This is a genomic window from Pedobacter fastidiosus (assembly GCF_014306625.1).
Classification (GTDB): domain Bacteria; phylum Bacteroidota; class Bacteroidia; order Sphingobacteriales; family Sphingobacteriaceae; genus Pedobacter; species Pedobacter fastidiosus.
This window is the reverse complement of sequence record NZ_JACRYL010000005.1, coordinates 156,803-272,145: the sequence shown is the minus strand read 5'-3', so window position 1 is coordinate 272,145 and position 115,343 is coordinate 156,803. Positions and strand designations below refer to the sequence as shown.

Sequence of the window (115,343 nt, the reverse complement as noted above, 5' to 3'; positions counted from 1 at the left end):
TCTACGCAACAAGAGTTACAATATTATGCTGGTGATTACATAGTTTATGTAAATCAGCCTACAAATCGATACATTGTAGAAACTTTAGAACCTCAAGCTACGGATTCTTTCTTTAATTGGAATTTTTTCGATTCCATTTTGGATATGAAAGAACATTTTTCTGCTTATGTTTTTGAAGATACAGCCACAGAATTATTAAAAAACAACCCTGCTTTAAAAGCTAAATTGGAAGAGAAAAAAGCATCTGATCCCGATTTTGCCAAGAATGGATCGGCACAGCTTGATTTTGTTTATAAAAATTCTGATTATTACGAGAAAACCCACAATAGATATCCGGTTGCACGTTTACTAAACGATGTTAAACTAGATTTAAAATAAACCAAATGGAATACTTAAGCGCAACACCAGTTGCATCAATCATTTTTCTTTTTACTGTTGTAACCAGCCTTTATGCCTTTTATGATCATGGTATTTATGGCAAGTTTATGTTGCATCCATACAGTGTTTCGAAAGGAAAGCATATTTTCACCATAATTACAAGTGGGCTAATCCATGCAGATTGGATGCACCTATTTTTTAATATGTTTACTTTTTATGCATTCGCATTTACGCTAGAGCGAATGATGGGCAGTTGGCAATTTGGATTGTTATATTTCTTCGGATTGGTTTTGAGCGATATTACCACGATATTTAAAAATAAGGATAACTATCACTATCATAGTTTAGGCGCATCTGGAGCGATTAGCGCAGTGCTTTTTAGCTTTATCTTATTTAATCCAATGTCTAAACTTCAAATTATGTTTATTCCGATCGGAATTCCAGCAGTAATTTTTGGATTTTTATATTTGATATACTGCGCTTATGCCTCGAAAAATTCAAGAGATAACATTAACCACGATGCTCACTTTTTTGGCGCATTAACCGGTTTAATTTTTACCATAATCTTTGTTCCAGGAATTATCCCGCACTTTATTGCTGCATTAACCGGTAAACTATAGATTAGGAGGAATTAAGATTATTAACCTGCCGTTGGGAGATGTGGGTTTTCGAAGAAACTCATTGGCTGTTCGGGGTTTTTTAAAATTTCGAACAATACATAACCCCAGGGCTTCCAAAAATTCTCCAAAACCTGGGCATAGATTTTATTTTGCCAAACATCAAAAAGAGGTTTAGTCATATTCCCGCGTAAAGGCATTGCCTCAATATAAATTGTGCCTTCAACGGGCATAAAAGTATATTCTGGCAAACGATTAAAAAGGTATGCTGAGTAATAAAAACGGGCACTTAATTCTTCAAATTGCTCTGCCGTTAAAGCTTTATCCTTAATTTCATTTATGATATCCTGGTGATAACGCTTATTTGTTTCATTATCCTGCAAGCATGCAATAATTCCAAAATCTTTCATTTTTAAAGAGAAAGTTAAGGTATTTATTTCATCACGAAAGCTAAAAGGTGTTTCTCCATTTTCTAGTTTTACAACTGTAATCGACCATGGCGTAAAATCTTCAAATTCTAACCTGGTGTATAAACTTTGCATCATGAAATTTAAATTTGCAAATTTCATCATTAAAGATTGCGACATGTTTAGTCCATCGGCAGTCATTTCTTTGCGCAAGGCTGAATGCATTTCTTGGTAAACAAAGCCATATAAAAACTTTCCAATCCAATTGAATAAATCGAGCGGAGGCAAAGCTGAAACAGCACTATAACCTTGAGCAAAAGCCTGTTCAATTTTCTCTTCCAGCGGATTTAAAAACTGCTCGTTTACTTCGCTATTTACCGGAATTACTAAAGTGTTGTAAGAACGAATACTTTCATCTAAAAACTGAATTTGTTCCTCACCAGTTAAACCTGCTTGCTCTAAAAGCCATTTTGGAATTAGTGGAGCCTGCAACACAGGCGAGCTGAAAGTTTTACCGCTTAAAAAGCAAATTTTATATAAAAAATCGATATTTTGGAAAGGATTGTATAAGCCAGTATTCATTGCTACAATATTAGCCATTATATTTTTAGGGCTTTGTAACGATGATTTTTTTTAACGTTCGGATTACTATAGGAGAATATGCAAGGCTTTTCCTGCAGATTTCCGTAGAAAAGGTTCGCAGATTTTAGGGGATTTATAAACTGAAATGCAATTCTCCAAGCCACCTCGTCTTTCCCGCCAAGGCGGGAATCTTTATTCTATCGACCCAAAAATCTGTTTCAATCTGCGGTTCTTATCCTCTAATCTGCGGGAAATTTTGTTCTAATAATTATTATAAAACCCACTAATATCGTTCACTAACTGATTATAAATCGGTTTCGTAAATTCTAAAAACAAGGCTGTTGGTGGCGGAGGCAAAGATTCTCTCCTCCTTGTCATGGCCATTTGTTGTTTGGTTAGCGCTCTGTCGTCGCCTTTATAATTTGCCCAACTATCTCTCCAAATATAAGTTCCAGGAATTTTTTGTTGCCTGATAATTTTTTGATCGTGCCAATCACTTATCGTCATATCCAACAATCCAGAAGAAGAAACATTCTTGTCAAAAATGCTCAAGGTTGCTCTTACCGTTCCATAAACTGGTTTTTTCTCTCTAGTTTCACCAATTACAACACTATCGCGTTTAATTTTTTCTACTCGTTCTTTAACGTAAGTTTGACCCACAACAAAATCATCAAAATTTAAACTTAGTACTTGATCGGGAATAATTTTTTGATTGGTTGCCTGTTCTTCCGAATAAAAAATCACAAATTTATTCCTCGAGTAGCTTGCTATAAACTGATCAATTTGTTGTTGAAAATAATCGCCACTCAGTTTATACAAGTTGCTGTTTACCATTATCGGCTGTACCACAACTCTAGTTACGGCAGCCCAATAAGCATCGTCCATTTTAGCTTTTACATCCTTATAATTGGGCTGTAAGTTTTGCGCTTTCTCAAATTCATAATAGGCCTTTTTCGCACTTAGCTTATTGTTATCATTTAAATATTCTAAACCAGAATTGTATCTCGCAACCGCGGCATTATATTTACTATCGCTTAATTCTTTAACAAATTTAGGTGGGGTTGGCACTAAAATTAAACAAGCCGGGCAACTGTTAATATCATCTGCCAACTGATTAATTTTTTGATATTCGTACATAATGGCTTCCCATCTAAATAAATCGTTTGAAGCTTTTGCCTCTTCAATTTTTCTTAAATGATCTTGTAAAGCAAGGTTGTATGCCGTTGGCAAAACCTCCATCGCTTCGCTATTTTTAGGTGAATTCTGTAAACGACTAACCGCTTTCGCAACTGAAGCATCATAATCTCCCTTTTGTAAAGCTTTTTTTCCTGTGGTACATCCTGCAATAATTATGAAGGATAAATAAATAAAATACCGTAATCTTGAAATGTTTTTCATGGCATTGAGCATTAATAGTCGCTGTATGAATATAGCTATAAAGTTTTATTCTCATTGACTAGATTTGTAAGGCAATATTACCCTATTTATTTAGAAGACGATTGATAATGAAAATTAGTTGCAAGCAATTTGAGTTAGAATTAAAACACCCTTTCTCCATTTCGAAATTTACCAGAACCAGCACGCCTTTAATGCTTTTAAAAATTCAGCATCAGGATGTAATTGGTTATGGCGAAGCCTCTATGGTACCCTACATGGGCGAAAGTTACAACAGTGCAAATGCATTTCTGAATCTGGTAGATTGGGATAAGATTCAATATCCATTTAATTTCGAAGAGATTATCGCTTATTTGGATAGCCTTGCGCCTGGTCAACCAGCCATTAAAGCGGCGATAGATATTGCCTTGAATGACATCAATGGTAAAATTTTAAACAAGCCTTGTTACGAAATTTATGGCGCCGATCCATCTAAAATGCCTGTAACTTCTTACACCATCGGGATTGATACACCAGAAGTTATCCGCGAAAAATTAAAAGATGCTGAAGCTTTTAAAGTGATTAAGGTTAAACTTGGAAGAGATAACGATAAAGAAATTATTGAAACCATTAGAAGCTTAACGGATGTGCCACTTTATGTAGATGCAAATCAAGGTTGGAACGATAAAATTCAGGCAATTGATTTAATTTACTGGTTGCATGCAAAAGGTGTTGTATTAATTGAACAACCTATGGATAAGGCAAATATTGATGGAAATGCTTGGTTAACTGAACGAAGTCCTATTCCTCTGCTGGCTGATGAAGCCGTTCAGCGTTTAGCTGATATGGAGAGTTTGAAAGGTGCTTACCACGGCATTAATGTTAAACTGATGAAAAGTTGTGGCATGTACGAAGGCCATCAAATGATTTTGAAAGCCCGCTCTTTCGGCATGAAGGTTTTAATTGGCTGTATGAGCGAAACCAGTTGCGCAACTTTGGCGGCAGCAGCTTTAGCACCTTTGTGCAATTGGGCAGATTTAGATGGGCCATGGCTTACAACCAATAATCCATTTGCCAACCCGGTCTTCGAAAATGGAAAGTACATTTTAAAAAACTTACCAGGATTGGGCTTGGAAGGGGTTAATCCTGACCTTTTTCTTTAAAGGTTTTCCGGATCTGTTTCATTAACTGAATTTTAAAATAGATAAGGGCACAGGCTGTACCTACTAAAAATGCAGCCGGAAGATACTTTCCGTTTTGATAACACCAAACTATACCAAATAGAGATAGGATAATGCCCAAATTGTAAAAAATATTTAATAAGAATTTTTTGCCCACAATTTGAGGATTTGTTCTTTAATAAAATTCATTGATTAATTACCAAGGAACAAAATTCAATTATCAAACCTTCTATGATGCAGCGTATATTTTAATCTGCAATTGGCATCGTTTAATAATTGAATTTTGCTAATTGAGTACTTTAATAAACCGGCATATTTGGATCAAAAGCTTCTTGCCAAGCTAAAATACCACCTTTTAAATTATACAAGTTATCAAAACCATATTGTTGTTCTAACTGCATAACAGCAGCAGCACTTCTTTTACCACTACGGCATTGTACAATAACTGGTTTATCTTTAGCAACTTTATCGGCTTCGATTAAAATTCCACCCAATGGAATATTTTCGCCGTTTAAGTTAGAAACCTCATATTCAAATGTTTCGCGAACATCAATTAACTGAAAATCTTCTTTATTGTCAATTTTCTCTTTTAGTTCTTGTACCGATATTTCTTTCATGTAAAATATATTTACACAAACTTAGATAAAACTGTGGAGCAATCATTAAAATGAAGCGAAAAATTTATTCGTATTCAAAATTAATTGACCGTTAGTCAACAGTTTAAAGGATTACTTTGAGCTTTAACTTATAATCTATTCATAATCAAATGCCTCAATTTAATCACCGATGAAAATTGTTAAATTAAGTTTTTGAGCCACTCCCTATTAACATGCTTTAATTTAGCATATGCTCTGTAAGTTTGGGCTTCTAATTACTTCATATTGGTTCCTTTAGCCTTGAAATAGACTTAAATAAACTCAAAAATATTTTGCCAAAAACTGTAACATATGGGATTCTGGGGCGTTTAATTATAAATAATTAAAATGGACAAATTGAACCGTTTCTTTTGGTTTTGTTCTGGTGCCCACATCCCGACACTAGAAAAGTATCCGTCAGAACAAAATAAATATACAGGGATTGGTGCTACAATTTTTTTTACTGGATTATTTGCGGCCTTATCTGGTGGTTATGCCATGTACTTTGTATTTAGCGGTAATGATTTTGCTGTAATTTTTGCAATCGTTTTTGGCTTTTTGTGGGGTGCTGCAATTTTTAATATGGATAGATACATTGTCTCCAGCATTAACAAAAGCGCCAGTACCAACAAACAACTTTTGCAAGCTACGCCACGTATTTTATTGGCCATTATGATTGGTATCGTAATCTCCAGGCCAATAGAACTGAAAATTTTTGATAAAGAAATTAAACAACGCTTAAAGGTGAGTTATCTTAACGGCCAACGCTCTAAAATAGATACGCTAAACAAAGCTTTTGAAAACAAATACCAAGTTGAATTTGGAAGGTTAAATCAGCAGAAAGTAACTCGAGACTCCTTAGAAAACGGAATTAAAGCCGATAGAAAGAAATTAAACTTCGAGATTTTCGGAAATAAAACAACCGAAACCTCGGGCGTTATGGGCTATGGGCCGTATGCAAAGCGTAAAGAAGCAGAGATTAAACAACGATCAACCGAACTTGATAGCTTGAAAGCAACCATTAATAAATCTGAATCCTTTATTGATAAGCGGAAGGAATTCGATGGTATGTTTACCGAAAAACTTTACACCACTAAGCAGTTAGATAGTTTGGCAAATTTGGCTGGCTTTGCAGATCGGAATTGGGCCTTAGGACAGCTAAAGTTTAACGCCGATGGAACCAACGACAACAATACCGCTATGGCCGTAACTTTTATTGGTTTACTATTTATTTTCTTTGAATGCTTGCCAGTATTTGTAAAACTAATGAGTGCCCGCGGACCTTATGATTTTGCAACTGCTGATGGAGATGAAACCGCAATTTATCAATCTAAAAAAGATAAGGATTTCCACATGGAAGTTGCCGATAATATTCACGAAAACCGAGTAGAATCCGAATCTACCAAAAGAAAAGAAATTATTAAAGGCAAGGCTTATCGCGATTTGGAAAAGTATGATTGGGATAAAGAATGATGGAAGAGGTAAGATGGATGATTGAAATCCGAATTAACCATCATACATTTTGACAAATTACATCCCATCATCCATCTTACATAAAACATCTTACATTTTACGTATTTTAACGCCATCAAACCCAGCTTTATGAAGAAAATTCTCGGCACAGCAATTATAAGCATGTTGTCGTTCTGTGCTTTAGCACAAAATGAAATCAGTTATTCCGTTTCTTTCCCAAATGCAATTCATCATGAAGCGCAGATCAGTATGCAAATTCCAAATGTTCCGGCAGGACCGCTAACCATAAGAATGAGCCGATCTTCACCAGGTAGGTACGCTACACATGAGTTTGGAAAAAACGTATATAATTTTAAAGCCTTTGATGCTTCGGGTAAAGAACTTCCTTTAAAACAGCCAGCAGGCGATATTTATGAAATTCCTACACACAGTAACAGCATAAAAATCACCTATACTTTGTTTGGAAACTGGATCGATGGAACTTATGCAGGTTTCGACGAAACGCATGCACACATGAACATTCCAGCTACTTTTGCTTTCCCAGTTGGGATGGATAAACGTGCCCGATTAGTAAAATTTAATTATGCTGAAAAGCAAAATTGGAAAGTTGCAACCCAACTGAAACCAATGGGCAACGATACTTATTATGCGCCGAACTTGCAATATTTTATGGATAGCCCAACTGAAATTGCCAACTATAAAACGGCGAGCTGGAAGGTAAAAAATCCTGACGGAAAAATTCAAACCATCCATATAATTTCTCATTCTAACGATACTCAAAAAACCATCGATAATTATGCAGATATGCTGAAGAAAATGGTAGATGAACATTTGGCAGTTTGGGGAGAATTTCCAGCTTACGATTATGGAAATTACTATTTTTTAGAAGATGTTTATCCCGAAAATGCTGGCGATGGAATGGAGCACCGAAACTCAACTTCTATCGTTCAGCGAACCCCAAAAATAGATGGATATGAATCACAATTGTTGGGTACATTTTCTCACGAATATTTTCACAGCTGGAACGTAGAAAGATTAAGACCGAAAACTTTAGAACCCTTTAATTTTGAGCATTCGAACATAAGCGATGAGCTTTGGCTGGCAGAAGGTTTTACGCAATATTATGGTTCTTTATTGTTAACCAGAGCGGGATTAAAAACAGTAGAAAATGCCACACAAACTTTTAACGGATTAATTAATTCGGTATTAACCTCTCCGGGAGCAAAGAATTTTTCGCCAATACAAGCCAGCAGATATGCGGTTTTTGCTGATGCAGGTGTAGCAATAGATCAAACCAATAAAGGGAATATTTTTACCTCTTATTATACTTATGGCGCAGCCACAGCGCTTGCGTTAGATTTAAAATTACGTGTAGATTTTAACTTAACTCTTGATGATTATATGCGGGCACTTTGGAAAGCTTATGGGAAACCAGAAATTGCCTACACCGTTCCAGATTTGGAAAAAACATTAGCTGTTTTAACCAAAAATCCTGCGTTTGCAAAAGATTTCTTTAAACGATACATCTACGGAACGGAAAAAAACGATTATGCCAAGTTGCTTTTAAGTGCTGGGTTTATTCTTCGCAAAGTGAGTCCAAATCAAGCCTTTACAGGTTTATCAAGAGTAAATTTTGATACAGGCAAAGCTGTGTTGCCTCAAACAATTCAAGGCACACCAGCCTATATAGCGGGTTTAGATGTAGATGATGTGATTTTAACGTTCGATCATTTGGAGATTAAAGACCAAGCCGGGCTAACTAAAATTACCGAATCGCATAAACCAGGCGATGTAGTTTTGGTGAGTTATTTGCATAGAGGCGAACAAAAATCTACAAATTTAACCTTTATGGAAAACCCAACATTAGAAATTGTTCCAATAGAAAAAACTGGAGGGGCTTTAACAAAAGAGATGCAGGCCTTTAGAGATAAATGGTTAAACTCGCAGGTAAAAATAAAATAATATTTTATACCTTGAATCGCATAAATTAAAGAATATAATGAAAAAGATTTTCCTTTTTACACTTGTCGGTTTGGCAAGTATCCAACTTCGAGCACAAAACATCGATAAAATAATAACTCGCGAATACGCCGATCACTTAATTAAAACTTTGAGTAGCGATGATATGCAAGGCCGCGGAACTTTTACGCCGGGGATTGATAAAGCGGCAACATTTATAGAATCAGAATTTAAAAAAATTGGTCTTCAGCCATTAACAGGAGCAAAATCATTCCGCCAAACATTTTATAAGTATCAAATTTCCAATTTAAGTAAAACAGTAAAGATTGATGGAAAAGAAATCGCTCCAGAAAACCTGTTAGTAACTGGCCTTTCTGCTGAAAGTGTTTCGCTTAGTAAGGCGAATACTACGGTGGTTAAGCTTGATGCAACTAAACCTTTTATGGGCCAGCTTAGGGCGATGATGAAGGTTAAAAAAAATCAATTGATTTTGGTTGATGCAAAGCTCGCAGATAACTTTAAACAATATCAAAGCTATTTTAGCAAACCCACCACCGTTGATGAAAAAGATTATAAAGTTGGCGAATCCAATGTTCAGGTTTTTGTTTTGGGAACGGATACAGTTGCAGGCGATTTTAATATCGAATTGAAAAATAAGGTTGATAAAATGCCACTATTCAATGTAGCGGGGATGATTCCAGGAAAATCTAAAGCCAAAGAATTAGTTGTTTTTTCCGGCCATTATGATCACCTAGGGATTACCAAAACCGTAAATGGAGATAGTATTGCAAATGGTGCAGATGATGATGCATCGGGCACAACGGCGATGATTGCGTTGGCAAAATATTATAAAGCTTTAAAAAACAACGAGCGTACACTAATTTTTGTTGCTTTTACTGCGGAAGAAATTGGTGGGTTTGGCGCAAAATATTTCTCAGAAAAACTAAATCCTGATGAAGTTGTAGCCATGTTCAATATTGAAATGATTGGTAAAGATTCTAAATTTGGAAAAAACACAGCCTTTATTACGGGTTACGACAAATCTGATTTCGGGAAAATTTTACAGAAAAACCTAACGGGAACAGAGTTTACTTTCCATCCAGATCCTTATCCAGCGCAAAACTTATTTTACCGCAGCGATAATGCAACGCTTGCCGCATTGGGTGTTCCTGCGCATACCATTAGTACAGATAAAATTGATGTAGATGAATTTTATCACACAGTGAAAGATGAATATAGCACTTTGGATGTAGAAAATATTTTATCGACCATTAAGGCGATAGCGAAAAGTGCAATCACAATTGTGAACGGAACGGATACTCCAACCAGAATTCCAAAGTTGAAGCAATAAAATCCGATCGTCTTTTCGACTGGAGCATAGCGGAACGGAGAAATCTTTGAAATTAGTTGATATAACTCCAAAGGTTTCTCCACTTCGGTCGAAATGACGGTTTATTTTATAAAAAGTTGCAAAAGATTTTAAATCTTAATTTCCATAACATAATCATCCATAATATAGCCTTCGCCAATATCTAATTTAACTGAGTCCTTTACGGTAAAGCCAGCTTTTAAATAGAAATCTTTAGCCTTATTATTTTTATTTACATTGAGTTGTAAAGCCGATCCGCCAGCATCTTTAACCTGATTAAAAACTTCGTTGATGAGTATTTTGCCTACACCTTTGCCGTGTGCAGAAGGCAAAACGTAAAGTTTGTGGAGCTTGTAAATTCGGGCTTCATGATCGGTAATCGAGTAGCCCGCAAAACCATATTGATGTTCGCCTTCTTCTGCAATTAGGAAAATATGACCTTCCATAAATTGTTTCAAAAGCTCACCTTTGTTGTACATTTTATCAAGCATGTAATCTATTTGTGCCTGACCAATAATTTCGAGATAGGCAGATGGCCAAGTTTCTTTGGCAATATCTCTAATAATTTCTATATCTTCCTCATTAGCTTTTCTAAGCGTAATCATATTGGTTCACTAATAAAAATTGGTTGTCCGGAAAAGGTAAATTCTACAAAACCATCTTTAACAACCTCAAAAATTTCATTTTCATTTTGCATTAAGTTGGTTACTTCAAGATACGGATTTCCAAGAATATTAAATTCACTTCCGGCAGGTTTCCAAACGGAAAAGCCAGATTTTATGGTGTAAAATTTTGCTTTGGCCGTAAATACAACCAAGTTTATTTTATCGCTAAAGCCAGCAAATCTCTCTAAATCGAATTTATTTGTAATTACATTAACCGCAGGGAATTTCTCTTCGTAAAGGTAATTTATCGCAACCATTAAAGCATCAACCGGGCCTTGAATAACCTTTGTATTCTCTTGAGTTTCGTTATTAGTGTTGCCATTAACAAGTACATCAACTTTTAATCCCAAAGAAAGGATTTTGTCGTAATTATCGGCATTAACCAATAAAGTTGGGCTCCACTCTAAAAGCTGACCTAAAAGTTCTTCGTTAAAATTGCCAAGCTCATCAATATAAAGTGCTGGCTCTTGTTTTTCTTTTACAATATGGTGTGATGACATGCTACGAAGATAAAAAATTTAGAATCATTAGTGCGTGTCAGAAATCAGGATAAGGTAAATGTTTGGAGGAAAACGTTACGGTTTAACAGCATTATAAAAATCGTTATAGGCTTCGTTTAAATCATCGGTAAAATTTATGGCACCAGAAACGGCTATACCATAAATTCCGGTTTGCATTAAAGCTTCAACATCGTAAATTTTAATTCCACCAACAGCTAAAATGGGTAGGTTTAAGTTTAGCCCTTTTAGTTTTTTTACTGCATTTTGGTAATCTTCTAAACCTAAAAGCGGATAATCATTCGGTTTGGTTTCAGTAGTAGAGAAAGGCCCAAAACCAACATAATCTGCACCTTCATTGGCTAATCGAATAATATTTTCAATGGTATTTGCAGAACCACCTAGCGTAATATCATCACCAACTTTTTTTCGCAGGGCGATAAAATCTGCATCGAAATCCTCAATATGAAAACCCTGGATATCGGCCTTACCGTTCAAATGAATATGATTAGTAACAATAAGTGTAGTTCCCCAATCATCGCAAATTTCTGCGATGGAATTTATGTCGGCTAGAAGCGCATCATCAGCTTTGCTTAAACAACGATACTGAATCCATTTTGCGCCTGCCTCACACGCTTTTTGCGCTTGTTCTAAATGGGTAAGATTTGGAATATCATGTGTAATGTAATGCAGTTTTTCTATGTATTTCATGTTCAAAAAGAAGGATTTGGATAATTCGTCATTGCCCCAAAGGAACAATGACGAATGTATTAGAACTTCAAGCTCAAACTTAACAAAAAGTTACGGGTAGCTTGAGGGTAATAATAATTGTATCTGGTTAATTCGCCACCATATAGAGATGGGTAGCTGGCACCATTACTCTCATATAGTGTGCTGAACACATTATTTATCAAAAGGCTAACCCCGATATTTTTTACCGATGCAAACGAAGTATTATATCTCAAGCGAATATCGTTTACAAAGAAACTAGATAAAGATTCGCTTTTAGCAGATGTGTTGTTTAAATATTGGCGACCAACATATTTACTTAGCAAGGCTATATCAGCATTTTTCAATATCGAATAGTTTAACTCACTGGAAACAATTACCGATGGAGAAAAAGAGATATCGGTGTTATTATAATTGTTTACCAAAAGCGAACCATTTACCTCATCATATAAATACTCTTGAAAATTCTTAATTTTATTTCTGCTCAACGTTGCAGTTGCGGCCCAGTAAAAGTTCTTTAAAATTGACCAACGACCATCAAATTCTACACCAGCTCGGTAACTATCTGCTACATTTTGACGGGTTTGCCCACCAACATCATTAAGCTTTCCAGTATTAATTAATTGATCTTTATAAATCATTGCGAAGCCATTAATCCCAAAAGATAAGTTAGAGAATTGAGTACGATAACCCGCTTCAAAATCTGTTAAATGTTCTGATTTTGGTCGGCTGTTAACGTTCGAATCTGTAAAATCTCTTCGGTTTGGCTCTTTGTTTCCTATTGCAACTGATGCATAAACGTTGCTCTTTTCGTTGAAGTTATAAGTAACTCCAGCCTTCGGGTTAAAGAAATTTAAGGTTGCATTTTGTTGCGCTGGACTACCGTTTGGATCTATCCCGAAGTAAGAATAATATACGTGTCTATATTGGAAATCTCCAAAAATATTAAATTTATCAATCTGATAGTTTGCCCTCAAAAAAGTATTGAAATCTGTTTTAAAAGCATCGTTATCATTATACCTATGGCGAATAGATTCACTTCCATCGTAATTGGCAAACTGCGCCCAAATTACTTCATCGAAATGCTTGCCTTTATATTCGTTGTAAGCACCACCCAAAGTAAAATTCAAATTGCTTTTAGGTGTGTAGTTTAAGGAATAAGTTGCCCCATAGAAATCATTATCCAGCCAAAGTCTTCTAACTAAATCAGATTCTGTTTGGGTTACGCCACCAATCACAACCGGCGAAATGCCATAATCGGCTAAAGTTTCGCCATCTTTATATTCTTCATAATAACCTCTTCCATAGGTATAATGCAAAGCTGCGTTGGCTACCAATTTATCGCTCAATGTTCTGGTGTAAAACATTTGGTAATGATCTTGCTGATAATTATCCGTTTGGTTATCGTAGGTAAAATCGTTATGCCTTCTGTCTGTTTTTAGCGTTTCTTCATCAACCCCATTCCAAGCCTGATAGGTTTTTTCCGTACCGCTGAATACGTTAACGCGAAGCAAATCCTTTTTGCCATAATAAGCACCCGACACGAAAAACGATTTTAAATTTGATGAGGCACGATCTACATAACCATCCGATTTAATTCTAGATAAACGCCCATCGAAACTGAATTTATTATTAATTAATCCAGTACCTACATTAATTGAATTTTTCCAAGTATTGTAAGAGCCATAAGTGTTGTTAAGTTCGGCATAAGCAGAATCTCTGCGAGTGGTCGTTTGAATATTTAAACTTCCGCCAAAAGCACCGGCACCGTTAGTTGAGGTTCCAACACCACGTTGAATCTGAATGTTATCAACCGAAGAAGCTAAATCTGGTAAGTTGATAAAATAACTACCTTGGCTTTCAGCATCGTTAAGCGGAATGCCGTTAATGGTTACGTTTATCCGGGTGGCATCGCTTCCTCTAATCCGGATTCCGGTGTAGCCAATACCTGTACCCGCATCAGAGCTTACCACTACCGATGGTGTTTGATTTAACAAATAAGGTAAATCCTGACCCAAATTGTTTTTAGCCAAATCCTCCTTATTCAAGTTTTTAAATGTTGTGGCCGAGTTTTTCGAAGCCCTTGTAGCACTAACTACAACCTCATCGGCAATAAAACTTTGAACGTTTAAGCTGAAATTTAAAGTCGTATTTGCTGTTAAGTTAATGGCCTTTTCTACCGTTTGATAACCTACATAACTTACGCTAAAAACGTATTTTCCAGCAGTTAAGTTGCTCAAGGCATAATTACCATTGGCATCACTAACTACAGCGGTTTTCTGGCCTTTTAGCTTAATTGTTGCTCCCGGAAGCGATTTTTGATTGTTGTCGGTTACATTCCCTGTAACCGAAATTTGTGCCAAAGTTAAAAATGGCAACATTGCAACGATGGCTGCAAAAAGTAATTTTTTCAATGTTTTTGTTTTTTAGTTAAACCCATCGGAAATAGGGGTACTCCCGATTTCAGTTAAACTTCCATAACTCCAATCCCTACGCCGGCATTACCCGGATCAGGTGTATGACTTTAAAATTCCAATAATCAAAATTCAATTTTCTAACGTTTGGAAATTGATTATTCTGATTTGATTACTTTAAAGCCAATGGGTATGATCTCAGCCCGTTTTTGTGTTTATAACAAACAAGGCACCCCTAATGATGTGGCAAATGTATAAATTATTTTAAGATTCTAACATAAAATTTTAGAGCAGGTAATTTTTCTTTAATTAAATAGAAAACCTGATAGAAATTTTTTTGCGACAAGGGCATTTCCTCAGTTTATTTTCATCACCCCTCGTTTATTACGCAAAACGCCCACTTATAGTAAGCAGGCGTTTAATTTTATTTTAAATATCGTTCTGAAAAGATGTTATTGAGGTGAAATTATCTAATCACACTTCCTTCTCCAAATTTATCAACCGGTGATACAAAAGTGAGTTTCCCTGCTGCATTTTCTGCCATCAAAATCATCCCTTGAGATAGAATTCCTTTGATCTCGCGAGGTGCCAAATTCACAATTATACTTACTTGTTTACCAACAATATCTTCTGGCTGGTAATGTTCTGCGATGCCAGAAACAACCGTGCGCTCATCAATACCAGTATTTACAGTAAGCTTTAAAAGTTTTTTGGTTTTAGGCACTTTTTCTGCAGCAACAATAGTGGCTACACGAATATCCATAGCTGTAAAATCATCAAACTGAATGTTTTCTTTAACCGGTAATGCTTCTGCAATACTTGCTGCATTACTTGCTTTACTTTTGTTCAATTTTTCAATCTGAAATTCAATTTCTGCATCTTCTATTTTTTCAAATAGGAGAACAGCCTCGCCAATTTCGTGACCGCGTTTAAGCAAGTTAATTCCGCCGGCAGCATCCCAAGTATGTCCGCCATTTTTGAGCATCTTCATTAACCTTTCTTCTGTAAAAGGTAAAAATGGTTCAATCAAAATCTGAAGATTTGCGGCAATCTGTAAAGAGATGTTTAAGATGGTGCGAACACGATCTTCATCTGTTTTAATCACTTTCCAAGGTTCGGTTTCAGCAAGGTATTTATTTCCCAAACGGGCAACATTCATTACTTCTGATAGGGCCTCTCTAAAACGATAGTTCTCTATTGAAGCAGATATTTTTTCAGGATAAGTGGCTAATTCGTCGATTACAGCTTGATCTACAGGTGTAATCTCCATCATGGTTGGCACAATACCGTTAAAATATTTGTGGGTAAGCACCACCACTCGGTTTATAAAATTACCAAAAACAGCAACCAGTTCGTTGTTATTTCTTGCTTGAAAATCTTTCCAGGTAAAATCGTTATCCTTAGTTTCTGGCGCAGTTGCTGTTAATACGTAACGCAAAACATCTTGCTTACCTTCAAACTCTCTTAAATATTCGTTCAACCAAACTGCCCAGTTTTTAGAGGTCGAGATTTTTTGGCCTTCCAGATTTAAAAACTCATTTGCAGGCACATTATCTGCCAAGGTATAATCGCCATGCGCCATAAGCATTGCCGGGAAAATGATACAATGGAAAACGATATTATCTTTACCAATAAAATGAACAAGTTTCGTTTCATCACTCTTCCAATATTCCTCCCAGTCGCACTTGTCACTTTCAAAATTACTGATGTAATATTCTTCCGCTTTCGGGTTCCAAACATCAAGCTTAGCGTAGTTACAAAGTTCTTTTGTAGCCGAGATATAGCCAATTGGCGCATCAAACCAAACATACAAAACCTTGCCCGCAGCATCGCGAAGCGGAACATGAACGCCCCAATCTAAATCGCGGGTCATAGCTCTAGGTTGCAGACCAGCATTTAACCAGCTTTGACATTGTCCATAAACATTTGGACGCCATTCTTTGTGGCTTTCAATATATTCACGCAGGCGGTTTTCGTATTTATCTAAAGGCAAAAACCAATTTTTGGTTTCCTTAAGGATGGGTTTATCGCCAGAAAGCGTAGATTTTGGATTAATTAAATCGGTCGCATTTAAGGTTGTACCACAGTTTTCGCATTGATCGCCATACGCATTCTCGTTCCCACAATTTGGGCAAGTACCCGTAATATAACGATCGGCTAAAAACTGTTTTGCTGTCGCATCGTAATACTGCTCTGTAACTTCTTCGGTAAAAACACCTTTATCGTACAAAGTTTCAAAGAAATCTGCCGCAGTTTGATGGTGCGTTAAAGAGGAAGTACGGTGATAAATATCAAACGAGATTCCGAACTCTTTAAAAGAATCGCCAATAATTTTATGGTATTTATCTACAACTTCCTGAGGTGTAATGCCTTCTCTTTTGGCTTTTAGAGTAATTGGCACACCATTTTCGTCAGATCCACAAATGAATTTTACATCACGTTTGTTCGATCTTAAAAATCGGGCATAAATATCAGCAGGGATGTAAACGCCAGCCAAGTGCCCAATATGCACTGGTCCATTGGTGTATGGAAGTGCTGCCGTTACGGTATATCTTTTTATTTTACTATTATCCAAAACAATTTTTATTAATTTGACAAAGATAAGTGTTTTGAAGATGATTAAGCAGCCCCCATATTTAAAAAAAGGAGATAAGATTGCCCTTGTTTGTCCGGCAAAGAAATTACCTAAATCTATAGATTATGCACTCTCCGTTTTAAAAAGCTGGGGATTGGAGGTAATTATTGGCGATAGCGTTTACGCCAGTCACCACCAGTTTGCCGGTACAGATGCGCTTAGAGCAAAAGATATTCAGCAGTTTTTGGATGATCCGGCGATAAAAGCCATTATTTCTGGGCGTGGAGGTTATGGAACTATTCGCATAATAGACGAGTTGGATTTTACCAAGTTTGAACAAAACCCCAAATGGTTTGTTGGCTTTAGTGATATTACTGTTCTACTTTCGCATATTATTACCACAACCAAAATTCAATGTTTACATGCACAAATGCCTTATACTTTTGAAGAAGCTACAGCAGAATCTTTACTCTCATTAAAGAAAGTTTTGTTTGGCGAGAAGCAATCTTACAATTACATAAGTGATTTTAATAACAAATCTGGAGTTTGCGAAGGCATTTTAATTGGCGGAAATTTAACTTTACTATGTATGGTTCAAGGTTCGGTTTCTGAAATGGATTTCGACGGTAAAATCTTATTTCTGGAAGATGTTGGTGAACATGAATTTAGCATCGATAGAATGTTGCGAATGCTTAAAAGAGTTGGAAAGTTGAGCAAACTAAAAGGTTTGATTATTGGGGCCTTTAACGAAATTGAGGAAGAAAAAATTTCTTTCGGCCAAACAGCTAATGAAGTGATTTGGGATATTGTTAAAGAATATAATTATCCGATCTGTTTTAATTTCCCGACAGGACACATAGACAACAATTTAAGTATGACTTTGGGTGCTCCTGTTGAATTAATTGTTGATACAAATACCGTTAATTTTAAATATTTATAACATGGCCATTTTAGATAATTTAGGAAAATACCGCAATACAGGTTTACTGTTGCTTCGAATTGGGATAGGAATTTTATTTATCATTCACGGCTTCCCAAAACTGGCGGGCGGCCCAAGTGGGTGGACTGGCTTAGGTGGTAGTATGAAAGTAATTGGAATAGATTTTCTGCCGATTTTTTGGGGCTTTATGGCCGCCGCTACGGAAACCTTTGGTGGTTTTCTTTTAATTGTTGGTCTGTTTTTCCGCCCAGCTTGTATTCTTTTAGTGTTTACAATGATTATCGCTTCGCTGGTTCATTTCGCCAAAGGAGATGGGCTACAAGGTGCAAGCCATGCCATTGAAATGGGAATTGTATTTTTTAGTCTGATTTTTATCGGCCCAGGAAGGTATAGCGTAGATAAGAAATAAACGATTTAGTTTTTTATTGCAGAAGCATAAAAAGAAATTAGTTTAACAACATCTTTATCTTTCTTTAGATCCAGTTTATTTTCCCTTATGTAGGAGAGTGTTATTTCTGGCTTCTTATATAGCACAGATAATATAGACTTTTCATCTTTCTTTACTTGAAAAATCATTCCCACATCATCTACAATGAAATAGAACGTATTTGATGTAATTTTTTTTGTTACAATAGCGGTATTATATTCTCTATCTTCGATGATGTTCTTTATGCTCTTTTTTAAAAATTTAAAATCCCCATCCAGCAAAACTTGAAAAAATGAATCTTCACTAGTTAGAGAAGTTTTCTTATAGCCATTTCTGAAAACTAAACTTTGATTTTGATCACTTTTAAATCCAAATTCTGAGATTTTATCAATAAAAGAATAAATATCATCATGTATAGAATAAACTGGCAAGTCTTCAAACTCATCGTATTTTAGTAAATAACCAGAGTAAATTTTGCCAGAAGTTATTTTAACATAGCCTAAACTCCATTCGTCATTAAAAAATATTTTGCCTTTTATTTCTAAATATTTGGAGATGGGAAGCGGTTTTCCACTAACATCTTGAATAATTTGAGCATTAATTTTAGAAATGAATAAAAAGGCAAATAATACAACTATTTTATATTTTAAATTCATCAGAATTAGGCTTAAAAAGAAAAAGGGAAGAAATCTTCCCTTTTTGCTTTAATCTTATTGTGTAATTGTAAGTGTAAATGTTTTATAATTTGCACTTGCACCAATTGAGGCATTGCCAATTAAATTTAAAACAACTGTTCGGGTTCCTGTAGCAATATTTGCAGGAATTGCAGTTACTGTAATTGTTACTGCGCTGCTATTTGCTGGAATAATTGCTTTTCCTATTGTACCGCTTAGGGTAAAGTGCGTACCTGAAACGCCTGTGCTTGCAGTTCCAATCTCATACATAATTTCTGTATCAACAGTTTTTTGATGACCTACAAGCTGTATTGTTGCAACAGATGTGCCTGGCAACGCCACAGTACCCTTTTTAACTGTAGCAGTAATCGGCACGAACTCCACAACATCAGCTCCTTCGTAAATGTTGTCTCTATTCTTCATACAAGAAACGGAAGAAATGCTGATTAGTGTAATAAGTAATAAATATATTTTAGTTTTCATAATTATCGTTTTAGTATCCTGTATTTTGAATGATGTTAGGATTATTTTGAACTTCCGTTAACGGAATCCTTGCTAACAATCTAAAATCCGTAAAAGGAATAATTGTAGATGGGGTAGCATTAGCAGGTAAGGTTGTAGTCGATTTATTAATAGCCGACCCCGTTCTCAATAAATCCCAATATCTATGACCCTCATAAGCCAGTTCGATTCTTCTTTCTTTCAATATTGCATCTAAAGTAACCGGAACCGATATTAATCCAGCTCTCAATCTAATTCTATCAAGATCTGCTTGAGGGCTTGCACCAATTGCTGTTCCATTTCTAAAATTTGCTTCAGCTCTGGTCAAAATCATTTCACTTACTCTAATTAATTTAACATTATCAATTTGAGGTCCTTTTGCAGCTGGATATTTTTGATTCCATAGAATGGCTTCTGATCCTTTTGTTATTGCAAATAATAAGTCTTTTCGTACATCACCAGTTTCGTATGTAGCAACTAAGTTAGCTTGTGGAGCAGCATCACCGTAACCAGAACCGGCTAAAGATGGTGGTAAACCTACTGTACTTCTTGTATAAATAGAACTTAAACCATCAGACCCGGCACTTTCCGTAATCTCAAAATTAAGCTCAAAAATTGATTCTGGGGAACTTGGAGAAGTAAAAATAGTTGCATAAGATGCAGATTTAAGCGCAGGTGTAGTAGCAGATGCAGGATCAACAAATGCACCAACTCCTGAAGTTAACGCTGTAGTTGCAAATGTAGCAGCATCAGCCCAATCACCATTAAATAATGCAACTCTGGACCTTAGTGCATTTGCCGCAGCTAAACTAACACGTTTTGGTGCAAATGTATTATCCAATAATCCAATAGCAGAAGTTAAATCGGTTTTAATTTGAGTGTAAACTTCTTGAACGGTATTTCTTGTAGGATATTTAATATCTGCTGGGTAATTTTCAACAAAATCTAAGGTAATTGGTACACCTAAATTTCTTCCAGAAACAATTTGTTGTGGATTATAGCCATAACTTTTAACTAAGTCAAAGTATACCAGTGCTCTAATAAAATAAGCTTCGCCTTGTAATTGCTTTTTTCTTAATGGAGTTAAGCCCGTAACCAATTCTGAATATTTAAGAACACCATTTGCACGATTGATTGCGCTGTAGCCAGCTGTCCATAAATCAACTGTAGCTGCAATGGTATTGTTAGATTCTGAAACAAAGCGATTAGAATTTGTATTCACAATTCGCATGTTATCAGAAAGCAATTCTGGAACAACTATAAAGTTTCTTCCATAATAGGTTGTGGATTGCAAAGACTCATACAAACTATTGACAAGTCCTTCTACACCGGCGGCTTCCTGTAAAGCAACATTCGATGAAATTGAATTTTTGGGCTCTGTTTTTAACGTTTTTTTACATGATGAGGCACCTAGTATAGTTGCGATCATCGTAAACATTATATATCTATTTTTCATTAGTATCATTATTAAAATCCAACATTTATACCAACAGTGTAATTTTTAAACTGAGGGTACTGACCAAAATCACCACTTGCATTTACAAATTCTGGATCTACTCCTTGGTATCTTGTAATTGTCCAAAGATTTAATCCCTGTGCATATACTTTCACAGCACGTAATTTTATTGTACTCAACCAAGCCTTTGGCAAATCGTAACCCACGCTAATGCTTTTTAGGCGGATATATGAACCATCTTCATAGAAACGATCAGATAATGCATAAGAAGAAGAGTGATTTATTCCCCCTATATTCAGAATTGTTCCCCCAAAATATGGTTTTGGTATTCCAGTAAACTGACCAGGGGTTGTCCATCTATCTAAATTCGTTATGTATTGGTTTCTATCAACCGTAGATCCCGAACGCTCGAAAAAGGTTTTATCCTGATTTAGCACCAAGTTTCCATAACTAAATTGGAAGAATGCACTTAACGAGATTCCTTTGTAATTAAATGTATTGGTTAATCCGCCTGTATATTTTGGGTTTAAATCACCAATATAGCTTCTATCCGTAGCTGGGTTTAATGTGTAAGTGATGTTTCCATTACCATCATACCACATTGGTCTACCATCTGCCGGATTAACACCTGCAGAAGTATAAGTATAAACAGAGTTAATTGGACGACCAACAGCAATACCAAAATTACCTCCCAACAAAGTCTGCCCATCCAATAAAGCTGTAATTTTATTTCTATTTAACGCAATATTTGCATCCGTTCTCCAGCTAAAGTTTTTAGTTTTAATGTTTAAAGTAGACAATTCAAATTCGTAACCTCTATTTCTCATCTTACCTACATTTTGTCTTATTGAAGAAAAACCAGATGTTAATGGAAGAGGTTGATCTAACAATAAATTAGAATTTATTCTATTGTAGTAACCAATAGTACCACTAATGCGATCTTTAAAAAGGTTAAATTCTAAAGCTACATCTAAAGTTGTTGCACGCTCCCAAGCGAGCAATGGATTAGCCAAATTTGAAGGTGCTAAGCCAGAACCTAATGTTGTTCCTGTACCTGAGGTTACATAATCTCCAGATTTTGCATAAAGTGCTCTCGAATCAAAATTTCCAATTGCTTGATTACCCGTTGTACCATAACTCGCTCTCAATTTCAAATCAGAAATGAAAGTTATATTTTTCATAAAGTTTTCTTGAGAAATCCGATAAGATACCGCTCCTGCAGGAAACCATCCAAATGTATTATCATCACCAAACCGAGAAGATCCATCATATCTAACCGTTCCCGATAAATAATATTTACTCTTAAAGTTATAATCTACTTTCGCAAAATACCCAGCTGTTCTAAAAGTAGTGTATGTGCCAGAAGTTGTGCTAGGTGTACTTCCAGAAGAAACCTGAGTAAACTGGTATGAAGGAAAACCTTGCGACGCAGCAAGAGAGTAAGTACGAACCTCACTGCGATAATTAAAGCCTACTATTGCATTTAAGTTATGAGAACCAGCAAAAGTTTTAGAATAATTTAAGGTTTGATCTGTTTGAAAGTTTGTATTTCTTGTGTTACCAGCAGAGGCTGATCCATTTACCGATCTACCATCTCCAAATCTAGGATCGCTGAAAGTATTTTCTACAATTTCCAAATAATCTACACCAAAGCTCGATCTGAATGAAAGATCATCGAGAATTCTATATTTAGCAAATCCGCTTCCTGTGAATTGATTTGTAGTTGCTTTTTGTTTATTGATTGTTGCAATCTGAAGTACGTTATACCCATCATAAGCACCAGGCAAATTTGTATTGTAAGATCCGTCTGGATTAAAAATCGCATTATTTGGAGATTGCAATTGAGCAGTTCTACTGATATTTGCAAACGCACCCCCACCAGATGTTGTATTCTGAGAAATGGTGCTTAAATTCATAGAAGTTGAGAAATCTAACCTATCAGTTGCTTTATGATCTAAATTAAGCTTTACTCCGCCTCTTGAGAAGTCGGTTCCGATTACTTGCCCTTTTTGAGAGCTATAATTTCCTGCAATATAAAATTGGGTTTTATCGTTTCCACCTCGGGCATTCACCTCATAATTCTGTGTGCGTCCTTTTTGCGAAATTACATCTAACCAATCATATGTAGGCACATTATCAATTGATCCGAAGGGAGCAACATAAGTATTGTAGAAACTTGTGTATTGAGTTGATGTTACGCCATAGCGATTGGCATAGGCCTCGAGCGAAAGCTGAACCCATTGAGGTCCATTTAAAAGCTCTGGATTTGAGATAAAGTCATTATAACCTTGATAGGTATTTACATTAAGCTGAGTTTTACCAGGCTTACCTCTTTTAGTAGTAATAATTACAACTCCATTAGCCCCAGATGCACCATAAATTGCCGCAGCAGACGCATCTTTTAAAACGGTTAGAGATTCAATATCATCAGGATTTAATGCACTTAAGGCATTGGCGCTTGTTGTAGAGCTCGTAAAATCTCCCGCGTTTACTTGCACACCATCAACAACATATAAAGGATTATTACCTGCGTTAATGGATCCAACACCACGAATTCTAACGTTTATTGCCGCCCCCGGAATACCACTTGTGGAAGTTACTTGAACACCTGCAAGCTTACCTTGTATAGCTCTATCTACACTTTGTACCGGCAAATTTTCGATATCCTTACCAGAAATTGTACTAGTCGATCCTGTTACATCTTTTTTGGCTTGCCTTAAACCAAAACCTGTTACAACAACCTCTTCTAATAGTTTGGAATCACCATCCAAAGCAACATTTAAAATGTTAGATGCTCCAATTGATAAATTTCTATCAGCAAAACCGATAGATGAAAAAAGTAATGTTTTAGCATTTTGGGTTATTTTGATAGAATATCGACCGTCGTTATCGGTAATTGCTCCATTGGTTGCCCCAACCAGTTTAACACTGACGCCAGGAAGGGGAAGTCCCTCTTCCTTGCTTGTTACTGTTCCAGTAATTGTTCGCTCTTGTGATAATGCATTGAATGCAATAAACACCAGCACGAACAAACTTTGTAAAAGTTTTTTCATGAAATGTAGTTTAGTTTTAGGTTTGATTAATTATCTAGTGCCTAAACTACTGCTATTATTATAAAATTCAAATTTAAAAACAAAAATAAAAGCCAAATTTAGAGTTAGTGTAATAAATAATAAGATTTTTAACCCTTTAATGACACTAAAAACAACTAAAAACCTAGTAATATGGTTTTTTAGACTAAATTTCACATAAAAAATTAGTTTTACTGAGGTTTTTATACAAAAACTCAAAATATTAAACTAAAAACTAAGTTGATTTTTGTTTTTGACAAATACACAAAGAATTTAAGCAGAACCTCATTCAATTGAATGTTATCACATCAAAATAGGATAACCAGAATATCGAACCATCAAAATCTAAGATATAGTAGACAATGCAATAATTGCGACACATTTAAAACGATTCTAATAATAGATTCTTAATAATAAAAGGAGTTGCAAAACTGCAACTCCTTTTATTATTAATTATTTTGCTACTATCTCCTTAATTATCGGTCATTAATTTATTCAATGATAGCTCATCTGAAGAAATTGGCCAGATATAACCACTTTCCGTTGGCCCTTTTGATGGAGCACTACCTTTTAATGGTATAGTCAATAGTAAACGGGTTAAATCTGGAGCCCTTAAACCTTCACCTAAAAACTCAATTCTTCTTTCTAACAGCAATGCATCAGTGAAATCAGCAACAGTTGCGGGAGCAAGTGTAGTAGTTGCATCAGAACGTTGACGAACAGCATTAAGCAGCAATAAGGCTTGAGGATCTACAGTATTTGTACTACGAACTCTTGCTTCAGCTAAATTTAACAAAACTTCTGCCCATCTAATAACAGGTACCCAATCTGTATAAGGACTAGCTGTAGTAAACTTTGCCACAAATTGCTTAGAGGCCGCAGAAGTGAAAAGCAAAGCTCTTCTTTTATCTGTTGTTTTCCATGCAGTATTAGCCACTATTCCTGTTGGGTTTAGAGAAAATTCTGTGGTACCTGGAGTTGCGTTGGTAAAGTAAAAATAAGATGCCAATGAGTTTTGCGTTCCAGGATAATCCAACGGACTAGCAGACGAAGTCATTGGTAATGAAAAGATAGATTCTGCTGTAGTATATGGAGTTTTAAATACAGAAGCAATATCAGTAACTAAATCATTTGCAACATTAACTTTAGCTTTAAATGGCGCAACTGCTGGAACAAGTTTATTAGCTTCAGTAATTACTTCTGCCCATTTACCCATGCTTAAATACACCCTTGTTTTTAATGCAATTGCTGTATTTTTATGTGCTCTAGTTGTATTAAGAGCTGCTGTAGCATTGGTCGCAGGAAGATTTGTTTCTGCATAATTTAAATCTGCAAGAATTTGGGTATAAACCTGATCTACAGTACTTCTAGCTAAATCAGATGATCCAGGTCCTGTAATACCTGTTAATCTAAGAGGCAAACCAGGTTTGCTTCCGTTACCATCTGCGTATGGCCTTGCAAAAAGTTGCAACAAACTATAATAAGATAAAGCCCTGATTAATCTCGCCTCTGCAACATATTTAGCACCTAGCGCATCTCCAACAACTGAAGTACCTTTGGTTGTCATACCATCAATAAATACATTACATCTGTTGATGGTTAAATAGCCCTGTGACCACAAACCTTTAACTGAAGTTGCGCTGTTGGCAAGATTCATCCCCCATACATCAGATGCTGTTACCAAGTTTCCAGTTTCATTAATGAAATCTTCGCCTCTAACGTTTCCGTATACTAAATATCGGCCCCCATAAAAAGATCCGTTTTTTAATGATCCGTATAAGGAATTTGCCTGACTTTCGATACGAAATTGTGTATCAAAAGCATTTTCTGCAGCTACAGAAGTTTTTAGTGCCGGATCTAGAAATTCCTTTTTACAAGAACTTGTAAAAACGATAACCGAACACAAAATAGCTATATATAAATTTCTTTTATTCATGATTTCTTCTTATTTAACTTTAAAAACCTAAGCTAAGACCCATTGTATAAGTTCTTGCATTCGGACCGGAGTTTCTATCAGAACCTTGACCTGAAGAACTTGATCCGTTTGAAGAAACTTCAGGATCTGGACCAGGATATTTCGTCATAATAGCAAGATTTTGTCCAGCTACATACACACGAAGTCTATTGATACTTGTCTTTCCAAAGGCTGTTTGTGGAATTGTATATCCAATACTTAAGTTTCTCAATTTCACAAAATTCCCTTTAAAAATGTTGATATCTAAAGGAATTGTATTTCCATAAGAAACGTTGTCAGTGTAAACAGCTCTTGGGAATTGGGTGATATCACCCGGTTTTTGCCAACGGGCCAAAACATCAACAGCATTGTTCCAATAACGTTGATCATGCAAACCTGCATTAGTTCCGTAAGAAACCCAGAAACCTAACTGATAAGTAAGCATTACATTTAAATCAAAGTTTTTGTAACGGAAAGTATTATCAAAACCACCATAAAATTTCGGAGCTGTGTTATGATACATAACTGCATCCGCTCCTTGAGTAATGGCTGGTGCAGTTGCTCCATTATCTAAATAAGTCCATTGAGATTGGCCAGTAGGAACGATATGCTGATAAGTTACTGCTCTACCCGCTGCGTTGTAGAAAATTCTTCTTCCTGTTGCTGGATCAACACCCCCTGTTTTTACCACATATAAGTACCCGATTGAATACCCAGGGATTGAACGATTAACATTTTCACCCGTAGCGGTAGAACCTGTCGGAGTAATAATCTCTGTTAAACCAGGTGCAAGCGCTGTAACCTCATTTTTATTGTATGCAATATTGAAATTACTATTCCAAGAAAAATCTGTTGATTTTAATGGAGTTGCATTTACATTAAACTCGAATCCTTTGTTGTACATAGAACCAATGTTCGTTGCCACACTAGAAGGAACACCTGTAGATGGTGATTGAGAAACATTTAGAATTAATCCATCGATATTGTTTTTGTAATAATCGATTTCAAATTCAATTCTTCCTTTAAGAATTCCAAAATTAAGGCCGATATCAGTTTTCTTACTGGTTTCCCAAGTTAATTCTTTGTTACCTGATGCACTGTAAATTGATGAAGCAATTCCACCATATAGTGCTGAACCATAAGTAGAGAACGTAGCATAATCACCAATCCCAGAGATGTTACCAACTTTACCGTAACTACCTTTAATTTTGAAACTGCTGAAAACTTTATCTAAACCTGATGTAGCCCAGAAATTTTCTTTGGTAATTTCCCATCCTGCAGATGCACCCCAGAATGTTCCCTTTTTAATCCCTAATGCAGAATATTCATCTTGTCTTAAGTTTCCACTCAAAAAATACTTACCAGCATAATTGTAATTTAAACGGCCGAAATAAGACAATAAATAGTTCTCACCATAAGCAGCTGCCGTAGAGTTATTTAAGGTATAGCCTGCTTAAACCACATCATAAGCTGGATCTGTTAATCCTTGACGATCAATACCGTAACCTGTTACAGTATTTCTTTGCTGTTCTTGTCCAACTAATAAATTAAAGTTATGTTCTGAAATATCATAAGCTGCTTGTGCGGTGTTCGTCCAAGTCCAGTTTTTTCTTTTTCTAAAAGCACCTATTCCCTCGCCACCTACGCCTTGGCCAGGTCCGTGAACAGGGTTATAGAAAATATCATTATCGCTATTGATATAATCAATTCCGTACATCGATTTCAGGTTTAACCATTTTATTGGTGTCAATTGTACGTATGCATTAGATTGTAAATGATCTAATTCATTATTTTCTCTATTCAAAGAAAGTACCTGTGCAAAATTATAGAAACCTACTTGATTACCAGTTACAATATTATTCATTGGACCAACAAAGGTTGCGCCTAAGTTAAAAGATCCATCATTGTTATAGGGAGAAACGTTTGGTGCATTCACCAATGCGGTTCTAGCAATCCCCGATGTTCCATAAGCCTCTCCGTTTAATGATCCAGAAGAAATAGCGGCTAAGTTTTTTTCGTTTGAATAGGATAATTTACCACCTATTGTTATAAACTTATTAAGCTTGCTATCAATATTAAACAATCCATTTAATCTTTTAAAATCATTTTTTTGATAAATACCTTGTTGATTGGTATAACCAAAGCCCATATAATATTTAGTGCTTTCAGTTCCACCAGATACATTAACATTATGGTTTTGAGAAACGCCTGTGCGATAAGCATAGTCATACCACTTAGTGTTAATTGGTTGTCCATCAGGACCATTTGTTAAAACAAATTTTTGAAGTTGCGAAACCCCGTTAAATGTTACATTAACACTTCCCGAACGAATTGCGTTCGCATTTGCAATCGCTTCATTTTTATAATCAGTATATTGAAATGCATCTAATAATTCTGGTAAACGATAAGCTTTAGACCATCCAACCCAAAAATCGTAATTAACCTTTGGAGCTCCTGTTTTACCACGTTTTGTGGTTACAAAAACAACACCGTTAGCTGCACGGCTACCATAAATTGCTGTTGATGCAGCATCTTTAGCGATATCAATACTTTCTATATCATTTGGGTTAATACTTGATAATGGGTTAGCTGCAGAAGCTGTTAATCCCTGATCTCCTGTAGTTGCTACAACCCCATCAATAACAAATAATGGTTGTGAACTAAGTGAAATTGAGTTTGTACCTCTAATTCTAAAAACGGGAGGTGTATTTAATAAACCTGCTGGAACGGTTATCTGAACACCTGCAGCTCTACCAGCCAATCCAGATTCTAAACTTTGAATTGGCTTCTGGGCTATTGCTGATCCACTAACTGAAGCTGTACTTCCTGTAGTTTCTCCTCTTTTTTGAGTTCCATAACCAACAACAACCACATCTGTTAGTGTTTTGGAATCATTATCCAAAGTTGCATTTAGGGTATTGGACGAACCAATGGTTCTCGTAGTTGACGTAAAACCGATAGAGGAGAATTCTAATGCGGTTGCACTTGAAGTTATTTTAACGGAATATTTTCCGTCAGCTCCAGTTGTGGTTCCCCCCGAAGCACCTTTGATTTTAACACTTACACCAGGAAGGGGCATCCCGTCATCCTTTGCCGTAACTGTTCCAGTAATTGTTCTTTCTTGTGCCCATGCAGAATTTGCAATAAACAGCAATATGAACAAACTTTGTAGAAGTTTTTTCATAAAAAATTTAAGTTTAGTTTAGTTAATAAAACACTAATATAAAATAAGTATAGTGTAATGCAAATTTTACAGTAAGAAAAAATAGAAGAAAATTAGAAAATGAAATTGATATTTAAAGAAACAGGACATTGAATAGCCTGAAATTAAAGTAATATGAAATAAAAGAAAAGCGAAAACTGGGCTATTTTTTTTATCAAGAAGGAAAGCGAAAAAATTTCATCATAACACAGCACATTAATAAAGAAAACAATCAATAATAAGATTTTTGGTATGTTGGATATTGAGATTGATTAAATATTTTTATCAAAGTAGATAAAGGTAAAATAGAATTAACAATATTTACTTAAAAAAACTTCGCAAGTAAAAGATTCATGCTTTTGCTTATTGAGATAGCAATATTTTTCTAAAAAAATTTTATTATTGTAGTATTTCAGATACATTAATACTATTAGATGCTTAGTTAAAATTAATGAGTAATATAAAACAGGATATTATTTATATTTTGGAAATAAAATTTAAAGAAAGATTACTACACAATGCAAAAAAGCTTTACCAAAATTTATTGGCAAAGCTTTTAATTATAATTTTTTAGAAATTAAATTCTTACAAAAGTGTATTTCCATAAGTTATTATAGCAATTAAATCGTTTTGATTGGAAGTATTCAAATTATTCTTAGAAATATATTGACTTATCAATGCCTCTTTATCATTAAAAGCTTTTGATAAAGTCTTTTTACCCTTTGTAACATCCACCCACTTATTATCTATAATTAAATAATATTTTACTTCAGAAACATATTTCTTTGGAGGATGTGCATCATTATAACCCAACGGTCCGTCTTCAATCTTTTTAACATTTAATTTTAACAGCTCTAATTTATCCTTAAATAAAACTTCATATAGCGTATTTGAGGTTCCATACATCGGATTAGAATATCCATTTTTAAATGTACCAACATTTTTAATACGTATTTCGCTTAAAGGATTTCCAAATTTTTCAGCCATACCTTCCTTATTCATGAAAATGGCTTCCTGAGTGAACAAATTATATTTGACACTAAAATTGTTAAATACTTGGCCAGATTTATCTAAGATCGTAGCCGTTCTAAAATCATCGAATAGAAACGGTGATCCTTCTACAAATGTGGACTCTTTATCGCCATAGTATTTTTGACTCTGTTGTTGCGTTTGCGCTAAAGCAGAGCAGCTTAATATCATGCAGAATAATAACAACTTTATTCTCATATGTTTTTAAATTAAAAAGGCGACCATCAAATTGAATTGATGGTCGCCCTTAAGTTATTTAGTAACCTGGATTTTGTTTTAAATTGGTATTGAAATTAAGTTCAGATTGCGGATATGGTAATAAAAATCTTTTATCACCAAGTGGCAATGATGAGAAAACTGGAGGTGTTCCAGTACCATCAGCATTCTGGCCGTGAACAGCATCTCTCTGAACTGGCAAGTTAAGCCTTTTTAGATCAAAGAAACGGTCACCTTCAAAAGCCATTTCCAGTCTACGTTGTTTTTGAATTTCAGCCAATAAAGCTGGTCCTGCCAAAACTTCGGCAACATAACCAGTATAACGATTTGTTTTCAATAGAACTAAATCAGCTAGAGCTGCAGTAGGATTTGTGTAATATTCTGCCTCCATTCTGTTTAACAAAACTTCTGCTGATCTCAATACTTTACCATCTACTACACCTGCGGGTTGACCTGCTCTTCCAACATATTTGATTACGTGATTCATGTTAGTACCTGCATACAAGCTAGTTTCGGTATAAACAGTTTTTCTAATGTCGTTGCTCGCAAATAATTGAAAGAAAGTATAATCTACAACATATTCAGATTTCTTTAGTCCACCAGTAACTTGATAATAATTTACACCTTGAGCGTTTATATTATCAACCGAAGTGTTTTTAATTTTAAAAAGGACACCTGTCTCCGTAGCATCAGTCCAAATTTGTGGGAATGTTGTTAATGAACCAATAGAAGGTGTTGCGCCAAGAGCTCTTGTTGCAGCGGCAATAGTATTAGCATTATCTCCTTTATAAAGATATACTCTTGAAAGTAGGCCGGCAACTGAAACTTTATTCAATCTTCCAACACCATTGCTTGTATTAATTAAGCCTTCAGCAGTTGTTAAGTCTGCGATGATTTTATCATAAACACCTTTTAAAGATTCTTTTGCTGGAGTAATGGTTGGATCTGTAGTAGTTACATACGGAATAGTTAAATCAGCATCCGTAGCATTTGTATAAGTTTTGCTATACAATCTTGTCATATCGAAATATATCAAAGCACGAATTGCTAAAGCTTCGCCACGAGCATTATTAGTTGCTGTAGTAGTAGGAAGCTTACCGATATTTTCCATAATCGCGTTAGCTCTTCTGGCAATGTTATATCCACTGGTAAACAATCCTGAAGTACTTTCACCTGTATATCGCCACTCATAGAAAGGCTGTTTGAGACTAAGCCTACCTAAAGGGTTTAAAACCAAGTTATCTGCTAAAACATCTGGCAAAATATTGAAAGTACCGCTTACCCAATATGAGGTTGATGTACGCAAACCTGCATACATACCGTTTACTGCAAGTGCAACATCTGCTTCAGTATTAAATGCCTGAGTTGTTTCTACCTGATTGTATGGATACAATGTAAGATCCTTTTTACAACCAGAGATGAGTATAGCGGCAATACCGAAAGTTAATAATATCTTTTTCATAATTCCTTTTCTAATTTTAATTAAAATCTAACGTCTATACCGAAATTGTAAGATTTGATTGGAGGATAGCCATAAAGGTTATAAGTTCCAGCAAAAACAGTTGTTTCTCTGTTTGCTTCACCAACTTCTGGAATGCCTCTAAATTTAGTCCATAGCGCCAAATTGGTTGCTTGGAAAAACACTCTTACACCGCGAGATTTAATATATTTTGCATATTTAATTGGAAGTGTATATCCAACAGTTACATCTCTTAGAGAAAGATAATTTCCTTTTTCTAGATATTTATCTGTGTCGTAAGTTGTGTTTTGACTTCCATCTAATGGATTAGCATAACGTACCAAATCACCAGGTTTCTTCCAATAATCGAAAGCAGAAGTATACTGGTTATTGTTTACGTTTTCACCATCAGAAGCATTTACTTGATCCATATAGTTCATGATGTAGTTACCACCTGTATAGTAGAACCTTGCTGACAAGTCAAAATCTTTATATCTTACATCTGCACCGAAAGTACCGTAGTGTGTAGGGATCGGAGATTTACCAGATAAAATTTGTGCCTGACTAGATGAATAAGTTTCAGTAATAGAACCATCTTTATTGTAGAATTGGTTTTTACCGTTTGCTGGATTTATTCCTGCCCATTTCACCAAAAAGTAGGTATTTGCTGCCTCCCCTATTTTGAATCTACCAATACCGCCTGATGCAGTTGCTGGTTGATCATCAGCATATAAGCTTGTAATTTTATTTTTAACAGTTGAGATGTTAGCCATTAAGCTGATATTCCAATCTGCATTTTTGAATACAACTCCAGTTAAAGATGCTTCAATACCTTTATTGTTCATACTACCAATGTTACCTTGATAAGATGTGAAACCAGTTGTTGCAGAAACGTTTACTGGATATAATAGGTTTTTAGTATCTCTCGAATAGTAACCAAATTCACCACTTAAACGCGAATCTAATACAGCGAAAGTAATGGAACCATCATATTGAGTGGAGGTTTCCCATGTCAAATCTGGATTTGGTAATACAAAAGGTGCTGCAGCAGGCAAATCGTTATATTTAACATTTAGTGCATAAGTACCTAAATTGGTATAGTTACCAATGTTATTGTTACCTGTTGTACCTACTGAACCTCTAATTGCCAATTCATTTAACCAGTTAACGTTAATGAATTTTTCTTTAAGGATATTCCATCTTGCACCTACAGACCAGAAGTTAGCGTATTTGTTATTGGCACCAAATCTAGATGAACCATCTCTTCTTAACGATCCTGATAAATAATATTTACCATCGTAATTATAGTTAGCTGCTCCGAAATAAGACTCAAGCGCATATTCCGAAATTGAAGTTGAAGCAACGGTAGGTGTTGAAGCATTTTCTAAAGTTTCAACAGACGCAGTAGGGAAATTTCTTCCTGTTAATGAATAAGAATAGATGTTATCTCTACTAAACTCCTGTCCTGCTAAAATATTAATGTTATGTTTTCCACCAAAAGTTTGATTCCAGTTAGCAGTATTTGTTAAAGTGTAAAAGAAATCCTGGTTTCCTTGATCGTTCTTTTGGTTGTATCCCAACAAAACGGCAAGGTTAGATCCTGGTTTCAAATAACTTTGATATTTAAATAAATTGTAATTTACTGCAGCCTGACTACGAATAGTTAAGTGTTTTAAAAACTTTCCTTCAGCATAAAGGGTACCGTAGCTATTAATTCTATCAATAGTTACAGGGTTATTTGTAGAACCTTCGATAGATGAGAAACCTACATTTGTAATGTTATAAGATCCATCTGGATTTAAAACTGGCTCGTAAGGATTATATAAAAATACCGATGCGTAAAGGTTTTGAGTATTGAATGGCTCTCTAACTTGTCTTTCTTTTGATGTTGTCAAGCCAATGTTAGTTCCCATTTTAAACCAGTCTTTAGCTTGATACTCAACATTTAAACGGCCACCTTTTCTGTTAAAAAAAGATAGAATTTCAGTACCGTCGTTATCTGTGCTATTTAATGATAAGAAATATCTTATTTTGGAATCAGCACCTGTAAGAGATACCTCATGGCTTCTTACTGTACCTTTTTGCAATAAATATTTAGACCAATCACCAGCGCCTTTTGAAATTAAATTATCCCAGGCACTTTGGCGTGCTGCTGGCGTTAAGGCTGTGATATCCTTAATACCGTTTGCAATAAGGTTTGCATTTGTGTATTCTAATTCATACTCATACTGAAGTTTTTCAGCAGCAGTCATTAGTGTTACATTCTTTAAATCTTGAGTTTCAGATTTACCATATTGAAATGAATACTGTAGAATCGGCTCCGAACCTGGTTTTCCAAGTTTGGTTTTGATTACAATAACACCATTTGCTGCTCTTGATCCATAGATTGATGTTGAAGAAGCATCTTTCAAAATTGAAATATCTTCAATGTCATTTGGATTCAATGAACTGTAAGCTGATGAATTGATTTGAACTCCATCTAATAAAATTAAAGGATCAGTACCAGCACCCAAAGAGCCTACACCACGAATTTTGATGTACGCAGTAGCACCTGGGCGACCACTAGCACCAGTAACCTGAAGACCAGTTGCTTTACCTTGAAGTAATTGAGGTAAAGTCATTGATGGTTTCTGAGAAACCTCCTTTGATTGGATGGTAGAAACATTACCAACTAAATCTTTTCTGGCAACTGTTTGGTAACCTGTTACTACAACCTCAGAAAGAGATTCTGCATCACCATCTAAAGCAACGCTAATGTTAGTTTTACCAGCAAGAGTTACGGTTTTAGTAGCAAAGCCAATAAACCTAAAAGTTAATGATGTTGCACTTGCAGGCACACTAATGGTAAATGTACCGTTTGCTGCAGTTTGAGTAGCGATTTTTGTACCAGTTACAAAGACAGACACACCAGGGATTGCTGCTTTGTCATCAGATGATGTAACTGTACCGGTAATTGTTCGGTCTTGTGCCATTGCCGAAAAAGCAAAGAACATAAGAATGAACAAACTTTGTAGAAGTTTTTTCATAATTTGAAAATAGGTTAGTTAATTAAATTAATAATGCGCTAAAATATAGTTAGTTGGCAATACCACCAAATTTATTTTAACAATTTTTAACAATTAACACAAAAAATGACAAAACAAATCTTAGTTTGATGTGTTTTGTCTGTTTTTTAATCCTATTAAGAATACTTTTAAAGATTTAATAACTACAAAAAATAGCATTCCCGAACAAAGTTTTGCCTCCTTCCCAGAAATTTCTGAAAAGCGGATCATTAGCTAAGTAAACAACTTGGCCACGACCAAAATCTTGAACACCTATTAACAAACCGGTTTTAAGTTCTTCTCTAGCCTTTTTACCAACTACACCCGCCATTAAACTTTTATCGTTTACCAAACCCACATTCCAGCCCTTAACAAAAGGCTCGTAAATTTTACGATCTGTTTTTAAGCTGTAGTATGATTTGCCTAAACCATAAGAAAATGGGTGGGTAGCATCTAAATTGATTCTATAAATTGCACCTGGGATGGTTGTTTCGTAATCGTCTTTATCTTTATCCTTAAAAAGAAGTTTGCTCGGTTCAGGTTTTTCATCTTTTTTAACTACACCTTCTTTCTTCTTAATGTCGAAACCTTTTTTCTCTAAAACACCTTCAATAGCATCTTCCATTAAAATAAGCTTGCCGCCTTTATTTAACCAAGCCGTTAAACCATCGCCAATTAGAGCGCTGTAACTACCATCTGGAAGAATCAAAGTATTTATTTTACTTAAATCTAAATTATTAATGTCACGCGTGTTGATGATGCTTGGCGTTAAGTTTAAATCGTGCTCTAAGTAGAACCAAACCTCACCAAAAGCCAAAGAAGAAACCTCACTGCCCGAAACAATCGCAATTTTTGGCTGTACCAACAATGGGTAAACATTCGATCCAAAGTCTTTTCCCTTTTCTACAAAGCCACTCGTAACCGCCTGAATAGGTTTATCTAGAGCAGTTGCAATGCTCACAACTTTGCTCTTAACCTCTTTAACCTGTTTCTCATTCTCCACTCTTAAAACAATAAGTGTTCCGGCTGGATAATCTTTTCCATTTACCGAAAAAGGTTGATCTGCCTGTCTAACCTTAATATTTTCCTTTTGCAAAGCGATTAAAACCTGTGCATCCTCACTACTTCCCCAGCCAAATAACCAAGCTAAAGGTTTATCAATATTATTAGATGCCGTTTTGTTTTCTTCTATCGTGGCGTATTTCCCTTTGAAACTTTCTTTACTTGCATAAGCTTTTAAGCCATATACATAAGGTAAGGCCCAAGCAGTAATATCGTACGTGTTAGAATCGGTTACAAAAGTTTGAGGCTCTAAAAGCACATTCGCTAAAACCGCTTTAGATTGAAATATATTCACAATCAGATCATTTCTGCCAACAGTAAAATTATCCTCCTTCTGTGTATCGTAATCGTAACCTCTTCCCGTTTTATCTCCACCGTAAGCAAATTCTATTTTATTTTTAGTTAATAATTCTGCCAATTTTTTTAACCTCGATAAATTGGTTGGTTTAATAACATAGCTTTTATAAACGCCCGGCGATGTTGTTAATTCTTGCTGAAAGTATTTTTTATACTCATCTAAAAGTTTATTGTGGTTTAAAGAAGTCACTTCCACTGTAGACATACCCGTTGTAAAGTGATGCGCTATCCGATCTTTCAAGGTTAAAGTATCACCATCGTTAGTAACTACCGATAAACCCGCTCTAATTCCACCTTGCTCATAAGTCATCCCGATTGAGCCATTATATAGAGGATAGGTATCGCCATAAGATGGATAAAGCAAATCGAATCGCTCTTTGGTAAAATAGCCCCAGCCTTCTGCATCAAAATACTTTGCGTTGTTTTTCCCTACAACCACTTGAAAACTTTTCTGCCAAGGCGTAATATCTTGATGAACGGGTTCTGCTGCAGGAGCAAAATAATAAGGTTCGTTGTAACTCTGTTCATGAAAATCTACATGGACTTGTGGCATCCATTGGTTATAAATGGCCAATCTTTGCTGACTTTCAACTTGTGTTTGCCAAGCCCAGTCTCTATTTAAATCGAAATAGTAATGATTTGGTCTTCCTCCAGGCCAAGGTTCAATATGCTCTCTTGATGATGGATCAGAATTTGGCGTTTTGCCAACCACACTATTAAAGAAGTTTACATAACGATCTCTTCCATCTGGATTTAAACATGGATCGATAACAACTACCGTATTCTTTAACCATTCATTAGCCTGTTGATTGGTTCCTGAAGCTAAAGTGTAAAGCATTTTCATTGATGTTTCGGTAGAATTTGCCTCGTTACCGTGAACATTATAACTTAACCATAAAATAGTAGGCTGGGAAGCTAAATCAACTGTATTTGAAGTTCCAGCAGCCAAAGCCAAATTATTTGTCCGAATTTGTTCAAGCTTGGCAATATTTTCGGCCGATGAAACTATTGCAACCATTAAAGGTCTGCCTTCATTGGTTTTTCCGTATTCAATAAGTTTAATATTTTTTGTTGAAGCTGAAGCTGTTTGTCTGAAATATTCAGCTACTTTAAAGTGAGGGGTAAAATGACTTCCCAACTCATATCCTAGAAATTGATCTGGAGATTTTACTTGAGCATGAACAAACAAAATTGAGCTAATAAAAAACAGGCAGAACGTTAGGCTTTTCTTCATAAAAACAATAATTTCAACTAATGTACTAATTTTGTTTTTTGTTGTTACGAAAGTTTAATTTTACAGCAGATATTTTACCAAAAGCATGATTACAACCGAAAAATTATACAGTTACTACCTAGAAAGCAGATTAATTTCTACCGATACCAGAAACATTAGTGATGGTTGTATCTTTTTTGCCCTAAAAGGCGATAATTTTAATGCGAATGAGTTTGCCAATCAGGCTTTAGAAAAAGGTGCCGCTTTTGTGGTAATCGACGAAGCAGAATTTGCTACGCATGAACGTTGCTTATTGGTTGATGATGTTTTGACTTCCTTACAGGATTTGGCTCGCCACCATAGAAAAAAATTAAATATTCCTGTAATTGGCCTAACCGGAAGTAATGGTAAAACGACTAGTAAAGAATTGGTTAACGCTGTTTTGGCAGAGCGATATAAAACCTTCGCAACCTTTGGAAATTTAAATAATCACATCGGCGTTCCGCTTTCTATATTATCTATTAACGATGATGTTGAAATTGCTGTGATTGAAATGGGCGCAAACCATCAAAAAGAAATTGAGCTTTTGTGTACCATTGCTCAACCTACTCATGGAATTATTACCAATGTTGGGATGGCTCACTTAGATGGTTTTGGCGGTTTTGAAGGCGTAAAGAAGGGTAAAGCAGAGCTTTATGCTTATATTAAAGAGACTCAAGGTTACACTTTCATAAACAGAGACAATTCTTATTTAATGGAAATGAGCCAAACGGCAGGTTTACGTAAATTGATATATTATGGAACCGAAAATGGAAATACCATTAAAGGAACTTTAAAAAGTAGCGATCCTTTTATTGAAGTAGATTGGACCAATCATGATCTTTCATCAAGTGTTAAAACCAACTTAACGGGAAGCTATAACTTCGAAAATATTTTAGCTGCAATCTGCATTGGAGATTTCTTTGATCTAAATCCAGACGAAATTAATACTGGATTATCCAATTATCAGCCTAAAAACAATCGTTCTCAATTGACCAAAACCGAGAAAAACACCGTGATCTGCGATTTTTACAATGCAAATCCAAGTAGCATGACAGCCGCTTTAAATAATATTTCGGTTTTAACTGCAAATAAAAAGACAGCCATTTTAGGCGATATGTTTGAATTAGGGCCAGAATCAGCCGAACAACATGAACTCATCGTAAAACAAGCTTCAGAAAGTGGCTTAACGGAACTTATTTTTATTGGAAAGCATTTTTATGCCTTTAAAGATCAATTCAAGGGAATGTTTTTTGAAACTCCAAATGAGGCATCAGTTTACTTGCAGGAAAACCCTATTCAGGATCATCTGGTTTTATTAAAGGGATCAAGAGGAATGAAGCTGGAAAGCCTGTTGCAGTATTTATAAGAAGCTTAATTAACCACAAACTACACGGAAAGAAGGCACGAGAACACAATTTGGGTTCAGAATTTTAATCACTGAGACAACTAACAACAACTAAGTTGAAGGCAAAGATCTTTAGGCAAAACATGATTATTTTGACTCTTCTACCAAAACCCCAGCATCGCTAATTTCTAAGATAGGATTATCCCGCATATTTTGTTCAACTTCAATTTCAAACTTCCCATTATGAGCGAAATGATAGTTGGTAAGCATTGGAAAGGCATAAGTAAACACATTTCCAGAGCCACTTCCTAGCCATTCACCATCATTTTTAGCTAATTTGAACTGATACCTTCTTGTTATTTTGCCTTTTCCATCCTTAAAATGCACCAAAACAAAAATGTTAGCGTACTTATAATCGGCAGTATGCCTTAACTTGAAGTAAATATTATATGCTTTACTGCTATCCTTTATTTCGAAAGGTGCAATAATGTGGTTTCTGTACGTCCATTTACGTTCTGGGATTTCGACATTGGAATCAATAACGCTAGAGGTGCATCCCAAAATTAGAGATGCAACCAATAAAAAGCCAAATCCTAAAATAGACTTTTTATTCAGCAGCTGGTTTATTTTCTGAGCCATTATTATTGTTCCGGCGGTTATTATTTTTTCTGCGATTGTTTCTATTTTTGTTTTTGCTCTGCTCAGTCTTTACACCTTCAGCACTCACTTCACCTTCTACTTTAGCAACAGGTTTTTGCCCTTGAGGCTGTTGTGGTTTAGGTACGTTTTGAGGTCTTGGCTGAGGTTTAGCATTTCCCTGAGCTGGTTTTGGCCCTGCTTGCTGGGGTTTTTGACCTTGCTGTGGTTTTTGATTTGGAGCAACATTTTTATCTCCCGCAGGAATTCTATCTCTTCTATTTGGATTGTTATTACGATTGTTTTTCTGATTATTATTTTTCCCTCTAGAACGTTCATCTAAACGGGTTAAACTATCCTGACCAACCACATTTTCGTAATCAAAAGATTTCTCTACAATAACTGGCGCAGCAATTTGGATGGCTTCCTCTTTTAAATTAGGTGCTTTTTTACCTGCCTTATTCATCACCATAATCTCTTTAACACGAGCCGCTGCAACTGGAATCCAGTTTTCATCGCCCTGATAACTAAACCACATTATTTTTTTGAAAATATCTGTTTTTTGGTGACGAGCATATCCTGCTTCCGTATCTAAATTTTCAATGCGATCTGGAATATCCTTCAGGGCATCTAAGTAAGTATCAAGCTCGTAATTTAAGCAACATTTTAACTTACCGCATTGGCCAGCAAGCTTTAATGTATTTAAAGAAAGGTTTTGATAACGAGCCGCAGCCGTAGAAACTGTTTTAAAATTGGTTAACCAAGTAGAGCAACACAACTCGCGACCACAAGATCCAATTCCACCTAAACGACCGGCTTCCTGGCGCATTCCAATCTGGCGCATTTCAATCCGAATTCGGAAATTTTCGGCCATTTTTTTTATGAGTTCGCGAAAATCTACACGACCATCGGCTGTATAAAAAAAGGTTGCTTTGGTTTTATCTGCCTGATAATCTACATCACTAATTTTCATTTGCAAACGTAAATCGAGCGCTAATTTGCGAGCCTTATGCATGGTTTCCCATTCCATTTCTTTGGCGGCATTCCACTTTTCTACATCAGCTTCTGTAGCCTTACGATAGATTTTTTTGGTAACCTGATCCAATGGTGTCTTGCGTCTTTTCATTTGAATGCGCACCAATTCGCCTGTAAGCGAAACGTGACCAACATCAAAACCTCCGGTTGGACCTTCTACAGCAACCAACTCCCCAATTTCTAGGTAAATATTATCGTTATTAAGGAAAAACTCTTTTCTAGAGCCTTTAAATTTTATTTCTGTAACCTGAAAAGGTTTATAGTTAGAGGGCATATCCAAATTGGATAACCAATCGTGAACTTCCATTGTCTGGCAACCACCGGTGCCACATGAGCCATTACTTTTGCATCCATTAGGGGTGCAACCACCACCTGTTGAACAACTTCCACATCCCATAATTAATTGTATATATATTGAGTCCCCTGAGGGAGCGTTTTAAACTTTATAATTTTAACCAATTGTAAAGATACATCTAAAAACAGAATTTTAGGATTTGCATTCCTTTCAATGTGGTAGTGTGCCTTTTCCAACTCACCAATAATGGCTTCGGCCATTGGAAGTGTAAGTACATGCGTACTTAGCTTTTTTGCAGTATCTAAGGTTAGTGGGGGCAGTTTTACCAATTCTTCTGCTCCACTTATTATTAAACAGCACTCGCGTAAATAGTTTACGCCGTACTTTAAAAAATTCTTCTGATTTTCTCTCCCCCACTTTGCAGCTTCATCCGTAAAATCGATTAAATCTGGAACTTTGTTTCCAAAACCCATCCGCAACCAACTTGTAAAAGTACCCGAACTATCGCTCTGCGTATCTGCAGCCAAAGCCTTAGCTTCAATTAAATTTCCATCTGCTAAAAAAGCATAATCAATAGCTTGGTGCTCATTTAATCCACTAGTATTTAGCAAATAATTAGAAACTTCTTCGCTAGATAATTTTGGAATTTTAACAATTTGTGTACGCGATAAAATCGTTGTTAAAATCTGATCTTGACTTTGTGCTATTAAAATAAACAGCGTATTTGCAGGTGGTTCTTCTATCAATTTGAGCAATGCATTTCCTGCCTTATCCAAATATTCGGGCAACCACATAATCAAAACTTTCGTTTGCGCTTCAAAAGCTTTATAACTCAGTTTTTTAATAATATCATGACATTCGGCAATGTTTATGTTGGCTTGTTTGTTGGCCGCATCTAATTTAGATCGCCATACATCAATGTCGATATAAGGATCTTGAAGCAACATATTCCGCCAATCTTCTAAAACATCGACAGCTGTTTTAACGCTAGCTGAAGCAAAAAAAGGATAAGAAAAATGTAAATCTGGATGAATGTATCGTTCGTATTTTCTACAACTCGAACATTCTCCACAGCTATCCTTTTCGCCCTTATCCAAGCAATTTATATATTGAGCATAGGCAATTGCCAAAGGTAAAGCACCAGAACCGGCCGGCGATAAAAACAGCTGCGCATGGCTAATCCGGTTTTCTTTAACCGTTTGCACCAATTGTTGCTTTATCTTTTCCTGACCGATGATTTCTTTAAACTGCATTTGGTGCAAAATAAGAAATAGATATGATATTCAATGCCTCGTCGTTCTGAACTTGTTTCAGAATTTAGTTTTTTTAGATTTTTAAGACATTTGTTTTTAAGAAAAGCATGGTTCAGTATTCCATAGGTTAGGTTCTGTCCCTCTTTTCGCTGTATCCCCAATTGAAGAGTTGGGGGATGCCGCTACAATAGGGTTTAGGTGGCTTGGAAAGATGCTTTTCGGTCAAAAAACCCATTTATCAAAAAACCGTACCTTTGAAACTTTCAATTTTAATATGGCTCGAATTCTTGCTTTTGATTACGGAACTAAACGTATTGGCTTGGCCGTTACCGATCCGTTACAAATTATTGCGACAGGTTTAGACACCGTACACCCTAAAGATGTGATGGAGTACATTAAAAAATATCTACTTACGGAACAGGTTGAAGCTTTTGTTCTGGGCGATCCGAAGCAAATGGATGGATCAGATTCTGATTCTAAACAACACGTAAAGGGTTTCTCAACTTTGTTAAAAAAGGCATTTCCAACTATTCCTCAACATTGGGTTGATGAACGTTTTACTTCAAAATTAGCCCATCAGGCAATTATGCAAAGTGGCTTAAAAAAAATGGATAGAAGAGATAAGGATCGGGTAGATACCATTGCAGCGACCATCATTTTACAATATTTTATGGAAACCAACCGTTTATAACCGAACACATGAGCTTAATAAACGACGATTTACAACAACTTTTAATTAATTATTGTGAACCTGAAAGCGAATTGCTTCAACGGATAGATCGTGAAACCAATCTTAAAGTTTTAATGCCTCGGATGCTTTCTGGCCATTATCAAGGTCGTGTTTTAAGCCTGTTGAGTAAAATGGTTTCCCCAAAAAGAATTTTAGAAATTGGAACATTTACCGGTTATGCTACGCTTTGCCTAGCCGAAGGTTTATCAGAAGATGGAATTATTTACACGTTAGATATTAACGCCGAACTGGAAGATATGGTTCGGAACAATTTTGCACAATCCGAATACAGCAACAAAATCAATTATATTTTAGGCGACGCCACCAAAACCATTAACGATTTAAATGAGGTTTTCGATATCGTATTTATCGATGCTGACAAGAAAAACAACGGCACTTATTACGATTTAATTTTTGATCGTGTTCGCACAGGCGGAATCATCATTGTGGATAATGTGTTGTGGAGTGGAAAAGTACTTCAGGATCAACAAGATAAAGACACCAAGAATATTACTAATTTTAATGATAAGATAGCAGCAGACCAACGGGTAGAGAAATTAATTCTGCCAGTTAGAGATGGTTTGTTCGTGATCAGGAAGAAATGAAAATCGTCATTGCGAGGCACGAAGCAATCTGTTGATTGAGATTGCTTCGTGCCTCGCAATGACGGACAATAATAAAGAAATGAAAAAAATATTTATTCTTTGCTTATTCCTGCTAACGGGAATTATTGCGAAAGCTCAAGATACCGAAGATTACATTGCAGAACATGTAAAGTACGCTCAGGAATTAATGCGTGATCATAAAATTCCGACGAGTTTAATTTTGGCTGTTGCTATCCACGAGTCGGCATCAGGAAATAGTAGGATAGCCCAACATTTAAACAATCACTTTGGTGTTAAAGGACCAAATAACAATGATGAAATTCATTCTTCCTATAGAGATTACTTAAATGCTGATGAGTCTTATAGTCATTTTGTAGAAATCATGGAAACCCGTGCTCCGTTCAACAATCTTTTTGAAAAATACGATCAATATGATTACAAAGGTTGGGCAAGAGGAATTCAGCGTTATGGTTATGCACACAGCAGAACTTGGGCTAGCCAGGTGATTGCACTTGTAAAAAAATACGAGCTTTACCAATACGATGAGCGCCCTGAAGGTTACGAAGAACCTGTTTACGCCACTCCAGTTTATCATCGCAAAAAAAGAAGCACTAAAACAGCCAAAGCTTATACCGTAAAATCTGGAGATAATTTAAGCGTTATTGCCAAGAAAAAAGGAACTACAGTTAAAGCCATTATGAAGAAAAACGGTTTAAAAAAAGTCAATTTAAAACCTGGCCAGAAAATTAAACTTTAAAACAATATTATTACTAATCACAACAAATTCAGCACCATATAAATGCGTCAATTTACTCATTCCACTTTTCATCCTTTTATTCTTATTGCCATAGTTGCAATTTTCCTGAGCTCCTGCTCATCAAGAAAATTTTCTAAAAACAACAAGCAGATTGAGAAAGCCTCCAACAAAGCCAACAACAACAGCTATAAAAGTTATAATACTCTAAGTTATATTGATGAATTTAAAGCCGTAGCAATAGAAGAAATGAACGCTTATGGAATTCCGGCCAGCATTACCTTGGCACAGGGGATTTTAGAATCGGGCAGCGGAAACAGCGATTTAGCCAAATACGCTAACAATCATTTCGGCATTAAGTGTACTTCAGATTGGAAAGGAAAAAACTATTTTAGAGATGATGATCAAAAAAACGATTGTTTTAGGGTTTATAAAGATGCTCGTGAATCATTCAAGGATCACTCTGAGTTTTTAAAGCGCAAGCGTTACAGCTTCCTTTTTCAGTTGGATAAAAATGATTACAAAAGCTGGGCTCAAGGCTTAAAAACTGCTGGTTATGCTACTAATCCGAAATATCCGGATATGCTGATTAGCACCATTGAGAAATATCAGCTTCACCAATACGATCAATCAGAAAGTGAAAAGCAAAAAATTGCTCGAGAGGACCGTGTCTTTACCGAAATCAACGAAAATATCCCGCAGGAGAAAAAGAAATTTACCCCAGTAGAAACCCCGCCAGTTGGTGCAAAACCAATTTTGGCCGATGGAACTTATACTATTGTAAAGGGAGATACTTTGTATAATATTGCAAAACGTTTTAACTTAACCGTTGATGAGCTTAAAATGCTGAACAGCATGACCACTGATGCAATAAAATTAGGGCAAGTACTTAAGGTTAAATAATGTTAATCGTAATTATTGCCTAAAGCTTATTTGTAGTTTTGTAACCTAATGAAATTTATTACCGCGTTTATTTTCTCTTTTTGCCTCTCGGCGATGCTGTATGCCCAAACCAAACCGTTGGCAGGGATTGTTATTGATAAAGAAACCAAACAGCGTTTAGCAAAGGTTTACATTTATAACATTAGAACTGGCGATGGGCTTTACAACAACACGAAGGGAGAATTTAGCACTTTTGCTGTTCCTGGTGATACTTTGGTAGCTGCATTATCTGGTTATGGTGTAGATACTATGGTTTTTAAAGGACAATCGGCAGCATATTTTCAGTTAAAATCTTTAGGAATTAGATTAAGAGATGTTGTTATTCAGCAGAAGAGGTTAACGCCACAACAGCAATATGAAAAATCAATCAAAGAATATCGCTATGCTACCATTAATGGAAGCAGCAAAGATCTCTTAAATTTAGGTAATGGTGGTGTTGGTTTAGGCATAGATGCCATTTATAATTTATTGAGCAAGCAAGGCAGAAATGCCCGACACCTGCAAAAAATATTGGAAAAAGATTATAGGGAAGATCTGATTGATTACCGATTTAATGCGACCTTGGTTCAAAAAATACTTGGAATTAAAGATGATGAATTAACTGATTTTATGCAGCAATATAGGCCAACCTACCAATTCGTGTTAGATGCTACCGATTATTCTTTCAACCTATTTATTCGCAATGCGTATAAAAGCTATCGCCTAAATCCAAAAGCTTTACAATTACCTGCATTGCCAAAGTTAACCATAGATCAGCTGTGAAAGTACCGATCTTGGTGATTAAAAATCTACCCGCTTCTGGGATGGCAATATTTCCATTTATATTGCTAAAATCAGCAGATTTAAAGAGGGATGCAGAAATCATCAATCACGAAAAAATCCATCTGCGCCAGCAATTGGAAATGCTCATTTTACTATTCTACATTTTTTATCTTTTTAATTACTTAATTAATCGCCTAAAATATGGCGAGCATTATTTGGCTTATCGTAATATAATCTTCGAAAAAGAAGCTTATGACCATGAACGTGACCTAAATTATTTAAAAAGAGGCAACTGGTTTGGGTGGTTAAGAAAAAGCAAAACATCGTAATTTGAGCTGAAAATTGAAGCCTCGTTCGTTATTCATTTCACTAAAACCTTTTAATCTCTAAAATTTTTCATTTTCTTTGTAACCAATGAAGAAACTTGTAACCTCCCTAGTTATCATTCTCAGCATCTGCTCTGTAAGATCATACTCTCAGGAGATTGATACAATTCCGATCAATACAAAAGACCTTAATATTAAGCTTAAACGCAGTCCGTTGCCCAGTAGGCAAGGTCCGTTAAACTTTGAACCTGTAAAACTTAAGCCTTATGTGGTTAACGCAAAAGTTAATTACTGGAAAACAAGAACCAACATCGGCATTAATGTTAACCAGGCACAATTTAGTAATAACTGGAAAGGTGGCGGTGTAAATTCTGTTGCCGTTGGTGGATTATTAAACTATAAAGCAGAATACAATAAGAACAGTTATAGTTATGTAACCGAGGTTATTTTGCAATATGGTAAGGTAAAAAACAAGGATCAGCTGCAAAAGAAAACCAATGATAGGATTTTTTGGGACAATAAAGCTTCTTTTCAATTATCAAAAAACTGGTTCTTCTTTGGGTCCGTCAGTTTTGAGTCGCAATTTGATAACGGTTACCGATATTATAGAGACAATAATACTCAAGAAGAACAGCAGGTTTTAATATCTAGATTTATGGCTCCTGGATATTTAACAGAGTCGATAGGTTTTGAATATAAACCTGTTAAATATTTTTCTACAAGGATTGGTACCGGAACAGCAAGACAGACTTTTGTTCTTGATAGTACAGTTTACGATGGCAAAACCAATGTTTATGGTGTTGATAAAGGCAAAAACTTCCGTAACGAATTGGCTTTTCAAGTGGTAAGTTCTTTCGATAAGGATATTTTCCCAAACACAAATCTTAAAGCAAGATACTTAATGTTCGTTCCTTATGATGACATTACTTGGGCTAAAATTGATCATCGTTTGGATATCGCTATAACAGCTAAAATAAACCGTTTTATGAACACCAGTTTAACAGGTGTAATGCTTTTTGATGCAGATACAGGTACAAATAAAATTCAGGCTAACCAAACCCTAGCGCTTGGCTTTGGCTTCACATTCCCTAGGTAGCGGTTTAACCGCCACCTACTTTTCCGATTTCCCAGTAAGGCATGGTAATAATTTGCCTGAAACCTACACCCTTTTGCTTTAAATATTTTTTAAACCGCTGAACAGATTTTGCTCTTCCAGTTAGGTAAAAAGTTGCGTCTTTCCACATTTCCCAACATTTTGGATGCATGTTTTCCATCCAAATCACCGCATTTTCTGCAGGAGCATTTTCTATAGAAGGCACAGCATCAATTAAAAGTTTAATTCCATCAACTGCTGGGAAATTTTCTTCTCTCACTTCTAAAATCCCGAAGTATTCGTCATCTAACTCTAGCGCCATTTTGCCTAAAGATTCGTATAAACCCATACTGGTTTCATCACCAAAAAAGAAATGTTGATTGGATTCAAAATTGTATTTAACCTTGGCTTTATCTACAATCATTTTTAATTGATCGCCTTTTTGAATATTTACAGCCCAGTTATTTCCAGGACCTTGGCGATTTAAGTAAAAAATAACCTTACAGGTATCTTCATTTTTATCGTAATCAGATAAAGTATAATGTCTATATTCGTTCGAATTAACTCTAAAAAGCACTTCGTTTCCGGGGATAAAATTTGCCTCCAGGAAGTCGCCTTTAAACGTAACCGATTTTATATTGTTGCTTAGCATTTGGGTTTCTAGAACCTCTACAGCATAAATTTTATTGCTGATGATTTTCTCAACTGTATTTGCTAGCCATGAGGGTAATTTTGGCATAGTCGTAATTTGTTTAGTAAATTCATCAAAAGTAATCGTAGAATGTTGGGTTCATTTTACACCAAACGGATTAAAACTTACATGAAAGGGATTTTATGGCCATAAGCATTTACGATAAATCTAACCAGCGGTATGTTGTTGGCGATATGATCGACCCATCTCAAATGAACCTTCCTCTGGTTACTGAAAGAAGAGAGAAATTTAGCTTTCCATTTGGCGATGCGGAGTTGGTTCAAATTGCTTTCTCGGGTATCTTTATTATTTATGGCGATGTGGTGGTTAAAGAAGCCCGATTGAGGGTAAAATCTTTTGATGAGCCAGAATTGGTTGAACTCCATTTTTCAATTAAAGGAGATGGGGTTTTAGAAAATTTTATAACCAATAAAAAAATAGCCATTAAGGCCAACCAACATAACATTCTATACACGCCTTACTTTGATGGAATAGCCCAATTCTCTACCGATGAATCGCACAAATTTTTCGAAGTTCATTTTCAAAGGGAGAAATTTGTCGATTTGATTAGCGATAGCAGTACTTTGCTAAAAACATTCGGCGATAACATTATGAACAACAAATCTGTTGAACTTTCTGCCGAAAATCTACCCATCAGTTTGGCTATGTACAGTTGTATAAACGACATCATGAATTGTTCTTTTACAGGCGGATTAAAGCTTTTATTTCTTCAATCTAAATGTGTGGAATTATTGGCTCTGCAGGCGCAGGCTTTTGTAATTGCTGATAAAAAGACCGAAAAGCCAAGTATAAAATCGGCTTATGATAAGGATCGGATTCATTATGCTCGGGAATATTTATTACAAAACGTAAATCATCCGCCATCTTTAACAGAGCTTGCAAAAATTGTAGGCATTAACGAATTTAAGCTTAAACAGGGTTTTAAAGAGACTTTTAATAATACGGTTTTTGGCTACCTGAGCGATTACAAATTAATGAAAGCCAAAGAACTCTTGGCAGATAGTGCAATGGATATTAAAACCATTGCCGATGAGCTAGGCTATTCGTCTGTACAACATTTTAGCAACGCTTTTAGCAAAAAGTTCGGCGTAAGTCCAGGAAAAGCGAGGTAGGTGGCTTCCATTAGATTCCGTTGGCTGAAACCAAAGGCAATGAAATGTTTAGGCGCCTTAACATAAATTCATTGCAGTCTGCTTCAGCTGACTGTCTGCAATTAAACAACTGGGAGGCTTTAGCCAAATTAGTAAAGAATAATCCTATTCCGTTGGTTGAAACCAACGGCAATGAGCACCAAGGCGCCTCAACCGGATTTCATTGCAGTCTGCTTCAGCTGACTGTTTATTAAAGGACAATGGAAAGGCTTAAACAAAAATAATCCATTAGCTCCGTTGGTTGAAACAACGGCAATGAAATGTTTAGTCGCCTTAACATAAATTCATTGCACTCTGCTTCAGCTAACTGTCTGCAATAAAACTATTTTTTCTTCTTTTTAAAGTCCAAATAATCAATGTAGTACAATACTTTTACTGAGAGGCTATTGTTTTGCGGTGCCGATAAAATCCCGTCCAAATTTCTATTGTAGCGTTGTGTGTAAAAAGTATCGTACGTTTCTGCAGCATCTTTGTACGAAACTGAAAGTGTACTTCCGGGAGCAAATTGCCAGGTATAAATTAAATCGATATTAAATACGTTATAGTTTCTATCGGTACCCATTAATGGAGCGCCCTGATAATCGGCTAGGTTTCCGTCTGGCTTCAACAAGAAAAATTCCTTATTCCTTCTATCGCTCCAATAATGTCTTAATACAACGGTGAAGCCCATTTTATTGGTGAAAGTATATTTTGCATCAAAAGAGTTTTCTACCGTTCTTCTATCATAACGCGAAAATATAGATTGATTGCCCAGCGAAGTAACCCAGTTTACATAATCGTAATTAGGGTTGAAGTTTAAATCTAAACCGAAGGCAATCTTATCATTTAATCTTAAGTTTTGGAAAAAATAAAAATTATATGATCTTTCCTTAAAAAGTTGTTGTTCCTGATATCGGATATTTCCACCAAAATTGTAAGCTTTTGCTCGGTTTGGATTAATATAAAGCCCTAATCCAAAACTTTGCGGAGCTTTATAAACTTGGCCATTTCTAGATTCGTAGAAATCGTTCCGCTGTGCATCATAATTAACATCCAATTCTGCCGACCATAAATTTTTAAACCTAACATAAGAGCCTCCGTTCAAGCCAAAGCTTTGATAATCTCCAGGCGTTGCTCTTCTTGAATATAAAATATTTAACCAGTTTTGCCATTCATTGTACCATTTGCTTGGTTTAAAAATGTTGTATCCAAAACCCAACCGTTGATCTAAAAAGTTATTATTGGTAAAAAAGCCCATGTCTGATGGATCGAACTTATCATCAGCATAAACCTGATTGTAATTCCAGGTAAAATTTCCACTTTGCTTCCCAAATCTTAAAGTATAACTATAACCCGTACTTGTTTCTTTGCCACGGATGTAACTCATTTTACCACCTCCATTAACAAAATACTTATTGTCTTTATTATTTAAATTGAACAATAATGCACTTACATTGGCATCGTAAGCACTTCCCTGCCTTAAAACATTGGTGTTAATAAATGTAGCAGAACTATTATTTTTTAACGATTGATCGAAAACCAAAATATTATAGTTGGTAAGTGGCTGTGTTTCTACCTCCCGCAAATTTCCATTTGCATCTTCTACCTCAGTTTGCATGCTATTGGTAATTGCATTAAAAATCCCGATTCCTAAACCTTTTGCTGTACGACCAGAAATTTTAGTCGCATTTAAAACCTTTGCCTCCGTTTGATCTTTTACAATTTTATCTCCATTGGTAATTTGGCTATAGTTATAATAAGATGGGATAGAACCAATCCGCTTCGAATAGAATAAATCTCCTTTGTTAAAAAGTTCCGTTCCTTCGGTAAAAAATTGCCTGTTCTCATTAAACTTAACTTCAAATGGCGTTAAATTTAAAATGCGATTATCTGATTGCACCTGACCGAAATCGGGCACCAAAGTCATATCTAAAGTAAAGCTGTTATTGATTCCGTATTTGACATCCATCCCGCCATTAAATCGGGCAGTCGTATTTTTTACGCCGGGCAAATTAATTGGATAATGATTGATATATCCCGATACATAAGGAGAAAAAGATAATCGTAGCGGTGGTTTAATATCTTTAACACCCATCCAAAGTCCTTCTTGATTGATAAAGCCATTAACTTTAGGATCTACAAAATTCCAGAAAGTCTGCGTATTTGTTCTCTGAATTCTGCGACTAAAGTTTAATCCCCAATTCTGAATATCCTTGCTAGAAAAGCGCAAAGCCGAATATGGAATCTTCATTTCGCACGTCCAGCCTTGATCATCAATTTTTACTTCGCTTTCCCAAACCGCATTCCAGTTGGGGTCTTCATCTCCAATTTGCGAATATTTAGCATCGAATTGAACACCCGCAGCCGTTACAAAGAAACCATTGCCGTTCATTTTATCGTAAAATGGATCAAATATAATAGAGATAAAATCTGCGTTGCCCACATTATCACGAGAAACCAATTCGTGCGAAACACTATCCGGATTATCGTACATGCGAGCATAAACGTAAATGGCTACATCATCATATAAAACTTTCATTTCTGTACGCTTGGCTTTTCCTTCAACGCGACCAGGTGTTGGTCTTATTTCAAAAAAATCTGTAGCAATTGGTACGTTAACCCAACAGGCATCATCCAAAACACCATCTATTTTAGGGCTTTGGCTAGTTCTAACAGCAACTAATTGCTTTTCTTTAGCAGGATCTTGGGCGTGGCAAAAGGAATAAGCGAAAAGAAGAAATAGGAATGCGCAGCGTTTCATTTGGTTGGTTTAGTTGGTATAAGACTACAACGTTTTATAAATGTTGCATCAAAACAAAAAAATATGATTTTTGGAGCGCAACTTTTTGCTAGTCATTTAATTTGATGGTTTTTAACGTTTTGGGTGGCAAGCCGGTGTGCATAAACCCGACAAAAGCGATAGCCCCGAATATTTTCATGAGGGCTACAGCGAATGGCGGGGCTGAACTCTGCCAAATGCGAATAACTGCTCATTTCCAAAAATTAATCATTTGCATTCGCTTAACTAAATATTTTTGACTTTGAGTAGCAAAGATTTACAATCAAAATTTGATACCTTTGTTTTTTATTAACAATAGTGGCTTTTTGCATCAAGACAAAGAGCTTTTAGCTTAAAAAACATGTTTGATAATTTACAGGACAAGCTAGATAGAGCATTTAAAGTATTAAAAGGGCAAGGCAGCATTACGGAAATCAACGTGGCAGAAACCATGAAAGAGATTCGTAAAGCATTATTGGATGCCGATGTTAACTATAAAACCGCCAAAGCATTTACGGATGATGTAAGGCAAAAAGCATTGGGCCAAAACGTTTTAACAGCCGTTTCTCCGGGCCAATTGCTTACCAAAATAATGAATGATGAGCTTGCTGCCTTAATGGGTGGTGAGGTTACCGAATTAGATACCAAAGCAAACCCTACAATTATTTTAATTGCTGGTTTAAACGGTGCTGGTAAAACAACTTTTGCTGGTAAGCTGGCTTTGCATTTAAAAGGTAAAGGCAAAAAACCCTTATTGGTAGCTGGCGACATGTATCGCCCTGCTGCGGTAGATCAGTTGGAGGTTTTGGGTACTTCGGTTGGTGTTTCTGTTTTCGCAAACCGCGAGTCGAAAGATCCTGTTGCCATTGCTTTAGAAGGTATTGCGCATGGTAAACAAAATGGAAATAACGTAATTATTATTGATACGGCTGGTCGTTTAGCGATTGACGAATCTTTGATGAACGAGATTTCGGAAGTTAAAGCTAAAACCCAACCACACGAAATTTTATTCGTTGTTGATTCGATGACGGGTCAGGATGCGGTTAACACAGCCAAAATCTTTAACGATAGATTAGATTTTACGGGCGTTGTTTTAACCAAGTTAGATGGCGATACCCGTGGTGGTGCTGCATTATCTATTAAATCGGTTGTTAATAAGCCAATTAAATTTATCGGTACCGGCGAGAAAATGGAAGCACTTGATGTTTTCTATCCAGATCGTATGGCTTCTCGTATTTTGGGCATGGGTGATGTGGTTTCCCTTGTAGAACGTGCTCAAATGCAGTTCGATGAGAAAGAAGCTGCAGAATTACAAAAGAAAATCCGCAAGAATAAATTCGATTTCAACGATTTCTATAACCAGATTCAACAAATTAAGAAGATGGGTAACATGAAAGATTTGATGGGTATGATTCCGGGTGTTGGCAAGATGATGAAGAATGTGGATATTCAGGATGATGCGTTTAAATCTATCGAAGCCATCATTAACTCCATGACTCCTTTCGAAAAAGAAAATCCAGATAGCATTCAACAAAGCCGTCGTTTACGGATTGCAAAAGGTTCGGGCAGTAAGGTAGAAGAAGTTACCAAGCTGATTAAACAATTTGAAGATATGCGCAAAATGATGAAGCAGTTTTCTAATCCAGCCGCTGCAGCTGCAATGATGAAAGGTATGCCGAAAATGCCATTTGGTAGATAAGCTTAAAGACTAAAGCGAATACAGCATTTGAAATATTCTAATCCCAATCAGAAATGGTTGGGATTTTTTTGTTTAAAGATTTTTTGAAAATGAAAGTTCAGTTTTTCATATCGGTTTTCAGTCCTGCTTTCACTTCAATCTTTTTGTGAATGCTATCTAAAAATGAAAAGAGATTTCGAGCAAAAAGTATTTCCGTTTAATCAGGTTTATTAACGGAGGTAAAGAGCATTTGGCAAAAAATTCATATAACAGTCAGCTGAAGCAGACTGCAATGAAATTCGGTAAAGCGCCTAACATTTCATTTCCATTGGTTTCAACCAATGGTATAAGAGTAGATAAAATTTGAAATACTTCTCCCAACAATTCCTATCTTAGCCTAAATAATTCTTTATTCGTCCCAGAATAACAAAGACATCCCATTTAGTTTTACTGAAAAATTAATGCTTGTAAAAACATACGGGAGTGCTGTATTCGGTGTAAATGCACTTACTATAACAATTGAGGTTAACATTAGTGCCGGCACAAAATACTACATGGTTGGCTTGCCCGATAACGCTGTAAAAGAAAGTTTGCAAAGGGTAGCAAGCGCCATTAATGTGTCCGGCTTTCGAATGCCGAAACAAAAAATTGTTGTAAACTTAGCGCCTGCAGATATAAAAAAGGAAGGATCATCTTACGACTTACCAATTGCTATTGGAATTTTAGCCGCATCAGGGCAAATCCCTTCAGAAGAGCTGGATAAATACTTCATCATGGGCGAGCTTTCTTTAGATGGAAACATTCAGCCAATTAAAGGCGCCTTACCAATTGCCATACAGGCGCAACAGGATGGTTTCATCGGATTTATTCTACCGAAACAAAATGTTCGTGAAGCAGCTATTGTTGATGGACTAACAGCTTATGGCGTAGAAAATTTAGCTCAGGTAAGTCGTTTTTTTAATAAATCGGAAATACTTGAGCCAACCAAAGTAGATACAAAAGAAGAATTTTTAAAAAATATTGGCAATTACGAACACGATTTTTCAGATGTTAAAGGCCAAGAAAACATAAAGCGAGCGTTGGAAATTGCGGCTGCCGGTGGTCATAATGTAATCTTGATTGGTCCGCCGGGTGCAGGAAAAACAATGTTGGCGAAGCGTTTACCAACAATCCTTCCCCCATTAAATCTCTATGAGGCTTTAGAAACAACCAAAATTCATTCAGTGGCTGGAAAACTTACTGCATCGGATGCATTGATGACCATCCGCCCATACCGATCGCCACACCACACCATTAGCGATGTTGCTTTAGTTGGCGGCGGAATGAATCCTCAGCCTGGAGAAATATCTTTAGCACACAACGGGGTTCTCTTTTTGGATGAATTACCAGAGTTTAAAAGAACGGTACTGGAAGTTATGCGCCAACCATTGGAAGATCGAAAAGTAGCCATTTCTAGAGCTCGATTTTCTGTGGAATATCCGGCAAGCTTTATGTTGGTTGCCTCAATGAATCCCTGTCCTTGTGGTTTTTATAACCATCCTGAAAAGGATTGTGTTTGCGCTCCAGGTGTTGTTCAAAAATATCTAAGCAAGATTTCTGGGCCATTGTTAGATCGGATTGATTTACACGTGGAGGTTACTCCAGTAAATTTTTCAGAGCTGGCCTCAACTCGCGAAGCAGAAAAAAGTGAACTCATTAGAGCAAGAGTAATCAAGGCGAGAGAAATTCAGGACCATCGCTTTGCAGACAAAGAAGATTTACATTACAATGCCCAAATGAGCCCTAAAATGGTTCGCAAAGTTTGCCAGATTAGCGAAGCTGGAACCGCATTGTTAAAATCTGCAATGGATCGTTTGGGCCTATCAGCAAGAGCTTACGACAGGATATTAAAAGTTGCTAGAACTATTGCCGATTTAGACGGAAGCGAAAATGTAGAATTGGAGCATTTGGCAGAATCCATTAATTACCGAAGTTTGGATAGAGACGGTTGGGCAGGATAAAAATTAAAACAAATAATACATAAACATATAACCTGCTTAAATAACAAAATAGTTAAAATTTTATAATCTATATGTTTTGGTAATTACCATATAGACATATTAGAGCATAGAGGAAATGGCAAAATGAATGACAAAATTGTTTGACCTATATGCTTCAGGTATTTACCACATAGACATATTAGAACATAGAGGAAATGGCTAAAATATATAACAAGTACTATATGGTCTATGTGTCTATATGGTTCAAGTATTTGCCACATAGACATATCAGAACAAAGAGACATTGGCTAAAATATATAACAAGTACTATATGGTCTATGTGTCTATATGGTTCAGGCATTTGCCACTTAGACATATCAGAACATAGAGACATTGGCTAAAATATATAACAAGTACTATATGGTCTATGTGTCTATATGGTTCAAGTATTTGCCATATAGACCTATTAGAACGTAGAGGCATTGGATAAAATAAATAACAAATACAATAGGCATATGTGTCTATATGGTTAAAATATTTACACAAGCATTTTAAGATTAGAGTATAATACGAAACAATATATATCAAAACTATGGTTACAAAAACCTACCTCCGAGAATTAACTTATAATGTAGTCGGCGCAGCAATTGAAATTCACAAATCATTGGGTCCGGGATTACTTGAAAGTGTTTATCACGAATGCATCAAGCATGAATTATTTTTAAGAAACATCGAATTCGCAACAGAAGTTTCGATGCCTGTTTGCTATAAGGATATTGTTGTCGCAACAACACTTCGGTGTGATTTAGTTGTTGAAAATAATCTTGCAGTAGAAATAAAATCAACAAAAGCAATTGAACCTATTTATGAAGCTCAATTGCTAACTTACATGAAATTACTAAATGTTCCACAAGGATTAATCATTAATTTTAATTGCATAAATATTTTTAGTAGCGGACAAAAAACCTTTGTTAATGATTTGTATAGATATTTAGAAGACTAGGTTCCAAATAAATAATGTTCAGCATTCGAAAGGAAAAGAAATAGATTGATGAAAAGACTCGCTTTACTTTTTATTGTATTGATAACTGGCTTGGTTATCTACAACTTATACCCCGAGCCAAAATTAAGTTTAAATACCGATGTAAATTTGCTGATTGTAAATAAATCTAAGCATCAATTATTGGCATTTTCTAATGGCAATCTTTTAAAAACTTATACTGTTTCGTTTGGTAATAATCCGTTAGGACACAAAGAATTTGAAGGCGATGAAAAAACACCAGAAGGGATTTATTTTATCAATGCCAAAAACGATAAAAGCGGATACCACAAAAACTTGGGCATTTCATATCCAAACTCAAAAGATCTCGCCCACGCCAAAGCAATCGGAAAATCTGCTGGAGGCGACGTGAAAATTCATGCCCTGAAAAATGGAAGGGGCTTTATTAATAAATTTCAACGTTGGTATAATTGGACAAATGGATGCATTGCATTAACCAATAGCGAAATAGATGAGCTATATGCAAATGTAAGCATCGGAACAAAAATCGAAATCAATCCTTAAACATATTAACCTAAACCTATGAAAAACAACATCCTAATTCTATCTATCTGCTGTGCTTTGTTAACTAGTTGTGGCCCTAAAATGTCTGGAAAAGACGAAGCTTCTTTCAATGCATCCAAAGCTAAAATGGAAGAAAAATTAAGCAAATCCGAAAAAGAAAATTTGGAAAAGGCTTTACGTGTTGTGGTATTAAAAGCCATGAAAGAGAAATGGAATCATCCGAAAGATGAACTATATAAGGGAAAATCTTTTGATGACATTTCATTAAAAATGGTCGACGGAAAAACGTATTCAGGCATTGTAAAGTTTGCCAAAGAATTTTTAAAAGAGGATAAAGCAGAAAAAATAAAAAATACCCAAGTAGAACTTGATTCATTAACTAAGCAGAGCATCGCACTTAAAGCTAAAACAAAAGATCTGGATAACTTTAAGCTTACCAAAGTTAGTATTAGCGAAGATGACTTTTTCGGGCCTTCGCCATTTTTGGATTTAACATTTCTGAATAAAACCGGCTCCGAAATTATCGGAGAATATATGTATCAAATTGATATTTACTCAAAAGCTACTGGTAAGATAATTGCCTCTCAACAACAGGGAGGAAGTTTCAATGCAGGATCTGGCGTAAAGCCCAATGAAGAAGATCTATATCATCAGCCCTTATTGAGCGATGCAGTTGCACATAGTAGTTTATGGAAATCGGCCAAATATCCTATAGCAGATCTTTCAAAATTTGATCTCGTTGTTAAAGCTTACCCAATAACGCTTACAACAAAAAAAGGGACACTAGAACGCCCTAAAAATTTAGCAGGTTTAGAAAACGAAATTAAAGAATTAAACCAAAAACTAGTTGAGCTTAACAAAACAGAAGGCACTTTGGATGAGCTGGAATTAACAAAGTAAATATTATGAAAAATTTCCTTTTCATTTTTATCTTAATCGGCATTTTCTTCTGTAGAACGAATGCTCAACGGAAAGAAAGCACTCCAACAAAGGGAGCAATAAGTAATCGAAAGCAATTTAAAGGGAAATTTGTTAACCAGTCTGATACAGAATGCGTTTTGCAAAAATATCATCCTTTTACAGATAAGAATTATGTGGTAACCATAAAAAACTGTCCTGTTGCCGACGTTACGCCAGGAGATAATGCAACAATTAGTTTTAGCAAAGGACAGACTGTGTTTCTAAAAGATAGTTTATTCATTAAAATTCAAAATGACTTTTTAGAATTTAAAGATTTTAACGGTGATGGTGTAAAAGACATTTTAATTTTTTCAGAAACAGGAGGCCGTGGAGGAAATTCCTTTTATTATTTATATCTGGTAGACCCTAAAAACAAAAAGATTGCTCGAGTCAAAGATTTCGAAAATGTTGTTAATCCAGAGTACGATAAAAAACATAACGTTATTGTGGCTTATGGCTTATCGGGAACCAATAATTATAGTATTTATAAAATCTCTGGAGCAAATAAAGCTTACCAAATCGGTAAAAGTTTCGAAGATGATTTTGAAAGTGATGCAGATGTGCTGAATAAGAAAATTATCAAAATTTTGAAAGCTGGAAAGAGATGACGTAAATATTTTTAGCATTTCCAAATAACCCTTGACATAGGGCTGTCAGTTTACCCGACTACCTTTGCCGAAAATAAAATTAAACATGACGACGCAAGAAATTAAATCATTTAATGTAATTGGTATTTCGGTAAGAACAACCAACGAAAATGGACAAGCTGGAAAAGACATCCAAGAATTATGGGCCAAATTTATGACTGATAACATTTTAGCGAAAATTCCTAACAAAATATCCACTGCGGTTTATAGCATTTATACCGATTACGAACTAGATTATACGAAACCATATACTACGATATTAGGTTGCGAGGTTAAAGATTTAAGTGAAATTCCCGAAGGAATGGTAGGCAATAAAATTGAGACTACTCAGTACCAAAAATTTTTAGCCCAAGGGAATTTAATGCAGGGTATTGTATATAATGAATGGGAAAAAATTTGGAATATGGATTTGAACAGGGCTTATACTGCTGATTTCGAAGTGTACGATGAAAAATCTCAAAATCCGGAAAATGCCGTTGTTGAGATATTTATCGCAATGAAATAATAGTACAGGTTTCAAATAGATATAATTAATATCAAGATGATGAGAAAAATCATAGCCATACTTGCAATCCCTATAATTATGCTCGGTTGCAAAAACGACTCTAAAACTGCCAATCAACTAGACGATTCTTTGAAAAAGGATACAGCTGTAACGGAAACAGCAATTGTTAAAGATACTTCCATAATTGAATCAAAAGAGGCAAATAATGATGAAGAGATTTATCATACAGACAGTGTTAATTTTGAAAAATTTGCATCCAATACAGAATTAAATGAAGCTAAAGCGCCTATAGCTTGGTCTAGTTATCCAGAGGCTAAAGATTTTAAAACCCGAATTATTGAAGCCTACAAAACGAATGAAGTTGGCTTTGCCAGCAATTACATTTTAGCAACTTTTGGCTGTGGAACCAGCTGTATAATGGGCTTTATGGTAGATACTCGAGATGGTAAAATTTACGATTTGCCCTTAGGAGAAGAGAATTCTTGCTCGAATGCCGAGGATAGTGCCATATACAAAAACAATAGTAAATTATTTATTTCTAGTATATGCAAGGAAAAGCTTGGATCAACAAAGGTTTACTATCTAGCCTATTTGTGGGATGAGGATAAAAAAGAATTCACCAGCATGAAAAAAGAAGAAGATTTTTTGAAGAAATAAAATCCAAATGAAAACAACAATTATAACCGTTTTTCTATCTATAACTGCTACTTTCTTAGCCTGTACCAATAGAGAAAAGCCCATGGTAAAATCAGAAAAGCAAGATACGATTGCTATTGCCAAAGTTGTAGATTCAACCACCTCAAATGTTTCAGATAATGTAGAGCCGGGTGAAGTCTCGTTTCCATTATCGGGGAAAAATGCAAAAAGCTTCGTCCCCAAAAATTATGCAATAGATCTGGAAGCCGAAGGCGATTTAAATCATGATGGGCGGAAGGATAAGGTACTTGTTTTGATCAAAAAAACGGATACGATTGATAAAAGAGCCAGCCTTATATTGTTAAGGCAAATCGATAACAGCTATGTCCTAGATAAAAAATCCTTTTCTGCAGTTGAGCCGAAATATAGATCAGATGTTTATCAAATTTACGATACTGAAAATGTAGGTATCGACAAGTTTGGCGTTCTAACATTTCAAATGTATGGTACCGGGCCGTCCGGAAATTTATTTAGCAGTTATAAATACATCAATAATGAATTGGTACTTGTAAATATAAATAGCTTTAGTATGGGTGCTGGCGGGCAAACGGAATTAGATTTAGACGTGCTGAAAGGGATTTATAAAGAAACAAATACCAATACGATGAAGGAAGATATGCCAAGCGAAACCATCACCAAGAAATATAAAATTGATAAGGTACTTTTTGAAAATAGCCATCTTGGAGACCTTGTAATTAAAGCCTTTGATGTAAACGGCGTAAAATAATCGATGAGACAACCAAATTTCAAATCAACGGCAGTAACTTATTTCTTGATTAGATTGTTGATTCTCTCTTTAGCGATTCTAATTTTTTACAATTCTGCAGGATACTTATTGCCAAGAAATATTAGAGACGACCAATTTTCATTTGTTGGAGAGCTAAGTTTATTTCTGAAATTGACAACGGGCTTTTGCTTCGTTTACAGTTTATTCATTTTTTGGGAGTTCAACAAGTTCAGACAAAAAGGAATAAATAATTTAAAGAATTCTGCCTTAACTATATTCATTATCAGCATTGTTGCATTTTTAGCCTCGCTTTTTTTATCTTTCAATTTATAAAAATACTTTATGCGTAAAATATTGTTTATTTTTTCATTCCTCTTCCTAGCTACCCATGCTTTTTCGTTTGGAAAAGGAAAGCTTGATCAAGAATTTTTATTAAAGAAAGTATTGAGCCAACTCGGGTTGAAAGAAAAAGATATTAATGAGGAATTATATGTAGAAAAGGTTTTGCCCTATTCAAAATCACAGACCGTAATGGTGATTCCAAAATATAGAAAAAATGAGAAAGATGAATCCGGAAACAGTTACTTCGAATTAGATGCCTATGTTATCATTGCAGATAATACTACAGGTAAAATATTGTACAAATATTACGAAGAAAACGCCTGGACATCTGATGCAGTAGTACTATCGAATATTATAATTGATACAGGATTATATAATTTAACTGCCGAAACACGTGCTTTTGGTATTCGGGTTAGCTATACCGGTAGCAGCAGGCCTAATCCATATAGTCAAACAGATTTATCGTTATTTGTTGTAGAGACAAAATCTTTAAAAAGGATTTTAAAAAATTATACTATTTCAGATGCTCATGGGGAATGGGATATGAACTGCGCCGGCGAGTTTGAAGACACCGAATCGGTTATCGATATTGATGCCAACAAAACTAATGGGTTAAACAATTTAATTGTAAAAGAAACTATTGTTTACACTAAAAATATTCCAGTGAAGGAAGACTGCATCGAAAAAAAAACCATCAAACACAATATAAAAAAACTAAAGTACAACGGAGTAGAATATAAATAAATGAAAAAACTCATACGATTCATAAAGCCTATTTGCATTCTTGTTTTACTTGGTGTTGTTACTGTTGTCGCCACAAATTTTTATGTAAAGCTTACAACAGATAGCCTAATATTCTCTTCTAAAAACAATGTTCCAAAAGCAAAAGTCGCCATTATTTTCGGGGCAGGAATTAACGGCAATAAACCAAGTAAATATTTAAAAGATAGGCTAGATGCTGGGATTTCGCTTTACAAAAGTCATAAAGTCGATAAGCTACTTTTATCGGGAGATAACGGCAGAGATGAGCACGATGAGTTAACCGTTATGAAACTGTATTGCTACGAAAATGGAGTTGACACCAATAAAATTTATATTGATTATGCTGGTTTCGATAGCTACTCAACCATGTATAGAGCAAAGGAAATTTTCAAGGTTGATACCGCAATTTTAGTTAGCCAAAAATATCACCTCAATCGTTGCGTTTACATTGGCAACGAACTCGGCATAAAATCGTATGGATTTTCCGCTAACAACGGCACCTATCTAGGCTATAAGTATGTTTCCTTTAGAGAATATTTGGCCATCACCAAATCTGTAATTGATGTTTGGCGAAAAAGAAAACCCCAATATTTAGGTGAGCCAGTTGAAGTAAATGGCCCGTCTAATTATACCAAAGAGTAACTATAAATTCCTCAGTTTTCGTTCGGCTTTTATTTTTTTAATATTTCCAAAATTAATAATCACAATTGGCAATAACGCAATAGGAACAACGGTTAATGCCGTAAAACCTTTTTTGAAAGTTAAAAATATGCCCAAACCAAATAATAACAATAGCATACCTGCAAGCGTATAGGTTACTGTGATTATCATTTTTTCTCTTTTTAGTAACTCCTCGTTACTCAATTCCTCTAGTTTTATTTCGGTCATTTTAATCTTTTATTTAAGGTTAATTCTATGTTTTTTACTGAGCCAATTGGTGCAAGTTTAATGGTTTTACTTCCTTTAGATACATAAAAATAGTAAACGCTATTTACGTCGATTAGGTAAATTATTTCAGCCTCTCCACTATTGTAATTTAGAATATGATCATACTTAACTGAACTGTTATTTATCCTTTTGGCTAAAACTTTTCCTTGTCCAAATCCTATCCCAATAAAGAATGAAAACAATCCGCATGCAAGAAGAACCGCAAAAAAATTTGTAAAATGATTTTTTACTTGATCTTCGCTTAGTGTTTCTGAATTTTTTAAACCCGATAATTTTTGAGCCCATTTTTTATCAAGCTTTTTTGCCAAAAACGCTGGGTAGGCATACAAAATAATGGAGAAAATTATTACTGCAATAAATACAACAAGGTTAGAAGTTAAAGTTGCAATTGGGCTGATTAAAATATCCATCAGATTAGAATATTTCAAAATGTTGATGTCGATCTGATAATAAAAAATACTCTCTTTAAGTATTCCTAGCACCACAAGAAAAAGGTAACCAAAAGGAAGTAACTTTTGTAAATTATCAGAAAATTTCATTTAATAGAGCGTTTGGCATTTATCGATATTACGAATCGTAATAGACATGCCAGCAAAATAGAAAATATTCCTTAGGTTAAAAAATTTTTTAATCGGGATAAGAAGTAATTCGATTATCTGATTTTATAAAAGTTCCATTAAACTAAACAGTTCATCAATAAAAGATTTCTGCTTGTTTGTAGTTTTACAGCTTATTTAAGACCAAGTTTATTTCAAGAACGAAATTAAAAACAAGCAACTGTCTTTCAGTACTTTAAATTAAAAAATAAATTTATTGTACTAAGTTTTCTGATCGTTTTCTCCCTCAAAATAATCTCTTTGGCATAGTCATTGTCAATAGGCTGTTACATTTATAACCTATTTGAAAAATAAAAAAAGTGAAAGAGATGAAAAAGACAGTTCAAATTTTTAGCATGCTTTTAATAGCATTAACAGTTATGGTATCTTGTAAAAAAGATACAGATCCAGCCGATAAAGATTTCTTTGTAGGTACTTACAATGGTACGGTTTCTTACAGAAGTGGAGAAACAACAATCAACAGTTCTGATGGTAAAGTTACGGTGAGCAAAGTTGGCGAAACTTACAATTTTTACTTCGGAAACAATATTCCAGATATTACTGGAGTTAAATTCGAGAAAACAGGCGATAACAGTTACGTAAGTATTGGTTCTGGCTTAACAGGAATCAGTATTGATGCGAGTACGCTGAAAATGCTCGTTTCTAAAGATGGCCAAACCTGGACGGCAAACTGTACTAGGTAATTGCACCAATTAAATTGCTTAAAACAAAGTCCCGATTTTATTCGGGACTTTTTTATTTTCTACAATTCCTCTTCTTCTTCATCCTCTTCCTCAGGAACGTAATTTGAGATTGCAATTCCAATTGCATTTACCTCTTCATCTTCCTCAAAAATAGGCAGTTCAGTTTTATAATCCATTTTTAACCAAATTGAAGAAGTATCCTTCATAATTTGAATGTGCTCTTTGCCATTTTTAAAAATGGTGTATGTATCGTTTCCTTCTGGAAAAACCGAATAAGTGGTTTTGCCAACTTCTATATCAAAAGGTTCTTGCATTACTGATGTTTTCTTACAAAGATAAGGCTTTAAAATATTAATACCATTTTGCTTTAAATGATTTGGAAATGAATGGTTCGGTTTTCATAGCAGTTTGCAGACCCGCCATTCGCTTTACTTCGTTGTAAACCTAAAAAGGTTAACACTGCGTGCTCGCTATTGTCGGGTTTAATAACAACGATAATACTTTTGGCGAAAAATTACCATCCTAAACCAAACTGAAGTGGAAAAAACGCAAAACCGAGGTACGAGGTACGGATTTGAAGAAAAAGGCGTAACTGATTGTTCATAAAAACTAGTACAATTGTTCCAAAAGAACTCCTTCGGAGCTTTTCAAAAAACAACATCAAAGTATTAATTTTTATCGCGTTGAGATACAAAGACTCGCCTTAACCAAAAAATTACGTCGTATTGTTTAAAAATTCCATCAATTATACTACTTTACACAAAACAATTTACCCTACAGAAAAGAAAGATGAAGTTAACGTTTTGGGGCGCTGCGCAACAGGTAACAGGAAGTATGCACCTGCTAGAAGTTGGCCATTATAAAATTTTGGTCGATTGCGGATTAGATTACGAAAAGGATACCTATCAAGAAGAAAACCAACAATTTCCATTCGATCCGGCCAGTATAAATTTAGTTATTTTAACCCACGCACACATAGATCACTCAGGAAATTTACCCACTTTGGTGAGGTTGGGTTTTGATGGACAAGTACTTTGTACGCCACCAACGGCAGATTTAGCTTCTATTTTATTGTTCGATTCTGTAGAGCTTTTTCTAAGAAAACAAGGCCGTAAGCCTCGTACCAAACGGGGTAATTTTAGTGGGCCAAAGCCATTGTACCTGCACAAGCACGTAATGGATACCATCGATCGTTTTGTAACCATTGCTTTTAATAAACCTTTCCGCATTAATGGCGATATCAGCTTAACGTTTATTCCAGTTGGCCATTTATTAGGCGCCGCTGCTGCTGTTTTAACGATAAACGATCAAGGAGAAGAAAAGAAAATTGCCTTCTCTGGAGACATTGGCAGGGAAAATTATCCAGTTTTAGTTAAACCAGAACCGATTCCAGAAGTCGATTATTTTGTTTGCGAATCTACTTATGGCGGCCGTTACCATACCAAAGATCAAACTTTAGAAGAACGATTGGTTCAGGAAATTACAGAAGCCTGCATTAAAAGCCCCGGGCGATTGATCATTCCTGCTTTTAGTATTGGAAGAACCCAATCTTTGGTGTTTGCACTAAACCAGATTTTTACCAAAAAATTGTTACCTCCAGTACAGATTTTTGTAGATAGCCCCATGGCAATTCAAGCTACAGATGTTTACAGAAAACACCACAATTTGGTTAATCAGGAAGCTAAAGATTTTTATAAAACCATGGGCGATGAATTTGAATTTGAGCATTTGGCTTATGTTCATACCATGAAAGAAAGTAAAGATGTTTCCAATTACTTTGATCCCTGCATTATCATTTCTTCTGCAGGAATGTTGGAAGGGGGGAGAATCCAAGATCACCTTTATTACAATATTCAAAATTATTACTGTACCCTACTTTTTATCGGTTATTGCGCCAAAGGTACCTTGGGATACAAATTATTAAGTGGTGCACCAATTGTAAGAATTAAAGACCGTGAAATGATGATTTACGCAACCATTCGTCAAACTGATTTACTTAGCGGCCACGGCGATCATGATGATTTGGTTAGAACGGTTAAACAAACCGGCCGACCTAAAAAAGTTTTTCTAGTACATGGAGAAGATAAGAGTTTGCAAAGCTTGTCTGATGCTTTAAAAGAGGAAGGTTTTGATGTGGTAGCGCCAGAAAGAGGCGAGGTTTTTGAGGTATAGAAGCCCCTCCTAAATCCTCCCCCGAGGGGAGGACTTTAAGTAGAAGTATTTTTTTATTCGGTGGATTGTGGGTTTAGCAATTTGCTGTAACCAAAGCTTAACTTTTCAATATAAAAAATGTACTTTGAGCTATGGTTTCACCGACAACGTCTGTTTCCCTTCCCTTTGGGGAGGGCATGCAAAACAAGCCAAAGCACAACCTTTCAAAGGTTGGGGCTTATTACTTCCTTACTTGCCCATCGCCCCTAACAACCCATTTATAACTGGTTAATTCTTCTAACCCCATGGGTCCGCGGGCGTGAAGTTTTTGAGTGCTGATTCCAATTTCTGCGCCTAAACCAAACTGTGCGCCATCCGTAAAACCTGTAGAAGCGTTTGCATAAACCGCAGCTGCATCTACCTGATTTAAAAACTTAGCAATGTTTTCCGCATCTTCAGAAATGATGGCTTCACTATGTTTCGAACTATAATTTGCAATGTGATTTAAGGCGTCTTCTAAATCATCAACCACTTTAACGGCAAGTTTTAACGATAAAAATTCAGTCCCGAAGTGTTCTGGTGTTGCTGGATTTAAAAGTTCTGCTGGATAAGATGCCTTCAAAAGATTGTAGCTTTTTTCATCTGCAAACAGCTCCACATCTCCTTCGGCCAAGGGCAAGAGCAGTTCTACCAAATCTTCCAATCTGTTTTGGTTTATCAACACACAATCCAACGAATTACAAACGCTAACTCTTCTTGTTTTTGCATTAAAAATAATGGCTTTTCCCTTTTCTAAATCTCCTGATTCATCAAAATAGGTATGCACAATTCCAGCTCCAGTTTCAATAACAGGGATTTTACTATTCTCCCGAACGTAATTAATTAGCGATTGACTTCCACGAGGAATCAGCACATCAACAAAACCTCTAGCGTTTAATAAAGCTTCGGTTGCGGTTCGTTCTGCGGGCAATAAAGTTAAAACATCAAGATTAACTTCATGCTTTTCCAGTACTTCATGAATTACTTTAGCAATAGCCAAATTCGAGAATTCTGCATCACTTCCACCTTTTAAAACGGCAATATTTCCTGTTTTAAAGCAAAGCGAAAAAACATCTGCAGTAACATTTGGTCGTGCTTCGTAAATTACGCCAACAACCCCAAGCGGAACTTTAATTTTTTGAATCTGAAGTTTATTCTCTAGAACTTTATCCGAAAGTATTTCACCCAGTGGACTTACCAAACTAACTACATTTTTAACATCATTTGCTATATCATTGATGCGCTCTTTGGTCAGTTTTAATCGATCATACTTCGGATCTTCAATTGGCATTTTTGCTAAATCCTTTGCGTTTTCACTCAGGATTTCTTCGCTATGCAAAACCAAAGTTTCGGCCAAGTCTGCTAAAACAGCGTTGGTTGTTTCTTTAGAAATGCTTGTCATGGTGCGACTAGCTTGCTTTGCGTTTTCGAAGTATTGTTTGTAGTTCATTTTTTATCTTTTTACCACAGAGCACACTGAGTTTTCACAGAGAATTATAAATATGACTTCTTGTTCTTTGTGTGCTCTGTGGTTGAATATTTAAATTGCCGAGTAAAAATAATCGTAATGCACTAAAGGTTTCTGTTTTTTCTGTCCTATTCTTTCTTTGGCTTTATCCGAGCCATATTCTGCAATTCCCAAACCTATAAGATTATTCTTTTCATCAACGATTTTAATGATATCGCCTTTTAAGAAATCAGACTGAATGGCAATAATTCCAACGGGCAATAAACTTGTTGCCTTACCAGATGTAAGAACACTTTTAGCGCCATCGTTTAGCTGAACAATTCCTGTTGCCGAAGTTTCTGAATGTGCAATCCACTTCTTTTTGCCCGATTTGCTTTTCTCAGGAACAAAACGAGTGTGAATCAATTCATTATTTAACAAAGCTGTAAGTACATTATCTGTTGTTCCGTTAGCAATGTGAACCGTAATGCCAAGTTTGGCAACTTTTTGCGCCATGGTAGATTTGGTAATCATTCCACCACGACCAAACTGTGATTTTCCGGTTTGGATAAAAGATGCAAGATTGGAAACAGAACCTTTTATTTCTTGAATAACTTCTGATCCTTCTACTTTAGGATCACCGTTATAAATCCCATTTACATTGGAAAGAATAATCAGTGCATCTGCATTTAACATAGAGGCAATTAGCCCAGCCAGCTCATCATTATCGGTAAACATTAGCTCGGTTACCGAAACCACATCGTTCTCGTTTACTACAGGAATTACATCATGTTGAAGCAAAATCTGTAGGCAGTTTTTCATGTTTAGGTAATGTGCCCGATCTCGAAAATCTTCTTTGGTAACCAATACCTGGGCGCATTTTATATCGTGCTCTGCAAAGAAATTAGAATAGGTATTAATCAATTTTACCTGCCCAATCGAAGCCAATAATTGACGGGTGGTTATGGCATCTTGTTTTTCGGAAACTTTAATTAAACTTCTGCCAGAAGCTACTGCTCCAGAAGAAACCAAAATCACCTCAATACCAAGTTTTTTAATCTCAGCCAACTGATTAACTAGATGATTAATTCTTGCTTCATCTGGTAATCCATTAGCTTGTGTGATTACATTCGAACCTACTTTAACAACAATTTTTTTGTACCCTAACTTCATTATTACGCTAAAAACAATTTGATGTGGCAATTTAACATCTATTTTTTCTAAATCACATGAATATCAATTGTGAGGTGCATTTTTAACAAAATGGCAATTAAGGTTCTGTTGGCTGAAGCCGAACGGCAATGAAGATATAACCACCACCAACCACCAATGTTATCAACTTAAGTTTTTTTAACCACAGATGCACGCAGATAATCACAGATTTTAGTCATCAAACTATTTCATCTGTGGTTAATTAATTTTTTGGCAAGGGGCAGTTATTTTGCCAAAAGTTACAACCATTGTTCAATAAACCCGATAGTACAAATGCCACTTTTCGTGGCAGTGGGGAAAGCGGGGCCGTATTCCCCCATGGAAAACCGAACCACTCATTTCCAAAAAAAAATCTCCAATAATTTTTTTTTATATTGCATCAACCTCAACCAAACCAGCATTATGAAACTTATTTTACCTAGCCTGCTTTTGCTAAGTGCAATAACAGCGTGCAACAACCCAAAGAAAAAAGAAATGGAAACGTATAAATGGCCCGATGCTAAAGCCCCTGTGGCAGAAATTATTCCGCATAAAAGAATTTTACATGGCGATACCGTGGTAGATAACTATTATTGGATGATTGACTATTTTAAAAAAGGACCAGATAGCACCAAAGTTGTTGATTACCTGAAAGCAGAAAACACCTACTTAAATACAATGATGAAGGGAACTGATCAGTTTCAGGCAGATTTGTTTGCAGAAATGAAGGGAAGAATTAAGGAAAAAGATGAGTCGGTTCCTATTTTCAAAAATGGTTATTTCTATTATTCAAGAACGGAAGATGGAAAACAATACTTTAAATATTGTCGCAAAAAAGGCAGTTTAACTGCAAAAGAAGAAATTCTTTTAGATGTTGATGACTTAGCAAAAGGGCATGCTTATTACAGCGCAACCGGTTTCAGTATAAGCCCTGATAATAAGCTTTTAGCTTTTGGGGTTGATAAAGTTTCTCGCAGGCAATATACCATCAACATTAAAAACTTAGAGACTGGCGAAGTTTATAAAGATGCTGTAACCAACACCAGCGGAAGGACAGTTTGGGCAAACGATAACAAAACGCTTTTTTACACGGCTAATAATCCGGTTACTTTATTAAGCGAAAAAATTAAAAAACATACGCTGGGGGCCGACGCCATTACCGATCTGGTTGTTTATGATGAAAAGGATAACACAAATTATATTGGTGTAGGAAAATCTAAAAATGGTAAATTCATTTTAATCGGGTCGGAAGGTACGCTGACTTCTGAAATGAGAATGCTTGATGCAGACCATCCTGAAGCAAATTTCAAAGTTTTTTCCCCTCGTTCTAAAGATGTGCTTTACGATGTTTATCCCGTTGATGGAAAATTTTTAATACGCACTAATTGGAACGCAAAAAACTTCCGTTTGATGGAATGCCCGCTGGATAAAACCGAAAAGGAGAACTGGAAAGAGGTAATTCCGAATCGTAAAGATGTGCTTTTAGAAGGTGCAGATGAGTTTAAAGATTATGTTGTTCTATCGGAACGTAAGAATGGGTTAACCGAATTGCGTGTACTCAAAAAAGATGGGAGCGATTATTACATCAAATTTGATGAGCCTGCTTATGATGCAGGGGTAGGCACCAATCCAGAATACGACAGTAAAACTTTGCGTTATTCTTATACCTCCTTAACTACTCCAAATTCTATTTACGATTATAATTTAGAGAAACGCGATCAGCATTTAATGAAGCAACAAGAAGTTGTTGGCGGTTATGATCCGAAAGAATATGTTACAGAACGTGTTTTCGCCACCGCTAAAGATGGAACAAAAGTACCCATTGCCTTAGTCTACAAAAAGGGCTTTGAAAAGAACGGAAAATCGCCATTACTCCTTTATGGATATGGTTCTTATGGCGCAAACTCTGATGTATATTTTTCTACACCAAGATTAAGCCTGCTTAACCGCGGTTTTGTTTTCGCTATTGCAAATGTTCGTGGCGGGCAAGAGCTTGGGCGACAATGGTATGAAGACGGTGAATTGATGAAAAAGAAAAATACTTTCACTGATTTTATTGCCTGCGGAGAATATCTAGTTGATCAAAAATACACAAGCAAAGGACATCTTTATGCCAATGGCGGTAGTGCTGGTGGATTATTAATGGGTGCTATTGTTAACCTTGCGCCAGATTTATGGAACGGTGTAATTGCCGATGTTCCTTTTGTTGATGTGGTTAATACCATGCTGGATGAAAGTATTCCGCTAACCACCAATGAGTTCGACGAATGGGGAAATCCTAAGAAAAAAGATGCTTACGATTACATGAAAAGTTATTCTCCATACGAAAACGTAGAGAAAAAAGCTTATCCAAATATGCTCGTTACTACGGGTTTGCATGATAGTCAGGTTCAATATTTCGAACCAGCAAAATGGGTTGCAAAACTTAGAGCAAATAAAACCGATAAGAATGTTTTATTCCTGAAAACGAATATGGAATTTGGTCATGGTGGTGCATCTGGCCGTTTCGATTATTTAAAGGAAGAAGCTTTAGGTTATGCTTTTTTCTTTGCTCTGGAGGGAATAAATAAATAGTATAATTTAACTTTGGCAATTTGATCTGCCCAATTCGGATCAAGTTGTCAAAGTTTTACCTTAAATTTTTATGAATTCAAAACTAAAAACGCTCCAAATCATTCACCTTGCACTTTGCTCTGGTGTATTTTTATTTGCTATGGTTACCATTCTGCTCAATAAAGATAGAATGATCTTTGATGCCAAATTTGAAACCACATTTCCCTTTAACCCTATTTTCCCAATAATGGGATTGGCTACTTTAGCAGGAAGCATTTTTTTAAAAAAGATGTTAATTTCTAAAATCAATCCATCCGATTTCTTAGATTCTAAAATAGCACAATATCAAAGCGCATTTATTGTAGGTTCAGCGCTTTTAGAGGGTGGCGCACTTTTAAATATTGTTGGTTTTTTGATTACAACAAACGCTTTCTTCCTAATTTTTGGTGGAATAAGTTTGTTTTTCCTAATTCGCAGTAGGCCAACAAAAGATAAAGTGATTTCTGATTTACAATTGCAATACCCAGAAACCGAGGCATTGTAAGCAATAAGCCTTATCTTTGCCCCCCAATGGAATACAATGTTCATACCTTGCCCAACGGCATCCGCTTACTTCATGTGCCTTCGGCTTCCGCCATTTCTCATGCCTGCATAATTGTAAATACGGGCTCTAGAGATGAGCCGGAAAACAAAGCAGGCTTAGCACATTTTATCGAGCACCTCATTTTTAAGCGTACGGAAAAACGAAGTACCAATCAAATTTTAAACCGTTTGGAAAGTGTTGGTGCAGATTTAAATGCTTATACAACCAAAGAATATACCTGTGTTCATGCCTCTTTTTTAAATCCTTACTTAGATAGAACTTTAGATCTTTTTAATGATATTATTTTCCATTCTACCTTTCCCAAAGATGAAATGGATAAAGAGAAAAGTGTTATTTTAGATGAGATTGCATCTTATTTAGATCAACCTGAAGAAGCAATAAACGATGATTTCGAAGACATGCTTTTTGCAGGCAATGCTCTGGGAAATAACATTTTAGGCACAACAGAAAGCGTTCAGAATTTTACCAGAGAAGATATTATCAATTTCCGCAAGGCGAATTATAGAACCAACGAAATTGTTATTGCCGTTTTAGGGAACTACAGCTTTAATAGTGTAACAAAAAAAGGCACCAAGCATTTTGCTGATGTTGTAGAAAATTCGCCAACACAAAACAGAATAAAACCTGCTATTTTACCTCAAAGCAGTACTACCATTTATAAGCCGATTATGCAAGCGCATTGTATTTTGGGTACACAAACTTATTCTACCCACAACAAAAATAAAGCGGGTTTAATGTTGCTAAATAACTATTTTGGTGGCAATGGAATGAGTTCTGTTTTAAATCTTCAAATTAGGGAAAAGTACGGAATTGCTTACACAATTGAATCTAATTTTTCTCCGTTAAGTGATACTGGGATATTTTCTATTTACTTTGGAACCGATAAAGAAAAGCAACAGAGAGCGTTATCCTTAATTTTTAAAGAAATTAAGAAGCTAAGGGATAATCCGCTCAACGAATTGCAGTTGCTAAAGGCGAAAAACAAGTTTATTGGTCAGATTGCGCTAGGCGAAGAGAACAGAATCGGTTTGATTATTTCGATGGCTAAAAGCTTGATCGATCACAATAAAATTGATTCGTTAGAAAGAGTTTTTGAAAAAATTAATCAGGTTACTACGCAAGAAGTAGCCCAAATTGCAAACGAAGTTTTAGATATTGAAAAACTGAATATTTTTACTTTCAGCCCAATATTGGAATAATTCTTATTTTTGTAAAAATAATGTGCGTCGCAATTGTGGTTTCACCATTCGACTACTCGTCATTGCGAGGCACGAAGCCATCTTAAAGCGCTAGGTTAGAGCGATTGTTGTGGGATTGCTTCGTGCCTCGCAATGACGACCGATATAAAAAATAGATTACACAATGAAATTACCAATAGTAGCTTACGGAGATCCAGTATTAAAAAAAATTGGAACCGATATAGACAAAGATTATCCAGAATTAAAACAACTGATTAGCAATATGTTCGATACCATGTACTATGCTAATGGCGTTGGCCTTGCTGCCCCTCAAGTTGGTTTGCCAATCCGTTTATTTATTGTAGATACTGGCGATGATGATAATGGGAAACCGGGTTACAAAAGGGTATTTATAAACGCTCAGATTTTAGAAGAAACTGGTGAGGCTTGGAGTTTCAATGAAGGCTGTTTGAGCATTCCTGACATCCGCGAAAACATTATGCGCAAGCCGAACATCAAAGTAAAATATTTTGATGAGAACTGGGTGGAGCACACAGATGATGTTGATGGAATGCCAGCACGCGTTATTCAGCACGAATATGATCACATTGAAGGAAAACTCTTTACAGATAAAGTAAGTATTCTACGTAAAACGATGCTTAAAGGCAAACTGGATGCGATTTCTAAAGGAAATATCCAAACGGATTACAAAATGAAGTTTCCGAATAAGAGTAAGAAAAGATAGGTTGAAATGGAAGATGTTCGAGGGAAAATGGAAACATTTTCCCTAACTTATTTTTCTAAAATCCTCTAATCGTATTAAGATTCCTCTAACTAAATCATCTTATATTTTACAAACTCTATCAAAAAAAGCAAAATATTTTATTCTATTGTTAACACTTATTATTTCTAAGAACGGGACGATGTCTTGAAAATCAATCTTTTTTTTATAGTTATCCATAAAAAAACAAGTAATCCTGACGAAAGCAGACAAAATAATAGGTCTATAATAATTCCGTTTATTAAAAAACGATAGCTATTACCTGTCCCTAATTTTCCTCGCAATATTATATAATTATAAGATTGCTTCGGAAACCCTAAATAAATTGAAAGAGCTAATAATATAGGGAACAATATTAAAAATTTCTTAATCATAATATTTAGTTAAATGATTACGGTTAATTTTATAATACAGCCATAAGCATCCGATTTTAGAACTGACACATTAGCGGTCTTATTCAGGATTGTAAACTTGCCCAACTTTTTTCTATACTCTTCAAGTTCTCTACCATTATCAATATATGGTTCTTTTTGATGGCTAATGCCGTTTCTGCCAAAAAATTTCATTGAATCGTCATAAATAGCTGTGTAGTTAGTCAATAAGTTTACGAATATTGCCTCTGAGCTTATTTTAATATATATACTTTTAAAATCTATATCATCTATTGAAACATTCCTGAAAGTATACATATTTTCCCAGTGCTTCTCGTAGCATACTTCTTCAATATCTTTTTCCAAAATAATTTGGTCTTTTATCGCTGAAGTGACTAATTTATTCGATGCTATATTTTCTATAAGTGACATCTTAGTAATTATTTAACATCCACCAATACCTTTTGTATATGGCCTAACAGCACTTGAAGGTGTTCCATAATTATTTTTATATGTTACTCTTCCTCCGTAAGCCGAAACTTGATTTTTCAATAGATTTAGAAAACGATTCATTATTAGAGTAGTAGGTGCGCCAGATGCTGGCGGTGGCGAAGATTCAACTTGTGATTCTAAAATTTCTTCCGCAGCATCCTTGGCTAAAGCGGTAAGTCTTGCCGCTTCTGATGGTAAAATAATAGTACCATCTAATCTAGTTTTTGGAAACTCGAAATATAACGTTTTGTCAAAGTGATATATCACATAATCTACATGCAATTTCCCGTCAGTTCCTTGATACTCAGTAACAAAATCGAATCTCATGTCCGTTACACCGCTAGTTTGATAACTGCCAACCGACGCTGTAGTGTAAGCCCAAGAAGCACAATTAGACGGAAAATCCGGGTCTTGAGTGCCATTAATTTCAACATTACCGTCTGTTTCAGATTCATCATCATAATCTCCACCTGAATTATCTCCACCGCTTCCTCCATCACCAGGATCAGTAGGTGGATCTGGAAACCAAACATCTTCACAAACAGTCTCTTCAGAAGAGTCAACTAAATACCATGATACACCACAATGTGCATTGGGCCATATGCAGTTTGGACTGATTTCCACTTCTAATGTTCCTCCACAAGTTGTATATCCTGCTGGTGCAAAAACGCAATATTTCATCTCCTGATGACAATTTTGACCCCAATACGATAGCGAACCTGGTGTCGACATCAGCTTGGCACTTGCTATTCTTTGTGATTTTGTAAAGTTGTCAAATGGCTTGCCATTAGCATAACGAATAATAAATGATTTTTTTGTTTTCAAATTGGTAAGCAAAAGCTTGCCTGTAAAATTTAAAGTCGAAGATTTTGTAATGCTTGAATCCGCAAAATAAATTCCTCTAAAAAATTCTTTCTCATTCTTTACAATAAGATATGAATTTGAACGAATCTTTTCTAATTTATCATGTTCTGCGGTCTTAATATCCACCAAAAGTGTATAAAAAACATAAGATATGCTATCATTAACAATTTGTGAGGTAGGATGTTCCCAGTCTGGATTCCAAACTATTTTTTGATTTGTTTTTGGGTTTAACTTTTCGTCGATCTTGTTTTCGAAAAAATCTTTTTTTATAGCCGAAAGCCTCGCTTTATAATCTGAAGAAATTTTAGAGAGGGTTAGTTTATTGCCAATCTCTAACTGCCCTTCTACAATCTTTTTGCAGGAAAAGATCAATAAGATGATAATCCCGGCTAAGGCGAATCTTACTTTTGTAGATAATAATAGAGGATTAAATTTTGCTTCCATATTAAAATATTAATAATTAGTCAAAATGGGCACCTTGTTTACTATAACCAATGGGATTATATTATAAAGATAAGAGTCATTTTTTTATTTTGCAATGCTCGTATTAAAAAAATGGGTTTAAATATCGAATAAATTTTTATTTGAACAATAAATTTACCTAACGGATAGTTGATATCTAATTCTCATTCCGGCTTTTATCGCCATCAAAGATTTGTTGCATTAACTTACCCCAAGCAAAAGGATTTAACAACGGATTCGTTTGAACCATGTTTTTGTTAATCATTCTATCAAAGTTATACCGATAATTCTGACTTCCAATTTCCTGCCCATCACGCGGTAAAGTTTGAATTAAACCATCGATTGAGGAGCGCGAAAGATTTTTCTTGGCAATGGCCATATCATCATCTGCCAGTTTCATTGATAAAAACTCCCGTGTAAATTCTTCCGTAGTCGCCCATGGGAAAACCCGAACTGTAGGTAAGTTAATTACCTCAGCTTTTAGCTTAACCATAATGGTGTATTTATTATCAGGCATACTGGTGGGAATTACCGTAGAGAATTTTTTATAGCCAATTGCTGTAAATAAAATGGTATCTCCCTGATTAACGATAAAGGTAAAATAACCTCTATAATCGGCACCAACACGTTTGCTTTTGGCAGAAAGATTGGTAATAGTAACATAAGGAATCACGTCTGTGCTATCCATATCGGTTATAATCCCTGAAAATTGGATCAGTTTATCCTCTACCGGCCTTTGTTGTGCAAAAGCGGTTATAGAAAAAATTAGCAAAATCAGGGTAACGCAATATCTCATTAAGACAAAAGTAATTTTATTAATAAAACTTCCTTGTTAAATATTGTTAAAGCTATTCTTGCTCTGCCATGTTCACCGAAACTACAGAAGTAATTTCTGGTACAGCTTTCATAATGGCCTGTTCGATTCCAGATTTCATTGTCATAAAACTCATTGGGCAAGAACCGCAGTTTCCCAAAAGCTTTAATCTAACGATGCCATCCGAAGTAATTTCTTCAACAGAAACATTTCCTCCATCTGCCATTAGGTATGGTCTGATCGTTTCCAATGCCTGTTCAACTCGCTCTGTTAAATTCATTATCTGTTTTTTAAAGTATAAAAATAGTAATTTTTTAGCAATTCGCCATCTGTGCGTTGTTTATGGAAATTTGCTGGGCAATTTTACTTGCAATATCTCCAAATACAACATCCAAAAATGGGTTTTGATTTAATGCAACCGGTTTTCCGCTATCTCCAGCTTCCGAAATGCTTTGTATAATTGGAATTTCTCCCAAAAAAGGAACGTCAAATCGCTCTGCTAGTTTTCTTCCGCCACCTTTTCCAAAGATATAATATTTGTTATCTGGTAATTCGGCTGGCGTAAAATACGACATGTTTTCAATTACGCCTAAAACTGGAATATTTATCCCTGGCATCCTAAACATCGCCAAGCCTTTATGTGTATCTGCCAAAGCAACCTGCTGAGGAGTAGTGACCACAACCGCTCCAGAAATTGGGAAACTTTGTGTAATTGTAATGTGAATATCGCCAGTACCGGGAGGAAGATCGACGATTAAATAATCTAATTCGCCCCAATTGGTATCATTAAATAATTGTTTCACCGCATTCGAGGCCATTGGTCCACGCCATGGCACCGGCTGACCAGGATCTGCGAAGAAGCCTAGTGACAATAATTTTATTCCGTATTTTTCAATGGGAAGTATTTTGGTTTTGCCATCTGCAGTTTCTTCCGCACCTGGTTTTGCATCAACCAAATCGAACATGGTTGGTACAGATGGACCATAAATATCTGCATCAATTAAACCCACTTTTGCGCCATCTTTGGCCAAAACAACAGCCAGATTACTAGCTACGGTAGATTTACCCACACCACCTTTTCCTGATGAAACTAAAATGATGTTTTTAATGTTATCCAAAGATGATGAATTGTTTGGTTGGGTAACTCTAGAGGTAACGTTGATTAATACTTCAGCTTCTGCCGATACAAAATGCTTTACGGCATTTGCACAGGCATTTTTCAGCATCTCCTTCATTGGGCATGCTGGTGTAGTAAGCTCAAGTGTAAAACTTACCTGATTCTCAACTATCTGTAAATCCTTAATCATGTTTAAGGTTACCAAATCTTTTTTAAGGTCTGGATCTTCTACATTTTTAAGGGCATCTAAAACTTGTTGCGGGCTAATCTGCATCGTATTAATTTAAAATTCAAAATTAACAAAACATAGCCACAAATACTTTTATTTAGGGTTTTAAACTGTAATTTTAACACGAAATAAACATTTAATTGTTACGTTTAAGCAATTAACCATTTTAACGACTATATGCGAATACCAAAAATTAAAATCCCTAAAAAATATTTAAAAATTGGCGCCTGGATTTTGGGTGTGTTTTTGATTGTTTGTATAGCTTTAGGGGCTGTAGCATATAGCAAAAGAGAAGCGCTTCTGAAGAAAATGGTTGCCAAAGCGATCGCAAAGGCAGATAAAGATTATGGTCTTGAAGTTAAAATTGGCTCTGCCGGATTTACGGGCTTAAGCACCGTAAAAATGACCGCCATTACCGTTGTTCCTAAAGATAGAGACACGCTTTCCAATATTGGAGAACTGAGCGTTGGCGTTAAATTGTTTCCGCTATTATTTGGTAACGTTAAATTATCGGAAGTAAAATTGAATGATGGTTATGTAAGCGTTGTGCTTAAAGATTCTACCACCAACATCGATTTCATTTTAAAAAGAAAGAAAAAAGACAGCACAGAAAATAAAGGCAAAGCAAATTTACCAGAGATTGCCAGCAACATATTAAATCAGGTTTTATATAAAATTCCTGATGATATGGATGTGAAAAACATGGTTTTCAAGTTTAACGACCATGATACAGCCAAACTGAGTTTCGCGACAACCGCAACCATTGATGGCGGAGATTTAAAATCAACAATCAATGTGAATAATGGAGAATCTACCTGGCACATTGATGGCTTGGTAAAACCGGGAAGGAAAAAGCTCAGTTTCAGTGCCTATGCGGATGGAAAAAAACTCGAATTGCCTTATTTGAATAATAAACTTCATGCAAAATTAAGCTTCGATACTTTACAAACCGAGCTTAAAGATGCGGGTTACAGTGGCGATGATTATAAAATTTCCGGTTCTTGGTCGGTAAAAAATATGTTGATTAATCAAGCAAGGATTGCCAGCAATGATATTATTGTTCAAAGCGCAAAGCTTGATGCCGATGTTTTAATTGGGCCTAATTTTATTGCTTTGGATAGTACTTCAACTGCCTATTTAAAAAATGCCGAAATTCATCCCTATATAAAATATACGCTCGGTAAAAATAAAATTTACGAGCTTAAACTTAATGCCGAAGAGCAAGATGCTCAAGCCGTTTTGGATGCTTTTCCACAAGGATTGTTCGAATCTTTGGAAGGTTTAAAAGTTCAAGGGAAAGTGAAATACAATTTGAATTTCTATTTGGATACTAAAATTCCAGATAGCGTTCGCTTTAACTCAACTTTGACTCCAGTTGGCTTTAAAATTATCCAATGGGGCAAAACCAATCTTCAAAAAATTAACAGTCCGTTTGTTTATACGCCTTATGAGTATGGCAAACCGATGCGAGACATTACAATTGGCCCATCGAACCCAAACTTTACGCCGTTATCTTCCATTTCTAAAAACTTTATGAATGCGGTTTTAACGGCAGAAGATCCTTCATTCTTTACCCACAATGGTTTTGTAGAAGAATCCATTCGTAAATCAATCGCAGTAAATTTTAAAGAAAAGAAATTTAAGCGTGGCGGAAGTACCATCAGTATGCAGTTAGTTAAAAATGTGTATTTAAGTCGCCAAAAAACATTGGCCCGAAAAGCAGAAGAAATTTTAATTGTTTGGTTAATTGAGCATAATCATTTGGTGAGTAAACAACGAATGCTGGAAGTTTACTTCAATATTATGGAGTTAGGCCAAAACATTTACGGCATTGGCGAAGCATCAAGATATTATTTTGGAAAACAACCAGCAGATTTAACCATTGGTGATGGCCTTTTCCTAGCCAGCATTGTTCCCAAACCAAAGGCATCGATGTATAAATTTATGGCCGATGGAAGCTTAAAACCATATATGTTCAATTACTTCCGCTTTATGGGAAACATTATGGCGAGGAGAGGTTTAACACCGGCTGATACCTCGGGCTATGGTTTTTACAATGTTCGTTTAAGAGAGGGTTTACGCCAATATCTTGCCCCAGATACTGCCGTAATCGACACTACAGCATTTGATGATGACGATGAAGGAATGCCTCCCGTAATTATGCAGGATAAAAACAAAAACCTTTTCGATCGCATTTTTGGTGGTGGTTCTAAAAAAGACACAGGAAACAGGCAAATGATTAAACCTGGCGATACAACCAAATCAAAAAAACAATTGAGACAAGAGCGGAGAGAGCAAAGGCGGAAAGAGAAAGAATTAGAAGGCGGACAGTAAATTATTTATTGATTTAAAATCGGCATTTTTCCTTTTAGACGCACAAAACATTACAACTTTACCATAAAACCATACAATATTGAGCATGCACAAAATAAAAGTAGAGGACAAAGAGTTTGAAGTTTTTTTAGAAAACGATACCATTAATAAAAGAATTAGATTAATGGGAATTCAAATGAATGTTGATTACGAAGGAAAATGTCCTTTATTTATTGGGGTTTTAAATGGCAGTTTCTTATTTATGGCCGATTTAATTAAAGAAATTGATGTGCCTTGCGAAGTTGCTTTTATGCGTGTAGCATCTTACGAAGGAACTTCAAGCTCTGGGAAAGTTAAAGAACTTATCGGCCTACCAGATAATATTGAAGGCCGAGACATTATAATTGTTGAAGATATTGTAGATACTGGCTTAACTTTAACGCACATTTTAAAAACGATTAAAGAAAAAAAACCAGCATCGGTTAAAGTGAGTTCACTTTTGCTAAAACCAGCTGCATTAAAATATGATATAGACGAGCTAGAATATATCGGCTTTGAAATCCCGAACGAGTTTGTTGTTGGCTACGGATTAGACTACAATGGGCTTGGTAGAAATTTAATAGATATTTACAGAGCTACAGAAGCATAATTTTTAGACTGGATTAATTTATTTTTCGCACCTTTGCCCAATAATTTCTAACACAATGACCATACATAAAGAAGGCTACACCACAATAGCTTTAACTATATTGTTTATTTTCATCATAAACGCTTTTGTAGATTACAAATATTATGATGTAACCTGGTTACGTTGGTTTATTTATATCTTTTCCGCAGCTTTATTTCTAATCGTTTTGCAGTTTTTCCGCAATCCAAGTCGGAGTTTTTCTGCTGGAGAAAATTTGGTAATCTGCCCAGCAGATGGTAAAGTTGTTGTAATTGAAGAAACTGAAGAAGGTGAATATTTTAAAGATAAGCGCTTACAAGTTTCTATTTTTATGTCGCCGGTTAACGTTCACATTAACCGTAATCCAATCTCTGGAGTGGTTAAATTTTTCAAATATCACCCTGGCAAATATCTTGCCGCATGGAATCCAAAATCTTCTACTGAGAACGAACGTACAACAACCGTTGTGGAACATAAAAATGGTACACCTATATTATTCCGTCAAATTGCTGGCGCTTTAGCTCGCAGAATTGTTTGGTATGTAAAAGAAGGCGATCAAGTTGTACAAGCAGAACAGTTCGGGTTTATTAAATTCGGCTCAAGGGTTGATGTTTTTCTTCCGGTAGGAACAAAGGTTAATGTAGAACTTAACCAAGTTGTAAAAGGCGGGATTACTACTTTAGCGGAACTTATTTAGGTTTACCACGGAAGAGATTTTTTTGATTAATCTCACTAACTAAGATACTTTAAAATATTAAGTTGAGTTCAACATTTGATGTATGTAAAGAATCTTATTAAGGTTTTTTTACAATCCTTGATCTTGAAAATCCTTAAATCCTAAAAAATCCTGCTCCCTTAGTCTGTTGTATCGTTACCAACTTCCTTGTCGCCAGCTGGTGTTGCCTTATCGCTAATTAATCTTTGCGTTGGGTAAGCAAAATCAGATTTGTTGCGCATTACAATCTCCATAATTTTGAAGTTGATTTCCTGTTTTATGGAGAGATAATCATTATATGCAGTGATAGAAACAAAATATATAACCTCGATATTTAAAGAAGAATCACCAAAACCTTCAAAATAAGCATTGCCGTCATCACTCGTATCTTCATGCGCTCTAATAAAGGTTCTTATCTCATCAACAATCTTTTTAATAGTTTCTGCATTGGTTTCATAGGTAATTCCAAAAGAGAACTTAACTCTTCTAAAATTTCTTAAACTCATATTTTCCAAAACACCATCAATCATTCCTTTATTTGGAATGGTCGCCATGGTTTTCTCCGTAGTACGAATTAAGGTGCTTCTAAAACCAACTTTCTCTACAGTTCCTTCTACGCCATCAACTTTAACCAAATCGCCTACAACAAAAGGCTTGTCCAAGAAGATGGTAAAGGATCCGATCAGATTCTCTAAACTTTCCTTAGCTGCCAACGCAATTGCGATACCACCAATACCAAGACCGGTGATTAGCGTTAAAACATTAACCTCAAACACAAACCCCAAAAGCGTAAAGAAACCAATAAAAACAATTACAGTTTTAAAAAGCTCCTTTAAAAAGGGCACCAATTGATCATCAGATTTGCTTTCTGTTAAGGATGCCTTAAAGAGCAAAACATGCGAAATAAAATCGATTATGCGTAAAATGATCCAAAAAATGGAAAGGATAATCAAGAATAGAAAAATCCTATCGATACATTCGCCAATAGTTACAGGAATGGCTTCCTTTACTTTTCCAACTATTTTATGGTAATGAAATACCGAAACTTCTAAAGGATGTTTAAGTTGATTTATTGATAAATAAAGTGTAGTAAAAAGCATAAAAACCTCTATTGGCTTTAGCAATAAACCAACAAAAGTATCATCATGAGCCTGCTGAGAAAAACTTTTAAAAAGGGTAAACAGCAGTTTACTTAGAAGTTTAGAAACAAGCCTTCTAAAAATAAGTCCGACTAAAAGTATCCCACCGAAAAGGAAATAAGCTTTTATCGTATTTCCCCAGAAAATTTGGTCGAAAAATGCAGCATCTAACATATTGCAAAGATATAAACAAAAAAACCTCCACGATTAGATCGTGAAGGTTTATATCTTGTAATAAAGAATATTATTTTCTTAAAGATTTAATACGAGCAGCTTTACCAGTTAAAGCACGTAAATAGAACAATTTCGCTCTACGAACTTTACCATAGCTATTTACTTCAACTTTCTCGATGTTTGGAGAATTTACAGGGAAGATACGCTCTACACCAATACCGTTGCTCATTTTACGAACTGTAAAAGTTTCGTTAGCACCCGCGCTGTTGCGTTGTATTACTACACCTTGGTAAATTTGAACACGTTCTTTATTACCTTCGCGAATTTTATAGTGTACGCTCACTGTATCGCCAGACTTGAACGCAGGAAAATCTTTTTTCGCGATGGCCTGCTCTTCAACAAATTTTACTAAATCCATGATTTTAAGCTATTAAACCGACTTTCTTTACCTTGAAAATCGGATTGCAATATTAGGGAAATATTTTGATATAAAAAAGTCTAATTTAATTTTTTCCACATTCTTTTAGAATTCCACATTCTATTATGCTAACGGCTTCTATTCCAAAAGGTCAGGACGGCGTTTCTGAGTGCGTTCTAAAGCCTGTTCGTGCCTCCATTCATTTACTTTCGCTTCATGCCCGCTTAATAAAACATCTGGCACTTTATGTCCACGCCAATCTGCAGGGCGAGTATAAATCGGGGCATCTAATAAATCGCCCTGAAAACTATCGGAAAGTGCTGAAGTTTCATCATTCAAAACCCCAGGGATTAATCGAACTACGGCGTCCACTACAATCGCAGCGGGCAATTCTCCGCCACTTAAAACATAATCGCCTACGGAAATCTCTCGGGTTACAAAAACATCACGAATACGCTGATCTATGCCCTTATAATGACCGCACAAAATTATAATGTTCTTCTTAATCGAAAGCTCATTCGCTGTACTCTGGTTTAGGGTTACCCCATCCGGACTCATAAAAATAATTTCATCATATTCCCGTTCCGCTTGAAGCTTTTCTATACAGGCCGCAAAAGGCTCTATACTCATTACCATTCCACTGCCGCCGCCATATTGGTAATCATCTACGCTTTTTTGTTTGTTGGTAGAGTAATCCCTTAAATTATGAACCACAATTTCTGCAATGCCCTTTTTTTGGGCTCGTTGCAAAATAGAATGTGCAAAAGGGCTTTCCAGCAAAGCCGGTAAAACGGTAATAATATCGAAACGCATGGAGCAAAGGTAAGAATTGAGGTTGGAGTTTAACCAAATTCCAAGGAAATCTATTTATCGTTAATCAATCGCATTTACCTTAACCAATTGATCTGTCCACTCCAATCTTGCGCCTCCATTCTTAGCATCAACAACACCAGCCATTTTCATTTTTTGATTGTTCTCACTTAGCTGGAATGAGTTTATATACTGTTTGCCGGCCAATTGATATACGGCATCAGCTCTTGCATAAGTAATATCGAGGACATAAGTATTGTTTGATAACACCTTAAAAGATCCACTGTGCGTAACGATTTTGGTGCCGTTTTCTTTTGCTAAATTATAAAAACTGCCATCTGATTTAAAAACAATACTGCTTCCTGGATGATTGGTTACATCCCAGATTCCAATAAAAGGTTTAATTTCTTTTAGATTAGCTTGCTGTACAGTTTTACAAGATAAAATTGATGCTACGGCAAATAGGATTGCGGTGCAATAAGATAATTTTTTGAGCATGTTAATTTTGGTTAGAATGAAATCTAAATTAACAATTTTTATTTACTTATTTCAAATCAATTATGACAGGTAAATATCCAACAATCCTTCGGGCAAACTCAGCGTCAAAATCTTGCCCTCATCATCAATTTCTACGATAAAATCCTCATTTAAAGGGAAAAGGATTTCTGTTTCTTTGTACAAAACAGTAGCCACAAATTGTTGCGGATATTCGTTTACTTCTAAAATTTCGCCTAGTTCGCCAAGCGTTTCATCAACGGCTGTAAAACCTTTAAGATCTGTATAAAAGAATTCATCTTCACCACGTTCTGGCATGAGCGCAATGGGTAGATATAATTTTTTCTTCAATAATGGCTGTGCCTTATCAATATGATCAACATCATCAAAATTGAAGTAACCGGTTTTATTAACCTGAAGTTTTGCAGAAGCCACAAAATAGGGAACAAGCTTGCCGTTCATGTCTGCAAAAACTACATCAAACAACAGTTTTTCGTATTCATCGAATTCGAAAAATATCTGTACTTCGCCTTTTAAACCTCTCGTTTTGGTAACGTAACCTATATAAAATGCTTCTTCGTGTTTCATATCACCCCAAACCCCTAAAGGGGCTTTTATTAAATTCTCCTTTAAATAGAAATAGCGTTCCGAATAATCCGGAACGCTATTTTCTGAGCAACAAAATAAAATAAATTATTCTGCGCCTTCTTCTTTAGTAGCTTCTGCTGCAGGAGCTTCTTCAGTTGCTTCAGCCTCAACAGCTGGTGCTTCTTCAGTAACTTCTTCTTCAACAACCTCTTCTGCAACTGGTGCATTTTTAGCTGCGATAGCTGCTGCTCTATCTTCTTTTTTCTTAGCCTCTGCCACTAATGCTGCTTTACGCACATCAGCTTTAGAAGTAGCTAAACCTTCTGTTTTACCAGAGATTTTACCAGCTTTACCTTCTAACCAAGCTGTGAATTTCTCATCTGCTTGTTCTTGAGTTAAAGCACCTTTTTTAACACCACCTTCTAAGTGTTTTTTGTATAAAACACCTTTGTAAGATAGAATCGCACGAGCTGTATCAGTTGGTTGTGCACCACTGTTTACCCAAGCTAAAGTTTTTTCGAAGTTAATTTCGATGGTTGCAGGATTGGTGTTTGGGTTGTAAGAACCTAAACGCTCAATAAATTTACCATCACGTGGAGAGCGAGAATCCGCTACCACAACGTGGAAAAAAGGTTTCCCTTTTTTACCGAATCTTTGCAATCTGATTTTAGTTGCCATTTTCTTTTGTATTTATGTATTCAACATAGTTCCCGGAGCTTCGTGCTGCGGGGCTGCAAAGATAACTAAAATACTGTAAATTAAAAACATAGTTTAATTTCTTTGTTTTAAGGATATTTGCGCCTTAATATTTGCTGATACAAAATGGAAAGAATTGCGATTGATATGGACGAGGTGATTGCTGATGTAATCCCTAAATTTCTTAAACTTTACAACCGAGATTTTGGTACCCCACTCGATTTGGCCATTGAAGCCGGAAACGAAGTTTTTAAACAAATCCCTCAAGATGTTAACCAAAAATGGCTTGAGTACATCAACGAACAGGGCTTTTTTCGCGATTTAGAAGTGGTTCAAGATAGTCAGCGTGTAATAAAGGCATTGCAAGAAAAATATGATGTTTACATCGTTTCCGCAGCAATGGAATTTAGAAATTCTTTGGTTGATAAATACGATTGGCTAGCGGACCATTTTCCTTTTATCGATTGGCAACACATTATGTTCTGCGGAAATAAAATTGTTGAAGTTGATGTACTCATTGACGACAGAATTAAAAACTTCGTAAATTTTAAAGGTCGACCTCTTTTATATACTTCGCCACACAATCTTCTAATTACAGAATACGAAAGGGTAAATAGTTGGGAAGAGATTGCAGGTTTATTGCTGTAGTATTTGGAAGTTAAACCGTCATCTCGACCAGAGTGCAACGCAGTGGAGAGATCTTTTAACCGAGTCTTCTTTAAAAGATTTCTCCACTACGGTCGAAATGACGATAATTTAAATGTATTGAGGGTTAGCCATAGTTGTGTAAGCACGAACCGTTAACTATGTGATTCTTTCGATTCGTGGAGACACGAACCGAGGCAGAGGATGTATTGCGAATTTAATTTTAAAACTTGGACAACTTTTTTTTGCGCATTGCTATAAGAATTGTCTAAACTAAAACGATACCCATGGTTCGTGTCTCCACGAACCATTTATACTAACCTCAAATCGTTATAATCATCTAATTAAAAATTAAACTCTCCAACCAGATTTCCGTTTTTATTATCCGCAGCCATTGGTAAAACAATTACTTTTCGTTGCTCTTTTCCTGTAGCATAACGAGTATAGATTTCTGCGGTAACAGTTGTTGGCCCGCTGATGTTGATTTGTCTATCACCAAAATAATTAACTTCGATTTTATATTTTCCTTTAACGGCTTTTTTAATCATAAACTGCTCTGGTCCATATCCAGCAGTAAAATCATAACTAATTCTTCCGCCAATTTTTGTTTTTGCATTTCCATAATAACCTTTTTCACCCGTAGGGTCTGTAAGCCATAAATCGATATCAGTATCGTTTTTATTCCAGTTTAAAACCACGCGAACATCAACAGGTAAAGGCTGAATCAATCTTTTATCAACCCCTCTAATGCTTAATTTATCGCCATGTTTGGCAATCAAGTTATTAATCTCAGAAATAATAATTTCTTCAATTCCCTGGTCGCGATCTGTAGTTTGCGAATTATAACTTTGTGTTAAAACCTTATACAAATTATCCAAAGCTTTTTGATATTGACCAGCATCAGCTAGCGCCAAAGCATAATCACGGTAGCTTTGAGCATCCATTGGTCGCCATTGTAAAACTTTTTGGGTGATAAAAATCTCTTCACTATAATTTCCGGTTTGCTTTAATTTATAGGCAAGGGTTTTATATAAATCGGCATTTTCTAAATCGAGGTCGGCAATGTTACTCAAAATGGTTAAAGCCCTAACACTATCCTTTTGCTGATAAAACCAATTGGCTACATCGAAATAAAACATTGGTGTACTAATGTAATTCGGACGCATTTTTAAATAAGCTTGATAGGCGCTATCAGGTTTACCAATCAAGTTTTTCATATAATCCTTATCGCTTTTAAATTCGGGAATAACAATTGTTGGTTGCGTTTCCGTTGGCCTTACTGCGCTTTGTTGAATATTAATGCCAGCAACTTTTCCCTGCAGTGCTTGTTCTACATTGGCAACAGGTGCCGAAGCTAATTCTTGTGACCTAATAGTAGTAACTGAACCTGTAGACATTCTTTTTTGCTGTGTAGCATATCCAACAATCACCACTTCACTTAACGCATTTTTTTGTTCTGATTCTCTAAGCCTTTCAACAGTTGGAGGTTCTGCTGCTTTGTCTGCTTGGATTCTGGGTGGAGCGGCCGGACTTGCTTGTGGTGCTGAGCGTGATATTTGTGAACTACCTTGAGCAGTTCTAGTTTGATCCGCAACAACAACATTTTCTGGCGTTGGATATTGTTCTTTCCCTTTTGCTGGTTCTTTGTAATAAAAATCGGTATTCCACCAGGTTTTCAACTCTTTTGTCATGGCAACTGCAGCGTTAATCAAATCTGTTTTACGTTCTTGAATATCGATTCTACGTTGTTTTAAAACAGCTTCGTAAGCTGGTCTTAATTCTACAGGCGGCGTAATATCATAACGCAAATAATCATCCAAATTTTCTAAAACAATTAGGCTGGTATTGCGGGTAACAATTCCAAATTGTTTGCTAAGAACGCTGATATCATCTTTGTTTGCCTCGTACTGAATATCCATTTCGGCAATTTTCTTTTGCGCCCAAACTCTGCTTACATCAATACTACTTAGTACGTGTTCGGTTGCATTTAAGCGAATCGTTTGCTCTGAAACAACGGTTGTACCGTAACCAAACTGTAAAATAAATTCGGTATTTAAGCCATTCATAATTCCCGCAACAGACAAATGTCCATTTACGTTTACATGCATCAATGGATAAGTTTGGCGAACATCAACTCCGTTTTTTATGCCAAGAAATTGTAGGTTCTCCTGACTCAATTGTTTAAAACCATCATCAACTGATGTTGAATTTAAGTTCACAAATTGTCCCCCGGTTTTTAGGCTGATGAATTTCAAAGTGCTATAATCGGCTTTTGGAGCAGTATTTACACAATGAACTGGTTTATTTAAGTTAACGGTGTTTTTGCCAAACGTAGAAAGTCCATCGCTAAAGAAAATATATTCTTCAGCTTGTAAGGATTTAACATTAATGGCGCTGAAGTTTGTTCCTCCATCGTATGTAATTTTATTCAGTTTTTCTTTTAAAACATCCCAATTTCCATTAGAAATGATAAACGTTCCAGCGTTTTTAAAACCATTATTCACTAAACCCAATTGAATGGTTAGGTTTTGTTTTTGTTTGATTATCAAATCTAAAAGTGCCAATTCCTTTTTCGTATCCCGTTGCAATCCACTTAAAGATGCATCCCAGATTAGGCCAATTTGATTTGCCCATTGCCTCGGGCGACTTTGAACCTTTGGAAAAACATTAACCAAGAAATAATATCCGTTAGAAGCTTTTTGCATTTGAACTTCTGGCAAATCATTCCGCTTTGGCAGATTAATGGTTAAGCCGTTTTTAGGCTGATAATTGGTTTTATTAATTTCTGCAACGTAAGTATTTCCACTTGCCTTTAAATCGAAACTGCCATCGGGCTGTTCTCCCAATTCAGGTTTTATAACGCTTTCGAAAACAGTAGTCTTTAAAGAAAATTTCTCGATTGCTTGATTATAATCTAAAGGCAAGTGATAGCTCAATGCTTTTCCGCTATTAAAACCTAACTCTTCTTCGTAACCCACAATTATGGTTCGGCTTCCGTTTGCTGGCAATGGATAAATTCTTGTTCTGAAGTTATTCCCTTCTACCTTTTCTAACAAACCCGGATCTACACGGCGACGCTCGATACTTTCGAAAACTTCGGTTGCCTTTGCCTTTTCTACCGGAACAGCTTCTCGCATTTTACCGTTAATATCTAAAGCATACCGACTTATGCTCACACCCTCGGGCATAGGAAAAGTGAGTTCGCCTTCCAATATCCGATTACTGCTGTTGTAAAAGGTCATCGTCATTACCGTGGTGGCAATGTTGCCCGTAATTTGAACATCGATGCTAAGTTTATTTAGCTTAACAGCTTGTTTTTGTTCTTCGGTATTTGCCTGCTGAACTTTAAGTACAGGCATTTGGGCTTTTACAAAAATAGCAAATAACAATAGGGGAAGGATGGTTAGCGTTTTGCGAAATATCATAACAGTGGTTTTATTTACTGATGCAAAAGCGATTAAGATTGCATAAATTTATTTTTGATTGAAGAACCCTTGGGTTAGCAGATTTGTATTTAATGATGCTAGGAGGCCGAAAATAGGTGCAGTTTAGGGATTAAAATAAACCTGACAGACAGCGTTATCTCGATTAAAAATTCTAATTTTTCATTAGAATTTATCGAGATAACGCTGTCTGTCAGGGCTTAATATTCCGATGAAAAACCGAACCTTGCTTTTCTAAAAACTATGTAACATTTTATAAAAAAACAGTTCTAATTATAAAAAACTAAAACTATGTTAGTAACCACAACGCCTACTTTAGAGGGCAAAAAAATAGTAAAATACATTGGCCTGGTAACTGGAGAAACGATTATTGGTGCAAATATTTTTAAAGATTTATTTGCCGGCATTACAGATATTGTTGGAGGAAGATCGAGCTCTTACGAACGTGTTTTAAGAGAGGGAAAAGATACCGCCGTAAATGAGATGCAACAATACGCGGCTGCTTTAGGTGCTAATGCAATTGTTGGTGTAGATTTAGATTATGAAACTGTTGGCAGTGGCGGAAGCATGCTGATGGTTAGCGCCAATGGAACTGCTGTAATTATAGAAGATTTGTAGATAATATTGATCGGATGAATAAGTTTTCATTATTCATCCGATTATTTTATTTAGAAAGAAAGAATATCAATCAATTTTAACCAAGTTGAGCTTACTTGTTCTGCATTAATGTGCTTAATTGCGTGATCGAATGGTGTAAAAACCATTTCGCGATTTACCTGACCGGCCATTACACCACTCTCGCCATTTATTAATCCTTCCACTGCCGAAACACCTAATCTGCTGGCCAAAACACGATCCATACAGGTTGGTTTTCCGCCTCGCTGAATATGGCCCAAAACCGAAACTTTGGTATCATAATGTGGGTATTTAGACTGTAAAATCTCACCTACTTTAAAAGCGCCACCTGCATCATCACCTTCAGCTACTATAATAATTTTCGATGATTTATCTTTTCGACTGTGTTCTAATTTGTGCAAAACATCTTCAACACCCATATTGGCTTCAGGAATAAGAATAGCCTCTGCGCCAACTCCAATGCCACTTCTTAAAGCAATAAGGCCAGAATCTCGACCCATAACTTCTACAATAAAAAGTCGATCATGAGATTCTGCCGTATCTCTAATTCTATCTACCGCATCAATTACCGTATTAATTGCAGAATCATATCCGATGGTAAAATCGGTGCCTGCAAGATCGTTATCTATTGTACCTGGTAGACCAACGATTGGAAAATCGAACTCTTTTGAAAATACATTTGCTCCAGTAAAAGTTCCATCACCACCAATAACCACTAAGGCATCAATATTCCTATCCTTTAAGTTTTTATACGCTGTTTTTCTACCTTCAACAGTTCTAAAAGCTTCGCTACGAGCCGTTTTTAAAATGGTTCCGCCTCGCTGAATAATGTTGGCTACAGATTTACGATCCATTGGGATGAAATCATTATTGATTAAGCCTTCGTATCCGCGAAGAAAACCAGTTACTTCAATATCATAATAAATTGAGGCTCTTACAACAGCCCTAATTGCGGCGTTCATGCCTGGCGAATCGCCACCAGAGGTTAAAACACCAATATTCTTTATCTTATTCATTTGTTTGTTTCTTGAAAGCCTCTTTTCCGCTATCTAAAAATTTAATATAATTTTCAGGATTATAATCGGCGCCTTGTGGCGGTACTAAAACATTTCCTTCTGCATCAATAATTACATATTGAGGCTGAGAATTGCTATTATAAGTTGATGCTTGAAAATCGCTCCATTTTTTGCCAATGGTTGTTATTTTTTTCTTGCTAAAGGTAGAAACAAATTGTTCTGATTCTGGTAATTCTGTTTTATCATCTACAACGAGTTCTGCCATCACAAAATCCTCCCTTAACCTTTTGGCCACTTCAGGGTTAGACCAAACGTTGTTTTCCATCTTTCTACAGTTTACACAATTCCATCCAGTAAAATCTACCAAAACTGGTTTTTTTAACTCTTTGGACGCTTGTTTTGCCTGTTCAAAATCGTAATAAGGATCAAATCCCTTAGGCGTTAGGCGATGAAAAATTTCTGCGTATTTTTTCTCTTTAATAGATGTTTTTGAGCCTGATGATGGTTGAGCCGCGGTTAAGTTATTAAGATCGAAATCTTGTGTTGCTGTTGGAGGCAAGAAAGCACTAATTGATTTTAATGGTGCTCCCCACATCCCTGGAATTAAATATATAACCCAAGCAAAAACCAATATGGCTAAAAATGTTCTTGGAACAGATAAAAACGGTAAATCACTATCGTGAGAAAATTTAAGTTTGCCAAGCAAATACATGCCCATCAAAGCAAATATGGCAATCCAGATGGCTAAAAATACTTCTCTATCTAATAAATTCCAATGATAAGCTAAATCTACATTCGATAAAAATTTAAAGGCAAAGGCAAGTTCTATAAAACCAAGAACAACCTTTACACTATTTAACCAACCGCCAGATTTTGGCAAAGATTTTAATAGCGAAGGAAATAAGGCAAACAAAGCAAAAGGAATTGCCAATGCAAACGAAAATCCAAACATCCCCACTGCTGGCCCTAAGCGATCGCCTTTTGATGCAGCATCTACCAATAAAGTTCCAATAAGTGGTCCTGTACAAGAAAAAGAAACTAATGCAAGACTAAATGCCATGAAAAATATGCCGACTAAACCACCTTTATCTGATTTAGCATCAATTTTATTTACAAAAGAACTTGGTAAAGTAATTTCAAAAGCACCTAAAAAAGAAGCTCCGAAAACAACCAGCATTAAAAAGAAAAACGAATTAAATATTCCATTTGTAGATAGTGCATTTAATGCATCAGAACCAAACGCTATGGTAACAAGCATGCCTAAAGCAACATAAATTATAATAATTGAGATTCCATAAATAAAGGCATGTCCAATCGCCTTACTTCTACTGCCAGCCTTTTTGGTAAAAAAACTAACTGTTAAAGGCAACATAGGGAAAATACAAGGCATTAATATGGCCGCAAAGCCAAAGATTAACCCCTTTATAAAGGTTTGCCAAAGGGTTAATTTTTCAGAATCAGCAGTTTTACTCTTTGCTAATACCGCCATCTTAACTGTATCCTTTTTAACGGAATCTTTTACTACGCCATTTGCTGCGCTATCCTGTGCAGAGCCTACCTCTGTAAACTGAATATCATCTGGTGCTTTGGCGGTAGTATCTTGAGTTACAAGAGCGTAACTTTTAACTGCTGGCAATGCAATAAACATTGAAGCAATTAAGATTAATAATAAAACCTTTTTCATTTGTGTGTTTTGTTTGTGTGTTTAAGGCGTGAAATTAAGAATAATTTTATAAAGGATTAATCTTTAAAGCTCTACAACACCTAGATTTTACTTTAAACAGAAACAGTCCCGAAAATTCGGGACTGTTTCTTATATTTATCAGTAATTTATTATTTAACTGGTACGCTAAATTCAACTTCTTCTGGAGGAAGGCACTGCTTATCATTACAAACCATAAACTCTACCTTACCTTTCACAACTGTAGTTGCTTTGTTTAGTTTTATTTTTTGTTGGAAGATTACCGAGTTTTCAAAATAACTTACATTCATTTTAAATGTGCTTTCGTATTTAACAACCGCTTTTGGTTCTGTCGTTTTTCCTACCAAACCAAAATCTTTTGATGGAGAAAAACTAAAGGTTGTTTTAACAGGTCCACCATCTTTAATGTTCTGCGAATAAATATGCCATTTATCTTCAATTGTAGCCTTAATATAAAGTACAGCTTCGGTTTTACTTACCTTTTTGGCCGCATAAGACCAAGTTACAGGTTTTTCAATTTGAGCAAATGCTCCGGCAATGGGGAATAGTACCATTGACAATACTAAAGTGATTTTTTTCATGTGTTTATTTTGTGTGTATAAATTCAATTTCTTTAAAGTTAAAGCTTTGTAAACCAGTAGCCGTTTCCATAACCAAACGCCCGCTTTCTTCAACTCCAAGTATCTTACCTTCAAAAACCTGACCATTTTGCTGATAATGAGCTAATGTACCAAACTTATATAAGTGCTTTAGGTAATCGTTTTGTAAAATAGTATAATTACCCGATTTCAAAATTAAGTAGTATTTCTCCATAAACACTACTATTTTTTCCATAACGGCTTCCAATGCCGTTTCCTTTTGTAAAATTTGAATTACCGAAGTTGCCTTATCAGATAAATCTGCTCTAAATTGTTGCTGGTTAATGTTTAAGCCAATGCCAATAACTGATGATTTTATAAAAGAGCCTGTCAGTGTATTTTCTATTAAAATTCCGCCAAGTTTTTTACCATTAGTGTAAATGTCGTTTGGCCACTTAACCTGTACAGCTTGGGGCAAAAACTGAGATAATGCTTCATTAACAGCTAAACTGACCGCTATATTCAAATAAAACTGCTTATTGAGCGGAAGAAAACTTGGCTTTAAATAGATACTTGTGCTGATGTTTTTACCAGCCTCGCTTTGCCAAACACTTTCCTGTTGCCCTCTACCAGCAAATTGATTGTCTGCCATAATTACAGTCCCTTCTGGTAATGGCTCGGATTTTGACACCAAATTCTTCAAAAAGTTATTAGTAGAATCAACCTCTTTTAATTTGATTAAATTTTGACCAACAAATAGTGTCGAAAAAGTGTTATTTTGCAAGTGTTGAATTTATATTATTGTATTTCCAAAATTAAATCATTTTAATGGTAAAAAAGAAAATAGTAGCCCTTTCTACATACCTTTCAGAGTTAGCCGTACAAGGCATACAAGAGAAAAAAGGAGAAGATATAGTGCGGTTGGATCTTAGAGACATTCATACATCTGTAGCAGATTACTTTATTATTTGTAGTGCCAACTCTGGTACACAGGTAAAAGCTATTGCAGATAGTGTAGAAAAAGAAGTATATAAAGCTACCAAGGCAGACCCAAGACATAAAGAAGGTTTTGAGAGCGCCGATTGGATTATCTTAGATTATTTTGATGTGGTTGTGCACATATTTAAAACCGAAAAGCGCCATTTTTATGGCATAGAAGAACTTTGGGGCGATGCCGAAAGCACAAACTTTAAAAGCGCATAGTCTCTAGAACCATTTTGAACAAGACAAATGAACGATAATCAAAATACAAACGAAAACAAAAAACCGGGAAAAAGATTGCCCAACATCCCCAAAAAACCACAAAAGGGATCTAAGTTTAATATTTTCTGGGTTTATGCAGCCATAATAGTTGCAATCATTGCTGCTCAATTTTTATTCTCAGGCGATGGTGGCAAAAAAGTAGACTATCCTGAGTTTGAAAGCAAAATGCTTTTAACCGGCGATGTTGAGAAAATTGTTGCTTACAAAGCCGAAGATTTGGTAAAGGTTGAGGTTTACATTAAGGAAAGCAGTTTAAAAAAACCCGAATATCAAAAATATAAAAGCAATAGTTCTTTCGCAGTAGCTTCTGGTCCTACGGTTTATTTCAATGCCGGTACAATGGACGGATTGGATAAACAACTGGCAGAATCTCAAAAGAATTTACCTGCAGATCAGCCACGTATTTTGGCAGATAAAGAAAGTAGAAGCAATCCATTTCTTGGTTTGCTTATCAATATTGGCTTGCCATTATTACTGCTTATCGGATTCTGGATTTTTATGATGCGCAGAATGGGCGGCGGTGCTGGTGGTGGCGGTCAGATTTTTAGCATTGGAAAATCTAAAGCAACCCTATTTGATAAAGAAAGCCAAGTAAACATCACATTTAATGATGTTGCAGGTTTAGAAGAAGCAAAACAAGAGGTAATGGAAATTGTCGATTTCCTTAAAAACCCTAAAAAATACACCAATCTTGGTGGTAAAATTCCAAAAGGCGCTCTGCTTGTTGGTTCTCCGGGTACTGGTAAAACATTGTTGGCAAAAGCCGTTGCGGGTGAAGCTCAAGTTCCATTCTTCTCTTTATCAGGTTCTGATTTTGTGGAAATGTTTGTGGGTGTTGGAGCATCTCGTGTACGCGATTTGTTTAAACAAGCTAAAGATAAAGCGCCTTGTATCATCTTTATTGATGAGGTTGATGCAATCGGTCGTGCCCGTGGAAAAAACAGTGTAATGGGTGGTAACGATGAGCGTGAGAATACATTAAACCAATTATTGGTAGAGATGGATGGTTTCGGAACAGACTCAGGAATTATTATTCTTGCGGCTACTAACCGTCCTGATGTATTGGATTCTGCACTATTGCGTCCAGGTCGTTTTGATAGACAGATTTCTATTGATAAACCAGATTTAGTTGGCCGTGAACATATTTTTAATGTTCACTTAAAACCAATCAAAACATCATCAGAAGTTGATGCCAAAAAATTGTCGGCTCAAACTCCAGGTTTTGCAGGTGCAGAAATTGCCAATGTTTGTAATGAGGCCGCCTTAATTGCTGCTCGTAAAAACAAAGAATCGGTAGATATGCAAGATTTCCAAGATGCAATTGACCGGGTAATTGGTGGTTTAGAAAAGAAAAACAAAATTATTTCTCCAGAAGAAAAGCGAATCGTTGCTTATCATGAAGCTGGCCACGCAATTGCAGGTTGGTTCTTAGAGCATGCAGATCCGTTGGTTAAAGTTTCTATTGTTCCTCGTGGTGTTGCTGCATTAGGTTATGCTCAATATTTACCTAAAGAACAATTCTTGTATACAACCGAGCAATTAACTGATGGGATGTGTATGACAATGGGCGGACGTGTTGCGGAAGATATTACTTTTGGCAGAATCTCTACTGGTGCTCAAAATGATCTAGAGCGCATTACCAAATTAGCTTACGCAATGGTAAGTATTTATGGTATGAACGAAGCGGTGGGTAATGTTTCTTTCCATGATCCTCAAAACGAATACAACTTTAACAAACCTTACTCTGAGAAAACTTCAGAATTAATTGATGTTGAGGTTCGTAAATTGATTGGTGATGTTTACATTAAAACCAAACAATTGTTACTTGATAAACAAGATGGTTTAGAAAAACTTGCTCAGAAATTATTAGAGAAAGAAATTTTATTCCAAGCTGATTTAGAGGAAATTCTAGGTAAACGCCCATTCGATACCCGTACCACTTATGACGAATTTGTTAATGGCACTGGAGATCAAACGCCTGCTGCAGAAGGCTTAATTCATGATGGTGTAGGCAATACTGATATTGAGAAAGAAGTTTCAGGACTTCCTGCCTCAGAAAAGGAATAACTCTTTGCATTAAATTGCATATAAAGACAATTATATATAAGTTTGAAACCTTGAACCTAAAAAATTCAAGGTTTCATTTTTTTAGACAATGAAGGATAATACGACCGCGAAAGAACAGATGCTAAAAAAGATAAGGAAAGCGCTTTTAGAGAAGCGAGAAAATCCTTATCCAAATTTAGAAGAAAGCCCATTGTACAAAAAAAATGAAGATCCGTTGGAGATTTTATTTGCTGAACAATTAACGGCAGTTTCCGGTAATTTTATTTTCTGTGAAGATGGGATCGATTTTATAGAAAACATGCTTCAACTTGCAGATCAATTTAAATGGAGAAAAATTTATTGCTGGGAACCAGAGCTTCAAGATTTTCTATCCAAATATGAATTCCCTTTTTACCAAACCGATAAGGATTTTGAACAGGCAGAAGTTGGCATCACTTTATGCGAAGCATTAATTGCAAGAAACGGAAGTGTTATGGTTACCAACCAAAGTCCGGCGGGTAGAAGATTAAGTATTTTTCCACATCACCATATTGTTATTGCCCGTACAAGTCAACTGGTTTTAGATTTGAAAGATGCTTTTCAGCTTTTAAAAAACAAATACGGTGCGCAAATACCAACCATGATTAGTAACATTACAGGTCCAAGCCGTACGGCCGATATCGAGAAAACTTTGGTGCTCGGCGCTCATGGACCGAAGGAGCTTTTTGTTTTTCTAATTGACGATTTTTCTTAAATAATTTCCATTTCTAATTTATTAACCATAGTTTTATACTACATACCGTTTTAGTATGCGGTATTATAATTATGAGCAAAGCAATAAATACGGTAATTACCGGAACCGGAAGTTATATTCCTGAGAACATTATTTCTGGTAACGAATTTCTCAACGCTACGTTTTTCGAGAATGGAAATCTTCTAGAAAAAGAGATCACTGAAATTATTCATAAATTCTCAGAGATTACAGAGATTGTAGAAAGACGATACGTTTCTCCTGAACAATTAAGTAATCATATCGGTGCAAAAGCTGCAGAAAATGCAATAGAAAATGCAGGCATCGATAAAGAAACTTTAGATTACATTATCTTTTGCCACAACTTTGGCGATATTCCATTAAATAGTAATCGGATTGATATTTTACCTTCTTTGGCTTCAAAAGTTAAACAACAGCTGGGCATTGTAAATCCAGATTGTGTGGCCTACGATATCATTTTCGGCTGCCCAGGTTGGGTTCAGGGAGCAATTCAAGCCAACTATTACATAAAAAGTGGCGATGCTAAACGTGTTTTGGTTATCGGAGCGGAAACTTTGAGCCGTATTATCGATCCGCATGATCGCGACAGCATGATTTTTTCTGACGGTGCTGGTGCTGTAATTTTCGAAGCGGAAGAAAGCGACGAGAATAAAGGAATTTTAGCCCACAAAACCGAGACACATGCCGTTAATTATGGCAATCTGCTCATCATGGGAAAAGGCGCTCATCCAGAAGAAAACAACGGAAATTACTATTTAAAAATGAATGGACGTAAGCTCTATGAGTTTGCCGTTGTTCAAGTTCCTCAAGTAATTAAAAAAGCGATAGATAAAGCTGGCCTAACCGTTGATGATGTTAATATTGTTTTTGTTCATCAAGCCAATGGCAAAATGGATACCGCCATTATGAAACGCTTGTTTAAACTATACGGAAAAGATACTGTTCCAGAAAACCTAGTACCAATGACGATTTCTTGGTTGGGAAACAGTTCTGTAGCAACCATTCCAACTTTATTAGATCTAGTTTTAAAAGGACAGGTTGAAGGCTATAGTGTTAAATCTGGCGATGTTGCTGTTTTTGCTTCAGTTGGCGCAGGTATGCACATTAATGCTTTTGTACACCGGTTTTAATTAGCCAACCTTCTTAATCCTGCTTTTGCCTGGCTTTCTATACTGCTTTCGTATTCGTGATTTTTCATAGCGATTGCAATATTGAAAGCCTCTCTTGCTTTGGCTGTATTCTTTCTCTTCTCGTAAACTCTCCCCATTTGAAGCGCAGCATTGGATGCAAAATAATACTTCAAATTTTTACCTTGATTGATCGTTGCTTGATAAGATGTGAGCGCCAAATCGTCTTTCCCTAAATCATCGTAAATTCGGCCTAAACGATAGTTGTATTCGGTTTTATCTTTATCAGTAGCGAAATCGCTTGCCTTATTATCAACAAGTGTCTGTAATGCTTTAGAAAGATAACCCCCATCAAATAGTAGTCTTGCTTTTAAAAGATCAGTAGGTGGCGCTGGGGTAGAAGCCTCGTTTTGTGCCTGCTTATCTTTCTCGTTATAAGTATAACCGCTGTTTATTGCTTTTGATATATAGGCAGAATAAGCCGATTTATCTCCTTTTAGGAGAGAGATCCACCCCAAATGAAGATTAGTGTCTTTAATATAATTTACGCCCTTATTGGTTTGCAAAAAGCGGTTAAAATAAGTTGAAGCGCTTAAATCTAGTTTATTCAAATGTGCAATCCCTTCTAAATAATCCAGATATGGAAATGGTTGATAAACGCCACCCTCAGGTTTTTTGGCCAAAATATTTATGGCTTCATCATTATGTCCATTTTTGATACAAACATAACTTTGCAAATAGCTTTTTAACAGGCTCGTATCTGCTATGCGCTCGGTGTATTTCATCGTTTTGGCATAAGCAGAGGGGCTGTGTGCTACGTCCGTTAAAACATACGCGTAGTAAAAAACCACTTCTTCGTAAAACGGATCGTATGTAGATTTTGGAAGATTATCCGCCAGTTTCTCAAACATATTTAATCCACTCTGCAAATTGCCCTTAATGCCGAAAGTTGCCAATGTACTTTTCAAGGCACCATCTGGAAGATTCCCCAAAACGGCATTAATTAATCCCAATCCTTTTAGATTTAACTGAAAATTTGGAAACTTTTTGTTGTTCTCCAACAGCTGATTGTTCGCTTTGCGGATTTCCATCGCTGCATTAAAATATTCTCCATAGCGACCATGAATTAGCGCCCATTGCAAATTAATTTCCGCTTGCGCATAAAGACAATAAGGCGATTTCTCGTCATCATCACTTATTTTATCCAATCGGGCAGATTTGTTTCCTTTAAGTCGATCAAAATCCGCTTTACTTTCTGAGGTGATCAAGGTAAAATAATCCACATAATTCTCCAGCAAAGGAATAATGGAGTTGTTCGGTCTTAACTTTTTTTCAGTTGCGATATAGGCCTTTGCATTACCAAGTTTAAGCTCAAAAATACTTTTATAAGCATTTAAGCAGTTGGCATTAAAATCAAAATTGGCAAATAGAGAAAGTGGGAGCGATAAGAGAAAGAAAACAGGAATTAGGCGCAAGCTTTTGATCATTAGAGAATTGTATTTTCTAATTAAGTTACCGAGGTTTAGAGGCCACTTAAATTCATATTTAAACAAATATCTACAATTAACGCAAAAAATACATTCTTGTTTTGTTTAAAAACAAAAAACGTCCCGATTTTGTCGAGACGTTTTTAAATAATTTTAACTTTTAATTAAGCTTCTGCTACTTCGTGAGTTAAAGCCTCATCAACCAAGATACGTCCACAATGTTCGCAAACGATGATTTTTTTACGTTGACGGATATCTAACTGACGTTGAGGTGGAATCTGGTTGAAACAACCTGAACAAGAATCGCGATCGATTGTTACAACGGCTAAGCCGTTAACTGCATTTTTGCGCAAACGTTTGTAAGCAACCAATAAACGCTCCTCAATTTGAGGCTCTGCTTTATCCGCTTTCTTTTGTAAATCTTGTTCTTCCTTTTCAGTTTCAGCAGTAATTACACCAAGCTCTGCTCTTTTAACTTCTAAATCTTTCTTTCTACCTTCTAACTCAGCTTGTGCTGCTTCGAAGATTTCAGTTTTAGAAGTGATCTCAAAACCGTGCTCTTTAATTTTCTTTTCAGAAACCTGAATGTCTAATCCTTGAATTTCAATCTCTTTGGTTAAAGCATCGTATTCACGATTGTTTTTAACTTCTTTTAATTGAGTATCGTATCTTTTAATGCCTGCTTGGGCATCTTTAATCGTGTTTTTACGGGTTACGATTGAATCCTCAAGATCATCAAGATCTGCCTTAATTTTAGAAATTCTAGTTTCTAATCCTAAAACATCATCTTCAAGATCGGCAACTTCCATTGGTAATTCGCCTCTTACTTGACGGATTTTATCAATTTTTGTGTGGATATTTTGTAATTCGTATAAAGCTTTTAGCTTTTGTTCTACGGTTTGTTCCATTAAAACAAGTAATTTATGGGGTTTGTATTTTGCTCCGTTAAACGGATTGCAAAGTTAGTAAATTTTTTCTGAATAATTTCAACCAATAAATTTGAGGTAAATTGTTCAGTTTCAAAGTGTCCGATGTCGGCAATGATCAATTTTTCTTCTGCATCGAAAAACTCATGGTATTTAAAATCAGCAGTTATAAAGGCATCAGCTCCCGCAGCGATTGCTTCTTTTAAAAGGAAACTTCCAGATCCACCACATACGGCAACCTTTTTTATTCTTTTATTGATCACATCGGTGTGCCTAACCACTTTAGCCTGCATTCTATCTTTTACCAAATGTAAGAAATCGTAACCGTCCATATCAGATTCAAGCCAGCCCACCATTCCCGATCCAACCAATTCGTGCTTATTCTCTAGCTTGTAAATATCGTAAGCAATTTCTTCGTATGGATGATTTTCGAACAATGCCACTAAAATTTTCCGTTCAGTTTGTGTTGGATAAACCATTTCTATCCGAACTTCAGATTCTCTGTGGCGAACACCTTTTTCACCAACAAAGGGATCAGAATTTTCGTTTCCCTTGAATGTTCCAAAACCATCGGCATTGAAACTGCACTCACTGTAGTTACCAATATTTCCTGCACCTGCATAAAAAAGTGCCGATCTTAATTGCTCTGCTTGTGCCTGCGGACAATACGTAACAAGTTTTTTTAGCAATCCTGCTTTTGGCGCAAGTACTTTTGTTCCGGTTAAGCCTAAACGTTCGCAAATTCTGGCATTTACCCCTGTATGAATGCTATCTAAATTGGTATGGATGGCATACAAAGCAATATTGTTTTTAATCGCCTTAAGTATAACCCGTTCTACATAATTTTTTCCGTTGAGCTTTTTTAATCCTCTGAAAACAATAGGATGATGGGTTATAATAAGATTACAGCCTGTTGAAATGGCTTCGTCTACTATTTTTTCTATACAATCTAAAGCAACCAAAGCACCACGAATTTCCATATTTGGATCACCCACGATTAATCCAGAATTATCATAATCTTCCTGATAATTAAGCGGTGCGATACTTTCTAAGTAATTGGTGAGTTCAACTAATTTCATTTTATAAAGATATATAATTTGATGTTTTGGTTTGAAAAGAAATTTAGAGCCATCGTTATTCTCGCGTAGGCGGGAATCTTAAAGCCAATTGCATTACGATTCCCATCCGATAGCTATCGGATCAAGTTGGAAATGACGTAGCAAATTACTAAACCCGACAGAAACAAAAAGCCCGCAAACCCGATTTTTCGTCGGGTGCGGACTTGAAGTGTATGGCTCTGAGGGAGTACCCTTGGCACGGGACTAACATTAAAAAATGCTTCTGTCTTTGCTTTCTAATTTAATAAGTTATCTCATTCATGGAAAGCGATTGGGGTTATTGAAAACCGCCCATTCTTACCATTTGCAAACTTTCGAAAACCATTTTTTGGTTGTGCTCAAAAGCCAAGGTTTTGTGGTTTACAACATCAATAATGGAACCGATGAAACATAAGCCTGCAGTAAATAAATATAAAATACCCATTCCGATTTGACCTATAATAAACCGCTGCAAGCCTGGAACTGCAAATAAACCTATCAAACAAAAAATTAACATATCTGAAGGGTTCTTTCTTTTAGTGCTGTAAACCATCAAGAAATTACGCAATTGTTGCTCAGTTAAGCCTGTTGTTGCTTGTTGTAAGTATGAGTATTCCTCTGGTGTTATACCTGGTAACGACATTAGAGGTGATTGAAATATATCCATGATTTTTATCTGTTTGTGGTTAAAATCTTATAATTCTTTTTCTTTGTTAATGTATAAATTCGGTACAGTATAATTAACAGTGCCGGTAGCCCAAACCAGTGTTCGCTAAAACTTTCGGTTAATTCGCCATGTAAAATATGACTTATTGACCTCCCCAATCCACATCCTGGACACCAGTTCTCGAAGCCTAAGTTTGCCAGAGGACATAATGTAAAGTGATGTTCGTGAGTATTAGTTGTTGCCAACAACACCAAAGCCGTGATCCAGAAAAAAAGTTCTAGCGGAAAGCTTTTGATGTACTTCATGTTTTGCTTTTTATATATTTTAGAGGTTACAAGAAAGCCTTTGTTACAGGATTTAGGGTTATTTCGACGAAATGTAAAAAAAATCCGACAAATAAACGTATTGCACCGAGAAACCTTATTGCTCTTGATAACAAACTTAAAAAACCTTTACAGAATTTGCGGGTTAATATTAAAAAGATAACTTATTTTTGTGTCTTGAATATCCGCGATTTAATAAATAGATATAAAACCGACGAAAGGGTAACTAATTTTACCAAAGCGTTAAACAGCTCTAAAAGCCCAAAGATCCAATTAAAGGGACTGGTGGGCTCTGCCGACGCTATTGTAGCCCTTTCTTCTTACTTTCTGCTTCATAAACCTTTGTTTTTTGTTTTACCAGATCGGGAAGAAGCTGCTTATTTCCAATCTGATTTAGAAAGCGTTCTAGATAAACAGGTTTTGCTTTTCCCTTCTTCTTATCGGAAATCGTTTGATTTTACTCAGGTAGATACCGCAAATGTTTTGGCTCGGGCAGAAGTTTTAAACGAACTTAATCACGATTCTGAATACGGAAAAATTGTGGTTTCTTATCCCGAAGCCATCGCAGAAAAAGTTATTGATCGCTCTGCGTTAGAAAAAAACACTTTAGAAATAAGTTTGGGCGCTAAGTTAGGCATCGATTTTATTAATGAATTTTTAATTGATTACGATTTCGATAGACGGGATTTTGTTTACGAACCCGGTCAGTTTTCTATTCGTGGCGGAATTGTGGATATTTTTTCTTTCTCTTCTGATTTGCCTTTTCGGATCGAATTTTTTGGCGACGAGGTAGAAAGCATTAGAAGTTTTGAAATTGAAAGTCAGCTTTCGGTTGCCGATGTAAAATCGTTAACTATTGTGCCCAATGTACAAGCCAAATTTCTAACCGAAAGCAACATCAGCATTTTAGATTATATCGATCAAGATACACAGCTTTGGTTTAAGGATGTCGAATTTACATTAGATATCATCAAAGCGGGTTACAAAAAGGCTACCGAACTCTGGAAGGCTTTATCTCTTGCAGATAAAAATCAAAATCCCGATTGGATTGATCCAAAGTTTGCCTTTACGGATGAAAAAATGTTGGGCGACCATCTTCAGGATTTCCCTTTGATAGAGTTTGGAAAGCAGTTTTTTTATCAGACAGAAAATCGTTTCGAGTTTGAAACTAAGCCTCAGCCCTCTTTTAATAAAGATTTTAACTTACTCATTCACAATTTAAAAGAGAATGAAAAAGCTGGAATTATAAACTTCATTTTTACCGATTCGCCCAAACAAATTGAGCGTTTGTATGCAATTTTGGAGGATATTGATAAAACGGCCAAGTTTACGCCAATCAATAGCATGCTTCGCGAAGGTTTTGTTGATCCTCAAATTCAAACTGCGTTTTACACCGATCATCAAATTTTTGATCGTTACTATAAATACAAGCTTAAAAAAGGCTATCAAAAAAGCCAGGCGATTACTCTTAAAGATCTTCGCGAATTAAAATCTGGCGATTATGTAACCCATATCGATCATGGGATTGGAAAATACGCCGGACTTGAAAAGGTTGAAGTAAACGGTAAAACCCAAGAAATGATCCGTTTGGTTTATGCAGATAATGATTTGCTTTACGTAAACATCAATTCCTTAAATCGCATTGCGAAATATAGCGGAAAAGAAAGTGGCGTACCAAGAATGAACAAACTTGGAACGGATGCTTGGGACAAGCTCAAGAAAACAACAAAAAAAAAAGTTAAAGATATTGCCCGAGATTTAATTAGGCTTTATGCCTTACGCAAAACTCAGGCTGGAACTGCATTTTCTCCCGATGGTTATCTCCAAACAGAATTAGAGGCTTCTTTTATTTATGAGGATACGCCCGATCAGTTAAAAGCGACTCAAGATGTGAAAAAGGATATGGAATCTCCACATCCGATGGATCGGTTGGTTTGTGGAGATGTGGGTTTTGGAAAAACTGAAATCGCGGTTCGAGCAGCTTTTAAAGCCGTGGCCGAAGGTAAACAAGCTGCAATTTTGGTTCCTACTACTATTTTGGCGCTACAGCATTTCAAAACTTTCTCTTCTAGATTAAAAGATTTTCCGGTAACGGTTGATTACATAAATCGCTTTAAAACAAGCAAACAAATTAAAGATACTTTAGCAGAAGCTGCCGCCGGAAAAGTTGATATTTTAATTGGCACTCATCGCTTACTGAGCAAAGATGTTAAGTTTAAAGATCTTGGCATCATGATTATTGACGAGGAACAGAAGTTTGGCGTTACGGCAAAAGAGCGTTTAAAAGCCGTTCGTGTAAATGTAGATACCTTAACGCTTACCGCCACGCCGATTCCAAGAACACTGCATTTTTCTTTGATGGGTGCCCGAGATTTATCCATTATTAGTACCCCACCGCCAAACAGACAACCGGTTAATACGGAGCTTCATGTTTTTAACGATAAGTTAATTCAAGAAGCGGTTCAGTTTGAATTGGATAGAGGCGGACAAGTTTTCTTTGTGCATAATCGCGTAAATGATTTGATGCAATTAGGCGGATTAATCCAAAAATTGGTGCCCAAAGCTAGAATCGGTCTTGCCCATGGTAAGTTAGATGGCGATGCGCTAGAAGATGTAATGCTCGATTTTATTAACGGCGAGAAAGATGTTTTGGTTGCAACTACAATTATTGAAGCTGGTTTGGATATTCCGAATGCCAATACAATAATCATCAATCACGCACACATGTTTGGATTGAGCGATTTACACCAAATGCGTGGACGAGTTGGGCGAAGTAATAAGAAAGCATTTTGTTATTTACTTTCCCCACCGCTTTCTACCTTAACCTCTGAAGCAAGAAAACGCTTAAGTGCTATTGAAGAATTTTCTGATTTGGGAAGTGGCTTTAACGTAGCCATGCGAGATTTGGATATTCGCGGGAGCGGGAATTTATTGGGTGCAGAGCAAAGTGGTTTCATTGCTGAAATTGGCTTTGAAATGTACCATAAAATTTTAGATGAAGCCATTCAGGAATTAAAAGAAGCAGAATTTAAAGGCCTGTTTGAGAATGAACCCAATAGACCGTTTGTAGGATTTACACAAGTTGATACCGATTTAGAATTGTACATTCCCGATGCTTACATTACCAACATTACGGAGCGATACAATTTATATACAGAGCTTTCTAAGTTAGAAAATGAAACTGAATTGGCTGTTTTTGAAAAACATTTAGCCGATCGTTTTGGCCCGGTGCCGCCACAGGTAAAAACCATGTTGAGTGTTGTACGCTTACAGTGGCTGGGGAAAAAGCTAGGCTTCGAAAAAATTAGTTTTAAGAAAAACAGTTTGCGTGGATATTTCTTGAGTGATAAGCAATCGGCTTATTTCGACTCGAATACTTTTACCAAAATTTTAACTTTTGCTCAAAACCATCCACGAATGTGTAACTTGAAAGAGGTTAAAAATACATTAAGAATTGCGTTTGATAATGTTAGCACCGTTGAAGAAGCTATCCAAACTTTAGAATTAATCGATTAAAAACGTTAATTCAGTCAGTTCATTGATCCAATTAACGTTAATTTAGTCAGTTCGTTGACTGAATTAACGTTTTTTCGTTATATTTGACTTATGCAAAGTCAGATTTCAAGATATTTAAAGTCTGTTATCCTTAATAAAATAGGGAAGAACAAAGTAATTTTACTCTTTGGAACAAGAAGAGTTGGAAAAACATGGCTCATCCAAGAGATAACTAAAGACGCCAATATCGATTATCTTTCTTTAAATGGAGAAGATCAAGATGTGCAGGCTTTACTTGCTACGCGAACCGCAGCAAATTACAAAAGAATTTTAGGGAATACAAAATTGTTGGTGATAGATGAGGCACAGGTTATACCAGAAATTGGGAAGATCTTAAAATTACTTATCGATACTTTTAATGAATTAACAATTGTTGCCAGCGGATCATCTGCGTTCGATCTTTCTAACCAAACGGGCGAACCTTTAACAGGCAGAAGTTTAACCTACTATCTCTATCCCGTTGCGCAATTGGAATTGGCTAATTATGAAAATGGTTTGCAGACAACTCAAAATTTAGAAGAGCGTTTGATTTTTGGTTCTTATCCAGAGCTATTTCAATTAGAATCTTTACCCGAAAAGGCGCAATATTTAGCAGAAATGGTTAAATCGTACTTACTCAAAGATATTTTGATGTATGAGAATATCCAAAATAGCACTAAGTTGTTTGATTTACTGAAGCTTATCGCCTATCAAGTAGGCTCGGAGGTTTCTATTGATGAAATTTCTCGAACTTTAGGCATAAGCAAAAATACAGTTGATCGTTATCTCGACTTGCTCTCTAAAGTTTTTATCGTTTATAAAGTTAGTGGCTATAGTAATAACTTACGCAAAGAGGTTACTAAATCTTCTAAATGGTATTTTTACGATAATGGGATTCGGAATGCAGTAATTAACGATTTTAGGTTGCTTGCTTTGCGCAACGATCAAGGTATATTATGGGAAAATTATTGTTTCGCAGAGCGGATAAAGAGAATGTCCTATCAGCAACAAAATGTTCAACACTACTTTTGGCGCACTTACGATCAACAAGAAATTGATTTAATAGAAACCAGAGATGGCCAAATTACAGCTGTTGATTTTAAATGGGGTGATGGAAAGAAAAAAATCCCTGGCTTTTTTGCCAAAAATTATCCAAATGCATCATTTTCAATAATTAATAAAGAAAACTACTTAGAATTTATACTTTAATGGATCCTACCTTATTACTCGATTTAGTGAAAATGCAAATGCCTTATGGAAAGTATAAGGGTTATTTAATCTGTAATATTCCAGAAAGTTATCTCCTTTGGTATAAAGATAAAGGCTTTCCAAAAGGAAAACTAGGTGATTTAATGGCTACAATGTTCGAAATCAGAGTAAACGGTTTGGAATATTTGTTAACTCCGCTCAAGAATCAATACAGATAAACTCTGTATAAGAACACCAAAATACGTGTATCACATTATAATCTTAGGTCATAAAAACAACTTGCTTATCTGCGTCTAAAACTAAAGCAACTTCCGTGTCATAAACCTGCCTTTAATACCATTTCTTTCCTCCTTCTTTAAGCTAATTCATAAAAACTTCATACTACTGTGTTTATTTTGGCATTAGTAAAGGTTTTTTCAAGACCCTAAATCAAATTGCTTAAAAAATCAGATAATGAAGAAAGTTATAATGCTCGCATTTGCGAGTGCGTTGCTGTATCAAACCGGTTGCACTCCAAAAAAAGAAGAAAAGGAAGAAGAAACAAATTATACGGTAACATCACCGCTTAAAATCGACACTTCATTTACAAAAGAATATGTTTCTCAAATTAAATCGGTTAGAAATATCGAATTGAGAGCACAAGAAAAAGGTTATCTCCAAAAAATTTATGTAGATGAAGGCCAAAGCGTAAAAGCTGGGCAATTATTGTTTAGAATTATGCCGAAAATGTTCGAAGCGGAGCTTTTAAAAGCGCAAGCAGAAACTAAAGCTGCAGAAATCGAACTTCAAAACACTAAGTTATTAACGGATAAAAATGTTGTTTCAAAAAACGAGCTCTATATGGCGAAAGCTAAGCTAGATGCCGCCAATGCAGAAACATCTTTAGCGAAAATGCATTTGGCACTTACCGAAATTAAAGCGCCATTTGATGGAACTATTGATCGCATTCCACTTAAACTCGGCAGTTTGGTTGATGAAGGCGCCTTGTTAACAAGCCTATCAGATAATAGCCAAATGTTCGCATACTTTAACGTTTCAGAGCCTGAATATTTAAATTATTCTAGCGCAACCAAAGAAAAAGGAAAGCAACAGGTTAGTTTGTTAATGGCCAATAACGAATTGTTAAAATCAAAAGGAACAGTAGAAACTGTAGAAAGCGAATTTGATAACGAAACGGGCAATATTGCTTTTAGAGCAAGATTTAACAACCCAAGCAGCCTACTTAAAAATGGCGAAACAGGCAAAATACGAATGCTTGTACCATTAAAAAACGTATTGGTTATTCCGCAGAAAGCAACTTTTGAAATACAGGATAAAATTTACGTTTTTGTTATTGATAAGAGCAATAAAGTACGATCGAGGGAGATTGTTATTGCTAACGAAATGCCTGATTTATATGTAGTAGGAAGTGGGCTAAAAGAAGGCGACAAAATTTTACTGGACGGTGTGCAAAAAGTAAAAGATGATGATAAAATCAAATTCAAATATCTTGATCCCAAGGGTGTAATCAATAGTTTAAGATTAGACGCAGAATAATAACGCATTAGATATAAAATTTATGTTCGCCAAATTCATACAAAGGCCCGTCCTTTCTATCGTAATATCATTAATCATTGTGTTTTTAGGTGCCTTGGCAATTACCGGGCTACCTGTAACACAATTTCCATCCATATCGCCGCCAAAAGTAAACATCACGGCAGAATATCCTGGAGCCAACAATGAGCTCTTAATCAAATCTGTGGTTATCCCATTAGAGCGTGCCTTAAACGGTGTTCCGGGAATGAAATACATTGCTTCTGATGCTGGTAATGATGGCGAAGCCAGTATTCAAGTGGTTTTTAATTTGGGTACTGATCCAAATCAAGCATCATTAAACGTACAAAACCGTGTAGCCGCCGTAACCAATAAACTTCCTCCTTTGGTAGTAAGGGAGGGCGTAAAAATTACCAGGGAAGAATCGAATATGCTCATGTATATCAACCTATATAGCAAAGACCCTAAAATGAACGAAAGTTTCCTTTATAACTTTGCTGATATTAACATTTTAGCAGAGCTGAAAAGGGTTGATGGTGTTGGTTTTGCCGATATTTTAGGTGATCGTGATTACGCAATGCGAATTTGGTTAAAGCCAGATCGGATGCAGGCCTATAAAATTTCTGCAGATGAAGTAATGAAAGCGCTAGATGAGCAAAGTTTAGAAGCTTCTCCAGGCAAAACAGGCGAAAGTTCGGGTCAGCGATCACAGGCATTTGAATATGTACTAAAGTATTCTGGTCGATATACCACCAAAGAACAATATGGAGACATTGTATTGCGTGCCAATCCCAATGGTGAGATGCTTCGCCTTAAAGATGTTGCCGATGTAGACTTCAGCAGTTCTGCCTATAATTTGTATTCAAACTTGAACGGAAAATCATCCGCTGCAATCGTACTTAAACAATCTTACGGAAGTAACGCAAGTCAGGTAATTAAAGATGTAAAAGCCAAAATGGCCGAAATTAAATCATCATCATTTCCAAAAGGTTTAGATTACGAAATCAGTTATGACGTATCGAAATTCTTAGATGCATCTATTGAAAAGGTAATCCACACACTGGTTGAGGCTTTTATTTTGGTAGGTTTAGTGGTGTTTTTATTCTTAGGAGATTGGCGTTCAACCTTAATTCCGATTATTGCTGTACCAGTATCCCTAATTGGAACATTTGTTTTCATGCAGTTTTTCGGGATCACCCTAAATCTGATCACATTATTTGCGCTAGTATTGGCCATTGGGGTGGTGGTAGATAACGCCATCGTAGTAATCGAGGCCGTCCATAGTAAAATGGAGCACAGTAAAATATCTGCGTTAAAAGCGACCCAACAAGCCATGAAAGAAATTAGTGGCGCCATTATAGCCATTACCTTCGTTATGGCCTCGGTGTTTATTCCTGTGGCTTTTATGTCTGGACCAGTGGGAATTTTCTATCGCCAGTTCTCTATTACCATGGCAACGGCAATTATTCTTTCGGGAGTTGTGGCTTTAACTTTAACGCCAGCTTTATGCGCCATCATGTTAAAAAATGATCACGGGAAGGTTAAAAAGAAAACCCCAATTGATCGTGTTTTAGATGGCTTTAACAATTGGTTTGGCAGATTAACAGGAAGCTATAAAAACATTTTAGATAAGGTTGTAACCCGTAGGCTTTTCACTTTTGGAGCACTAATCTTTTTCTGTATTGGAATATGGTTGTTAAACAGCTCGGTTCCATCAGGATTTATTCCAAACGAGGATCAAGGAATGGTTTATGCCATTATTCAAACTCCTGCAGGATCTACATTGGAGAGAACCAACCAAATTGCCAAACGATTGCAAGTGGTTGCTAAAGGAATTGAAGGTGTAAAATCTGTTTCTTCATTAGCAGGTTACGAAATCCTTACCGAAGGAACAGGATCGAATGCGGGAACTTGTTTAATCAACTTAAAAGATTGGAGTGAACGTAAAAACTCCTCGCTGGATGTGATTAAAGAATTGGAAGTAAAGGCCAAAGACATTCCTGGAGCAACTATTGAGTTTTTCCAACCTCCAGCGGTGCCAGGTTATGGTGCGGCAGGCGGTTTCGAGCTGCGTCTTTTAGATAAAGCCGGAAGTGGTGATTACAAAAAAATGGAAACCGTGAGCAACGATTTTGTTAGGGAGCTGAATAAGCGTAAAGAACTTTCATCTGTATTTAGTTTCTACAGTGCCAGCTTCCCTCAATATATGCTAAAAATCGATAACGACCTTGCTCAGCAGAAAGGCGTAACGATTGATAACGCTATGAATACTTTATCAACGTTTGTGGGGAGTAATTACGAAACCAGTTTCATTAAATACGACAGGCAATACAAAGTAATGGTGCAGGCATTGCCTCAATATAGAGCATTACCAAGCGATATTTTAAAGCTTTCGGTAAAAAATAGCCGTGATGAAATGGTGCCATTTTCTGCCTTTATGAAAATGGATAAAGTATATGGTTTATCAGAAATTACCCGACATAATATGTCTAACGATTCGGAAATTAGCGGACAATCTGGTCAGGGATATAGCTCTGGTGAAGCCATTAAAGCCATTACGGAAGTTGCACAAAAAACACTGCCAAGAGGTTTTGGGATAGATTGGGCGGGGATTTCAAAAGATGAGGTATCTAGAGGAAATGAAGCGATTTATATTTTCTTGATTTGTTTGGGCTTCGTTTACTTGATTTTGGCCGCACAATACGAGAGTTTTATTTTACCGCTTTCGGTAATCCTATCGTTACCTGCTGGTATTTTCGGAACCTATCTTTTACTTAAAATTCTAGGCTTAGAAAACAATATTTATGCTCAAGCGGCAATGGTTATGCTTATTGGATTGCTGGGTAAAAATGCAGTGCTAATTGTAGAGTTTGCCGCACAAAGGCAGAGTCAGGGGGTTTCTGTAGCTCAAGCCGCTATAGAATCAGCAGTTGTTAGGTTCCGCCCAATTTTAATGACTTCTTTCGCTTTCATTGCTGGCTTAATTCCCTTAATGATTGCAACCGGTCCTGGCAAAATTGGTAACAGAACTATTGGTACAGCCGCAACCGGCGGGATGCTTTTCGGTACCGTGTTTGGGGTAATTATAATCCCGGGCTTATATTTCATTTTTGGAACCATTGCCGCAAAGCGAAAATTAATCAAAATTGAAGAAGAACATCCATTAACCGAAGAAATTGAACACAATGTTTAAGAAAAATATATATAAAGGCGTTGCATTCGTTTTAATCTGCATAGCCTACACCGCTTGCAAAGTACCGCAAGTTGCACAGAGAACCGAAAACAAAAATGTACCAGGAAGTTTTAATACTTCAATTGATACTTTAAGTAGCGGTAAAGTACAATGGCGTCAGTTCTTTACTGACCCTAATTTGGCTAGCTTGATCGATACTGCTTTAAAGAATAACCAGGAATTGAACATCACGCTTCAAGAAATTGAAATTGCTAAAAATGAAATTAGAGCAAAAAAGGGAGAGCTTTTACCAACAGTGGGTTATAGAGTAGGTGCTGGATTAGAAAAAGTAGGACGATATACAAGTGGCGGTGCTGGAGATGCTTCAACAGAAATTACACCAGGAAAAGAAGTGCCTGAAGTATTGCCAGATTATGGATTTGGAATTCAAGCCAATTGGGAAGCCGATATTTGGCATAAATTACGAAATGCAAAAAAAGCAGCTGTAACGCGTTATTTATCAACAGTGGAAGGTAAAAATTTCGTAATCACTAACCTTGTTGCAGAAATCGCAAATACATATTACGAATTATTGTCGCAAGATAACCAGTTGGAGATTGTTAAAAAGAACATTGCGTTGCAAAGCAATGCACTTGAATTAATGAAAATTCAGAAGCAGGCCGCTAGAGTTACCGAGCTTGCAGTGCGTAAATTTGAAGCGGAGGTTTTAAGTTCGAAAAGTTTGGAATTTGATATTCAACAACAAATCACTGAATCTGAAAACAAAATTAATTTCTTACTTGCTCGCTATCCACAAACTATTGTAAGAGATAAAACCAGCTTTCTTGATTTAGTTCCGCCAACCATTCAGGCGGGTATTCCGGCACAATTGCTAGCCAATCGTCCAGATATTAAACAAGCAGAATACGATCTTTCAGCAGCTAAATTAGACGTTAAAGTTGCAAAAGCACAGTTTTATCCATCATTGGGAATTTCTGCTACTCTAGGTTATCAGGCATTTAATCCTACTTATTTATTAAGAACGCCAGAATCTTTAGCGTATTCTTTGGCTGGAGATTTAGCAGGCCCACTAATTAACAGAAACGCCATTAAGGCCGAATATTTAACCGCAAACGCGAAACAGTTGCAGGCCGTATTTAATTACGAGAAAAGCATTTTAAACGGATATATGGAGGTCGCAAATCAGTTATCAAACATAAACAATCTGCAGAAAAGCTATGAGTTAAAATCTAAGCAAGTTTTAGCATTAACGCAATCAATAGAAATTGCTAATGATTTATTTAAATCAACAAGAGCAGATTATTTTGAAGTGCTAATGACGCAACGTGATGCGTTACAATCTAAATTAGAGCTTATCGAAACCAAAAAGCAACAGTTAAATGCTGTGGTAAACATCTATCACGCTTTAGGCGGTGGATGGAATTAAGCAAATAAACTTTGACAACTTCCTTGCTCAATCGCATAGAAAGTTGTCAAAGTATTTATTTTATACTAGATCTCACAGCCATTTTCATCGCAAACGGCATCATCAGTTTTATTTAAAGATGTTAATGTAGATTTCGGCTGAGTTTCTTTCCATTCGGTAAAACTCTGCGTTAAAGCATCAGTAAAAGCTTGAACAGGTTGGGCACCAGAAACCCCATACTTACGATCCATTACAAAATAGGGAACACCACGGATTCCCAAACTCTGACTTTCATAAACATCATAACGAACAGCTTCCGCAAATTGATCGCTATTTAAAACTTCCTCTGCTTCAGCTTTATCCAAGCCAATTTCTCCAGCAACATCAACCAGAACCGAAGTTTCGCCAATATTTCTGCTTTGAACA

101 protein-coding genes (2 of these 101 running past the window's edge) are annotated in these 115,343 nt (G+C 35.9%); 49 read left to right on the top strand and 52 right to left on the bottom strand.

The window, feature by feature from the left end:
* Nucleotides 1-378: the 3' end of a M14 family zinc carboxypeptidase gene (locus tag H7U22_RS07560; protein ID WP_248284695.1), read on the top strand. It extends 1,362 nt beyond the left edge of the window; 378 of the gene's 1,740 nt are visible here — the last part of the coding sequence; the start codon falls outside the window, past its left edge; the stop codon is at nucleotides 376-378.
* A 5-nt stretch (nucleotides 379-383) separates the two neighbouring features.
* On the top strand, nucleotides 384-998 hold the full coding sequence (locus tag H7U22_RS07555; protein WP_187070741.1) for a rhomboid family intramembrane serine protease: 615 nt from the start codon (nucleotides 384-386) through the stop codon (nucleotides 996-998).
* A 20-nt stretch (nucleotides 999-1,018) separates the two neighbouring features.
* Here the strand turns inward: H7U22_RS07555 and H7U22_RS07550 are convergent, their stop codons facing one another.
* Complete coding sequence (locus H7U22_RS07550; protein ID WP_187070740.1) at nucleotides 1,019-2,002, bottom strand: hypothetical protein; 984 nt, start codon at nucleotides 2,000-2,002, stop codon at nucleotides 1,019-1,021.
* 243 nt (nucleotides 2,003-2,245) lie between these two features.
* Nucleotides 2,246-3,382, bottom strand: coding sequence for a hypothetical protein (locus H7U22_RS07545; protein WP_187070739.1), 1,137 nt, complete (start codon nucleotides 3,380-3,382; stop codon nucleotides 2,246-2,248).
* A gap of 107 nt (nucleotides 3,383-3,489) precedes the next feature.
* Here H7U22_RS07545 and H7U22_RS07540 point away from each other — a divergent pair, with 107 nt between their 5' ends.
* The gene (locus H7U22_RS07540; RefSeq protein ID WP_187070738.1) at nucleotides 3,490-4,521 is read left to right on the top strand and encodes a dipeptide epimerase; all 1,032 of its coding nucleotides are present in this window, start codon (nucleotides 3,490-3,492) and stop codon (nucleotides 4,519-4,521) included.
* Here H7U22_RS07540 and H7U22_RS22845 read toward each other — a convergent pair.
* Both H7U22_RS22845 and H7U22_RS07535 read right to left on the bottom strand, forming a co-directional pair.
* Nucleotides 4,499-4,696 (bottom strand): DUF6358 family protein, encoded by a 198-nt coding sequence (locus tag H7U22_RS22845; RefSeq protein ID WP_317172954.1) that lies wholly within the window; start codon nucleotides 4,694-4,696, stop codon nucleotides 4,499-4,501. The genes H7U22_RS07540 and H7U22_RS22845 overlap by 23 nt on opposite strands.
* 142 nt (nucleotides 4,697-4,838) lie before the next feature.
* Nucleotides 4,839-5,156, bottom strand: a complete 318-nt coding sequence (locus tag H7U22_RS07535; protein ID WP_187070737.1) for a rhodanese-like domain-containing protein — start codon at nucleotides 5,154-5,156, stop codon at nucleotides 4,839-4,841.
* Between the two features lie 366 nt (nucleotides 5,157-5,522).
* On the opposite strand from H7U22_RS07535, the gene H7U22_RS07530 reads away from it, so the two are divergent.
* From H7U22_RS07530 to H7U22_RS07520, 3 genes are all read left to right on the top strand, one after another.
* The gene (locus H7U22_RS07530) at nucleotides 5,523-6,647 is read left to right on the top strand and encodes a DUF4407 domain-containing protein (protein ID WP_187070736.1); all 1,125 of its coding nucleotides are present in this window, start codon (nucleotides 5,523-5,525) and stop codon (nucleotides 6,645-6,647) included.
* Nucleotides 6,648-6,776: 129 nt separating this feature from the next.
* A complete protein-coding gene (locus tag H7U22_RS07525) occupies nucleotides 6,777-8,609 on the top strand; it encodes a M61 family metallopeptidase (protein WP_187070735.1) in 1,833 nt (610 codons plus the stop codon).
* Nucleotides 8,610-8,646: 37 nt separating this feature from the next.
* Nucleotides 8,647-9,957 carry a M20/M25/M40 family metallo-hydrolase gene (locus H7U22_RS07520; protein ID WP_187070734.1) on the top strand — a complete coding sequence of 437 codons (1,311 nt, stop codon included), beginning with the start codon at nucleotides 8,647-8,649 and terminating at the stop codon, nucleotides 9,955-9,957.
* Nucleotides 9,958-10,085: 128 nt separating this feature from the next.
* On the opposite strand, the gene H7U22_RS07515 is transcribed toward H7U22_RS07520, so the two are convergent.
* From H7U22_RS07515 to metG, 5 genes are all read right to left on the bottom strand, one after another.
* Nucleotides 10,086-10,580: a GNAT family N-acetyltransferase gene (locus H7U22_RS07515; protein ID WP_187070733.1), complete on the bottom strand. Its 495-nt coding sequence runs from the start codon at nucleotides 10,578-10,580 to the stop codon at nucleotides 10,086-10,088.
* The gene (locus tag H7U22_RS07510; protein ID WP_187070732.1) at nucleotides 10,577-11,140 is read right to left on the bottom strand and encodes a thiamine pyrophosphokinase; all 564 of its coding nucleotides are present in this window, start codon (nucleotides 11,138-11,140) and stop codon (nucleotides 10,577-10,579) included. Before H7U22_RS07510 ends, H7U22_RS07515 begins: the two co-directional genes overlap by 4 nt.
* A 75-nt stretch (nucleotides 11,141-11,215) precedes the next feature.
* Nucleotides 11,216-11,848, bottom strand: coding sequence for a thiamine phosphate synthase (locus H7U22_RS07505; RefSeq protein ID WP_187070731.1), 633 nt, complete (start codon nucleotides 11,846-11,848; stop codon nucleotides 11,216-11,218).
* Nucleotides 11,849-11,907: 59 nt separating this feature from the next.
* Entirely contained in the window at nucleotides 11,908-14,280 is a 2,373-nt protein-coding gene (locus H7U22_RS07500; RefSeq protein ID WP_187070730.1) for a TonB-dependent receptor, read from the bottom strand.
* A 466-nt stretch (nucleotides 14,281-14,746) separates the two neighbouring features.
* Nucleotides 14,747-16,855, bottom strand: coding sequence for a methionine--tRNA ligase (gene metG / locus H7U22_RS07495; RefSeq protein ID WP_222621812.1), 2,109 nt, complete (start codon nucleotides 16,853-16,855; stop codon nucleotides 14,747-14,749).
* Between the two features lie 16 nt (nucleotides 16,856-16,871).
* On the opposite strand from metG, the gene H7U22_RS07490 reads away from it, so the two are divergent.
* Entirely contained in the window at nucleotides 16,872-17,795 is a 924-nt protein-coding gene (locus H7U22_RS07490) for a S66 peptidase family protein (protein WP_317172953.1), read from the top strand.
* 1 nt (nucleotide 17,796) lies between these two features.
* Nucleotides 17,797-18,204 (top strand): DoxX family protein, encoded by a 408-nt coding sequence (locus H7U22_RS07485; RefSeq protein ID WP_187070729.1) that lies wholly within the window; start codon nucleotides 17,797-17,799, stop codon nucleotides 18,202-18,204.
* A 5-nt stretch (nucleotides 18,205-18,209) separates the two neighbouring features.
* Here the strand turns inward: H7U22_RS07485 and H7U22_RS07480 are convergent, their stop codons facing one another.
* The 11 genes from H7U22_RS07480 to H7U22_RS07435 form a co-directional block, all read right to left on the bottom strand.
* Entirely contained in the window at nucleotides 18,210-18,878 is a 669-nt protein-coding gene (locus H7U22_RS07480) for a hypothetical protein (protein ID WP_187070728.1), read from the bottom strand.
* Between the two features lie 54 nt (nucleotides 18,879-18,932).
* Nucleotides 18,933-19,379, bottom strand: a complete 447-nt coding sequence (locus H7U22_RS07475; protein ID WP_187070727.1) for a hypothetical protein — start codon at nucleotides 19,377-19,379, stop codon at nucleotides 18,933-18,935.
* 10 nt (nucleotides 19,380-19,389) lie between these two features.
* Nucleotides 19,390-20,853, bottom strand: coding sequence for a RagB/SusD family nutrient uptake outer membrane protein (locus tag H7U22_RS07470; protein ID WP_187070726.1), 1,464 nt, complete (start codon nucleotides 20,851-20,853; stop codon nucleotides 19,390-19,392).
* Between the two features lie 11 nt (nucleotides 20,854-20,864).
* Nucleotides 20,865-23,906, bottom strand: a complete 3,042-nt coding sequence (locus H7U22_RS07465; RefSeq protein ID WP_187070725.1) for a SusC/RagA family TonB-linked outer membrane protein — start codon at nucleotides 23,904-23,906, stop codon at nucleotides 20,865-20,867.
* A 490-nt stretch (nucleotides 23,907-24,396) separates the two neighbouring features.
* Entirely contained in the window at nucleotides 24,397-25,860 is a 1,464-nt protein-coding gene (locus H7U22_RS07460; RefSeq protein ID WP_187070724.1) for a RagB/SusD family nutrient uptake outer membrane protein, read from the bottom strand.
* Between the two features lie 19 nt (nucleotides 25,861-25,879).
* Nucleotides 25,880-27,277 carry a TonB-dependent receptor domain-containing protein gene (locus tag H7U22_RS22840; RefSeq protein WP_222621811.1) on the bottom strand — a complete coding sequence of 466 codons (1,398 nt, stop codon included), beginning with the start codon at nucleotides 27,275-27,277 and terminating at the stop codon, nucleotides 25,880-25,882.
* A gap of 54 nt (nucleotides 27,278-27,331) precedes the next feature.
* Nucleotides 27,332-29,062 carry a SusC/RagA family TonB-linked outer membrane protein gene (locus tag H7U22_RS22835; RefSeq protein ID WP_222621810.1) on the bottom strand — a complete coding sequence of 577 codons (1,731 nt, stop codon included), beginning with the start codon at nucleotides 29,060-29,062 and terminating at the stop codon, nucleotides 27,332-27,334.
* A 603-nt stretch (nucleotides 29,063-29,665) separates the two neighbouring features.
* Nucleotides 29,666-30,280 (bottom strand): hypothetical protein, encoded by a 615-nt coding sequence (locus tag H7U22_RS07450; protein ID WP_187070723.1) that lies wholly within the window; start codon nucleotides 30,278-30,280, stop codon nucleotides 29,666-29,668.
* Nucleotides 30,281-30,365: 85 nt separating this feature from the next.
* A complete protein-coding gene (locus tag H7U22_RS07445) occupies nucleotides 30,366-31,787 on the bottom strand; it encodes a RagB/SusD family nutrient uptake outer membrane protein (RefSeq protein WP_187070722.1) in 1,422 nt (473 codons plus the stop codon).
* 20 nt (nucleotides 31,788-31,807) lie between these two features.
* Nucleotides 31,808-34,810, bottom strand: coding sequence for a SusC/RagA family TonB-linked outer membrane protein (locus H7U22_RS07440; protein WP_187070721.1), 3,003 nt, complete (start codon nucleotides 34,808-34,810; stop codon nucleotides 31,808-31,810).
* A gap of 175 nt (nucleotides 34,811-34,985) precedes the next feature.
* Nucleotides 34,986-37,481 carry a M14 family metallopeptidase gene (locus H7U22_RS07435; RefSeq protein ID WP_187070720.1) on the bottom strand — a complete coding sequence of 832 codons (2,496 nt, stop codon included), beginning with the start codon at nucleotides 37,479-37,481 and terminating at the stop codon, nucleotides 34,986-34,988.
* 85 nt (nucleotides 37,482-37,566) lie between these two features.
* Between H7U22_RS07435 and H7U22_RS07430 the strand changes: the two genes are divergently transcribed.
* The gene (locus H7U22_RS07430) at nucleotides 37,567-38,868 is read left to right on the top strand and encodes a UDP-N-acetylmuramoyl-tripeptide--D-alanyl-D-alanine ligase (protein ID WP_187070719.1); all 1,302 of its coding nucleotides are present in this window, start codon (nucleotides 37,567-37,569) and stop codon (nucleotides 38,866-38,868) included.
* A 126-nt stretch (nucleotides 38,869-38,994) separates the two neighbouring features.
* Here the strand turns inward: H7U22_RS07430 and H7U22_RS07425 are convergent, their stop codons facing one another.
* From H7U22_RS07425 to H7U22_RS07415, 3 genes are read right to left on the bottom strand one after another with little or no spacing between them, the layout of a single operon-like run.
* Nucleotides 38,995-39,486 carry a gliding motility lipoprotein GldH gene (locus H7U22_RS07425; RefSeq protein ID WP_187070718.1) on the bottom strand — a complete coding sequence of 164 codons (492 nt, stop codon included), beginning with the start codon at nucleotides 39,484-39,486 and terminating at the stop codon, nucleotides 38,995-38,997.
* Complete coding sequence (locus tag H7U22_RS07420) at nucleotides 39,455-40,915, bottom strand: PSP1 domain-containing protein (protein WP_187070717.1); 1,461 nt, start codon at nucleotides 40,913-40,915, stop codon at nucleotides 39,455-39,457. Before H7U22_RS07420 ends, H7U22_RS07425 begins: the two co-directional genes overlap by 32 nt.
* Before the next feature lie 2 nt (nucleotides 40,916-40,917).
* Entirely contained in the window at nucleotides 40,918-42,066 is a 1,149-nt protein-coding gene (locus tag H7U22_RS07415) for a DNA polymerase III subunit (protein ID WP_187070716.1), read from the bottom strand.
* Between the two features lie 274 nt (nucleotides 42,067-42,340).
* On the opposite strand from H7U22_RS07415, the gene ruvX reads away from it, so the two are divergent.
* The 7 genes from ruvX (at nucleotide 42,341) to H7U22_RS07380 (ending at nucleotide 47,281) form a co-directional block, all read left to right on the top strand.
* Nucleotides 42,341-42,757 carry a Holliday junction resolvase RuvX gene (gene ruvX, locus H7U22_RS07410; protein WP_187070715.1) on the top strand — a complete coding sequence of 139 codons (417 nt, stop codon included), beginning with the start codon at nucleotides 42,341-42,343 and terminating at the stop codon, nucleotides 42,755-42,757.
* A gap of 8 nt (nucleotides 42,758-42,765) precedes the next feature.
* Nucleotides 42,766-43,401 (top strand): O-methyltransferase, encoded by a 636-nt coding sequence (locus H7U22_RS07405; protein ID WP_187070714.1) that lies wholly within the window; start codon nucleotides 42,766-42,768, stop codon nucleotides 43,399-43,401.
* Between the two features lie 79 nt (nucleotides 43,402-43,480).
* A complete protein-coding gene (locus tag H7U22_RS07400) occupies nucleotides 43,481-44,158 on the top strand; it encodes a glucosaminidase domain and LysM peptidoglycan-binding domain-containing protein (RefSeq protein WP_187070713.1) in 678 nt (225 codons plus the stop codon).
* A gap of 42 nt (nucleotides 44,159-44,200) precedes the next feature.
* Nucleotides 44,201-45,058 (top strand): glucosaminidase domain-containing protein, encoded by an 858-nt coding sequence (locus tag H7U22_RS07395; RefSeq protein ID WP_187070712.1) that lies wholly within the window; start codon nucleotides 44,201-44,203, stop codon nucleotides 45,056-45,058.
* Nucleotides 45,059-45,106: 48 nt separating this feature from the next.
* Nucleotides 45,107-45,859 (top strand): hypothetical protein, encoded by a 753-nt coding sequence (locus tag H7U22_RS07390; protein WP_187070711.1) that lies wholly within the window; start codon nucleotides 45,107-45,109, stop codon nucleotides 45,857-45,859.
* A complete protein-coding gene (locus H7U22_RS07385; RefSeq protein ID WP_317172951.1) occupies nucleotides 45,856-46,188 on the top strand; it encodes a hypothetical protein in 333 nt (110 codons plus the stop codon). Before H7U22_RS07390 ends, H7U22_RS07385 begins: the two co-directional genes overlap by 4 nt.
* A gap of 85 nt (nucleotides 46,189-46,273) precedes the next feature.
* The gene (locus tag H7U22_RS07380; RefSeq protein WP_187070710.1) at nucleotides 46,274-47,281 is read left to right on the top strand and encodes a DUF3078 domain-containing protein; all 1,008 of its coding nucleotides are present in this window, start codon (nucleotides 46,274-46,276) and stop codon (nucleotides 47,279-47,281) included.
* A gap of 4 nt (nucleotides 47,282-47,285) precedes the next feature.
* Here H7U22_RS07380 and H7U22_RS07375 read toward each other — a convergent pair whose 3' ends face one another.
* The gene (locus H7U22_RS07375; RefSeq protein WP_187070709.1) at nucleotides 47,286-48,017 is read right to left on the bottom strand and encodes a siderophore-interacting protein; all 732 of its coding nucleotides are present in this window, start codon (nucleotides 48,015-48,017) and stop codon (nucleotides 47,286-47,288) included.
* Nucleotides 48,018-48,112: 95 nt separating this feature from the next.
* Here H7U22_RS07375 and H7U22_RS07370 point away from each other — a divergent pair, with 95 nt between their 5' ends.
* On the top strand, nucleotides 48,113-49,102 hold the full coding sequence (locus H7U22_RS07370) for a helix-turn-helix transcriptional regulator (RefSeq protein WP_187070708.1): 990 nt from the start codon (nucleotides 48,113-48,115) through the stop codon (nucleotides 49,100-49,102).
* A gap of 361 nt (nucleotides 49,103-49,463) precedes the next feature.
* Here H7U22_RS07370 and H7U22_RS07365 read toward each other — a convergent pair whose 3' ends face one another.
* Nucleotides 49,464-51,881 (bottom strand): DUF5916 domain-containing protein, encoded by a 2,418-nt coding sequence (locus H7U22_RS07365; RefSeq protein WP_187070707.1) that lies wholly within the window; start codon nucleotides 51,879-51,881, stop codon nucleotides 49,464-49,466.
* Nucleotides 51,882-52,260: 379 nt separating this feature from the next.
* Here H7U22_RS07365 and ffh point away from each other — a divergent pair, with 379 nt between their 5' ends.
* From ffh to H7U22_RS07310, 11 genes are all read left to right on the top strand, one after another.
* Nucleotides 52,261-53,598, top strand: a complete 1,338-nt coding sequence (ffh, locus tag H7U22_RS07360; RefSeq protein WP_187070706.1) for a signal recognition particle protein — start codon at nucleotides 52,261-52,263, stop codon at nucleotides 53,596-53,598.
* Nucleotides 53,599-54,038: 440 nt separating this feature from the next.
* Nucleotides 54,039-55,577 carry a YifB family Mg chelatase-like AAA ATPase gene (locus tag H7U22_RS07355; RefSeq protein WP_187070705.1) on the top strand — a complete coding sequence of 513 codons (1,539 nt, stop codon included), beginning with the start codon at nucleotides 54,039-54,041 and terminating at the stop codon, nucleotides 55,575-55,577.
* 571 nt (nucleotides 55,578-56,148) lie between these two features.
* Complete coding sequence (locus H7U22_RS07350) at nucleotides 56,149-56,559, top strand: GxxExxY protein (protein ID WP_187070704.1); 411 nt, start codon at nucleotides 56,149-56,151, stop codon at nucleotides 56,557-56,559.
* 48 nt (nucleotides 56,560-56,607) lie between these two features.
* The gene (locus H7U22_RS07345) at nucleotides 56,608-57,120 is read left to right on the top strand and encodes a L,D-transpeptidase family protein (RefSeq protein ID WP_187070703.1); all 513 of its coding nucleotides are present in this window, start codon (nucleotides 56,608-56,610) and stop codon (nucleotides 57,118-57,120) included.
* Between the two features lie 18 nt (nucleotides 57,121-57,138).
* Nucleotides 57,139-58,020, top strand: a complete 882-nt coding sequence (locus H7U22_RS07340) for a hypothetical protein (RefSeq protein ID WP_187070702.1) — start codon at nucleotides 57,139-57,141, stop codon at nucleotides 58,018-58,020.
* 5 nt (nucleotides 58,021-58,025) lie between these two features.
* Nucleotides 58,026-58,688 carry an XAC2610-related protein gene (locus H7U22_RS07335; RefSeq protein WP_187070701.1) on the top strand — a complete coding sequence of 221 codons (663 nt, stop codon included), beginning with the start codon at nucleotides 58,026-58,028 and terminating at the stop codon, nucleotides 58,686-58,688.
* 85 nt (nucleotides 58,689-58,773) lie between these two features.
* Nucleotides 58,774-59,232: a GyrI-like domain-containing protein gene (locus tag H7U22_RS07330; protein WP_187070700.1), complete on the top strand. Its 459-nt coding sequence runs from the start codon at nucleotides 58,774-58,776 to the stop codon at nucleotides 59,230-59,232.
* Between the two features lie 39 nt (nucleotides 59,233-59,271).
* On the top strand, nucleotides 59,272-59,889 hold the full coding sequence (locus tag H7U22_RS07325) for a hypothetical protein (protein ID WP_187070699.1): 618 nt from the start codon (nucleotides 59,272-59,274) through the stop codon (nucleotides 59,887-59,889).
* A 7-nt stretch (nucleotides 59,890-59,896) separates the two neighbouring features.
* Nucleotides 59,897-60,655 carry a hypothetical protein gene (locus tag H7U22_RS07320; protein WP_187070698.1) on the top strand — a complete coding sequence of 253 codons (759 nt, stop codon included), beginning with the start codon at nucleotides 59,897-59,899 and terminating at the stop codon, nucleotides 60,653-60,655.
* A gap of 342 nt (nucleotides 60,656-60,997) precedes the next feature.
* Entirely contained in the window at nucleotides 60,998-61,741 is a 744-nt protein-coding gene (locus H7U22_RS07315; RefSeq protein WP_187070697.1) for a PA3715 family protein, read from the top strand.
* Nucleotides 61,742-62,401, top strand: a complete 660-nt coding sequence (locus H7U22_RS07310; protein WP_187070696.1) for a SanA/YdcF family protein — start codon at nucleotides 61,742-61,744, stop codon at nucleotides 62,399-62,401.
* Here H7U22_RS07310 and H7U22_RS07305 read toward each other — a convergent pair whose 3' ends face one another.
* Both H7U22_RS07305 and H7U22_RS07300 read right to left on the bottom strand, forming a co-directional pair.
* The gene (locus H7U22_RS07305; protein ID WP_187070695.1) at nucleotides 62,402-62,647 is read right to left on the bottom strand and encodes a redox-active disulfide protein 2; all 246 of its coding nucleotides are present in this window, start codon (nucleotides 62,645-62,647) and stop codon (nucleotides 62,402-62,404) included. It lies immediately after the preceding gene.
* A complete protein-coding gene (locus H7U22_RS07300) occupies nucleotides 62,644-63,246 on the bottom strand; it encodes a hypothetical protein (RefSeq protein WP_187070694.1) in 603 nt (200 codons plus the stop codon). The genes H7U22_RS07305 and H7U22_RS07300 overlap by 4 nt, the downstream gene beginning before the upstream one ends.
* Nucleotides 63,247-63,632: 386 nt before the next feature.
* Between H7U22_RS07300 and H7U22_RS07295 the strand changes: the two genes are divergently transcribed.
* Nucleotides 63,633-64,007: a hypothetical protein gene (locus H7U22_RS07295; RefSeq protein ID WP_187070693.1), complete on the top strand. Its 375-nt coding sequence runs from the start codon at nucleotides 63,633-63,635 to the stop codon at nucleotides 64,005-64,007.
* Nucleotides 64,008-64,066: 59 nt separating this feature from the next.
* Here the strand turns inward: H7U22_RS07295 and H7U22_RS07290 are convergent, their stop codons facing one another.
* Entirely contained in the window at nucleotides 64,067-64,321 is a 255-nt protein-coding gene (locus tag H7U22_RS07290; protein WP_187070692.1) for a hypothetical protein, read from the bottom strand.
* 475 nt (nucleotides 64,322-64,796) lie between these two features.
* On the opposite strand from H7U22_RS07290, the gene H7U22_RS07285 reads away from it, so the two are divergent.
* On the top strand, nucleotides 64,797-66,179 hold the full coding sequence (locus H7U22_RS07285) for an MBL fold metallo-hydrolase RNA specificity domain-containing protein (protein ID WP_187070691.1): 1,383 nt from the start codon (nucleotides 64,797-64,799) through the stop codon (nucleotides 66,177-66,179).
* Nucleotides 66,180-66,399: 220 nt separating this feature from the next.
* Here the strand turns inward: H7U22_RS07285 and H7U22_RS07280 are convergent, their stop codons facing one another.
* Both H7U22_RS07280 and proB read right to left on the bottom strand, forming a co-directional pair.
* On the bottom strand, nucleotides 66,400-67,647 hold the full coding sequence (locus H7U22_RS07280) for a glutamate-5-semialdehyde dehydrogenase (protein WP_187070690.1): 1,248 nt from the start codon (nucleotides 67,645-67,647) through the stop codon (nucleotides 66,400-66,402).
* A gap of 90 nt (nucleotides 67,648-67,737) precedes the next feature.
* A complete protein-coding gene (gene proB / locus H7U22_RS07275) occupies nucleotides 67,738-68,817 on the bottom strand; it encodes a glutamate 5-kinase (protein ID WP_187070689.1) in 1,080 nt (359 codons plus the stop codon).
* A 441-nt stretch (nucleotides 68,818-69,258) separates the two neighbouring features.
* On the opposite strand from proB, the gene H7U22_RS07270 reads away from it, so the two are divergent.
* From H7U22_RS07270 to def, 4 genes are all read left to right on the top strand, one after another.
* Entirely contained in the window at nucleotides 69,259-71,409 is a 2,151-nt protein-coding gene (locus tag H7U22_RS07270) for a S9 family peptidase (protein ID WP_187070688.1), read from the top strand.
* Nucleotides 71,410-71,479: 70 nt separating this feature from the next.
* Nucleotides 71,480-71,932, top strand: coding sequence for a hypothetical protein (locus H7U22_RS07265; RefSeq protein ID WP_187070687.1), 453 nt, complete (start codon nucleotides 71,480-71,482; stop codon nucleotides 71,930-71,932).
* 26 nt (nucleotides 71,933-71,958) lie between these two features.
* Nucleotides 71,959-73,191, top strand: coding sequence for a M16 family metallopeptidase (locus tag H7U22_RS07260; protein ID WP_187070686.1), 1,233 nt, complete (start codon nucleotides 71,959-71,961; stop codon nucleotides 73,189-73,191).
* A 163-nt stretch (nucleotides 73,192-73,354) separates the two neighbouring features.
* Nucleotides 73,355-73,915: a peptide deformylase gene (gene def, locus H7U22_RS07255; protein WP_187070685.1), complete on the top strand. Its 561-nt coding sequence runs from the start codon at nucleotides 73,355-73,357 to the stop codon at nucleotides 73,913-73,915.
* Between the two features lie 419 nt (nucleotides 73,916-74,334).
* Here the strand turns inward: def and H7U22_RS07250 are convergent, their stop codons facing one another.
* The 5 genes from H7U22_RS07250 to H7U22_RS07230 all read right to left on the bottom strand — a co-directional run bounded on the left by H7U22_RS07250 (nucleotide 74,335) and on the right by H7U22_RS07230 (nucleotide 78,345).
* Nucleotides 74,335-74,754, bottom strand: a complete 420-nt coding sequence (locus H7U22_RS07250; protein WP_187070684.1) for a hypothetical protein — start codon at nucleotides 74,752-74,754, stop codon at nucleotides 74,335-74,337.
* 12 nt (nucleotides 74,755-74,766) lie between these two features.
* Nucleotides 74,767-76,122: a hypothetical protein gene (locus H7U22_RS07245; RefSeq protein WP_187070683.1), complete on the bottom strand. Its 1,356-nt coding sequence runs from the start codon at nucleotides 76,120-76,122 to the stop codon at nucleotides 74,767-74,769.
* 175 nt (nucleotides 76,123-76,297) lie between these two features.
* A complete protein-coding gene (locus H7U22_RS07240) occupies nucleotides 76,298-76,936 on the bottom strand; it encodes a peptidase associated/transthyretin-like domain-containing protein (protein WP_187070682.1) in 639 nt (212 codons plus the stop codon).
* 52 nt (nucleotides 76,937-76,988) lie between these two features.
* Nucleotides 76,989-77,234, bottom strand: coding sequence for a NifU family protein (locus tag H7U22_RS07235; protein ID WP_187070681.1), 246 nt, complete (start codon nucleotides 77,232-77,234; stop codon nucleotides 76,989-76,991).
* Between the two features lie 34 nt (nucleotides 77,235-77,268).
* Complete coding sequence (locus H7U22_RS07230; RefSeq protein ID WP_187070680.1) at nucleotides 77,269-78,345, bottom strand: Mrp/NBP35 family ATP-binding protein; 1,077 nt, start codon at nucleotides 78,343-78,345, stop codon at nucleotides 77,269-77,271.
* A 132-nt stretch (nucleotides 78,346-78,477) separates the two neighbouring features.
* Between H7U22_RS07230 and H7U22_RS07225 the strand changes: the two genes are divergently transcribed.
* From H7U22_RS07225 to H7U22_RS07215, 3 genes are all read left to right on the top strand, one after another.
* Nucleotides 78,478-80,634, top strand: coding sequence for a transglycosylase domain-containing protein (locus H7U22_RS07225; RefSeq protein WP_187070679.1), 2,157 nt, complete (start codon nucleotides 78,478-78,480; stop codon nucleotides 80,632-80,634).
* Nucleotides 80,635-80,719: 85 nt separating this feature from the next.
* Complete coding sequence (gene hpt, locus H7U22_RS07220; protein WP_187070678.1) at nucleotides 80,720-81,262, top strand: hypoxanthine phosphoribosyltransferase; 543 nt, start codon at nucleotides 80,720-80,722, stop codon at nucleotides 81,260-81,262.
* A gap of 55 nt (nucleotides 81,263-81,317) precedes the next feature.
* Nucleotides 81,318-81,977, top strand: a complete 660-nt coding sequence (locus H7U22_RS07215; RefSeq protein WP_187070677.1) for a phosphatidylserine decarboxylase family protein — start codon at nucleotides 81,318-81,320, stop codon at nucleotides 81,975-81,977.
* 158 nt (nucleotides 81,978-82,135) lie between these two features.
* Here H7U22_RS07215 and H7U22_RS07210 read toward each other — a convergent pair whose 3' ends face one another.
* The 6 genes from H7U22_RS07210 to H7U22_RS07185 all read right to left on the bottom strand — a co-directional run bounded on the left by H7U22_RS07210 (nucleotide 82,136) and on the right by H7U22_RS07185 (nucleotide 86,297).
* Complete coding sequence (locus H7U22_RS07210) at nucleotides 82,136-83,308, bottom strand: mechanosensitive ion channel family protein (RefSeq protein ID WP_187070676.1); 1,173 nt, start codon at nucleotides 83,306-83,308, stop codon at nucleotides 82,136-82,138.
* Nucleotides 83,309-83,378: 70 nt separating this feature from the next.
* The gene (gene rplS / locus H7U22_RS07205) at nucleotides 83,379-83,726 is read right to left on the bottom strand and encodes a 50S ribosomal protein L19 (protein ID WP_123207043.1); all 348 of its coding nucleotides are present in this window, start codon (nucleotides 83,724-83,726) and stop codon (nucleotides 83,379-83,381) included.
* Nucleotides 83,727-83,864: 138 nt separating this feature from the next.
* Nucleotides 83,865-84,539, bottom strand: a complete 675-nt coding sequence (gene trmD / locus H7U22_RS07200) for a tRNA (guanosine(37)-N1)-methyltransferase TrmD (RefSeq protein WP_109928773.1) — start codon at nucleotides 84,537-84,539, stop codon at nucleotides 83,865-83,867.
* Nucleotides 84,540-84,599: 60 nt separating this feature from the next.
* Nucleotides 84,600-85,034 (bottom strand): hypothetical protein, encoded by a 435-nt coding sequence (locus tag H7U22_RS07195; protein WP_187070675.1) that lies wholly within the window; start codon nucleotides 85,032-85,034, stop codon nucleotides 84,600-84,602.
* A gap of 60 nt (nucleotides 85,035-85,094) precedes the next feature.
* Nucleotides 85,095-85,619 (bottom strand): ribosome maturation factor RimM, encoded by a 525-nt coding sequence (gene rimM / locus H7U22_RS07190; protein ID WP_187070674.1) that lies wholly within the window; start codon nucleotides 85,617-85,619, stop codon nucleotides 85,095-85,097.
* 105 nt (nucleotides 85,620-85,724) lie between these two features.
* Nucleotides 85,725-86,297, bottom strand: coding sequence for a 30S ribosomal protein S16 (locus H7U22_RS07185; protein WP_187070673.1), 573 nt, complete (start codon nucleotides 86,295-86,297; stop codon nucleotides 85,725-85,727).
* A gap of 144 nt (nucleotides 86,298-86,441) precedes the next feature.
* Here H7U22_RS07185 and H7U22_RS07180 point away from each other — a divergent pair, with 144 nt between their 5' ends.
* The gene (locus H7U22_RS07180; protein ID WP_248284694.1) at nucleotides 86,442-86,963 is read left to right on the top strand and encodes a 5' nucleotidase, NT5C type; all 522 of its coding nucleotides are present in this window, start codon (nucleotides 86,442-86,444) and stop codon (nucleotides 86,961-86,963) included.
* Between the two features lie 341 nt (nucleotides 86,964-87,304).
* Here the strand turns inward: H7U22_RS07180 and H7U22_RS07175 are convergent, their stop codons facing one another.
* The gene (locus H7U22_RS07175; RefSeq protein WP_187070672.1) at nucleotides 87,305-90,385 is read right to left on the bottom strand and encodes a VIT domain-containing protein; all 3,081 of its coding nucleotides are present in this window, start codon (nucleotides 90,383-90,385) and stop codon (nucleotides 87,305-87,307) included.
* 309 nt (nucleotides 90,386-90,694) lie between these two features.
* Between H7U22_RS07175 and H7U22_RS07170 the strand changes: the two genes are divergently transcribed.
* Complete coding sequence (locus tag H7U22_RS07170) at nucleotides 90,695-91,021, top strand: heavy metal-binding domain-containing protein (RefSeq protein ID WP_109928779.1); 327 nt, start codon at nucleotides 90,695-90,697, stop codon at nucleotides 91,019-91,021.
* Between the two features lie 50 nt (nucleotides 91,022-91,071).
* Here the strand turns inward: H7U22_RS07170 and pfkA are convergent, their stop codons facing one another.
* The 4 genes from pfkA to H7U22_RS07150 all read right to left on the bottom strand — a co-directional run bounded on the left by pfkA (nucleotide 91,072) and on the right by H7U22_RS07150 (nucleotide 95,119).
* Nucleotides 91,072-92,055 carry a 6-phosphofructokinase gene (pfkA, locus tag H7U22_RS07165; RefSeq protein WP_187070671.1) on the bottom strand — a complete coding sequence of 328 codons (984 nt, stop codon included), beginning with the start codon at nucleotides 92,053-92,055 and terminating at the stop codon, nucleotides 91,072-91,074.
* Nucleotides 92,048-93,739, bottom strand: coding sequence for a protein-disulfide reductase DsbD family protein (locus H7U22_RS07160; protein ID WP_187070670.1), 1,692 nt, complete (start codon nucleotides 93,737-93,739; stop codon nucleotides 92,048-92,050). Before H7U22_RS07160 ends, pfkA begins: the two co-directional genes overlap by 8 nt.
* A 149-nt stretch (nucleotides 93,740-93,888) precedes the next feature.
* Entirely contained in the window at nucleotides 93,889-94,338 is a 450-nt protein-coding gene (locus H7U22_RS07155; RefSeq protein ID WP_187070669.1) for a protein-disulfide reductase DsbD N-terminal domain-containing protein, read from the bottom strand.
* 4 nt (nucleotides 94,339-94,342) lie between these two features.
* On the bottom strand, nucleotides 94,343-95,119 hold the full coding sequence (locus H7U22_RS07150) for a biotin--[acetyl-CoA-carboxylase] ligase (protein ID WP_187070668.1): 777 nt from the start codon (nucleotides 95,117-95,119) through the stop codon (nucleotides 94,343-94,345).
* A gap of 44 nt (nucleotides 95,120-95,163) precedes the next feature.
* Here H7U22_RS07150 and rsfS point away from each other — a divergent pair, with 44 nt between their 5' ends.
* The 4 genes from rsfS (at nucleotide 95,164) to H7U22_RS07130 (ending at nucleotide 99,546) form a co-directional block, all read left to right on the top strand.
* The gene (gene rsfS / locus H7U22_RS07145; protein WP_187070667.1) at nucleotides 95,164-95,538 is read left to right on the top strand and encodes a ribosome silencing factor; all 375 of its coding nucleotides are present in this window, start codon (nucleotides 95,164-95,166) and stop codon (nucleotides 95,536-95,538) included.
* Between the two features lie 27 nt (nucleotides 95,539-95,565).
* Complete coding sequence (gene ftsH / locus H7U22_RS07140; RefSeq protein ID WP_187070666.1) at nucleotides 95,566-97,665, top strand: ATP-dependent zinc metalloprotease FtsH; 2,100 nt, start codon at nucleotides 95,566-95,568, stop codon at nucleotides 97,663-97,665.
* A gap of 88 nt (nucleotides 97,666-97,753) precedes the next feature.
* A complete protein-coding gene (locus H7U22_RS07135) occupies nucleotides 97,754-98,398 on the top strand; it encodes a LutC/YkgG family protein (RefSeq protein WP_187070665.1) in 645 nt (214 codons plus the stop codon).
* 71 nt (nucleotides 98,399-98,469) lie between these two features.
* Nucleotides 98,470-99,546, top strand: a complete 1,077-nt coding sequence (locus H7U22_RS07130) for a 3-oxoacyl-ACP synthase III family protein (RefSeq protein WP_187070664.1) — start codon at nucleotides 98,470-98,472, stop codon at nucleotides 99,544-99,546.
* On the opposite strand, the gene H7U22_RS07125 is transcribed toward H7U22_RS07130, so the two are convergent.
* The 5 genes from H7U22_RS07125 to H7U22_RS07105 form a co-directional block, all read right to left on the bottom strand.
* The gene (locus tag H7U22_RS07125) at nucleotides 99,543-101,030 is read right to left on the bottom strand and encodes a tetratricopeptide repeat protein (RefSeq protein WP_187070663.1); all 1,488 of its coding nucleotides are present in this window, start codon (nucleotides 101,028-101,030) and stop codon (nucleotides 99,543-99,545) included. The two genes, H7U22_RS07130 and H7U22_RS07125, sit on opposite strands and share 4 nt — an antisense overlap.
* A 164-nt stretch (nucleotides 101,031-101,194) precedes the next feature.
* Nucleotides 101,195-101,938 (bottom strand): zinc ribbon domain-containing protein, encoded by a 744-nt coding sequence (locus H7U22_RS07120; protein ID WP_187070662.1) that lies wholly within the window; start codon nucleotides 101,936-101,938, stop codon nucleotides 101,195-101,197.
* A complete protein-coding gene (locus H7U22_RS07115; RefSeq protein ID WP_187070661.1) occupies nucleotides 101,938-103,035 on the bottom strand; it encodes a Nif3-like dinuclear metal center hexameric protein in 1,098 nt (365 codons plus the stop codon). Before H7U22_RS07115 ends, H7U22_RS07120 begins: the two co-directional genes overlap by 1 nt.
* Before the next feature lie 316 nt (nucleotides 103,036-103,351).
* Complete coding sequence (locus H7U22_RS07110; protein WP_187070660.1) at nucleotides 103,352-103,720, bottom strand: TM2 domain-containing protein; 369 nt, start codon at nucleotides 103,718-103,720, stop codon at nucleotides 103,352-103,354.
* Nucleotides 103,721-103,725: 5 nt separating this feature from the next.
* Nucleotides 103,726-104,025: a DUF2752 domain-containing protein gene (locus tag H7U22_RS07105; RefSeq protein WP_187070659.1), complete on the bottom strand. Its 300-nt coding sequence runs from the start codon at nucleotides 104,023-104,025 to the stop codon at nucleotides 103,726-103,728.
* A 195-nt stretch (nucleotides 104,026-104,220) separates the two neighbouring features.
* Here H7U22_RS07105 and mfd point away from each other — a divergent pair, with 195 nt between their 5' ends.
* The 6 genes from mfd (at nucleotide 104,221) to H7U22_RS07075 (ending at nucleotide 114,938) form a co-directional block, all read left to right on the top strand.
* Complete coding sequence (gene mfd, locus H7U22_RS07100; RefSeq protein WP_187070658.1) at nucleotides 104,221-107,559, top strand: transcription-repair coupling factor; 3,339 nt, start codon at nucleotides 104,221-104,223, stop codon at nucleotides 107,557-107,559.
* 90 nt (nucleotides 107,560-107,649) lie between these two features.
* Nucleotides 107,650-108,786, top strand: coding sequence for an ATP-binding protein (locus H7U22_RS07095; RefSeq protein WP_187070657.1), 1,137 nt, complete (start codon nucleotides 107,650-107,652; stop codon nucleotides 108,784-108,786).
* A complete protein-coding gene (locus tag H7U22_RS07090) occupies nucleotides 108,786-109,004 on the top strand; it encodes a DUF3820 family protein (protein WP_187070656.1) in 219 nt (72 codons plus the stop codon). Before H7U22_RS07095 ends, H7U22_RS07090 begins: the two co-directional genes overlap by 1 nt.
* Before the next feature lie 235 nt (nucleotides 109,005-109,239).
* Complete coding sequence (locus tag H7U22_RS07085; protein WP_187070655.1) at nucleotides 109,240-110,322, top strand: efflux RND transporter periplasmic adaptor subunit; 1,083 nt, start codon at nucleotides 109,240-109,242, stop codon at nucleotides 110,320-110,322.
* A gap of 22 nt (nucleotides 110,323-110,344) precedes the next feature.
* Nucleotides 110,345-113,512 carry an efflux RND transporter permease subunit gene (locus H7U22_RS07080; RefSeq protein ID WP_187070654.1) on the top strand — a complete coding sequence of 1,056 codons (3,168 nt, stop codon included), beginning with the start codon at nucleotides 110,345-110,347 and terminating at the stop codon, nucleotides 113,510-113,512.
* Complete coding sequence (locus tag H7U22_RS07075) at nucleotides 113,505-114,938, top strand: TolC family protein (protein WP_187070653.1); 1,434 nt, start codon at nucleotides 113,505-113,507, stop codon at nucleotides 114,936-114,938. Before H7U22_RS07080 ends, H7U22_RS07075 begins: the two co-directional genes overlap by 8 nt.
* Before the next feature lie 65 nt (nucleotides 114,939-115,003).
* Here H7U22_RS07075 and H7U22_RS07070 read toward each other — a convergent pair whose 3' ends face one another.
* Nucleotides 115,004-115,343: the end of a DsbA family oxidoreductase gene (locus H7U22_RS07070; RefSeq protein WP_187070652.1), read on the bottom strand. The gene runs 377 nt beyond the window's last position; only the last 340 of its 717 coding nucleotides appear in the window; the start codon falls outside the window, past its right edge — the gene reads right to left on this strand; it ends in the stop codon at nucleotides 115,004-115,006.

Coding starts and splice junctions, on each gene's coding strand:
- H7U22_RS07435 (WP_187070720.1), bottom strand. CDS start 37,481: ATGAAGAAAAGCCTAACGTTCTGCCTGTTTTTTATTAGCTCAATTTTG.
- H7U22_RS07480 (WP_187070728.1), bottom strand. CDS start 18,878: ATGAATTTAAAATATAAAATAGTTGTATTATTTGCCTTTTTATTCATT.
- H7U22_RS07505 (WP_187070731.1), bottom strand. CDS start 11,848: ATGAAATACATAGAAAAACTGCATTACATTACACATGATATTCCAAAT.
- H7U22_RS07335 (WP_187070701.1), top strand. CDS start 58,026: ATGAAAAATTTCCTTTTCATTTTTATCTTAATCGGCATTTTCTTCTGT.
- H7U22_RS07305 (WP_187070695.1), bottom strand. CDS start 62,647: ATGACCGAAATAAAACTAGAGGAATTGAGTAACGAGGAGTTACTAAAA.
- H7U22_RS07460 (WP_187070724.1), bottom strand. CDS start 25,860: ATGAATAAAAGAAATTTATATATAGCTATTTTGTGTTCGGTTATCGTT.
- hpt (WP_187070678.1), top strand. CDS start 80,720: ATGCACAAAATAAAAGTAGAGGACAAAGAGTTTGAAGTTTTTTTAGAA.
- H7U22_RS07195 (WP_187070675.1), bottom strand. CDS start 85,034: ATGCTCAAAAAATTATCTTATTGCACCGCAATCCTATTTGCCGTAGCA.
- H7U22_RS07445 (WP_187070722.1), bottom strand. CDS start 31,787: ATGAAAAAGATATTATTAACTTTCGGTATTGCCGCTATACTCATCTCT.
- H7U22_RS07380 (WP_187070710.1), top strand. CDS start 46,274: ATGAAGAAACTTGTAACCTCCCTAGTTATCATTCTCAGCATCTGCTCT.
- H7U22_RS07320 (WP_187070698.1), top strand. CDS start 59,897: ATGAAAACAACAATTATAACCGTTTTTCTATCTATAACTGCTACTTTC.
- H7U22_RS07355 (WP_187070705.1), top strand. CDS start 54,039: ATGCTTGTAAAAACATACGGGAGTGCTGTATTCGGTGTAAATGCACTT.
- H7U22_RS07225 (WP_187070679.1), top strand. CDS start 78,478: ATGCGAATACCAAAAATTAAAATCCCTAAAAAATATTTAAAAATTGGC.
- H7U22_RS07290 (WP_187070692.1), bottom strand. CDS start 64,321: ATGCAAGAACCTTTTGATATAGAAGTTGGCAAAACCACTTATTCGGTT.
- H7U22_RS07520 (WP_187070734.1), top strand. CDS start 8,647: ATGAAAAAGATTTTCCTTTTTACACTTGTCGGTTTGGCAAGTATCCAA.
- ruvX (WP_187070715.1), top strand. CDS start 42,341: ATGGCTCGAATTCTTGCTTTTGATTACGGAACTAAACGTATTGGCTTG.
- H7U22_RS07340 (WP_187070702.1), top strand. CDS start 57,139: ATGAAAAACAACATCCTAATTCTATCTATCTGCTGTGCTTTGTTAACT.
- H7U22_RS07125 (WP_187070663.1), bottom strand. CDS start 101,030: ATGATCAAAAGCTTGCGCCTAATTCCTGTTTTCTTTCTCTTATCGCTC.
- H7U22_RS07170 (WP_109928779.1), top strand. CDS start 90,695: ATGTTAGTAACCACAACGCCTACTTTAGAGGGCAAAAAAATAGTAAAA.
- H7U22_RS07550 (WP_187070740.1), bottom strand. CDS start 2,002: ATGGCTAATATTGTAGCAATGAATACTGGCTTATACAATCCTTTCCAA.
- H7U22_RS07465 (WP_187070725.1), bottom strand. CDS start 23,906: ATGAAAAAACTTTTACAAAGTTTGTTCGTGCTGGTGTTTATTGCATTC.
- H7U22_RS07475 (WP_187070727.1), bottom strand. CDS start 19,379: ATGAAAACTAAAATATATTTATTACTTATTACACTAATCAGCATTTCT.
- H7U22_RS07325 (WP_187070699.1), top strand. CDS start 59,272: ATGAGAAAAATCATAGCCATACTTGCAATCCCTATAATTATGCTCGGT.
- rimM (WP_187070674.1), bottom strand. CDS start 85,619: ATGAAACACGAAGAAGCATTTTATATAGGTTACGTTACCAAAACGAGA.
- H7U22_RS07470 (WP_187070726.1), bottom strand. CDS start 20,853: ATGAAAAATAGATATATAATGTTTACGATGATCGCAACTATACTAGGT.
- H7U22_RS07250 (WP_187070684.1), bottom strand. CDS start 74,754: ATGTCACTTATAGAAAATATAGCATCGAATAAATTAGTCACTTCAGCG.
- H7U22_RS07295 (WP_187070693.1), top strand. CDS start 63,633: ATGAAAAAGACAGTTCAAATTTTTAGCATGCTTTTAATAGCATTAACA.
- H7U22_RS07555 (WP_187070741.1), top strand. CDS start 384: ATGGAATACTTAAGCGCAACACCAGTTGCATCAATCATTTTTCTTTTT.
- H7U22_RS07430 (WP_187070719.1), top strand. CDS start 37,567: ATGATTACAACCGAAAAATTATACAGTTACTACCTAGAAAGCAGATTA.
- H7U22_RS07260 (WP_187070686.1), top strand. CDS start 71,959: ATGGAATACAATGTTCATACCTTGCCCAACGGCATCCGCTTACTTCAT.
- H7U22_RS07115 (WP_187070661.1), bottom strand. CDS start 103,035: ATGAAATTAGTTGAACTCACCAATTACTTAGAAAGTATCGCACCGCTT.
- H7U22_RS07530 (WP_187070736.1), top strand. CDS start 5,523: ATGGACAAATTGAACCGTTTCTTTTGGTTTTGTTCTGGTGCCCACATC.
- H7U22_RS07155 (WP_187070669.1), bottom strand. CDS start 94,338: ATGAAAAAAATCACTTTAGTATTGTCAATGGTACTATTCCCCATTGCC.
- H7U22_RS07300 (WP_187070694.1), bottom strand. CDS start 63,246: ATGAAATTTTCTGATAATTTACAAAAGTTACTTCCTTTTGGTTACCTT.
- H7U22_RS07090 (WP_187070656.1), top strand. CDS start 108,786: ATGGATCCTACCTTATTACTCGATTTAGTGAAAATGCAAATGCCTTAT.
- H7U22_RS07210 (WP_187070676.1), bottom strand. CDS start 83,308: ATGTTAGATGCTGCATTTTTCGACCAAATTTTCTGGGGAAATACGATA.
- H7U22_RS07330 (WP_187070700.1), top strand. CDS start 58,774: ATGACGACGCAAGAAATTAAATCATTTAATGTAATTGGTATTTCGGTA.
- H7U22_RS07525 (WP_187070735.1), top strand. CDS start 6,777: ATGAAGAAAATTCTCGGCACAGCAATTATAAGCATGTTGTCGTTCTGT.
- H7U22_RS07345 (WP_187070703.1), top strand. CDS start 56,608: ATGAAAAGACTCGCTTTACTTTTTATTGTATTGATAACTGGCTTGGTT.
- H7U22_RS07545 (WP_187070739.1), bottom strand. CDS start 3,382: ATGAAAAACATTTCAAGATTACGGTATTTTATTTATTTATCCTTCATA.
- ftsH (WP_187070666.1), top strand. CDS start 95,566: ATGAACGATAATCAAAATACAAACGAAAACAAAAAACCGGGAAAAAGA.
- H7U22_RS07265 (WP_187070687.1), top strand. CDS start 71,480: ATGAATTCAAAACTAAAAACGCTCCAAATCATTCACCTTGCACTTTGC.
- H7U22_RS07310 (WP_187070696.1), top strand. CDS start 61,742: ATGAAAAAACTCATACGATTCATAAAGCCTATTTGCATTCTTGTTTTA.
- H7U22_RS07415 (WP_187070716.1), bottom strand. CDS start 42,066: ATGCAGTTTAAAGAAATCATCGGTCAGGAAAAGATAAAGCAACAATTG.
- H7U22_RS07280 (WP_187070690.1), bottom strand. CDS start 67,647: ATGAACTACAAACAATACTTCGAAAACGCAAAGCAAGCTAGTCGCACC.
- H7U22_RS07180 (WP_248284694.1), top strand. CDS start 86,442: ATGGAAAGAATTGCGATTGATATGGACGAGGTGATTGCTGATGTAATC.
- H7U22_RS07135 (WP_187070665.1), top strand. CDS start 97,754: ATGAAGGATAATACGACCGCGAAAGAACAGATGCTAAAAAAGATAAGG.
- H7U22_RS22835 (WP_222621810.1), bottom strand. CDS start 29,062: ATGAAAAAACTTCTACAAAGTTTGTTCATATTGCTGTTTATTGCAAAT.
- H7U22_RS07370 (WP_187070708.1), top strand. CDS start 48,113: ATGGCCATAAGCATTTACGATAAATCTAACCAGCGGTATGTTGTTGGC.
- H7U22_RS07395 (WP_187070712.1), top strand. CDS start 44,201: ATGCGTCAATTTACTCATTCCACTTTTCATCCTTTTATTCTTATTGCC.
- H7U22_RS07400 (WP_187070713.1), top strand. CDS start 43,481: ATGAAAAAAATATTTATTCTTTGCTTATTCCTGCTAACGGGAATTATT.
- H7U22_RS07080 (WP_187070654.1), top strand. CDS start 110,345: ATGTTCGCCAAATTCATACAAAGGCCCGTCCTTTCTATCGTAATATCA.
- proB (WP_187070689.1), bottom strand. CDS start 68,817: ATGAAGTTAGGGTACAAAAAAATTGTTGTTAAAGTAGGTTCGAATGTA.
- H7U22_RS07285 (WP_187070691.1), top strand. CDS start 64,797: ATGAAGTTAACGTTTTGGGGCGCTGCGCAACAGGTAACAGGAAGTATG.
- def (WP_187070685.1), top strand. CDS start 73,355: ATGAAATTACCAATAGTAGCTTACGGAGATCCAGTATTAAAAAAAATT.
- rsfS (WP_187070667.1), top strand. CDS start 95,164: ATGGTAAAAAAGAAAATAGTAGCCCTTTCTACATACCTTTCAGAGTTA.
- H7U22_RS07130 (WP_187070664.1), top strand. CDS start 98,470: ATGAGCAAAGCAATAAATACGGTAATTACCGGAACCGGAAGTTATATT.
- H7U22_RS07175 (WP_187070672.1), bottom strand. CDS start 90,385: ATGATATTTCGCAAAACGCTAACCATCCTTCCCCTATTGTTATTTGCT.
- H7U22_RS07510 (WP_187070732.1), bottom strand. CDS start 11,140: ATGTCATCACACCATATTGTAAAAGAAAAACAAGAGCCAGCACTTTAT.
- H7U22_RS07350 (WP_187070704.1), top strand. CDS start 56,149: ATGGTTACAAAAACCTACCTCCGAGAATTAACTTATAATGTAGTCGGC.
- rplS (WP_123207043.1), bottom strand. CDS start 83,726: ATGGATTTAGTAAAATTTGTTGAAGAGCAGGCCATCGCGAAAAAAGAT.
- H7U22_RS07160 (WP_187070670.1), bottom strand. CDS start 93,739: ATGAAAAAGGTTTTATTATTAATCTTAATTGCTTCAATGTTTATTGCA.
- H7U22_RS07390 (WP_187070711.1), top strand. CDS start 45,107: ATGAAATTTATTACCGCGTTTATTTTCTCTTTTTGCCTCTCGGCGATG.
- pfkA (WP_187070671.1), bottom strand. CDS start 92,055: ATGAATAAGATAAAGAATATTGGTGTTTTAACCTCTGGTGGCGATTCG.
- H7U22_RS07110 (WP_187070660.1), bottom strand. CDS start 103,720: ATGGATATATTTCAATCACCTCTAATGTCGTTACCAGGTATAACACCA.
- H7U22_RS07085 (WP_187070655.1), top strand. CDS start 109,240: ATGAAGAAAGTTATAATGCTCGCATTTGCGAGTGCGTTGCTGTATCAA.
- H7U22_RS07245 (WP_187070683.1), bottom strand. CDS start 76,122: ATGGAAGCAAAATTTAATCCTCTATTATTATCTACAAAAGTAAGATTC.
- H7U22_RS07515 (WP_187070733.1), bottom strand. CDS start 10,580: ATGATTACGCTTAGAAAAGCTAATGAGGAAGATATAGAAATTATTAGA.
- H7U22_RS07535 (WP_187070737.1), bottom strand. CDS start 5,156: ATGAAAGAAATATCGGTACAAGAACTAAAAGAGAAAATTGACAATAAA.
- H7U22_RS07185 (WP_187070673.1), bottom strand. CDS start 86,297: ATGGCAACTAAAATCAGATTGCAAAGATTCGGTAAAAAAGGGAAACCT.
- H7U22_RS07375 (WP_187070709.1), bottom strand. CDS start 48,017: ATGCCAAAATTACCCTCATGGCTAGCAAATACAGTTGAGAAAATCATC.
- H7U22_RS07120 (WP_187070662.1), bottom strand. CDS start 101,938: ATGGAACAAACCGTAGAACAAAAGCTAAAAGCTTTATACGAATTACAA.
- H7U22_RS07540 (WP_187070738.1), top strand. CDS start 3,490: ATGAAAATTAGTTGCAAGCAATTTGAGTTAGAATTAAAACACCCTTTC.
- H7U22_RS07240 (WP_187070682.1), bottom strand. CDS start 76,936: ATGAGATATTGCGTTACCCTGATTTTGCTAATTTTTTCTATAACCGCT.
- H7U22_RS07075 (WP_187070653.1), top strand. CDS start 113,505: ATGTTTAAGAAAAATATATATAAAGGCGTTGCATTCGTTTTAATCTGC.
- H7U22_RS07230 (WP_187070680.1), bottom strand. CDS start 78,345: ATGCAGATTAGCCCGCAACAAGTTTTAGATGCCCTTAAAAATGTAGAA.
- H7U22_RS07365 (WP_187070707.1), bottom strand. CDS start 51,881: ATGAAACGCTGCGCATTCCTATTTCTTCTTTTCGCTTATTCCTTTTGC.
- trmD (WP_109928773.1), bottom strand. CDS start 84,539: ATGCGTTTCGATATTATTACCGTTTTACCGGCTTTGCTGGAAAGCCCT.
- H7U22_RS07215 (WP_187070677.1), top strand. CDS start 81,318: ATGACCATACATAAAGAAGGCTACACCACAATAGCTTTAACTATATTG.
- H7U22_RS07105 (WP_187070659.1), bottom strand. CDS start 104,025: ATGAAGTACATCAAAAGCTTTCCGCTAGAACTTTTTTTCTGGATCACG.
- H7U22_RS07270 (WP_187070688.1), top strand. CDS start 69,259: ATGAAACTTATTTTACCTAGCCTGCTTTTGCTAAGTGCAATAACAGCG.
- H7U22_RS07440 (WP_187070721.1), bottom strand. CDS start 34,810: ATGAAAAAACTTCTACAAAGTTTGTTCATTCTTATGTTCTTTGCTTTT.
- ffh (WP_187070706.1), top strand. CDS start 52,261: ATGTTTGATAATTTACAGGACAAGCTAGATAGAGCATTTAAAGTATTA.
- H7U22_RS07485 (WP_187070729.1), top strand. CDS start 17,797: ATGGCCATTTTAGATAATTTAGGAAAATACCGCAATACAGGTTTACTG.
- H7U22_RS07095 (WP_187070657.1), top strand. CDS start 107,650: ATGCAAAGTCAGATTTCAAGATATTTAAAGTCTGTTATCCTTAATAAA.
- H7U22_RS07405 (WP_187070714.1), top strand. CDS start 42,766: ATGAGCTTAATAAACGACGATTTACAACAACTTTTAATTAATTATTGT.
- H7U22_RS07450 (WP_187070723.1), bottom strand. CDS start 30,280: ATGATATTAAGCTGCTCTGCTTTAGCGCAAACGCAACAACAGAGTCAA.
- H7U22_RS07315 (WP_187070697.1), top strand. CDS start 60,998: ATGCGTAAAATATTGTTTATTTTTTCATTCCTCTTCCTAGCTACCCAT.
- H7U22_RS07235 (WP_187070681.1), bottom strand. CDS start 77,234: ATGAATTTAACAGAGCGAGTTGAACAGGCATTGGAAACGATCAGACCA.
- H7U22_RS07420 (WP_187070717.1), bottom strand. CDS start 40,915: ATGGGATGTGGAAGTTGTTCAACAGGTGGTGGTTGCACCCCTAATGGA.
- H7U22_RS07425 (WP_187070718.1), bottom strand. CDS start 39,486: ATGGCTCAGAAAATAAACCAGCTGCTGAATAAAAAGTCTATTTTAGGA.